This window comes from Methylobacterium sp. 1A (assembly GCF_058072805.1).
The window spans coordinates 991,031-1,090,000 of the sequence record NZ_JBYQVE010000002.1 but is presented as its reverse complement, the minus strand read 5'-3'; the positions used below and the strand labels follow the sequence as shown (position 1 = coordinate 1,090,000).

The window sequence follows — 98,970 nt, the reverse complement described above, 5'->3', positions numbered from 1 at the left end:
CCGCGTCACCATCCCGCGCGACCCGCAGTCGGGCCAGCCCTCGGGCCAGCGCGTCCACCTGCCGTTCAAGTTCACCGCGCCGCTGAACAAGGCGACCCCGCTCCTGTACAACGCGCTCACCTCGGGCGAGATGCTGACCAAGGTCGAGGTCAAGTGGTTCCGCACCAGCTCGGCCGGCAAGCAGGAGCACTTCTTCACCACCCGGCTGATCGACGCGACCATCATCGACATCGACGCCCAGCTGCCGCACTGCCAGGACGCGCGCAACGCCGACTTCACCCAGCTGATCGCCGTGTCGCTGTCCTATCGCCGGATCGAGTGGGAGCACACCGTCGCCAGCACGTCGGGCGCCGACGACTGGCGCAAGCCCAAGGCCTGAGCCGGACGACCTGAGCGGCGGGGGACGAGCGCATGCGCGCCTCGGGCGGCTCACGCGCCAAACGGCCCAGGCGGCTCCGCCTGGTCCAGCCGTGCGGCTCGCAGGACGCGGTACGCCCGGACGCGGGTGTCCAGGACGAGCCCGTCCCGGACGAACCCCCGCCGCGGCCGATCCCGGCCCGGATGGTCCGACCGCCCGCCCCGCTGCCGATGCGGTGGCCGGGCTGGCGCGACCACGCCCGCGACCTCGCGCTGGTGCCGGGAGCTTTGGTCACCGCCCTGGCGATCCAGGTGTTCTCCGCCGACCCGGCCGAGTGGATCGTCGACCTGCCCGAGGCGGCGGCCGTGGCGTTCTGCGCCGTGCCGGACGGGCGCGACGGGATGCCGATCCTCCTGGCCCTGCTCACGCTCGGCCCGGTGCTCGGCCTGATCGGCCTGGCCGGCCTCAGTCGCCCGCACTCCTGGTTCGGCCTGGTCCTGGGCGCGGGGCTGGCCGCCTTCTGGCTGCAGCGCTTCGTCCTCCACGTCCCGGCCTGCACCCCCTGAGCCGGCAACCCCCTTGAGCCGGCCCCCGCCGGCCGGGACCGCCGCCTTCGAGAGACCCCGATGATCGCCCTGCCCGCCGAGATCACCCAGCCGCTGAGCGAGATCGAGCGCGACTTCACCCTCGCGTTCATCGCAGACGGCCTGCCGGAGGCCGATCTCGCGGTCACGGGCTTCCGCCTGGAGGAGGCGATCTCGGGCCTGTTCCAGGCCGAGATCGCGCTGGCCTCGCCCGACCCGGGCCTCGACCTCACCGCGCTGCTCGACAAGCCGGCGCGGCTCACCGTGCTCGACCGCTACGGCCCGCCCCGCCACGTCCACGGCGTGGTCGCCCTGTCCGAGCGCGGCGACAGCGGCGCGCACCACACGCGCTACTCCGTCCTGCTCATGCCGGCGCTGCACCGCCTGCGCTTCGGGGCCGATTGCCGGGTCTTCCAGGAAAAGAGCGTGCCCGAGATCGTCGAGGCGGTGGTCAAGGAGACCGGCGTCAGCGCCTACCGCCTCGCGCTGACCGAACAGCACCCCGCGCGCGAGTATTGCGTGCAGTACCGGGAGACGCACCTCGCCTTCATCGAGCGGCTGATGGCCGAGGAGGGCATCGCTTACCACTTCGAGCACGCCGAGGGCGGCCACACCCTGGTGCTGACCGACGCGACCAAGCTCGCCCCGGACGCGCCGGGCGCGGAGGCGATCGAGTACAACGCGCTGCCGGGCGGCACGGTGAAGGGCCCGCATGTCGGCCGGTTCACGTGGCGGGAGGTTGTGGCGCCCTCCGATGTGGTCCAGCGCGACCACTTCTTCCGCAACCCCGTGCACGACTTCGAGTCGCGGGCGCAGGCGAGCGTGCTGAACGGGCTGACGCACAAGCTGGAGATGTACGACTACCCCGGGCGCTACAAGGCGGACGCGGTGGGCCGGGCGTTCACGCGCTACCGCCTGGAGGGGTTCCGGGATGAGGCCAGCCACGGCGAGGGGGCGGGGCGATGCGCGCGGCTGCTGCCCGGGCACCGCTTCGAGCTGACCGAGCATCCCGATCCGGCCTTGAACCGGCGGTTCCTGGTGGTGGCGGCGAGCCACGCCGGCAGCCAGCCGGGGGCGGTGGCGGGCGATGCCGGCGACGGGGGCGCGTACCTGACCACGTCGTTCCGGGTGATCCGGCACGACACGCCGTACCGCCCGGACGCGCCCGCCAAGCCGCGGGTGGAGGGCCCGCAGATGGCGATCGTGACCGGTCCGGCGGGCGAGGAGATCCACTGCGACGCGTTCGGCCGGGTGAAGGTGCGCTTTCCCTGGGACCGGTCGGGGCGGACGGACGACACGGCCTCGTGCTGGATCCGGGTGAGCCAGGGCTGGGCGGGGGCGAGCTGGGGGCAGATGGCGCTGCCGCGGGTGGGCCAGCACGTGATCGTGGACTTCCTGGAGGGCGATCCCGACCAGCCGATCATCACGGGCCGGGCCTACAACGCGCGCGAGCCGGTGCCGTACCCGCTGCCGGCCCACAAGACGCGGATGACGATCCGGTCGAAGACGCACAAGGGCGAGGGGTTCAACGAGCTGCGGTTCGAGGACGAGCAGGGCCGCGAGGAGGTGTTCGTCCACGCGCAGAAGGACATGCGGGTGAAGGTGCGCCACGACCGGCGCAAGCGGGTCGACCACGACCAGTCGGAGAGCATTGGGAACGACAAGTCGATCGATGTCGGCGGCAACCACGTCGAGACGATCGCGCAGAACAAGCAGCTCACGGTCGGGATGAACATGAACCGCACCGTCGGCATGACCTCGTCGGAAGAGGTCGGGATGATGAAGAACACTGTGGTCGGGCTCGCCCAGACGGTGACGGTGGGCAAGACCTGCACGATCAGCGTGGGCGAGGAGTTGGTGATCCAGGTCGGAGGCGGGGCCGACAAGGACGGCAATGCCGGCGCCGCAAAGGCGATGCTCGTGATGAAGAGCAACGGCGACATCCTGCTCAAGGGCGTGAAGATCTACCTCGATGGCGAGGCCCACGTGCAGATCGCCGCGGCGATGATCGACAACAACTGAGGTCGTCATGCCGGAGCTGGTCAACCACGCCCCGTTCCCGAACTTCCGATACTATGCCGGCGACAACCGCGGCGGCGAGTTCGGCGTGGTCATCGTCAAGGCGACCTACGCGCCCGGGAGGGACGGGCGGCTGGCAGTGGCCGAGGAGCAGGCGCCGCTGCTGTTCACGGATGCCTGCCACGGGGCGGTGAACGTCAGCTCGGCGTGGCACCCCTCGGACCTCGTGTCGTACAAGCCGCGCACCGACATCCTGGTCAACGCGGTGGCGCGTGCGCCCGGGGGCGTGCCGATCCCCGCGTGGCTGGCGGGGGTGCGGGTCTCCCGGGGCGGCGCGACGGTGGTGGAGAAGCGGGTGCGGGTGACCGGCCCGCGGCGCTGGGAGCCGGACTGGGCGCGGGCGCTGTCGGACGAGGAATGGGCGGAGTGGCCCCGCCACCGCGCGGCGTTCCGGGGCTGGCGCCTGTCGGATCCGGAGCCGGTGGCCGAGGTGCCGCTGCACTACGAGCTGGCCTTCGGCGGCACGCCGCCTGCGGGCACGGATGCCGAGGGCCGGCCGGTCTTCGCCGACGACCCCTACAACCCGATCGGCTGCGGCTGGCTGCACCCGGAGGGCAGCGACCACACGCGGGCGCACCCCGCGCCGCAGATCCTCGGGGCCGACGAGGTGCTGGACGAGCCCTACACGCTGCGGCGGCCGCACACGCTCGGGCCGATCCCGTGCGCGTGGGAGCCGCGGCTGCCGCTGGCCGGGACCTACGACCAGCGCTGGCTGGACACGATCTGGCCGGACTGGCCGCCGGACTACGACTTCGCCTACCACAACGCGGCCCATCCCGACCTGATCTGCCCCGGCCACCTCGTTGGCGACGAGCACATCCAGCTCGCCGGGCTGACCGGGGATGCGCGGCCGGTGCATCTCGACCTGCCGGGCGAGGCACTGGCGGTGGCGTTCGCCGAGCCCGGGGGCGCGGTCGAGGTCCGGCCGATGGTGCTGGACACGGTACTGCTGGACGTGGCGGCACCGCAGCTCGCGGACGCGCGGGTGTTCTTAAGCTGGCGGGTGCGGTTCGAGCCGGACCGGTACGCCACCGCCACGATCCTGCGCCGGCCGCCGGCGGAGCTGGCGGGCGACAGCCCGAATGAAACTTCCATCGACGAGCGGGCGCGGGAGCGGGCGGCATGAGCGAGGGTCGGATCTCGGCGCGCAAGGACGGATCGAACGTGATCGTGTCGAAGGGTCCGGACGTGTGCCTGACGCCGCGGGGCAGCGCGATGGTGCCGGTGCCCTACACGTCGATCGCATTCCTGTCGTCGGCCACGCGCACGTCGACCTCGGTGCGCAACAACGGCAACTACGACTTCCAGCTGAACTCGCGGTGCGCGACCTCGACCGGGCACGAGCAGGGCACGGGCAAGGGCGTGAAGGTGCCGGGCTATCTCGGCATGGCGCACGCCAAGGAGGGGTCGAGCTTCTTCTACTCGGAGGGGTTCGCGGTGGTCAGCCACCGGGACCCGGCCTGGATCAACCGGCCCGATCCCGGCGGCGAGGAGCCGAAGAAGGGCAAGCAGTCGGTCGAGTTCGCCGCCAACACGACTCAGAACTTCAAGTACGCCTGCAAGGTCCTGAGGATCGATCCAGTCGACGCGTCGGACGCCCTGCACGCCGCCAAGCAGGCGGCGGCCGTCCCGGCCAACGGGGCCTACACGTTCGACCTGAAGACAGGCGACATCTTCTACGGCGGCGAGCACATCGGCAACCTGGGGGAGTGAGGATCATGGCAGCGCGCAAGATCCGTCACAACCCGATAGACCTGAGCCTGCGGCTCACGAGCCGGCAGGTGCCGCTCGATGACGTGGTCGAGCACCTGGGCTTGCCGGTGGTGCAGAGGCACAGGCTCGGCGAGCCGCTGGCCGAGACCGGTCCCTTGGCCAGGCGAGTGGCGGACGCGCATTACGCCGCCCTGGCCGTATCCGAGGACGCCGATGTCGCGGGCGCGACGGCTTCGGTCGAGCGCGTCGCCGCGTCCGTGTCGGCCCAGACGGCGCTCGTGGAGGGCCTACGCAGGGGACGGATCGAGGGCGTGATCTGGATCGCGGTGCTCGGCCGGGTGCCGACAGCGACGCCCGAGTTGCCGGCGGAACTCGTGGCGCGGGTGGCGGCGCTGGGTCTGGTCGTCTTCCTGGAGAACTACAGCACCTGGGACGGCGAGGGCGACACGCCGCCGAAGACATGGCTGCCGCACCCGCCCGCTGGGTCGTCTGATGTAGGGGCTGCGTGATGGCGTCCGGTTCGGAAGGGAAGCACTTCGCCTACACGCCCGGGACGTCATCGACCTCGCCTCCAGGGGGCGGAACCGCGCCTCAGCCGGGCCACGCGGGGAGCACGCCGCTACACCGCGGCGACGCGCGTGAACAAACCGGCGATCATGAGTCCCAGCAGAGGGCCAACTGCAAAGCCGAAGTTAATTCCGGTTGCACGGCAGCTCCAAGGAAACTCTCTCATGTCTTGAGCGATAAAGCAAAGGCCGCAGCGATCGTTTCTGGAAAAGGTGTTCCCTATTATCAAAAAGCTTTGGACGACATCGTCGGATCCTACGACGGTTTCGTCAAGATGGGCCCAAATCCGGCTAATCCGCGCGCGCTAGACCAGCTATTACACCGGTACGACTCCCTCCAAAGCGGAAGCACCTCCGATAGCGTGTTTAGTGGCGTATTCACGAATGCAGATATATCCGGTCAATTCACCAAGGAATTTGCCGAAGAGTATGCCAAGCAGGGCCTTATTATGGCTTTGGAGGGCGCTGCAGGGCGATACGTCATTGGACCGATACTGAGTCGCGTTGCCCCCCACCTTGCTGAAGCAGCTGAGAGCGTCAAAGGGATCTTCTTTCGCAAGGCGGCCCCGACGCCTGCCAGCAAGGCCGCTGGCGAGGTCGCCAGCGAGGCCGTTGAAGCCGGCGAGGGGAGTGGCCCTTCGGCCACCACGACCGTCGGCGAGCCGGTCTCGGTCACGACCGGCGAGTACCTGGAGACGTGGCACGACTTCCTGGTCCCCGGCGCGCTGCCGCTCGACGGCGCCCGGTACATGGGCTTGCAGATGCCCGACGCCGCGGGATGGCCCCGGCCGCTCGGCCCCTGCCAGATTTCGGCCTTCGACGAGTACCTCGACAACTACGCCCCCGGCCACCTCGCCTTCCACCAGGCCGACGGCAAGCGCATCGCCTTCGAGCGCCCGTTCAACTTCCTGCCCGTAAAGAACGCCGGATACCCCCACCTCGAACTCACCGCACCCTGGCTGCGCCAACTCCGCCTCAAGGACCAGCGCCTCCTCAAGCATTTCCGCCAGTACCCGGACGGCTTCTATCGGCTGGAGCGCGTCGAGGATCTCTCCGGCAACGCGCTCACCCTCACTCGCGACCACGCGGGCGTGCTCCTGCGGGCCGAGAGCTCCGACGGCCTCGCGCTCGCCTTCGACAACGACGCGGCCGGCCGGCGCACCGGAATCACGCTGATCGGGCTCAGCGGCGCCAGCCTGAGGCTGGCCGAGTACGGCTACGACACAGGCGGCCGCATGGCCCGGGCCGACTGCGGCTTCGGCATGTCGGTGCAGTACGACTGGCAGCCCGACCGGCCGCTGCTCGCCCGCTGGCACAACAAGACCCGCCGCTCGCAGACCGTGTTCGGCTACGACGATGCCGGCCGGGTGGTGCACACCGAGACCACCGGCCTGTGGAACGGCGACCGCTTCCTCTACGACGCGGCCGAGCGCCGGACCACCTACCTGCCGGGCGGCGACGCGGCCCGGGCGCAGGTCTTCGCCTACGACGAGAACGACAACGTCACGGCCGAGACCGACGCGCTCGGCGCCACCACGCGCCACAGCTTCGACCGCTACGGCTTCCGCACCGCCACCACGGACGCGGCCGGGGCTACCGCGCGCACGCGCTACGACATCTTCGGCAACGTGCGGAGCCACGTCGACGCCGAGGGGCGGGAGACGCTGTACGGCTGGGGACCGGAGGGCCAACTCGACATCGTCGTCGACGGCGCGGGCAACGTCCGGCGCAACGACTACGATGCCCAGGCCAACCTCGCGGCCGAGACCGACGCCGAGGGCCACCGCACGGAGTACGAGCGGGACGCCCGCGGCCGGATCACCCTGACGCGCTTCCCCGACGGCACCGAGGAGCGGCGCACCTACGACGCGGGCGGCTGGCTCGCCAGCGTCACCGACGCCAGGGGCGGCGTCACCCGGTTCGGCTACGACGCGTTTGGGCGGCTCATCGAGACCACCGACCCGCTCGGGCGCACGACGCGGCTCACCTACGCGGCCGGTCCCGGCGGCTTTGCCACCCCGACCGGGCTGACCCGGCCGGACGGCACGACGGTGGCGCGCGCCTTCGATCCGGAGGGGGCGCTGGCCAGCGTCACGGACGGCGAGGGCCGGACCTGGCGCTACCGCCACGGCGCCTTCGACGTGCTGGAGGCGATCGAGGACCCGAACGGCGGCACGCTCACGCTCGTCTACGACGGCGAGGGCCGGCTCACGCAGGTGACCAACGCGCTCGGCCGGCGCTACGCGCTGGAGCGGGATGCCGCCGGCCGGGTGGTGTCCGAGACCGACTTCGACGGGCGCACCACGCGCTACACCCGCGACGTCCTCGGGCGGGTGAGCGAGACGGTCAGGCCGGACGGTGCCCGGCTGGCCTACACTTACGACCGGACCGGGCTGGTCACCGGGATCGCGGTGTTCGGCCCGGACGGGCGGCGGCAGGATCAGGTCGCCTATGGGTACGACCAGCGCGGGCTGCTGGTCGAGGCGACGAACGGCGCGACGCGGATGGAATACATCCGCGACAGGGACGGGCGGATCGTCGAGGAGGATGTCGGCGGACGCCGGGTGCAGAGCCGGTACGATGCCTGCGGCCGGCGTGTGACGCGGCGGATCTTTTCCGGGATCGACCAGCCGCATGAAGTCCGGCTCGGCGAGCACGTCACCCGCCACGCCTACGATCCGCTGGGCGCCCTGGCCGCGCTGGTGGTGGCCGAGCACGCAACGCTCGCCTTCACCCGGGACGGGCTCGGGCGCGAGGTCCGGCGTGAGAGCGCGGCGGGGTTCGTGCTGGACAGCGCCTGGGACGCGGGCGGTCGGCTGTCGGCGCAGCGGGGCGGGCGGGCGATCCGGGGCCTGTCCGGGGCGATGGCGGTGCAGCGGGCGGGTCTGGCGGCCGACGCGGCGCGGCCGATCGAGCGCAGCTATGCCTGGGACCAGTCGGACGCGCCGACCGCGATCGTCGAGCGGCTGTGGGGCGAGGCGGCGTTCGCCTACGACGGCAACGGGCAGGTGGCCGAGGCGCGCTTCGGCGAGCGGGCGGAGCGGTTCTCGTATGACCCGGCGCGCAACCTCGCGGGTGTGGCGGTCTCTGGTCCTGGCGTGGCCGCGGATGTGGCGGGGCTGTCAGGCTGGAGCAACAGCCCGGGCGGGGTGGTGCGGCTCGCGCGCGGGCCGAACGGCGAGCGCCTCGCGCTGAGCCACGACGCGTGCGGGCGTGTGGTCGAGCGGCGCCTGGAGCGGGCGGGGTTCCGTCCGCAGGTTTGGCGCTACCGCTGGGACGGGCTCGACCGTCTGGTCGGGTGCACGACGCCAGACGGCGAGGTCTGGACCTACGGCTACGATCCGTTCGGGCGTCGGCTGTGGAAGCGGCGGGCGCTGAGCGAGGCCGAGCGGGCCTGGGTCGGCCAGCGCTATCCGGGGCAGGACGGGCCAGAGGTGGACCGCGGGGCGCACTACCTGGAGCCGCGGCGTCCGGAGCCGGTGGCGCCATGGGCGGATCTTCATGCTCCCGATCTGCCGCCGATCATCGGCACGGCGTTCTCCTGGGACGGGGACGTGGTGGCGGAAGAAGCGCCGCTCGACGTCACGGAGCACGCGCATTGGCATCTGGCGACCCGCTGGGCGCAAGAACCGGGCGGTTTCGTGCCGCTGGCCAGGGAGGCGTGGACGCCGGCGGGTCGGCGCCTGTCGTACGTGGTGACGGACCATCTCGGCACGCCGCGGGAGTTGGTCGACGAGGACGGCGCCGTCCAATGGGCGGCGCGTCTGTCGACCTGGGGCGCGGTTCTGGGTGTCAAGGCGGCGCTGCTGGCGCCGGCCAACGACGATGGCGGTGGGTATGGCGGGCTCGGCGGGATCGGCAGTTCTGTGCCGGTGCGGGTGTCGGGCAACCTGGCGCTGCGGGCGGCGCCGGAGGCGGCGGCGTGGGCTTGCCCGATCCGGTTCCAGGGCCAGTGGGCGGATGCGGAGACGGGGCTGCACTACAACCGGCACCGACACTATGATCCGGTGGCGGGGCAGTATGTCAGCCCGGATCCGATCGGGCTGGAAGGAGGTGACAGGCCGCAGGGGTACGTCGACCGGCCGGTTGGCTGGGTTGATCCGTTAGGACTGGATGCTCGTGCACTCTATTAGAGACCGGCGCCGGAAGCACCCGCAAATTGGAACACCGCTAGGCAGAATTACTGGAAAAACTTAGGTCAGCAGGAGAGGGAAACCCGTCATATAAATATTCATCTGCAAACATAGATCGCATGGAGCATGGCTTAGCACCGAAAATGTCGATGGTAGTCAGAAGTCGAAGAACTGGACAGCTATCAACAAGGGATCTCTCTCTTGAGCTGCATCATAGAACGCTGACACAGAGAGGGGGAAGCGCGCGTGCTAACGAGAGCTGGAACTTAGAGCCAACTACGCCATGAGGCCATCAAGGTATGGACGCATTTCATAATACTGGGCACGATTTGGTTCGAATATTAAATGGTACAAATTCATTGCATCCGTAGATAAGGAGTGATGCATGTCTCGAGGCGAAGAGCTTAGAAACAAATTTCGTGAAAAAGGACGCAAACAAGCGGAGGAAATGAATAGCCCGTTTGGAGTTTTTCGTAGCAAATTATTCTCTTTCTTAATGACGCCTTACGGAGCTATGTCTTGCGATGAGTTTGCAAGAAATATGTATGATAGATTTATAGCATCTGGCTTGCCTGATGCGAATAAATGGATGGTCGACAATGTGCCGTGTCTATTTCGCTCCGTGCTCAAGCCTCCGATTTGGATCAATGAACCAGATTGGGCTTATGAAGATGGAACTCCGCTCGTATTTATTTATCAGTTTTCGGATGAGGAAGAAACCGCGTTTTACGTTTTTAGGGGCAGCAAGGTTGAAGAAGGCGGATACAAAAATTTCTTCAAAATGACTGCACAATCAAAAGAAGGCATGATTCGATTGTTTGGAAAAATAGATGGATAATATTGAGAATTTGTGATGTAAAATTGGAGTATTCGACTTTGAGGGGCCACCAGAACGATTGCTGCATGGACAGCGGCAAGCTGAATATTGTGCGAACGCGGCGCATGCCACCCTGGCCTCGTCGCGGAGGTTGAGCGGACGGTATCCGTCGCGGACCAGCTCGGCTGCGGCGTTCTGCCAGAGATCGTCGCCGATAAGGCTGATGTGCCGCTAGTCGAGCGGGGCGACATGGGCGAGCAGCTTGTTGGGCACAGGTTCACCGAGGCTGCGCAAGTGCTCGACCGCGCCGAGACTGGAGACCGCCACACCCGCGAGGTTGCGCGCCGGGTCATACGAGAACCGCTCCGCCCGCTCGCCGAAGCGCGCCTCGGCCACCTGCCCGTTGCCGTCGTAGGCGAACGCCGCCTCGCCCCACAGCCGCTCGACGATCGCGGTCGGCGCGTCCGACTGGTCCCAGGCATAGCTGCGCTCGATCGGCCGCGCCGCGTCGGCCGCCAGACCCGCCCGCTGCACCGCCATCGCCCCGGACAGGCCCCGGATCGCCCGCCCGCCCCGCTGCGCCGACAGCCGACCGCCCGCGTCCCAGGCGCTGTCCAGCACGAACCCCGCCGCGCTCTCACGCCGGACCTCGCGCCCGAGCCCGTCCCGGGTGAAGGCGAGCGTTGCGTGCTCGGCCACCACCAGCGCGGCCAGGGCGCCCAGCGGATCGTAGGCGTGGCGGGTGACGTGCTCGCCGAGCCGGACTTCATGCGGCTGGTCGATCCCGGAAAAGATCCGCCGCGTCACCCTTTGTTAAGTGTTAGCGCTCGCACTGCACGGGGCGCGCCAGCCTATCGGCTAAGGTTGCACAGGTAATACCGTCAGTTGGCGCGGTATGAGAGGCGGAATCTGACTGATCGCGAGCATCCTGATACCACCAACGCTTGGTTGGGCTGGAATTATCTTCAGTGCTTGCGCCCTGCAAAGGTGAAGTTTCCCGTGTGCCGGAAGGCGGGATAGCCTTTGGCCGCCGGCGCGGGGTGAGCGGCCGTGGAGCGGCAGCAGCTTCCCGCTTCTCGCTCGGCTGTACGGGCGCTGTGCCAACATAGTCGGTGCCTGCAAAATAGGCGATACAGCCCTTCGCGAGATCGGTCCCGTTCAAAAGCTCGAAGCGTGCGGAACTCATCGCAGCCGCAGCCGCTGCATCGAAATCGGGGTCACCGCTTGAATCGATCGCCGCGACCCCACGTGCGATCCCCTTCGCCTCCACATCATATCGGATGAACGACCACGGCCGCTGTTCCTTCCGGCGGAACGCTTCGGCCACCGTCTCGGGAAGCGTAAGCTGCGGGCGCTCCGTCATACGCATGTTCTTCGCCTCACAAGTCTCGGTAGCGGAGGGCCAATCGTCCTGCCGACCTAGCTCGCTCGTGAGCCGGTGTGTGTCGAGCCACTGCGCTTTGGCCTGCGTCTTGGCCTCGCGTTCCACCTTGGGCGAAGGTCCGGCCAAGAGCGTGAATGGCCAGATCTTCCGCAGGTCGAAGCTTGGCTCTTCCGCCCCTTCCTCAGCCGAGGCCGTGCCGATTCCGCTAAGCCCGGCGACGCACAGGCACAGCACGGCGAATGTCTGGGACTTTCGTCTCATCCCTTGAGCCTCTCGATACGCTTGAGCAATTCCGGTTCCCATTCAGCGAGGCCGATCTTCGCGATAGAGGCGAGGAGACGGTCCGCCTGCCGCGCCGCATGGCTGCGCAATCCGAGGCTGCGCAAGTTCTCGATAATGAAGAGGTCCCAGATCGTCTGATTGCGCAGGCCCCGCGTACCGCCGCGCGTCTCATCGAGCAGGGCGAGGGCTTCGTCGATGTTACCGGCCTCGATACTGCTTTGCACTTGGCTCGCCGCGGCCTGGAATGCGCGATCCACGACGAGGAAGCCCTCGTTGCCCTCCTGCTGAGACATGGTCTCCCCGAGCGTCACGGAACGGCGGGTGGCTTCGAGCCATGCACGGACGGCCTCCGGGATCATCGGCGTGCCATCTGAGAACTGGAGCGCCTCGACACCTGGTACGGTGCGGAGGAAGCGCGACGCTTCCTCGCGGATAGCTTGAGCGACTTCCTCACGACCGAGATTTATGGCAATTTGGTACTGGAGATACTGCCCCTCAAACCAGAACGGCTGCTGGCCGCAGGTGCGCTCAAGCCGCATCACGAGGGCGGTGTCGGCGCCTCCGCGTTCGCTCGCCTGACGATAGTTGTCAGCAATATCCTCGCTTACAGGGTGCAGAACGCTGCGTTGCGCCGAGCGGCTCAAGGGCGGGGGGGAGGAGATGCCGTACCAGGTAGAGAACCGCCTCAATCGGTAGGCGAGGGGCTGAGCTGGATTGAGCTCGAGAAGAAACTCTGCCACCGTCGCCAGACTTTGTTTTAACGCCCGCTCATTTGAAGGGTCGAGGCGGAGCTGATCGGACCGCGGGGCGGCCGCATCCAAAAGATCCAGCTTCGACTCCGTTGCGGAAACGGCGGGCGCGAGGGCCGGCAGCGGATGCGCCTCCTCGTTGGCTCGGACGATCTCGGCTGCCCGGCTGCCGATAAGGCCAAGATCAAGCCCGAGATCGGGCGAGATTTCGGCGAGGTTTGCTGCGAGCGCATCGCACGCCTTCACCACGATGATGGCGTCGACCGGATCGAGATAGCCTCGGCCCGGCGCCGGCATCAGATCTGTAAGGCACTTCACGAGGAGTTCTGCGAGTTTCTCGCGCGGCCGGTTGCGGGGATGGGGGGCGCCCCCATAGCTGATGTGGAATTGTGCGGCGGCGACCATACAAACGGGCAAAGCCTCATTGCCGAGGAGATGCGGCGCAGCATGGACCAGAACTTGGAGCAGCCGCAGATCCTTCGAACTGGTGCGCAGCAAGGCCGCCGCGATCTCCGCGATTGCGGACCAGCGGATACTTGCTTGCACGAGGGTGCCGCGTTTCATCAGATCGGTTTCGATCTCGTCCCAGCTCTCATGCTCGTCTGCCGGCATGCCATAGGCGTCGGAGCCCGGAAGGGGAGCAAGGACGGCCTCTACCCAGCGGTGACGATCGATCCGCTCCTCGCCCGAGACGAACCTTGACTCGGAGACCGCCTGACGCGTGCTCATAAGGTCTCCGGCAATCGCAGATGCGTTAGCGGTTGCTCGCGGAAGGGGTTGACGGGAGCGAGCGCCCGGATCGCGTAGAGGGCGTTCACGCCGTTGACACTGAACACCATCTCCACCGGGTCAGCCGGGCCACGAACGTCCGTCACACGAGCGGCATCGATCAACCGGAAGCTTGACCAGACACCGCTATGGGTGATCGCGCCATTCGATCGACCGGCGACCGTTAGTGACGAGGCGTTGTTGCGCGTCGTCGAGGCATTGGGCCACAGGATCGTGTAGGTCTGAGCCGGCCCGTGCCGGTAGGGCACAAGCTGTCCCTCGATATTCAGAATCGCCGCCCCGGCGCTGTTCGACAGGCTAAGAGGCTCGATCTGATAGCGCAGGGAGGGTGCCCCCTTCGCATCAAAATAAATTGAGCGAATCTGGCGTAATTTTTCCAATTCTGCTAGAAATTCCGACCGGATTTCAATCGATTGTCTGTCAATAAGCTTAGATTTTCGCGTGTCCAAGTCGACAAAAGTTGCGAGATAATTCGTAAAAAACCGATCGAAAGTGCCTTGCGGTCCAAAGAATGCTTGAAATTCGTCGAGCGTTACCTCCTCCTGAGCGTTTTTGCGGAAGGGGTATTTGTTGGCCAGCGACACGCTGAAGCTGCGGTAGACGTCCCCCTGCCAGACCGCCTGAAGATCGAGCCGTGCCGCTTCCAACACGACCTTCCACGACTGAGCGGCGAGTTTGTCCATGATCCTGTTGAGGGGCGGTGGCTGGTTGACGCCGACCTTTTCGAGGTCACTGATCGGGTCGGTGGTTCCCTGGAGGGTTGCCCGTTCCCGCACCCGCTCCAAAGCGAGCGGTTTGGAGGAAGCTTCGCCCGAGCGGATTTCTCGCAGGTAGGTCTCGACTGCGCCAACTTTGGCAACGATTTCCTCCATATAGGGCTTGCCGTTGCCGGTGGCCGTGACGATCCGAGCAAGGGGATCGAACCGTCGGACGATGCGCAGCCCCTCCGCCTCGTTCGGGTCGAAAGGCGTGATCGTGTTATCGAGGGCTTTGACGGGCTGGTCCTTGCGCAGTTCCGTCGTCTTTGGCTCGTAGACGACGCTGTTGGCTTTGATCAGCATCAGCAGCCGGCCGATCCCGTTGGCCGGACCGGTGACGTTTTCCAGCATTGCGATGGCGTGGTCGAGGTTGCGCATCGCCGTGATGTCGAGGACATTCACCGCTTGGTCCCAGACGCCGATATAGGTCGAGACGTACCGTTTCAGCACGCCCTCCCGGAAGGCGACGAGATCTTCGGGCGAGTAGGCGATTGTGTCGCGCTCGCCGATGACCCAGGCATCTTCCACAACGATTGCCGAGATCTGCTCGTTTTGCGGCACGAAGAAATCGTGAAACCCTTTCTTGGTATAAAGAAACGGGATTTGTATATCCTTGCCCTGGAGCGGGGTGCGGATTCCTTGATCGAAGATCAGGTCGAAAGCCGGTCCGATCTCCTTGCGAAAGGAAACTGGGACGGGGTGCTGCATCTCGGCGATGCGCTCCAGGCGGCGCAGGATGCGTTGGGTGCGATCAACCTTGGCAAAATCCGCGCGGGCGGCATCAATCACGGGTTGATGCAGGGCCACCGTGACGTCCGACACTTCGAGGGCGTGGGCGAGGTGCCCGTTCAAGGAATCCTGTACCTGCCCCCGGCCTTGATAGGCGCCCTGCCACCGCTCGGAAAACCAGGTTTCGATGGCTCGTGTTCCGAGTTTTGACGGCGCGCCCTTGGCATCCGGGCGCGCGTCGAGGGCATCGCGTTTGCCCTTGTCGCCCATCAGCAAGTAGACCCGAAGCAGGTTCAGGCGCTCGTCCTCGTCGCGGGTGGCATCGTCTCGGCCGAGGGCGATAATTCGGTCCTTCACTTGCGCCGCAAGGGCCGGCAGGAACCGCTCCGCCAATAGAGTCGCGTAAACCTTCTCGATCTCCGGTCCGATCCGGTGTCCTTGGTAGAGCGCGAGGTAGTCCAGCAAGTGATATTTGGTGCACCAGTCTGGAAAGACCGTGGTGGCGTCGCGGATGGCATCCATCGCCGGCCGCAGCAGTGCCACCTCGCCGGAGGCATCGACGCCTTGCGGCAGGGTCACGAAGTCGCGCGTCCTAGCCACGACCGACGCCGCCCGGGCGGCGTTGTCGCGGTAGGCTTCGAACAGATAGAAGCCGAACGTTATCAGCGCCGCGGCCGCGGCCATGCCGGTCGCGTTGACGGCGATCATCTTGCGCCGCTCGACGATCTTGTTATCGCCGGCGAGCCCAGCCTCCGTGAAGATGGCATCGGCAAACAGCTGGGCGAGGAAGTACGGCTGCGACAAGCCCGAGTAAGCCGGCATCACCGGGGCCGGCAGAGCGTAGTCTCGCGAGATGCGGGCGAGCAGCGCGTTGAACGGCACGCCTTCCTGCTTTGTCGTGGTGAAGTAGAGACCCCGCACTAAAGGCGGAGTCGAAAAACGGTCGGCTTGAAGACAATCGACCAGGAAGTGTTGCAGCACCACCCCTGCCGCCGACAGCTGCCGGGTGAACATGTAGATGTTCTTGCGCGCCGTGAGATCGCGCTGCGCGTAGAGCCGGTCGATCAGGTCGTCGTTCATCCGCCCCATGAAGGCCGCGAAATCCGTGGCGAAGGTCTCCCGCCAAGCGTCGGCGTGCAGTTCGTCATAGACGTCGAACGAAAAGCCGAACGGCGCGAGCCGGTCGAGCTTGCTGAACTGCTGGAAATAATCGCGAAAGCCCAGCAGGTGATCGATCTTGTTGACCACAATGTGGATCGTGAAGCGAGTCCCTAGCGCTTCCGACATCTCGACGAGACGGCCATGGATCGAGGCGGAAAGGTTACCCCGCTCCTCCTCCGTGGTGCGCATGAGGTCACAGATGTCGAGCACCAGTATGACGCCGTTGATGGGGCGGCGCGGCCGGTGCTCCGTCAACAAGGCCGAGAAGGCGTTCCAGAGGCGAGACTCGCGGGGCTTGCTCGTCTCGGCCCCCGCCTTCTGAGAGGCAGGCCGCAGCCATGCTCCAGGCACGTCGAACAGGACGCTGTCGTTCGTGACCCAGTATTGCGGCTCTACCGTGAGCTTGATGCTCTTGAAGCTTTCGAGCCCGAGCAAATGGGCCAGCGGGAACTTCATGCCCGATGCGGCGAGCAGGGACGTCTTGCCGACGGCGGGGGGCCCCATCACCACGTACCAGGGCAATGTATAAAGCGTTTGCCGGCCGCGTTCTTCGCCGGTCCACTTGGTGCGGATGGTCTTCACGGCGTTGCGGAAGCTCTGCCGCATCGCTTCGATTTCAAGCTCCATGGGATCTTGCACCACCGGTTTCCCGGGGCTCGGCGGCTTCAGTCCCCGGGTCCGCCAGCGCACGAACACGACGCCGATCAGCCAGCAGATGAAGACGATGAGCAACGCGATGACCCGGTGTGAGGTTGTCGCGAACGGCTTGTAGCTGTTGATGTCGAGACTCTGGCCGCTGAACCAGATGGCGGCCATGACGGCGAGGGCGATCAGGGCGGAGGCGCCGAAAGCCGACGCGACCCACTTCCATAGGAACGCGGCAGTGTTGGCCACTATCTGGGCAGGTGAATATCCGGAAGAAATCATGGCGGGGCTCTGGTTGAAGTCGAAACTACCAGTGGCAGGCGCGGCGAAGTGGACGCAGCGCTTCGGTAAGCTGTCCTGCCTCGAACAGGTAGGTCTGCGGACCGTCGGGGTAGTCGATCTGGATCGCGAGGCGTCGAGAATTGATCAGGGACTTGATGAGATCGATACTCTCGAGGCCTCTGCCGGCGAGGATGACGTCGCCGTTCTCGTAATCCCGCCAGTGGAGATTGAGGGTCACACCCCGATCGGTCGTCAGTGCGAACTTGGTGCGGGCGTGGCCGACCGGCTTGGGAAGAAGGATATAGAAGGCGGTGATGTCGTCCTCGCAGGCGAGCATGATCACCGAACGCTGGTCGAGCGTGCCCCGTCCGAGCGGAGATACCCCGTCTATCTCACGGAGCGTCAGGAAGACATCCGCTGTCTCGGCCGTCCAGGCACGCCGGTCGGCGGGGAGGTCTGCCGACTGGCCCACCCTGCCGCTCAGGATGCTCTCAAAGGTCGTCGGCTCTATGGAGGCGGCGCTGCGCCAGGGCCGGATACGAACCAGGGCGCCAGCCACACCATCGGGTCGGCCAAGCTCCTGGTCGAGGCCAAGTTTTCGAAGCGGGCTCGGCTTGCGGATGACCTTGGCCTTCTCGGGCGGCGGCGTTTCCGCGGCGCCATCTTCGATAGGAGTCTCGAATAACGCATCGAAGCAGAGGAGGCGTCCCACCCTGTCGCGGGTAGCCCGACAGGCGTCGATGTCCGGCAGCGCGGGAGTCCCGGCCCAGGCGGGCGCGATGGCGAAGACCAGCAGGGCGATCATGCGTCCAGCGGTTTTCATGCGTTCTCTCCCGCTTCGAACCCATCAAGGCCGAGCTTTCGCATCTTGTTGGATAGGGTGCGCAGCGGGATGCCGAGATCCTCGGCGGCGAGACGGCGCGATCCCCGGCGCTGTTCGAGCGCGCGCGTGATCAATGAGGCTTCAAATCGGTCGCACGCTTTCGGCAGCGCAAAGCCGGAAACCTCGAGCTCCGGCGACTTCGCCGCCGCCACCAGAGCGAGATCCTCGGCTTCGACCATCGCGCGCTCGCCGGACAGGAGCACCGCGCGCTCCACGATGGCCTGAAGCTCCCGCACGTTGCCTGGATAAGCGTAGCCAGCGAGCAGGGCCTCGGCGGTCGGCGCGAAGACTTTCGCGCCCCCGAACCGGGCGCAGCTGGTTGCCAGGAAATGATGGGCAAGCAGCATGATGTCGCCGTTCCGCTCTCGCAGCGGCGGGCTGACGATGCGGATTTGCGCGATCCGGAAGAACAGATCACTGCGAAACCGCCCCTCGGCGGCCATGTGAGGCAGGTCTGCATGGGTCGCGGCCACGAGGCGGATGTCGGCGCTCTCCTCCTGGTCGGCCCCAACCGGCCGATACCGCCGCTCCTGAAGCACACGCAGGAGCTTGGCCTGGAGTGCCGGCGCCATATCGCCGATCTCGTCGAGGAACAGCGTGCCTCCCCGCGCAGCAGCGATCAGTCCAGTGCGAGCCGCCTGGGCTCCCGTGAACGCACCTTTGACGTGGCCGAACAACTCGTCCTCGACAAGATTCTCCGGCAGCGAGGCCATGTTCAAGGCGACGAAAGGATGGTCCTTGCGGTTTGAGAGTTCGTGCAATTCCCGCGCGATGAGTTCCTTTCCAGTGCCGGTCTCCCCGAGTATCAGCACCGAAATATCTCGGCCCGCGACGCGCGCGATCTGCTCGCGCAACCGTTGCATCGATGGAGAGACGCCGATCAGCCGCGTCTCCATATTGCCCCTCGCATGCCCTGCGGTGTCCCGGTCGGGCTCCGCCTTGAGGCGGCGCGACGCGGCATCCAGGCAGTCGAGGCGAAGGGTGCGCTCCATCCCCGCTCCGGCAAAGGCCATGAAGCGGTCGAGCAGCACCAAGCTCGCCGGTGGCACGACCCGCTCCTCCTGCAGCAGAAGCAAGGCGGTGACGGACCAGGCTCCGGTTCCGATCCGCCCCGGGATGGCGAGCACCTGCCCCGCCGCGACGCTGAACAGCGTCTTCCGCAACGCGTCAGCGCCTTCCCCTGGACCCAGTATCGCCGCCTGAGTGACCCGCAGAGGCCCGGAGATCGCGCATGCCTCGCTAGGCAGCGGTCCGAGCGGAAACGCCGGTCCTTCGAGCAGGGCCGGCACGCTCGCCTGGCACACAAAGGCATTGCCGATCTGGTTCAGGCCGTAGAGGTACCCGTTCTCCACGTCGGCGAGGGTAGCGAGGCCGCGCAGAACGGCTTTACGCATCGCATCGAGATTGTCCGCGGCGGCGACCTCGCGGCAGAGGTCGAGGAGGCGGCCCGTCAGTTCCATCGGCCGGTCCTCATGGCGCAACGACCGTCTCGAAGGCGAAACGGAATCCTTCGCCCTCACCGATGTCGACCGTGGCGGAGACGAGAACGACGTGATCCAGTCCGGCCTGGAGGATGGCTCGGGAGATATCCGGCAGCAGCCGGCGTTGGATAACCTGGTCGACGAGGCGTGCACCGCTCGTCGCCACCAGACATTGCCGACGCATGTGGGCCTCGGCTTCCGCACCGACATTCAGCAAGACCCCCTGGCGCGCCCGCAGGATCTCGCCGAGCTCGGCAAGCTTGGCCGAAATGATCTCGCCCATCACCACCTCGGACAGCGGCAGATAGACGAGGGGCTGCATGCGCGCGAGAAGCGCCGGCTTGAAATGCTCGGCCAATCGTGGGCGGATCCGTTCAAGGATTTCAGGGACGCGCACGCCTTGTCCCGTCTGCGCAGCGAGCTGGCTGATTTCTTCCGCCGCGAGGTTCGATGTAAGGAAGAAGACGACGTTACGGCAATCGATCGCTCGACCTTCGCCGTCGTTCAGTTCACCTTTATCGAAAGCTTGATAGAATAGATTGAGGACGTTGATATCTGCCTTTTCGACCTCATCGAGAAGCACGACGGAATACGGCGTCTTGCGGATCGCCTCGGTCAGCACGCCGCCCTCACCGTACCCGACATAACCGGGCGGGGAGCCGATCAAGCGCGAGAGCGTGTGACGCTCCTGGTACTCGGTCATGTTGATCGTGGTCAGGGATCGCTCGGAACCGAACAGCAGCCGGGCCACCTGCACAGCTGTCTCGGTCTTGCCCACGCCGGAGGGACCGACCAGCAGGAACACCCCAATCGGGCGCCCAGCCTTGTGGAGGTCGAGCCGTGCGGTCTGCAGCTGTTCCACGATCAGGTCGATCGCGTGATCCTGCCCGCGGATCGCGTCCTTGATGCGCCGTCCGAGAGTCGTCAGTCGGAAGGCCTCGTCCTGGGTCATGGCCGCGACGGGGATGCCGGTCCAATCGGAGGCGACCGAAGCGACTTCATCGACTCCCACTTCCAGCGCAACCAGGGGCTCGGTCTCGCGCACGCGCGCAAATTCTGCCCGCAGCCGCTCCATCGCGGTTCGTGTCTCCGCCGTCGCCTGCGCGGAACGAAGCGCGACGAGTTTTCCGGCCAGCCGCCTCTGGATGTCATGCTCTCCTGAGAGGCGGTCGATCCGTGCCGCAATCGCGATGCGGCGTTCCTCGATCTGGCTCAGCCGCTCACCGAACGTGCCGGATGGATGGCCGACGTCGATGTCACGGTTCAGCGCCTCAGCCTCGTGAGCGAGCATCAGCTCCTCGCGGCGCAGCACGTCGATGCGATGGGGCACGCCGGAGGAACTCGCCTTGACTCGCGCGCAGGCGGTATCAAGCAGATCGATCGCTTTGTCCGGGAGCTGGCGCCCGCTGATATAGCGCGCTGAGAGCGCTGCCGCCGCGGCCACGCCGGCACTGGATATGAAGACGCCATGCGCCTTCTCGTAGGCGGGAACGAGGCCGCCGAGGATGATGCGTGCCTGCTCGATTCCGGGCTCGGCGAGCTGCACGAGCTGGAACCGGCGGACGAGGGCTGGATCCTTCTCGAAGTACTTCTTGTATTCGGACCACGTGGTCGCCGCGATGGCGCGGATCTCGCCCCGCGCCAAAGCGGGCTTCAGAAGGTTGGCTCCGTCCGAGCCGCCCTGCGGGCCACCCGCGCCGATGAGCGTGTGAGCCTCATCGATGAACAAGATCATCGGCCGGTCAGCGGCCTTCACTTCATCGAGCACTGCCTTCAACCGTCGCTCGAACTCCCCCTTGACCGAGGCGCCCGCTTGGAGCGCACTCAGATCGAGTCCGTAGAGGGACGCTCCAACGAGGAAGTCAGGCACGTCGCCCTGAACGATCCGCAGAGCCAATCCCTCCACGACAGCCGTCTTACCGACACCCGCCTCTCCGACGCAGAGCGGATTGTTCTTGCGCCTCCGGGCCAGGATCTCGATGATCTGGCGGATCTCATCGTCTCGGCAGAAGACCGGGTCGATCCGCCCTTGACGGGCCGCCTCGGTGAAGTCGTGGCCGTAGCGTCCGAGTGCGGTGCCACCATCTTGCGCGTGCCCAGGCATTTGGGGTGCGGCGGGCGCCGTGGTGATCGTCGGCGTTTCCACCGAACCCTTCACGATCTCGTCGAACTGCCCGCGGATATGGGAGAGGGGTAGTTGCTCCAGACGCAGGCCGTAATCGAAACGGGCGTAGCGCCCGAGATCGGACAGGAGAGCCAGGAGGATTGCGCCGGAGCGGATCTGCCCTTCCCCGAGGAGCAGGGTGGCCACCATCCAGGCGTCCTGCAACAGCTCGCAGACGAGCGTCGAGTAACGTGGGGATGCGCCGTCTCCCGTGCGAAACCGTGCGAACGCACCCTCGACCGCGTTCTTGATCCGGTCGGGATCGGCGTCGCAATGTTGGACGATCAGCCGGCAATCCGCTCCGGGCTGCGTCAGTAGCGGCACGAGGAGGTGTTCGACCGCGACGTCCCGGTGGCCGTGAGACACGCACGCGACGGCTGCCGCCTGCAACGCCTCGTGGCAGACGGGGTTGAGGCGCTCGATGAGCCCCGGCATCAACTCGATGTCGCGCATGAGGTCTCTCATCGGCCGATGATCTGGTTGAGCTGTTCGAGCGAGCGCGTGGCTTCAGAGCGCGTCAGCAGGAAGAACGTCAGGTACAAGAGCACTGCCGTCGCGAAGGCCGCGATCACCACCAGGCTGATGGGTGTCTGCCACGCGACTCGGTGTGCTTTCTGAACGATGCCCTCGGACTTGAAGAGCGATAGCGGCTCGGTGGGGCCGCGCTCCGTGCGGATGACGTCGTGCAGTTCCTTGATGACCGCCTCAAGCTGAACGCGGCCATTGTGCATAGCTCGGTAACGGCCCTCGTAACCGAGATTGAGGCAGAGATAGAGGAACTCCAAGAGGTCGATGTACCGGTTCGGCTCGGTCATCAGCCGCGCGAGGATGACGAAGAACTTCTCGCCACCCCAAGTCTCATTGTGAAACGTCGCGAGCAGGCTGCGCTCCGACCAGTTGGTCTCGAGCCCCCAGGGACTGTTCATCACGGCCTCGTCGAAAGCCGAGCAGAGGCAATAGCGGAGGGCGAGCACGCTCACGCGGTCATAGCCGAGCCGGTGCAACTCAAGCTCAATCGACTCGATCTCGATGGTGGAGCGGCGATGCAGCGTGTCGATGTCGTCCAGATGGCCGAGCGTGGTAATGCGCAGCATCAGGGCGATCAGGCCGGCACTGGCGTCGGTCACACGGTTGAGGCTGCTGCCCCGGATCTCGAACGAGAACGGCCGCTGCGGCTCAACCTGTGCCACTGCGGTGAGATCATGAGACTGCGCCGCGAGGGCGTTCGGATCAGTCTCGAAGAGCTCCCGCGCGTCGAATTCTGACGCGCGAGCGAGGGCGCGATCGGTCATGACAGCCTCCCGTCCGTTCGACCACGGATCGCCCAGAACTGCATCTCCAGATCGGGGAAGTCGCCGGCGATATGAAACGCGAAGCCGCTGGATTTGAGCAGGTCTTTCCAGCCGACTGAATTATTATCGAGTATAAAATAAGTATATCCTGCGTGATAAGGAAGCTGTCTCGGCGCGGTCGGCATCGGTTGCAGGACGACACCTGGAAGATGTGACTGAACCAGTTCCCGGATCTTCTCGATCGACGAGACCTTGACCTGCGAGGGAAACGTCTTGGCGAGCCGGTCGAGGGGAATGGCGGCGCGCACAGCCAGCACGAAAGCACAGGTGCGGATCATGTCCGGATCCGTCAGAGGCGCAGTCAAGACCCCGAATTTGTGCCGGTGCAGGTCGATGACGATCGCATTGGGCTCCAACATCGTGGTGAGCGAGCGCCGTAACGACCGGATCAAGGGGTCGAAGCAATGTTCCGGCATCTCGTGGTTGTACGGCGGCCAAGCTTCAGGCAGTCGCTGCTCATGGGTGAAGGTGGCCAACTCGCCGGCAGAAGAGGCGAAGATTTCATAAAGTCGTTCAGGATGAACGCGCTTGATGGTTGATAGATGCCGAAATACCGGTTGCCAACGGTTGATCGTCTGAAGAAGCAAGAACTCGGCGATCTCCGCAACGCCATTCTGGCTCAACGAGCCGAGCCGGCCCGCAATCTGCAAAGCGCGCTGGTGCAGCAGGCCGGTAAAATCGTCGAGGACACGGGCCAGCTGCGGGATCGCCTCGAGGCCGTAGCTCGTCGGCATGAAGGACGGGTCGAGGCGGATCGACCCATCCGATTGCTTCTCCTGCACCCGGCACACCGGGAGATAGGCGAAGGACGAGCGGTCCTCCCGCCCAAGCATCAGTCGCATGTTGAGCTGCGTGACTTCGATCGAATAGGGCTCAGCGTCGTCGCTCGATACGTCGGTGGCATCCTGGCCGGCTATCCGGTACCGGGCAGCCCTCATGGTGGTCTCACCCGTCGGGATCTCGGGCAAACCGCTCACCACAAGGGGCGCGGCCAAGTAGACGATCTCGTTGACGACCGTCACCGCGGAAAGATCGAGGGCGCCAGGCGCCGGCGTCTCGCCCGGGATCTCGAACACCGTCCGATCCGGAAGGATTCCGCTTGCCCGCACGATGTCGATCTTGCCGTGTAGCAGAGTCTCCGTATTCAGTTCGATTTGCTCGAAGCCCATTTGGTAGGCGCTGAGTGCGTCGCCGCGCCGCCGGGCCACGTAATCGTGGTAGCGCTGCTGTTGCTGCAGATGCTGCGGCTTGATGAACAGGCCGTCCGACCACATCACGGCATTACGAAGAGACATCATTTCCTCGATAGAAGCTGGCGCATATCCTGCCGCTCAGCGATGCGTTTGGATTGCGACGTTTCGGCCCCGGATCGCGACGACGATCTTGTAGTTCTCACCTTTCGGCTTAATCGCATCCAGGCTACGCCAGTTGATGTGGTCGATATCCTTGTATCCGACCGCGACGCCGATATTCGACGTCTCATTTTCAATTTCCCAATCTTCTATCACTTTGGAGCTTCCCGGATCGACTTGCTTTTCCTTATGGGCGACATATGAATTCCCGAGTGAATCCTTGGGTGACGCAGAGAGGGTGGCGAAATCCAGAGTCCTGAGACGCGTGTCATCGGAGAGCTGGAATAACCAGACATCGACCGGCGCCGCCTGCCCGAACGCGTTCTTGTTGGCATCCTCCTCGACATAGATGGCGATCGTCGCCTTCGAAGGCTGATCTTTCGGCGGCCCGATGGGCATGTCGGGGTTCATCATGATCTGACCCATCTTGGACGCGCCCTGAATCGTCTGCAGCGGCGTGCAGGCGGCGAGGCAGCCGACGACGACGGCAAGCAGGAGAGCGCGACGCGGCATCACCCGTCTCATGGTTCATTCTCCTGCCGACAGCGTACGCATCTCGCGATCGTGGACCTGCCGGAAGACTTCCCAGAACAGTCGCGCGAGGCCGCCCTGCCGGTCGGACGCGATTTCCCGATAGTAATGTTGGTACATCCCCCAATGCCACGCATCGAGATCGCCGGTTCGCGGAACGTGACCTTTGTATTTGAGAAATCGTCGGGCCAGAGTCACCGGAGACAGGGCTGCAAAAATAGCTTTCAATGCCGCCTCGGTCGCGATCGCGGCGGCAGCTTGATGGTGTTCGATGCTGGCGATGCTCTCGCCGATCGCCGTCTTCGCTGAGAGGTGTACCGGGCTGTGAACCAGAAATAGGTCACGCACGGCCTCGTCCGCATCCCCGGCCAAGCGGAGCGGGTTGTCCTCGATGGCGTGGAGATGGGTGTCACTGGCCAGCACACCCGCCGCGCTCCGGTCCTGGCTCAACCTCCGCAGCCCGTCGATCGCCGCCCGCAAGGCCTCGCCTATATCAGCGGCCAAGCGATCGGCTTCGGGACCTGTGAGGGATGTGACCGGAAGGCCGAGGGCCGAGCAGAGGGGGCGCAGGACCACATGATCGACCAGATCGTCCCGTGCGACCTCACGCTCCTCCGCGAGCGGGACCTCGCCGAGCCAAGCGTCGCGGGCAGCTACCTCGTCTGGACCGCGCGCAGCGTGGGCCTTGCGATCCCGCATGTTATTCTCGAGCTCGCCGAGATAGCTGTCTAATTCATCGCGGATCCCGGCCAGTGGGAAATCCAGCCGACCGTGCTCGGCAGCTTTCATGGAAGTATCCTTCACCCGTTGCGGTGCGAAATAGGCCGAGGTCGGCAGCAGATCGTCAGGGCTTTCTGGCCGTTGCCCCTCGATAGGGCGGCCGAGGACGTACATCTCGAGTCCGGCCGCGTTGGTGCGCCCTTCCAGAGGACTTTCCCGGTTCAGAGCTGCAACCGGGTCGGAGGTGACAGGATCGCCCTGACGGACCGTCCGATCCGAGAGGAAAGAGAGAGGATCCTTGTCTTCCTCGTTCTGCTTCAATCGCGCGCTGAACGGATCGAGCCCATGCTGCGCCACGAGGGTCTCATCCAGGAGGTTGCGGTGCTCCTCCTCCTCCCGGCGGGGATCCACGATCGACTCGACGGAAATGAACTTCCGTGCCCAATCCTCGGACTTGGCAGTCCTGCTCGCCTCGTCGACCCGCTGAATGAGGAAGGCGGTCATGTCGAACCGGCCGATCGAGAGCCTGTCCGCATCGGAGATCCGGAAGGGCTCGCCTGGGCCGAGTGCTCGGACCGAATGGTTCACCCGGACACCGCGCGTGCTCAGCGCCTCGACGCAGAATTGACCATCCGCCTGGAAGACCCGGGCGTGATGTCCGTCGACGGTCTGCAGCCGGTCAATCAGCGTCCAGGTACAATCCGCCGCGGATCCGATCAGCCCCCCTTCCGCAGGGAAAACCATGGATGACCGGGAGCCGCCTTCGAGCAGCGCCGTATTATCCACGACAAGAGTGAGGAAGGTCGTCATCCTCATGCCCTCGCCGTGATCACGACGACCCGTTCCTCGTCACGCCGTCCGTCGCCCAGAAAGCTCGACCAGCCGAGCCGGCCGGGATCGTCGCGCGTCAATGTGATTGGCTGGGTGGCACGGAGACGCAGGCACAGCTTGAAATCGTAAGCGAACTGATCGCGGAGCATGAATTCCACGAGGTTGCGGAGCCGCCGATGCTCCTGTCCGCGAGGCAGGAAATCCCGAAAGCGCCGGTCGTCGAGATCGTGAATGACCACCCGGATCTTGCCCTGATAGTCGGGGGCGCGATCGCCGGAGATGGTTCCCTCGCCCAGGCGGGAATTGGCGCCGCCGAGGCCCCATTTCTGGTGCTCGGGGATCGGCACCCGGCGTCGCACCCATTCCTCGATCGAGACTCTTTCGAGCCGGAACGTGTGCCGAATGATGGTGGAAAGCACGGCGGGCGAGCGGTTCCGACTCGCCAAGACCCCAGCAAAGCACAACAGCCGTGGCCAATAAATTCCAGAGTCGGATCTCAATCGCGCATCGTAGAGGCCGAAAAGAGAGTAGATTCCCCGAGAGAAATAATCTTCCCCGCCGGGACGGTAGCGCATGTAATAACGATATTTGCGCCAGCCGCGATGCAGAAGGCCGACTAGACGATTGTGAAAGAAGTTGAAGAAATCTGTCAGCACCGACCCCTTCGGATCGTAGCCGGCGATCTGCTCGACATAATAGGAGGGCAGCGGCGATCCCGAACCGTGCAGCCCGAGGAAGGTGACAGTGATTACAAAGCACGGCGGCGAATCCGCCCGCGCACCGTTGCAGGCCGGGTTGAGTAGCCGCACGCCGGCCACGTCCGAGAGTGGAAAACCCAAGCCGTTATCGACTTCAAAGATAATCCTTTCCTTGGCTGGCAGGAGATGCGTGCCGACCTCGCGTCCGTCGTCGAGGGCGTCCTGGATCATCTGCACAAGGCGATAGAAGGCGTAGGTTGGAGCCTGCGCCTCGGCCTCGGCGCGGATCAGATCAACGGCTGACGGCCGATTGTCGCTGGCCATCTATAAATCTCGCCGTTGTTCTCGCCGCGCAATTCCAATTCGTGAAACGAATTGGTGGTCGTGCTGATGGCGATGAATTCCTTGAGGATGCTACCGAAGAGATACATCTCCCCCTCTGACTGGAAGCATGTCTCATCGAGGGTGAGGATTGAGCGGATTCCGCGAATCGGGCGCCCTTTGAACAACATGTCCACTGGCCGGGTGCTCAGATTACGGATGCCGCCGAGACGCAGACGCGCTGCCCGCTCTGCCTGCCGATCGGTCAGCGATCGGTAGTCGTAGATCTGCAGGATCACACCGAGAGCGTTCTTGTCCAAGAGCGACATATAATTGAGTGACAGATTGGAGATAAGGTTCCAGTTCAATGCGCCATCAATCGGCGGATAAACTGGTGCTGTCGGCCGGGTTATGTTTGAGAATTCGATAAAGGATGGACTCGAATCGGTCGCGAGGTCGATGTCGCCGATGGCCAGTTCGACCGCCCTCGTTCGGTTGAAGCAGGTCAGCCGGATGCTCATCGCCTCTTCGGCAGGCACCGCCTGCTCGCCGTCATGCAGCACGAAGGTGATTGCGTGCTCGAACCCGGTCTCGTTTGCCGCCGGCGTTAGGCGTTGACGATAATAGACCCGCTCTCGCCGCGAGGCCATTTCGACTTCGTGATGGAACGATTCGAAGGCAGGGTAGACGCGCTCGATCTGGAAACGTCTATCCTTCTCGGAACCGCGAAAGCCGACGACATTGTCGATGGAAAAGATTTCACAGGCTACGTGGTCATTTCCGGACGGCCTGACCCGGTATTGCACTTTGCGATGATCGACAGCGATTGGCTCCGCATCGGTCTCGAACAGGTTGACGGCGGGCGAACAGAACAAACGTACGTTGTCGGCGCGTAATTTCACATGAGTGGGCAGTGGTCGCTCGAACTCCAGGTCCAGCCCGAATTCCTCAGCCTCGCTGCCCGCCGCCGCCGCCGCGAGCCCGTCGAGATCGACACAGTGGAATTTGTCGGGAAAGACGAAGAATTCCTGGAGCAGCCGATAGGCATCGAATGCCGTCGATGCGCTAGGTAGCAACGTCTCGTCGAAGGCGAAGCCACCGGCCCTTACGCCGGTATTCGGCAGCCTCACCCGCCGCCCGTCCGGCGTCGTGAAGTGCAACGCCAGGAGATAGCGTAGGCACCAGAGATACAGGGTCTGCGCGACGATCGCGTCACCCGTGAACCAAAGGCGCAAATCTGAGAAGTTAACGCTGCCTACCGTGCGTTCGCTCAGCATCGCAAAGCTCAAGGTAAGCTGAGATCGATCTTGCGTGCGGGTATGCGCCGCGTCGGTCAGTTCGACCGGGTAGACAAGACAGTCCGCCGTCGTGCGAAAGTCGCACGATCCACCCTCAATCGGCCGGGCGCGCATTGCCATCCCCCGCGGAATGACATGGGCTTCGGTGACTGCGCCACGGATCGGCCGGAATTGCATGAGGCAGGTTGGAGGGAAGGGCCGTAGGAAATTGGGCCACAGCAACTGCACGAGCGAATGGGTGAGTTCGGGCAGATCGTCTTCGATCTTTTCCCTGACGCGTGAGGTCAGGAACGCAAATCCCTCCAGCAGCCGCTCCACGTCTGGATCCGTACTGCTCTCAGAAAGATACTTCGAAAGCTTCGGGTTCAGACGCGAGAATTCCTTTCCGGACTCTCGCAAATAACTGAGCTCATCATGGAATAGACCTGCCATTGCTCTTGCACTCAACTCAAAATAAAGCGACGATCGTTGTTCAGGCACAGATCGAATTCAGCCGAGGATCCGGCTTCAGCTTTGCCGATGCGCGCTGTGATGCGGAAGCGCAGGCTTAAGGGCTCGTCGGTTGCGGCGATGTAGCCGACCCGTACATCAGCGATCCGCGGCTCGCCCATCACGATGCAACCGCGGATCGACTCGGCGATCTGCCGGATCATGTCGTTGGAGCGGACCGCCCCGTCGTTCATATCGATGATGCCCAACCCGGGGTTGGCGGCTGCGCCGCCCGCGCGAAGGTTGAGCACGCGGCCGAGATTGCTTTTGATCGAAGCGATCTGCGCCCCATCGACATCCATCCCGAAGAGGTGCCCGATATCCTCTTCGTCCGCCACGAGGCGATCGAAGAGGCTTCCGTTCAAGATGCGCAGGCGCGACGCCGATGCCATCACAGATTTGCGCGAGGTCATAGTCAACCGGTGCCCCGATGCGCTAGGGAAGAGGGGTTAAACCCGTATATACTACGACTTTATCTCAAGTATTCGTCGTGGCATCAGACTTGTCGAGCTTGCCAACGAGCGACAACTCAAAATTTGCACCCATGTATTTGAAATGGGGCCGAACTTTCAGCGTCACCTGGTACCAACCCGGATCACCGTCAACATCGCTGACCTGGACGCTAGCATCCCTTAGGGGACGGACTGACCGAACCTCGGAAGGTGGGTTCTCCTGATCGGCAATATACTGACGCAACCAGATATTGAGCTCACGCTCAAGATCCGCTCGCTCTTTCCATGAGCCGATCTGCTCGCGCTGCAGAACTTTGATGTAATGAGCGAGCCGGTTGACAATGAAGAGATAAGGAAGCTGTGTGCCGAGCTTATAATTGGTCTCAGCCGCTTTGCCTTCTTTGGTCCCGGGAAACCGTTTCGGCTTCTGAATCGTGTTAGCTGAGAAAAATGCCGCGTTGTCCGAGCCTTTGCGCATGGTCAGCGCAATGAAACCGAGTTCGGCCAACTCGTATTCTCGGCGGTCGGTAATCAACACCTCAGTCGGAATCTTGGCCTCGATCTGCCCCAGCGACTCGTAGACGTGAATAGGCAGATCGCGGACCGCGCCACCGGATCTCGGACCAATAATATTGGGGCACCAACGATATTTCGCGAAACTGTCAGTTATGCGTGACGCTAAAAGGAAAGCGGTATTACCCCATAAATAGTTTTCATGATGTGAAGTGACATCTTCGCTGTATACGAAGCTATGTACGGGATTATCTATCGGATGGTAAGGCTGACGCAGAAGAAATCGTGGTCCTGTAAGGCCGATATAGCGGCTATCTTCACTCTCTCGCAATGCGTTCCATTTACGATAGCGAGGACCCTCGAAGACTGAGGCCAGATCGCGGACATTGGGAAGTTCAAGGTAGCTATCAATCGCGAACATCTGCGGAGCCGCTGCCGCAATGAACGGAGCATGCGCCATGGCCCCTACGGATGCCGCGTACTGAAGGAGTTTAAGGTCCGGAACGGACGGGCCGAAATCGAAATTCGCAATCATCGCGCCAACCGGTTCGCCACCGAATTGGCCGTACTCCGAGGAGTAGACTTGTTTGTACAGGCCTGACTGCACTACTTCTGGCGCGTTCTCAAAATCGTCAAGCAATTCTTGCTTCGAAACCGACAATAATGCAATCTTTATATTTTCTCGAAAATCGGTGCGGTCAACGAGAATTTTAAGACTACGCCAAGTCGCCTCTAACTCCCGGAATTCCGGGTGGTGTAGGATTTCGTCGACTTGCGCGCTGATTTTTTTATCGATTTCAACGATCATCCGATCAACAAGGATTTTGTTGATCTTCTGGCTATGTTCATCCGATTTCAAAAGGTCAGCGATAAATGCCTGCACGCCCATGCGCGCAACATCGTATCCCTCCTCCCCTGGATGGATCCGAGTCTCCTCCATAATCTGCTCAAGTAGGGATTCAGACTCATTCGGAATCCTCTGGGATGACGGTGCTGAAACCAGAGTATCCATAATGTCCTCTTGAGATCGTCTTGGAAAGATGGAGATCAAGCCACAATTTTGTAAAATTTGCTCGATGACAGTCGGTTAGATTTAGTCCATCCGTGTCTATATCGAGACATTATTGTACTGTTTCCATATCGATTAGATACGGACTTACGCTCGGACGGTATTTCAGGATGCGTTCGAATCCTCCTGATGAAGCGCTTCCAGTTCGGCAATCAGCCGGTTGCGGCTCTCCTCATTTTCGAGGATCTGCTGCATACGCTTACGAAAGGCCGGCATATTTCCCAGTGGTCCCTTCAGCGCAATCAGCGCCTCGCGCAACTGCATTATTTTCATAAGCTCTGGCACTTGCTGAACCAGGGAGTCCGGCTCGAAATCTTTAAACGACTCAAATTTCAAATTGACGCTTAGGGCTGTGCCGCCATTATGCTCATCGAGAACGTTGCGAACAGTAATCGTCTTTTGAATTCCAGATTCGTTCATGACGGTCGATAGGGTATTTTTATCGACACTAATCATTCTTCGCTCTTCGACGGGCGTCGTGTCCGCTTTCCCGAGAAAATTTCCGAGTACGACGAGCTTGAGCGGCAACTCCGCCTCAGATATTTGCCCCATCGTCGCAGGAACATATCGAATATTTATACGTTCTTTCGGAGCAATAGATCCTTCCTTCTCAATCATCGTGTCATTCCTTCAGTATTAGAGAGCTAAGCGTAGCTGCTTACAAAGCTTTCGCTCATGTACAGCTGGCGTTGTGCTTCTTGAGGATTTCATAAAATGTTTTGTGATAGCTTTTTAACCTATACCTATTGTTGCCGGTTCGGGTTTTTGGCGGCATAAAACTTTATTCTTGCACACAGATTAAAGATTATGATTTTCTATATTAGTAAAAACTTTCTAGCAATACAGTATGGGCATTGGCTATGCAGCTCGTACTGACTCTTTTATGATAAATCACGTGTTAGGTTGAGTCGCAAGAAGGTGAGCGCAGAAAAAACCTTTCGTTAATTACTTTTTTGGATTTTTAAAGAAGGAAAATCAAGATTGTTAATTCATTTTATATCTTTTGTATCACAGGCTATTCTGAATATAGTTCAGAGGTTTATCTCTGTTCCAAGATAAATTATTGCCAAAAAAATTAAAATTCAGCGATGATTTTGGCTGGTGTATGTCAATGGGCCTTAGAAATGCCTAACTAGTGTATTCTGTGATCTACGCTCGAACTTGGCCCAATCTATTTAACTGGTACTGCTGCGCCCAGATCCGCTTGGCTTCTCTCAGTTCGCACTGCTTTCACAGCCCCCTGAGCCGCACCGGGTTTGTCGGAGGCCCTTTCGGTTACGCTACGCCGTCCCAGCGGTCGAACTCCACCGGGGCAAAATAGCCCGATGTCTTCCTCAGGATCTCATTGGCTTGTCGGAGTTCACGGTTCTCTCACTCCAGCGCGTTGATCCAGTCGCAGTTTGGACTTGCCCCGTAAAAGGCTCTTCGTCATTTCGTGTGGCTTCCCCGTGCGTTCTCCGTTCGTGTGAGAAGGACGGAGCTTGGCGATAGCGCGGCTGCACGATGTTCCCGACTGCCGGGTACTCTCCATCGAAGACGCGCATGAGGCGGGCGTTGTCATGCACGTTCGCGGCTGCCGCTGCGCAGGATGATGTCCCGTCTGCGGCACGCTGAGCACCGCCCGTCACGGCTCCTATCAGCGGCACCCCGCCGATCTACACTCCCTTGGACGAGCCGTTCGGCGTCTGCGCTGCCTCAACCCCTCCTGTCCCCGACGGACATTCTGCCGTCCTGCCTCTTCTCTCCTGGCTCCGCACGCCCGACGAACCCGACGCCTCGCCAAGGCCCAGCAGCGCTTCGGATTGGCCATCAACGCTCGAGCCGGTGCGCGCCTGCTGGCAAATCTCTCCATGCCGGCGAGCGCCTCGACGCTGCTGCGCCTCATGCACGCCGCGCCCCTGCCGCGCGTTGCACGAGTGCGGGCAGTCGCTGTCGACGACTGGGCTTGGCGTCATGGGCGCGCCTGGTGCGCGCTCGTCGTCGACCTCGACCATCGTCGTGCCATCGATCTTCTGCCCGACCGCAACTCGGCGACCTTCGAGGCTTGGCTGGCGTTACACACCGATCTGGAGATCGTCGCACGAGATCGCTCGACAGGCTACGCGCGTGCGGCCCAGGCTGTCGTCCCGCGTGCACAGCAAGTCGCAGATCGCTGGCATTTCCTTCTGAACGCGCGCCAGATGCTGGAGCGCTGGTTGGTCGGCGCTCATGTCCGCTTGCGTGCCATTCCCGTCCCCTCCGGCTCGGCGGCTCCCGCTCCTGATTACGCCCGCGACCACGCCTTCCCGCGCAGCCGCACAGATCAAGGTGCCGCGCAGGAGGGACAACGTTGGAGAGCCGTGCGTCATGCACAGGTCCAGCGCCGCCGCGCGGCCGGCGAATCGATCATGGCGATCGCGCGCGATCCCTCTGGCACCGGCAACGGTGCGGCGCTACGCCTCCATGGATAAGGCCCCCGGAACGCGGCGAACGGCGGATCGGATCGAGTCAGCTCGACCCCGGGCTGGCCTATCTCGAGCGCCGCCGTGCCGAGGGCTGCGAGACCGGATTGCAGCTCCTGCGAGAGCTGCGCGAACGCGGTTACGCGCGCGGCTCGCGGCAGGTCCACAAATGGCTGCAGAGTCGACGGACGAAGGTCGCGATCACCACACCCCGACGCTGGCGTGACGCCATCCCCGGCATGACGGCCCCGGCGCGGCCGAGCTGCCGGCGCGGCGCGAGCAACTGCCGGGATCGAAGGTCCTCGCCTGGATCATGACGGTGGCGCCGGACCGGCTGAGCCCGGCCGATAGCGCGCTTTTCGCGCGCATCGTGCAGGATCCCGACGCGGCCACGCTACACGGGCTCATCCAGCGCTTCGTCGTGTTCGTACGCGAGGCCGGGAGGAAGGGGAACGGATCGTCCGCACATGGCGATCGACGCCTGGCGGCGTTCGGGGCTTGGATCGTCGAGGCGAAGGCGAGCGGCATCCGAGCCGCGCAGACGTTCGCCAGCGGGCTCGTCGTTGATGCTGCCGCGGTAAGGGCAGCGTTGACGATGCCGTGGAGCAACGCTCAGTCCGAGGGCCAGATTACGAAACTGAAGCTGATCAAGCGACTGATGTACGGCCGGGCCGGCTTCGACCTTCTACGCCGTCGCGTGCTTCTGGCTTTTTGACCCACACGAAATGACGAAGAGCCACTGAACCGAAGCACGTCCAAAAGGGAGTTGAGCCTGTCTCGGGTTGAGAGGCTACTCCGGTAATTTCGGTATAACTCTTTCGATCAGTCGCGAGAATAGAGCGTTGCATTCCCTCGTAACCAACGATCTGTGCTCAGAACGAATCGCCGGATTGCGCCGAGATCGGGTGTTGCGGGGACCCGCAACCAACGTCATCTGACAGAGCCCGCTACGCCGAACGCGCAGCGGGCTTTTTTCATGGCCCGATGCCGCGTCTCACCGCGCCCCGACAGGTCGCCGGCTGCGCCGCTCGGCCTTGCGGGTCGCGGTCTCGCGCAGGTGATGCTCGATGGCGTCGTTGGCCCGGCCGCGCATGTGGCGGATGGCGTCCACGTCGTCGAAGGTCTCGGGGAAGCGCCGCGACAACCACAGATAGGCGCTGGCGAGCTTCACGGTCCGCTCCTGGTAGTCGAGCGCGCCCGAGATGTTGCCGCGCAGAGCCGGGACCGTGAGGCCGGCGGCGCGCGCCTGGCACCAGCGCTCCAGCAGCCCCATGGCGATCTCGTCGCGCCGGTCGATCGGGCAGACCGAGAAGGCGAACTTCTCCTCGATCGGCAGCCGCGCCCGGTCGACGATCCGGGCCACCTCCAGCACCTCCTCCAGGGCCGAGGGCTGGAACGGCGAGCCCGCGTAGAAGGTCGCCCGGGCGAAGTGGGTCAGCACCTCGTGCAGGCTGTGGGTGCGCATCTCCTCGGCCACCGAGCGGATCGCCCCGAGATCCGGGCGGACGAAGAAGCGCGTGTCGGCCGCCGGCGCCGTCGGGGCGCCCGAGAGGGCGGTGCGGATCGGCTCGGCGGCGTACGGGTCGGTCGCCGCCACGTAGCCGACATCTTGGTGGCCGTAGCGGCCGGCCCGGCCGGCGATCTGCCGGATCTCGGAATGGGTCAGCGCCCGCTCGGCGGTCCCGTCCCACTTGCGCACCGCCGAGAACACGATCCGCTTCAGCGGGCCGAGGTTGAGCCCCATGCCGATCGCGTCGGTGGTCACCAGCACGTTGGCCTCGCCGGAGCGGAAGCGCGCGGCCTCGGCCCGGCGGACCTCCGGCGACAGGGCGCCGTAGATGGTCGCGACCCGGTGGCCGCGGGCGACGAGGACCTCGCGATTCTCGTGCACGGCCCGGCGGGAGAAGGCCACGACCGCGTCCCCGGCCTCGACCTTCTCCAGCGGCACCGGCTCCTCCAGCAGCAGGAGCGGCGACTTGCGGGTGAAGGTTATCACCTCCAGGGACTCGTCGGCGGCCTCGGCGGCGCGGCGGACATACGAGAGGGCGTCGTCGGAGCCGCAGACGATCACGGTCCGCGCCGCGACGCCGAACAGCGCGTTGGTCCAGGCCCAGCCGCGGTCGGGGTCCGACAGCATCTGGATCTCGTCGATCACCGCCACGTCGATCGGCCGGGTGAGGTCGGCGGTCTCGATGGTGCGGGCGGTGTGGGTCGGGTCGGCCTCGCCCAGCACCTCCTCGCCGGTGATCATGCCCGCGCGCAGGCCCCGCTCGCGCAGGGTCTCGTAGTTCTCCAGCGCCAGCAGCCGGAGCGGCGCGAGGTAGGCTCCGGTCTCGGCCGCCGTCAGGTGCTGGAGCGCCGCGTAGGTCTTGCCGGAATTGGTCGGCCCCATGTGGAACACGATCTTCCGGTCGAGGCGCCGGGCGGCGGTGAACCGCTCGATATAGGCGCCGAAGCCAACCTGATCGCGCAGCCGCCGCAGGCGCGAGCCCTCGCGCGCCACCGCCTTGGCGTGGCGGCGGACGGGGGTGAGCGTGTCGTTGAGGCCGCGGGCGAGCTTCGGGCCGTACGTGAAGACCCGCGACCGGAGCGAGCGGTCCATGTGGGCGATGTAGGCGGCGGCGTCCGCCCCGACCTCGCGCAGGTCGACGAGGAGCTGTGCCCGCAGCCGGTCGACCGGCTTGTGCAGGGCGCGGGTCGCCTGGAGGGCCGTGCGCGCCACGGCGTCGCGCAGGGCCTCGAGCCGGTGGGCCGGGTCGTTCCGGGCGGCCATGCGGGCGAGGATCTCGGCCGCCTCCGGCTCGGGGGCCATGTCGAGCCGCAGGTCCAGGCGGCCGTTGTCGAGGAGCGGGATCTCGGTGCGGATCAGCCAGGTGATGCGGTGGTCCTTGGTGACCACGGCCCGGAGATTGGGGATCGCCTTCCGGATCGCCGGGACGCCGGTCTCCGCGAAGGCCCGGGCGGCCCGCATCTCCCGGAGCGCCCGGGCGACGCGGTCGTCGTCGACCTCGGCGCCGTAATCGGGCAGGTCGAGCTGGGCGAGCAGCCGGTCGAGGTCGACCGCCTCCGGGGCGACGCCGAGCCGCCCCAGGGACTCGATCAGGCTCTCGATCGTCGGGCGGAGACGCTTGCGCGCCATGCGGTCACCTTCGGCAGAAGCGTCTGACGCCAACCCCGACGCGGTCGGGGGCGTTCCGGATCCGATCCATGCGCCGGGCGGAGGCGGCACGCCATCCCTGATGTGCGTCTCCGCCGTCTTTGCGAGCGCAGCGAAGCAATCCAGTCGGTGCCCTCCGGACGGAAGGCGCGCAGCCCTGGGTCGCTTCGCTGCGCTCGCGATGACGGAGCGTTACGGATGCCGCGCCGCCTCGGCGAGCCAGCCGCAGAAGGCCCGCACCGCCGGATCCTCCGCCCGGGGGTCCGGGACGTAGGTGTAGTAGCTCCGCGCGGGCAGGGCGGGGCCCGGGAAGGGCAGGGTCAGGCGGCCGGCCGCGACGTCGTCGGCGATCAGCCGCTCGGGCCCCATGGCGACGCCGAGCCCGTCGAGGGCGGCCTGGAGGGTCAGGTAGAAGTGCTCCAGCGTCACCGTGGCCCGCGGCGCCAGGTCCGGGACGCCCGCCGCGCGCAGCCAGTCGGGCCAGACCCGCGGCAGCGTCGCGGCGTGCAGCAGCGTGTGCTGCCGGAGATCCTCCGGCACCCGGAGCGGCAGCCGGCGCAGCAGGTCCGGGCTGCAGACCGGGATGCGCCGCTCGGACAGGAACGGCTCGGCGCGGTGGCCCGGCCGGCTGTCCGGCCCGCCCCGGATCGCCACGTCGAACGGCTCCGCCAGGCTGGCGAGGGGCACGTTCGAGGTGGTCAGCCGCACCTCGATCGACGGGTTGGCCCGCTGGAAGCCCGACAGGCGCGGGATCAGCCAGCGGAGTGTGAAGGTCGCCAGCGCGTTCACGTGCAGCAGGCGCGGCCGTCCGCGCTCGGCCTGCCGGGCGGTGGCTAGGGCGATGCGGTCGAGGGCGGCGCCGATCTCGGTAGCGTAGGCCGTGCCGGCCTCGGTGAGGACCACCCGCCGGTTGTGGCGCTCGAACAGCGGCAGCCCGAGCCAGCCTTCCAGTGTCTGGACGTGCCGGCTGACCGCCCCGTGGGTGACCCGCAGCTCGTCCGCCGCGCGGGTGAAGCTCCCGTGCCGCGCGGCCGCCTCGAAGGCCTTCACGGCGTTGAGAGGCGGCAGGCGACGGTGCACGGGTCAGGTTTCCTCACGCGAGCGTCAGCATAAGTCGTTTGTCAGCTCCGGGCCAGGGCGCCATCCTGATGCCGCACCACGAAGGATGGCTGGATGTCCGTCGCGTCCGATCTGACCGCGTCTTCCGAAACTGCGTCTTCCGAAACCGCATCCCCCCAGGCCGCGTCCCTGCCGGACGCCCGGCGCACGCTGGTGGCCACCGGCGTGAACCACGCGCTGCACGACGGCTACACGGACCTGATCTACGTGCTGCTGCCGGTCTGGCAGGCGGAGTTCGGCCTCGACTACGTCGCCCTGGCGTTCCTGCGCTCCCTCTACAACGGCGCCCTGGCGGCGCTGCAGATGCCGGCGAGCCGCCTCGCCCAGGCCTGGGGTGCCCGCACCGTGCTGGTGCTCGGCACCGTGCTCAGCGCAGCCGGCTACGCGATCGCCGGCGCCTCGGGCGGCCTCGTCGGGCTCGGGATCGGGCTCCTGCTCGGCGGCGCCGGCAGCAGCACCCAGCATCCCCTGGCGTCCGCGGTGATCGCCCGGGCCTACGGGCCCGGCGCCCGCGGCCCGCTCGGCACCTACAATTTCACCGGCGATCTCGGGAAGGCGGCGGTCCCGCCCCTGGTCGGCCTGCTGCTGACCCTGACGGGCTGGCGTCACGCGCTCTGGGTGATCGCCGGCGCCGGGATCGTGGTCGCGCTCGCGGTCGCGCGCCTGCTGCCGCGTGAGCCGGCGTCACGCAGCGGCTGCGCCGCTGCGCGTCCGGCGCCCCATCCGTCCGCGACCGGGTCGGGGAGCGGCACGGGCTTCCGGCTGCTCGTCGCCATCGGAATGCTCGACAACGCCGCGCGGCCGGCCTTCCTGCTCTACCTGCCGTTCCTGCTGCAGGAGAAGGGCGCGGCGCTGACCACGGTGGGCCTCGCCCTGTCGCTGGTCTTCGTCGGCGGCGCGCTCGGCAAGGCGGTCTGCGGGCGCCTCGGGGAACGCCTCGGCGTGACCCGGACCGTGATCCTCACCGAGACCGGGACGGCACTGGCGATCCTGGCGGTGATCGTGCTGCCGCTGGCTCCCGGGCTGATCCTGCTGCCGCTGCTCGGCGTGATGCTGAACGGCACCTCGTCGGTCCTCTACGGGACCGTCCCGGAGCTGGCGCCCGGCGGCCGGGTCGAGCGGGCCTTCGCGGTGTTCTACACCTGGACGCTCGGCGGCAGCGCGCTGGCGGCACCGCTGCTCTACGGGCGGCTCGGCGACGCGGCCGGCCCGCACTGGGCGGCCGTGGCGGCGGCCGGGACGGCGCTCGCCGTGGTGCCGCTGATGCTGGCCCTGGCGCCGCGCCTCGGGGCGGCGCACCGGCAGCGGGCCTGAGGCGCGCCGTCCGCTCGGATCACCCGTCATCGCGCGCGCAGCGAAGCGACCCGGGGATGCGCGACGCCGAGAACCGCGGTACCACTCTGGATTGCTTCGCTCCGCTCGCAACGACGTTCGCGTCAGGCGTTTCCGAGGGTGCTGACCCGGACGGCCTCGGACCGGCCGTCCACCGCCACGTCCCGGATCTCCGCCGGCGCCACGCGGGCCGCCGCGTAGACCGCCTCCGACACCACCGCCACGCAGCCGAGGACCTTGGTCAGGCCCTGGAGCCGGGCCGCGACGTTGACGGTGTCGCCGAGCGCCGTGAACCGGGCGTCGGTGGCGTCGCCCATCTCGCCGACGATCGCCGGGCCGGCATGCACGCCGATCCCGTACCGGAGGGTGTGCTCCAGGTCGGCCGCCAGGAGCCCGTTCAGGGTGTCGACCGACTCGGCGATGAGGTCGATCGCCCTCAGGGCCTCCCGAGCGGCCGCCTCGGCCTCCGTCTCCAGGCCGAACAGGGCCAGCAGGCCGTCGCCGAGGAACTGGTTGGTCGAGCCGCCGGCCTCGCGCACGGCGTCGCCGACCGCGCCGAGGAAGCGGTTGATGATGAACACCGTGTCGTAGGGCAGGCGCTCCTCGGCGAGCCGCGTCGAGCCGCGCAGGTCGACGAACATCGCCACGATGAAGCGCTCCTCGCCCGACTGCGCCCGGTCGAGCAGGTCGGCCTGGCGCATCCGCGGCTGCGGCGGCAGCAGCGGCACCACGGCCATGTCGGTCTCGGGCCGGAACTGGCAGGCGAGGCGCACCCCCGGGCCGGCCGCGATGCGCTCCAGCACCGCCCGCTCGGTGCGGCCGGGCGCCGGCGCCCCGTCGCTGCCGTCCGTCACCCGGATCCGGCAGGTCGAGCACCGGCCGCGGCCGCCGCACACGCTGGCGTGGGGGATCCGGTTGCGCCGGCTCGCCTCCAGCACGCTCGTGCCGCGGGGTACCCGCACCACCCGTCCGTCCGGGTAGCTGAGCCGGATCGTGCCGCGCTTGATCTCGGCGAGCGTCCGCGCGCCGCGGGCCGCGATCACCGCCGCCACGAGGCCCGCGTAGGTCCCGAGCAGCCCGTCCCGGACGGCGGCGAGCCGCGCCACCTGGTCGGGCAGCCCGACATGGACCGGCTGGAGCGCCGCCGCGCGCCACGCCGGATCCTGCGCCAGGGTCATGACCATCCGGCCGCCCTGCGCGAAGCCCAGCAGCGACAGGACCGGCACCAGCACCGCGAGCGCCAGCAGCCAGGGCGCCATGCGGTCGAAGCCGGGCTTCAGCCGCAGCCAGAAATACAGGCCCATGCAGCCGTGGATCCAGGCGACGACCAGGACCGTGGCCTGCATCAGGCCGAGGATCGGCGAGGCGATCCAGAAGGCGTAGAGTTCCTGCGCGTAGCCCTTGTCGAGCCCCTCGGTGACGAAGGAGACCCGGGTCCCGACGATGTGGCTGATGAGCAGCGGCGGGATCAGCAGGCCCGAGACCAGCTGCAGGGTCTCGGACGGCCGCCAGTGGAAGAAGCGGGCCGCGTAGAGGGCCTGGAGCCCGAGCAGCAGGTGGACCACCAGGGCGCCGTAGAGCAGCGTCAGGCCGACGGGGTTGAGCCAGACGGCCGTGACGAGGTCGAGGCCGTCCTCCATGGCGTCGAGGGAGACGTTGCCCAGGGCGTGGTTCAGCAGGTGGGTCAGCACGTAGCCGAACAGGATCAGGCCGCTGGCCAGCCGGAGGCGCCGCAGGTTCAGGCGCAGGCGCGCGGCGCGCGGGGCCGACCGGGGTTGCGCGCCCGACTCGGCGGACCGGAGCGTCGCGATCGAGGCTGTGCGCACCATGCTGGAGGTCCGAGGGGATCGGTTCTGGGCCCGCCATTCACGGGCCCCTCGTACCAGCAAGACTTCCGTTGCGTCCGATTTATTTCTAATCGCCCGCGTTTCGCCGGATCCCGGCGACGCGGATCGCGCGGGGCCGCCCGCGCCGGAGCCCCGATGCTGGACACCTTCTTCGCCCGCAGCGCCGCCGCGGTGGCCTCCGACCTGATCGGCGCCCGCCTGTTCGTCGGCGCGGCCGGCGGGATCATCGTCGAGACCGAGGCCTACGACAGCACCGATCCGGCCTCCCACAGCTTCCGCGGCCCGACCCGGCGCAACGCCAGCATGTTCGGCCCGCCGGCCCACGCCTACGTGTACCGGTCCTACGGGATGCACTGGTGCCTGAACCTCGTCTGCGAGCCCGGCAGCGCCGTGCTGCTCCGGGCCCTCGCGCCGACCGAGGGGCTTCCCGCCATGCGGGCGCGCCGCGGCCTGGAGGATCCGCGCCTCCTCTGCGCCGGCCCCGGCCGCCTCTGCCAGGCCCTCGGCGTCACCGACGCGCTCGACGGAGCACCCCTCGCGCGGGCGCCGTTCCGGTTCGAGCCGCGCGCCGCGGGCGATTCCGGGGGCGTCGACGTGGTCAGCGACCGGCGCATCGGCATCACCCGCGGCGCCGAGACGCCCTGGCGCTTCCTGCTCGCCGGCTCCCGGTTCGTGAGCCGCCCGGCGCGGAAGGCAGGGCCGGCCGCCGGGTGAGGGCGGCCGCCCGCCGCGCGTCACCTCGCGCCCCGCCGCGGCTGCCGGGAACTTGGGCATCCGCCTGCGGTTCCCCGGTCGTGGACGAGGGAGCCCCAGCATGCTGGCGATGAACTACCGCGGGCCGTACCGCGTGCGCGTCGATCGCAAGCCGATCCCCGTGTGCGAGCATGTTGAGGATGCGGTCATCCGAGTTACGCGAACCTGCGTCTGCGGATCTGATCTTCACCTGTACCATGGAATGGTGCCGGATACGCGCGTCGGCACGACGTTCGGCCACGAATTCACCGGCGTTGTTGAGGAGGTCGGCTCCGGCGTGCGCAATCTCGCCGTCGGCGACCGCGTGCTGGTCCCGTTCAACATCGCCTGCGGCCGCTGTCACTTCTGCAAGCAGGGGCTGTTCGGGAACTGCCACGAGGCGAACTCGCAGGCGACCGCGGTCGGCGGCATCTACGGATACTCGCACACCGCCGGCGGCTACGACGGCGGCCAGGCCGAGTACGTCCGGGTGCCCTACGCCGATGTCGGCCCCTGCAAGATCCCCGAGACGATGGACCTCGACGACGCGGTGCTGCTCACCGACGTCGTGCCGACCGGCTATCAGGCGGCCGAGATGGGCGGGATCCAGCGCGGCGACACCGTCGTGGTCTTCGGCGCCGGACCGGTCGGCATCATGGCGGCGCGCTGCGCGTGGCTGTTCGGGGCCGGCCGCGTGATCGTCATCGACCACGTCGAGTACCGGCTCGACTTCGCGCGGCGGTACTGTCCCGCCGAGGTCTACAATTTCCGCTCGATCGGGGATCCCGTGGTCTTCCTGAAGAAGACCACCGATTCGCTCGGTGCCGACGTCTGCATCGACGCGGTCGGCGGCGACGCGGCGGGGAGCGCCCTGCATACCCTGATGGGGACCAAGCTGAAGCTCGAGGGCGGCTCGGCGGTGGCGCTCCACTGGGCGATCAACGCGGTCAAGAAGGGCGGGATCGTCTCGATCGTCGGGGTCTACGGGCCGACCGGCAACCTGATCCCGATCGGCAACGTCCTGAACAAGGGCATCACCATCCGGGCCAACCAAGCCTCGGTGAAGCGCCTGCTGCCGAAGCTGATCGCCCATATCGAGGCGGGCCGCCTGAACCCCAAGGAACTGATCACCCACAAGGTGCCCCTCGAGGAGGCCGCGGATGCCTACCACCTCTTCTCGGCCAAGCTCGACGGCTGCATCAAGCCGGTCCTGGTCCCCCCGACGGCACGCGCGTGAGGAGGGGGCGATGAGAAACCGTCCGATCGATCCGTCGACGGTCCCGGGCTGGGGCGTCGACGCGGATCCGCAGAACGATCCGACCTACCCGATGCGCGACATCGCGCGCGACGACAGCCGGGGCATGAACTGGACGCGGCCGCCGCAGCAGCGGGCGCGCGTCGAGGTCCTCACCTCGATCGAGTACAACGCCCGGCCGGCGGTCGTCGGCACGTCGACCCCGCCGCGCGGCGTGAGCGGCGTCATCCGCCGGCAGGCGTTCCGCTACAGCGAGTCCCAGTGGGCGCACTGGCTGATGCTGATGGCCGCCGACCGGGTGAACGTGGTCGAGGGCGTGGTCGACGACCTCGCGCGGGGCCGCGTCCCCAACGTCCCGGCCGAGATGGGCGCCCGGGCCGAGCTGGCCCACAACCGGTCCGGGCTGGCGGCGAAGCTGGCGCTGACCGGCGCGGCGATCGGGCTCGGGATCCTGGTCTCGCGCCTCGCCCGCGCGGAGCGGCGCTAGGGCCGCCCCCGGACGACGGCGCGGGGGAACGGCTTTCGCGGCGGGTCCTCCCTCGGCTAGGACAGCGGGGCGCGCAGCCCTCCGGGTGCCTGCGGCGAGCCCGGGGGGACCATGGCGGCCAAGGATGAAGCGACGTGGCGGGTCGGCGTCCTGTTCTCCCGCAGCGGGGTGAGCGGCATCACCGAGACCGAGCACTTCCTCGGCACCGCCCTGGCGATCGAGGAGATCAACCGGGCCGGCGGCGTGCTCGGGCGCCCGATCGAGCCCGTCTGCTACGACCCCGCCGGCGACAACGACGCCTACCGCACCCTGGCCCGGCGGATGCTCGCCGAGGACGGGGTCGAGGTGGTGTTCGGCTGCTCGCTCTCGGCGAGCCGGAAGTCGGTCATGTCCACCGTCGAGCGGCACAACGGCCTGCTCTGGTACCCGTCGATCTACGAGGGCTTCGAGTACTCGGAGAACATCATCTACACCGGCGCGACCCTCAACCAGAACGTCTTCGCACTGGCCGACTACCTGATGCAGGAGCACGGGCCGCGGATCTTCCTGATCGGCTCCGACTACATCTACCCGCGGGAATCGAACCGGGTCATGCGCGACCTGATCGAGGCGAAGGGCGGGACCATCGTGGGCGAGCTGTACGCGGCCCTCGACGCGGACGACGCGGCCCACGCCGCCATGATCGCGGCGATCCGCGACGCCGCCCCGGACGCGGTCTTCTCCACGGTGGTGGGGCGCGGCGCCGAGCGGCTCTACCGCGCCTACGCCGCGTCCGGCATCGACCGCGCCCGCTGCCCGATCGCCAGCCTCACCCTGGCGGAGGGCCAGATCCGCGCGATCGGCCCCGAGCACTGCACCGGCCACGTCCTGGCGGCGCCGTATTTCGGGGCTCTCGCCGGCGAGGAGAACCGGCGCTTCGTCGCCGCCTTCCAGGCCCGGTTCGGGCCTGAGCGCCCCACCAGCATGTGGTCGGAGACCGCCTACGCGCAGGTCCACCTCTTCGCCCGGGCGCTCGCGGAGGCCGGCACCCTCGACGCCGAGCGCCTCGGCGCGGCGGCCCTGCGGCAGCGCCTCGCGGCGCCGGAGGGCGAACTCGCCTTCGACGGCGAGACGCGCCACATCTGGCTCACCCCCGGCATCGGGGTCGCCCGCGCGGATGGGCAGTTCGACGTCGTCTGGCGGGCGCGGCGGCCGGTGCGGCCCGACCCCTACCTCGCGTGGTCCCGGTTCGAGACGAACTGGCTGGAGGAGGGGCTCGCCGCGTGACCGCCCCCGCCCGCAAGATCCTGGACGACCTGCGGCGCGCCCGCGCCCTCGTCATCCATCCCCGGGACGAGGAGGCCGCCGCTTTGCTGGAGCAGCTCCGCCGCCTCGGCTGCGCGGTCTCCCTGGCGTGGCCGCCGCCCGCCGCCCTGCCGGCCGACATCGACACGCTGTTCATCCAGCTCGACGACGCCCAGGTGATGCACCTGCTGCCGTCGATCGAGGCGATCGAGCCGGCGGTCATCGCCATCGTGGCCTACGAGAGCCCGACCTCCCTGAAGGCGATCGCCGACGTCAACGCCCACGGCGTGCTCAACAAGCCGCTCCACCCGCGGGGCGTGCTGACCCAGTTCGCCCTGGCCCGCTACCGGCGCGGCTACGAGGGCCGGCTCACCAGCAAGATCAATCGGCTGGAGGAGACCATGAAGGGCCGCCGCACCGTCGAGAAGGCGGTCCGGCTGCTCGTGGACCTGAACCGGATCGACGAGGACGCCGCCTACAAGATGCTCCGGGACCGGGCCACCGCCGCCCGCGTGCCGATGGCGAGCGTGGCCGAGAGCGTGGTCTCGGCCCACGAGGCGATGAGCGGTCTCGGCCTGCGCATCGCGTTGGCGGAAAAGACTTGATCGGAGCAGCCTGCCGCATTTATGGTCTTGCGGTCTGTTTCGGGGTGCGTATCGTAGTCTAACCGGGCAAGGTTGCCCCGCAGCAGCAGTGCTGCACGACATCACGGCTTTGAAGCCTCTGGTTCGCGGATGATCTGTCTCCGCGCCCAGGGGCTTTTTGCGTTTCGGAGCTCTCATGGTCCAGGCGAACGATCCCGCGCGCCCGCCGATACGGGTGTCGTGCATCCAGTTCGAGCCGGAATTCGGCGCGGTCGACGCGAACATGGCGCGCGCGTCGGACCTCGTCCGCGCGGCCGCCGCCGAGGGCGGCCGGCTGATCGTGCTGCCGGAACTCGCGAGCACCGGCTACGTGTTCGAATCCGCCGCGGAGGCCGCCGCGCTGGCCGAGCCGGTGCCGGACGGCCCGACCACCCGCGCCTGGGCGGCGCTGGCCGCCGAGCTCGGCGTGCACATCGTGGCGGGGATCGCCGAATCCGCCGGCGAGACCCTCTACAACGCCGCCGTGATCGTCGGGCCCGAGGGCTACATCGGCACCTACCGCAAGGCGCATCTCTGGGATCAGGAGAACGTGTTCTTCGCCAGGGGCGATCTCGGCTTCCCGGTCTTCGACACGGCGCTCGGCAAGGTCGGCGTCGCCATCTGCTACGACGGCTGGTTCCCCGAGACCTTCCGGCAGCTGACCCTCGGCGGCGCCGAGATCGTCTGCATCCCGACCAACTGGGTGCCGATGCCCGACCAGCCCGACGGTGAGGCCGCCATGGCCAACACCCTGCACCGGGCCGCCGCGCACTCGAACGGCATCTTCATCGCCTGCGCCGACCGGGTCGGCGTCGAGCGCGGGCAGCCGTTCGAGGGCCAGAGCCTGATCATCGGGCCGAAGGGCTGGCCGCTCGCCGGACCGGCGAGCCGCGACCGCACCGAGACCGTCTCGGCGCTGGTCGACCTCGACGCGGCCGGGCGCAAGGACCTCAACGCGTTCAATTCGCTCCTGCGCGACCGCCGCGCCGACATCTACGGCTGAGCCCGCTTCGCACCGTCGTCATCCAAGGAGTTCGTTCATGGTGAAATGGTCCCTCGTCGGCGCCGCGGCGCTCGCCCTCGCCGCCGCGCAGGCCGCCACGGCCGCGCAGGCCGCCGACGGCAAGCCGATCGTCATCGGCATCCCGATCGGCCTGTCGGGCGCCAACAGCGTCGTCGCCCCCTCGGTGGTGCAGTCGGCCGAGCTCGCCGTGGAGGAGATCAACGCCAAGGGCGGCGTGCTCGGCCGCAAGCTCGTCCTGGAGGTGGCCGACGACGCCTCGGGGGCGGCCGGCGCCCAGAAGGCCTTCGACAGCCTGATCTACCAGAAGAAGGTCGACGTCCTGATCTCGATGGAGACGAGCGCGGCCCGCAACGCCGGCCTGCCCGCCGTCACCAAGGGGAAGGTGCCGTACATCTACACCTCGTTCTACGAGGGCCATTCCTGCAACAAGAACATGTTCGTGGACGCCTGGGTGCCGGAGCAGCAGGTGCCGCCGGTGGTGGACGCCTTCAAGGCGAAGGGCGCCAAGACCTACTTCCTGATCGGCAGCGACTACGCCTTCGGCCGCGGCATGCTGGGCTTCGCCAAGAGCTACGTCGAGAAGACCGGCGGCAAGGTGGTCGGCGAGGAATACCTGCCGATGGACGGCAGCGACTGGACGGCGATCATCTCCAAGCTGAAGGAGGCCAAGCCCGACGCGCTGATCACCTCGACGGCGGGCGGCGCGCCGAACGTGACGCTGACCAAGCAGCTGCGCGGCGCGGGCGTGTCGCTGCCCTTCGCCAACCTCGCGCTGGACGAGGGCACCGCCAAGAGCATGGGCGCGGACGCCGACGGCGTCTACCTCTCGGCCTCCTACGTCACCGGGATCGACAGCCCGGAGAACAAGGCGTTCCTGGCGGCGATGCAGAAGAAGTTCGGCGCGGAGCTGCGCACGCCCAACGACCTCTCGGTGCCGGAATACGAGGCGATCTACCTCTACAAGGCCGCCGTCGAGAAGGCGGGCGGGACCGAGACCGCCAAGGTCCTGGAGGCGCTCCCGACCGTGAGCTTCACCGGGCCGCGGGGCACGATCACCATGAGCAAGCAGCACCACGCGCCGCTGACCATGTATCTCGGCCAGATCCAGAAGGACGGCACCGTGAAGGTCGCCGGCACCTTCAAGGACGTCGATCCCGGCGAGCAGTGCCCGAAGCTGCAGTGAGGGGCGGGGCACGAGGCCTCGCCCGGGCGGGCGACGATATCCACCCGTCTCGCGCCGACGTCGATGACGGAGCGCCACGTGCCCCCGCTCCCGTGCGGGAGAGGGTTGGGGTGAGGGATTAGACGCTCCAGGATCGAGTGCGCCGTCGTCGCGCTGTCTCGGACGAGACTTCTCCGGAGAGGTCACACCCCTCACCCTGTCCCTCTCCCGCACGGGAGAGGGGACCCGCGCCCGGTCCGGAAGCCGCGGTGCCGTGGTCGATACGTGACTCGGCAAGCCCGCAGAGGGGGAGGGGACCGTCGTCACCCGCCAAATCCCTCCCTCAGCCCGCGACGACACGCGCACCCGGAATCCCCGATGCTGCTCACCCTCGACATCCTGACCACGGCGGCGATCCTGTTCATCGTCGCGATCGGCCTCCTGGCGATCTTCGGCGTGCTCAAGATCATCAACTTCGCCCACGGGGCGTGGCTGACGGTCGGCGCCTACTGCGCGGTGGTGACCGCCAGGCTCGGGCTCAATCCGTGGCTCGCCCTGCCGCTCGCCTTCGTCGTCGGCGCGGCGCTCGGCGGGCTCGCCGAGCACTTCATCATCCGCCCGCTCTACCGGCGGCCGCTGGACGCGATTCTCGCCACCTGGGGGCTCGGCATCGTGGTCGGGCAGCTCATCACCCTGGCCTTCGGCCGGGACGTCCAGCTCACCCCGAACCTCTACGCCGGCACCGTCGCGTTCCTCGGCGTCGACTACTCGGCCTACCGCCTCGTGGCGCTCGGCATCGCGCTGGCGATCGGCACGCTGTTCGCGCTCACCATCGAGCGGACCCGGCTCGGCCTCTCGGCCCGGGCGGTGATCATGAACGAGACCCTGGCGCGCAGCCTCGGCATCGACACGGGCCGGGTGCGCCTCGTCGTGTTCATGCTCGGCGCCGGCTTCGCGGGCCTCGCCGGCGTCCTGCTCACGCCGCTCACCAGCGTCGATCCGAACATGGGCGTCTCCTGGCTGATCGGCGCCTTCATGCTGGTGATGGTCGCCGACGCCTCGTACCTGGCGCTCGCGGCGGCCTGCCTGGTCTTCGGGGCCGCGCAGGTCCTGATCAGCACCTTCGTGAGCCCGATCCTGGGCAGCATCGCCGTCGCGGTGCTCGCCGCCCTCGTGCTGCGGATCAGCCCGAAAGGTTTCTCCCGTGCTTGAGACCCTGCCCGTCGCCGAGCGTGCCGCCGCGGCGCCCCGCGGACGCCGCCTGTCCCGCGCCGCGCCCTTCGTGGTCGCGGGCCTGGCGGCGCTGGCCCTCTGGATCGCGCCGCTCGTCCTCGACACCTTCGCGGTCAACGTCCTGACCCGCTCGATGATCTACGCGGTGCTGGCCGTCACGGTGGACCTGCTCTGGGGCTTCGCGGGGATCCTGACCTTCGGCCAGGCGGCGTTCTTCGGCATCGGCGCCTACGCCACCGCGATGATCCTCGCCGCCTACGGGGCGACGCCGCTCGGGATCGCCGCGGCCATCGCGGCGGCGCTCGTCGCGCCGGCCCTGCTCGGCCTCGCGGTCGGCTGGCTGTCCTTCTACCACCGCTCGACCCCGCTCTACGCCTCGGTGATCTCGCTCGTCGTCCCGATCGTCGTCGTGCAGCTCATCTACGCGGGCGGGGAATGGACCGGCTCCAGCAGCGGCCTCGTCGGCTTCGACGTGCTGCCCTTCGAGACCGAGGGCTATTTCCGCCTCGCGGCCCTGTTCCTGATCGCCGTCACGCTGGCGGCCTGGATCCTGGTCCGGGCCGATGCCGGCCGCGCCCTCGTGGCGCTCCGGGACAACGAGGCGCGCTGCGCCTATCTCGGCCTCAACCCGCGGCGCCTGCAGATCCGGCTGACCGCGTCCCTCGCCGCGGTGGCGGGGCTCGCGGGCTTCCTGTTCGCCAACGCCTCGGGCGTGGTCGCGCCCGAGAATGCCGGCTTCCTGTTCGGCACCGAGCTGGTCATCTGGGTGGCGCTCGGCGGTCGCGGCACGCTGCTCGGCCCGGTGCTCGGCACCGTCGCGATCGACTACCTCGCGGCGAATCTCTCGGGCGACCTGCCGTTCCTCTGGCAGCTCCTCCTGGGCTCGGCCTTCGTGGTCATCATCATCCTGCTGCCGGGCGGCCTCGCCGACCTCGTCGGCCGCCTCTGGCGGGCGCTGCCGGTGGGCCGGCGGCAGCCGGCGCCGCCGCGCCTCGTCGCGCGGGCGGCCGGGACCGAGGCGGCCGGGCCGGAGGTGACCGGGACCGAGGCGACCGGGACCCCGATCCTCAAGGTCGAGAACCTCGCCAAGGCCTACGGCGCCCTGACGGTGCTGGAGGGCATCGACCTCGAGATCCGGGCGGGCGAGCTCGTCAGCCTCGTCGGGCCCAACGGCGCCGGCAAGACCACGCTGATGCGCTGCCTCAGCGACGGCACCGAGCCGTTCAAGGGCGCGATCGCCGTCGGCGGCACGCCGATCACCAGGCTGACGCCGAACCGGATCGTCGGCCTCGGCGTCGGGCGCAAGTTCCAGGTGGCGAGCGTGTTCGAGAGCCTGTCGGTGGCCGACTGCCTCCGCCTCGCCCGGGCGTCCCACGACGGCCTGAGCCCGGTCGGGCGGGCCGAGACGCTGGGCCTGCCGCAGCCCGCCCTCGACGTCCTGCGCATGACCGGCCTCGACCGCCAGCTGACGCAGCCGACGCGCCTCCTGTCCCACGGCCAGAAGCAGGCGCTGGAGCTCGCCATGGTGGTGGCGCTGGAGCCGCGGCTGATCCTGCTCGACGAGCCCACCGCGGGCCTGACCAAGGCCGAGCGCACCACCATCGGGACCGTCCTCAAGGCGCTCACCGCCGAGGGCCGGATCGCCGCCGTGCTGGTCGAGCACGACCTCGACTTCGTGCGCGAGATCTCGTCCCGGATCGTGGTGCTGCACCAGGGCCGGCTGGTCCTGGACGGCACGGTCGAGGACGTCGTGGGCTCCGAACTGGTCCGGACCATCTACTCGGGAGGCGCCCATGGGTGAGGCAGCACGGCGGGCAGCGCGGCAGACAGCGCCGGCGGGGGCCGCCCTCGCCCTCGACGGGGTGTCGAGCGGCTACGGCGCCGTCGCCATCGTGCGGGACGTGTCCCTGTCGGTCGGGCCGGGGGAGATCGTGGCGCTGCTGGGCAAGAACGGCATGGGCAAGACCACGCTGCTCAAGACCGTCCTGGGGATGGTGGCCCTGCGCGGCGGCGCCGTCACGGTCGGGGGCCAGGCGCTCGCCGGCCTCACGCCGGCCAAGCTCAACGCGCTGGGCGTCGGCTACGCGCCGCAGGAGCAGCCCCTGTTCCAGGACCTGTCGATCCGCGACAACCTGCGCCTCGCGGTGCCCGCCGACCGGATGCTGCCGGAGGCGCTGGAGCGGCTGTTCGGCCACTTCCCGTTCCTGAAGGACCGGCTGGCCCAGCGAGCCGGCACCCTCTCTGGGGGTGAGCAGAAGATGCTGATCCTCGGGCGCGCCCTGATGCTGCGCCCGCGCCTCCTGCTGATCGACGAGATCTCCGAGGGCGTGCAGCCCTCGATGGTCGAGCGCCTGCGCGGCGTGCTCGAGGCCGAGCGGGCTTCGGGCGTGTCCATGCTGGTGGTGGAGCAGCACGTCGCCTTCGCACTGGCGCTCGCCGACCGCTACGCGGTGCTCAAGCTCGGCGAGATCGTCGACAGCGGTCCCGCCCGGGTACCGGACGCGCAGGCGCGCGTCATCGATCACTTGGCGGTGTGAGGTCGGCCCGGATCCGCCACCGTCATCGCGAGCGCAGCGAAGCGACCCAGGGTCGCGCCACGCTCCCGGACGGGGCGCTGCTGGATTGCTTCGCTGCGCTCGCAAAGACGGTGGTGGATCAAGATCAAGGAGGAAGCCGCAGGCGCATGAGAGAACTCAACACCTTCTCGATCGCCGCCCGCTGCCCGCGGACCGGCCAGCTCGGCGTCGCGGTGGCGAGCGCCGTCCCGGCGGTGGGCGGGCTGTGCCCGTTCCTCAGGGCCGGGATCGGGGCCGTCACCACCCAGTCCTGGGTGAACCCCTACCTCGCCGCCCGCATCCTCGACGGGCTGGCCGGCGGGCAGGATCCCGACGCCGCGCTGGCGGCGGCCCTCGCCACCGACGACCGGCCGGACCTGCGCCAGCTCGGCCTCGTCGACGGGCAGGGGCGGGCCGCCGCCTGGACCGGCGCCGGCTGCACGGCGGCGGCCGGCCACCGCACCGGGCCCGGCTACGCCGTCCAGGGCAACATGCTCGCCGGGCCGGGCGTTGTCGACGCCATGGTGGCGGCCTTCGAGGGGAGCGCCGCCCAGGATCTCGACGAGCGGCTGATGCGCGCCCTGGAGGCCGGCGACGCGGCCGGCGGCGACCGGCGCGGCAAGCAGTCGGCGGCGCTCAAGATCGTCGCCGCCGAGGATTACCCGCACCTCGACCTGCGGGTCGACGAGCACGCCGAGCCCGTCGCCGAGCTGCGCCGCGTCCTCGCGGTCGCCCGCCGTCAGCTCGTGCCGTTCGTGGCCGGCATGCCGCGGAAGGACAGCCCGGCCGGCGCCCTGCCGGACGACGTCGTGGCGATGCTGCTCAAGCCCCCCGCCGAGCGGCCGGGCGCCGCCGGGGATGCAGCCCCCGACCTGCTGCGCGACGTCGTCGGCCTGCGCCAGGAGCCCCGGCGGGTCGCGCACCTGCTGGCCCAGTTCGCGCCGGTGCTCGCCGAGATCGCGCGGCTCCGCGACCTCGACCTCGCGGACATCCACCCGCCGGTCGTGTTCGATCCGACGCTCCCCTACCGCCGGGTGCCCCATGACGACCGCCGCGACTGACCCCCTCTGGCAAGCCCCGATCACCGAGCTCGCGCGGCGGATCGCGGCGCGGGAGCTGTCGAGCGCCGAGCTCGTCGGCGCCAGCCTCGACCGGATCGCGCGCCTCGACGGCGCCCTGAACAGCATGGTCCACCTCGCGCCCGCGGCCCTCGACGCCGCGCGCGCGGCCGATGCCGAGATCGCCCGGACGGGGCCGCGCGGCCCGCTCCACGGCATCCCGATCGCCGTCAAGGACAACTACACCACCGCCGACATGCCGACCCGGGCCGGCACGGCGGTGGAGGCCCTGACCTTCCCGGCGGCCGACAGCCACGCCGTGGCGCGGCTGCGGGCGGCCGGCGCGGTGATCCTCGGCAAGACGCGGATGCACGAATTCGCCTGGGGCATGGTCACGCCGCCGACCCGCAACCCCTGGGACCCCGACCGGGTGCCCGGCGGCTCCAGCGGCGGCTCGGGCGCGGCGGTCGCGGCCCGCCTCTGCCCGGCCGCCCTCGGCTCGGACACGGGCGGCTCGATCCGGATCCCGGCCGCCCTGTGCGGGATCGTCGGCCTCAAGCCGACCTACGGCCGGGTCGGCCGGTCGGGGATCGTGCCGCATTCCTGGTCCCTCGACCATGCCGGGCCGCTGACCCTGACGGTGGCCGATTCCGCCCTGATGCTGCAGGCGCTCGCCGGCCCGGATCCCGGCGATCCCGCGGCCAGCGCGGCGCCGGTCCCCGACTACACGGCCGGGCTCGACCGGCCGATCCGGGGCCTGCGGGTCGCGGTGATCCGCAACCACTTCTTCGACGCAATCGACGACGACGTCGCCGCCGCCGTCGAGGCGGCGCTCCGCTTCCTCGAAGACCGGGGCTGCGCGGTGCGCGACGTCGCGGTGCCGTCCCTGCGCCACGGCCTCGGCGCCATCTACGCCATCGAGCTCGCCTCCTCGACCGCCTACCACGACCGCAGCCTCGCCCGGGGCCACGTGGCGGGCTTCGCCGCCGACGTCCGCGACCTCGTGGAGATGGGCCGGCTCGTGACCGGGCCGGACTACCTGCGGGCCGAGCAGGTGCGGGCCCTGATCATGGACGAGATGGCCGCCGTCCTGGCCGAGGCCGACGTGATCGTCGGCCCGGCCTCGCCGCTGACCGCGTGGCGGACGGACGAGTCCGCGGTGTTGCTCGGCGGGCGCGCGGAGAGCGTGCTGGCGGCCTCCTGGCGCCTGACCTACCCGTTCAACCTCGCAGGCCTGCCCGCCATCGCGCTGCCCTGCGGCTTCGACCGGCGCGGCCTGCCGATCAGCCTCCAGATCGCCGCCCGGCCCTTCGCCGAGGCCGAGATCCTGCGCGTCGCCCACCAGTACGAGCGGGCGCACGCGTGGTGGTCCCGGGTGCCGCCCCTGGCCGGCTGAGGCGTCGCTCCCGTCCCGAACAGCTGAGCGGGACGGGGGCGGTCGATTGTACACAACCAATACCATGCCGCATCGCGAATATCCGCGTGATCTACCGATCAATGCGCGTGGAACCCTTTCTCCGCCGCTGCCGTTGCTGGCTTCGATTGAAGTCAGGAGGCCAACCATGCGGACCATCATTCTCTCGGGCGCCCTGTTCGCGGCCCTGTGCGGCGCGGCGAGCGCCGAGGAGACCACCGTCATCCGCCGCGACGGGCCCGCCGTCGTCGACCACCGCGACACCGTCGTCGAGAAGCGCGAGGTCACCACCGGCAGCGTCGATTGCGGTTCGAAGACCGTCCACAAGGAGGACGGCATGGGCAACTCCAAGACCGTCCACAAGGAAGGCTGCAACTGATCCTGGGCGGACAGCCGCGCCCTGACGACCCTGGAGATCTCAGCATGACCAACAAGCTTCTTCTGTCGCTGGCGACGGCCGGCCTCCTCGCCCTCCCGGCGGCCGCCCAGGCGCAGGGCACCCTGCGGGGCGCGGCCGAGGGTGCGGCGGTCGGCGCCGACGCGGCCGGCCCGGTCGGCGGCATCGTCGGCGGCGCGGTCGGCGCGGCGACCGGCACGGTCGGCGGCATCCTGGGCGTCGACGACCGCCCGCGGTTCCGCAGCTACGTCCGCGAGCGCGGCGCGCGCTCCTACAGCTGGGGCGGCCCGGTCCGGGTCGGCACCGTGCTGCCGGAGGACAGCGTCACCTACTACGACGTGCCCACCGAGTACCGGGTGCGTCCGGGCTACCGCTACACCATCGTGAACGACCAGCCCGTCCTGGTCGATCGCGGCAACCGCATCGTCGAAGTCATCGACTGAGGGGGGGCGGGGCGCCGGTTCGTCCGGCGCCCTCCGGCATCGTGACTCCTCCCGAACCCGCGGTGAAGGATCGGGAGACCTCGCCGTCTTTGCGAGCGCAGCGAAGCAATCCAGGGTCGCGCAGCATCGGCAAGCGTGGCGCCGACTGGATTGCTTCGCTGCGCTCGCAAGGACGGCCGATGCACGGATATCCCTGAGCGCGCGTCAGCCCCGCAGGAGTGCCGCCTCGGGCAGATGCAGCGTGATCCGGTACTCGGCGTCGTCGTGGCTGCGCGTCACGGTCGCTTCGAGCTGGCGCAGGGACATCTCCACCAGCATCGTCCCGAAACCTCGTCCGGGCCTCGGCTCCGGGACACGGGCCATCCGCTCGCACCAGTCCAGGACGAGCCCGTCGGCCTGCCGGTCCCAGGTGACCGACAGCGCGCCGTCGTCGGCCCCGAGCGCGCCGTACTTCACCGAGTTCGTCGCCCACTCGTGCAGGATCATCGCCAGCGACGACACGTGCCGCCAGTTGATCGCCACGAGGGGGCCCTCGATGACCGTGGGGACGTGGTCGCGGTACGGGCGCAGGGTCGCGCCGATCAGGCCGGCGAGGTCGCTCATGCCCTGGCCGTCGGACGGGTCGGCCAGGGAATGCGCCCGCCCGAGCGCCGAGATGCGGTCGCGCATGTCGGTGGCGAAGACGCCGATCTCCCGGTGCGTGCGGGCGCCCGCCGAGATCATGCCGCCGATGATCGCGAACAGGTTCTTCACCCGGTGGTTCATCTCCCGCAGCATCAGGTCGCGGGTCTCGGCGAGCGCGTATTCGGGCGACACGTCGATGCAGACGCCGACGATCCGCTTCCGGTCGCCGCTCCGGGTCAGGCGCCCGTAGCTGCGGATGTGCCGCGGCGCGTGGTCGGCGGCGCGCACGCGGATGCGCGCCTCGAACTCGTTGAGCCCGTGCGCCGCCTCGGACAGCGCCGCCTCGAAGCCGGGACGGTCCTCGGGCAGCACGCTGGCCGCCAGGGACGCGGTGGGGTGCGGTGTGTCGGGAGCGAGGCCGAACATCGTGCCGGCGATGCTGTCGACCACGACGGTCCCGGCATCCGGGCTGTATTCCCAGACGCCGATGCCCCCGGCCTTCACGGCCAGTTCCAGCCGCTCGCGCTCCGCGGCGAGCTGGCGCTCCAGCGACAGCGCCTCGGTGATGTCGGTGAGCACCAGGGTGGCGCCGTCGACGCTGCCGTTCTGCAGGCGGTAGGGCAGCACCCGCAGCGAGAGCGTGCGCTCCCCGTCCCGGGTGGCGACGCGCCGCTGGATCACCGAGCCGCCGGCGCAGACCTCCTGGGCGTCGTGCAGGTACTCGTGCCCGGCGAGCCGGCTCGACACGTCGGCGAGGGGGCGGCCGCGATCGCCCGGCTGCAGCGGGAAGATCGTGGTGGCCGACGTGGTGAAGCTGCGCACCTTCAGCTCGCGGTCGAGCACCACGACGGCGAGGTCGGTGGATTCGAAGAAATTGCGCAGGTCGGCATTGGCGATGGTGAGCTGCTCGACCTTGGTCTTCAGCTCGTCGTTGACCGTGGACAGCTCCTCGTTCGTCGACTGGAGCTCCTCGTTCATCGACATCATTTCTTCGTTGGAGCTCTTCAGCTCCTCGTTCGTCGTCTCCAGCTCCTCGACCGCCGAGCGCAGCTTGTAGCGGGTGCGCAGCAGCTCCTCTTCCAGCGCCTCGACGTGGTCGCCGCCGGCATCCATCTCGATCAGGTCGAGGTCGTCCGCCGCCCGGAAGGCGCCCGTGTCGCGCAGGACCAGGAGCATCGAGCCGTCGGGCAGGGGATCGCAGATCAGCTCCACCGGCTGGACGCCGTATTCCGAGCGGATCTCCACGTCGCGGACGACCACGCGCTTGCGCGCGTCGCGGGTCTGGCGGAGCAGCGGGCCGATGACGTCGCGCAGGCCCGGGCGCGCCAGGGTGATGGCGCTGGTGCCGCCGGTCCGGGTCACCGGGAAGTCGAAGTAGCGGCTCAGGCGCCCGTAGGCGGCGATGATGCCGCCGTCCTCGTTGAGCACCATGCTGGGCGGGGCGTAGCGCTCCATGACGCGGCGCACCGCCACGGTCTCGTCGGCGATCGAGGGCTCGCCGCGCCGCTCCTCGCGCCCGCCGCGCCGGGCCTCGCCCCGGCGGGCGCTCCCCGGCAGGTCGATCGGGTATTGCGGCGCGCCCGGCGGCCGCTCGAACAGGCGGGCGTGCTGGTCGATGACCGGGAACAGGTGCTCGAAGCGGCTGACGCTCTCCGAGGGGCCGAGGAACAGGTAGCCCCCCGGCCGGACCGCGTAGTGGAACAGCGGCACCACCGATTGCTGGAGGCGCTCGTCGAAGTAGATCAGCAGGTTGCGGCAGGACAGGAGGTCGACCCGCGAGAAGGGCGGGTCCTTGACCAGGCTGTGGCTGGAGAAGCGGATCAGGTCGCGGATCTCGGCCGCGACGGTGAAGCGCTCGGCGTGGAGGACGACGTAGCGCTCCCGCAGATGGGCCGGGATGTCGGCGAGCGCGGCGGCCGGGTAGGTCGCCTCCCGGGCGATCTGGAGCATGCGCTCGTCGATGTCGGTGGCGAAGATCTGGACCGCCGGCGGCAGGCCGAGGCGGCGGGCGGCGTCGGCGAACAGCATGGCGATGCTGTAGGCCTCCTCGCCGCTGGAGCAGCCCGGGATCCAGACCCGGATGTCCTCCTCGGGATCGCGGGTGCGCAGCAGGGGCTCCACCACGCGCTCCCGGAGGAGCTCGAACATCTCGGCGTCGCGGAAGAAGCGGGTGACGTTGATCAGGAGGTCGCGGAACAGCGCCTCGCACTCGGTCTTGTCGGCCCGGACGCGGCCGAGATAGGCCCGGCCGGACTCGAGCCCGAGGACGTGCATGCGCCGCTCGACACGCCGGACCAGGGTGGTCCGCTTGTAGCCGGCGAAGTCGTGGCCCACCGCCGCGCGGATGACCCGGCAGAGGTCGTCGATGTGGTCGGCGACGAGGCGGGACTCGGCGTCGACGGCGTCGGTGCCGCGGCGGCGGAAGAAGGTGGTGAGGCAGTCGACGATCTCGCCCGGCGGCCGCACGAAGTCGACGAGGCTGGTCCCGACCGCCGAGAGCGGCATGCCGTCGTAGCGGGCGGTGTCGGGCTGCTGCACCACGCAGACGCCGCCGTGCTCCTTGATGGCCCGCAGGCCGGTCGTGCCGTCGGCCCCCGTGCCCGACAGGATCACGCAGGCGGCGTTGGCCTGCTGGTCCACCGCGAGCGACAGGAAGAAGTCGTCGATCGGCCGGCGCAGGCCCCGCGGCTGGACGAAATGGGTGAGTTCGAGGACGCCGTTCTGGATGACGAGGCCCCGGCCGGGCGGGATGATGTAGACCTTGTCGCCCGCGATCCGCTCCCCGCCCTCGCACTGGAGCACCTCCAGCTCCGTCTGCCGGTCGAGGAGCTGCGCCAGCATGCTCTCGTGGTTGGGGTCGAGGTGCTGGACGATGACGAAGGCCATGCCGGTCGGCGGCCGGGCGCGCGCCAGCATCTCCCGCAGGGCCTCGAGGCCCCCCGCCGAGGCACCGATTCCCACGACCGGCCCGGCGAAGGGCGGCGCCGTCACCGTCCCGGCGCCGTCCAGGACCTCCGAGGCCTCGCCTCCGGGGGCGTTAAGGAAATCCTGGTGCATCGAGATCCGCGAGCGTGAGCTTGGCCTGCGCGACCGTGGCGACCGTGTTGGCGATCGTCATCAGCGAGCCCTCGATGACGAGCCCACTCTCCGCAAGCGTCGGGGTCAGCCGGGACAGGGTCCGGCCCAGTTCTGCATCGTAGGCGGAAAGCAACTCGGGTTGCGAGCGGCTGACGTCGAATTGGGATGCGAAAAGGTAGCGCACCTCGCCCGAGAGCGCCTTCAGTTTGGACATGTACAGCAGGTTGACGAAGGGCTTCCCGTCCTTGCGGAAATTCACGATCGGCGTGCGCACCGTGTCCTGACGGTCGTTCTCCAGGAAGGCGTGGATCTTGGCCCGCGCCTCCCGGTTGTCGGCGTCGCGCTGGAGGAGGCGGCAATTGCGCCCGACGACCTCCGCGCCCGTGTAGCCGGTGAGCTGGTGGAACCGCTCGTTCACCAGGAGCAGGACGTTGTCGTCGCCCGCCGCGGCCAGCGCCAGGGCGATGTGGGATTTCTCGAAGAAGGTCGTGAGTTCGGCCGGGATGGTCTGCGTGTCCACGGTAGCTTCCCTGTCGCCTCCGTTCGGCGCGGCCCTGCCGGTCCGCTCCCGGGCCCGCCCGCCGGGCCCCGTGCCGAGGACGCCCGCGATGGTGCCCGCGAGGTCGCCCTCATGGGCGCGCCGGCGCGGTATGGCAATGACGCCCGGGCCGGAGAACCCGTTCCGCGCGGGCCTGCGACGCCGTGTGCCGGAGGCGAACCGCCCGCCCGGGCCTCCGGGCCTCAGCCCTCGCCGCCGATGATGCCGCGGATGCGGGTCGCGAGCGCCTCCAGGGCGAAGGGCTTCGTCATCACCTGCATGCCGGGGCCGAGATGGCCGTGGTTGAGGGCGGCGTTCTCGGCGTAGCCGGTGATGAACAGGACCTTCAGGTCGGGCCGGTGCTGGCGGCCGGCATCGGCCATCTGGCGGCCGTTCATGCCGCCGGGCAGGCCGACATCGGTGATCAGCATGTCGACGCGCACGTCCGACTGGAGGACCTTCAGCCCCGAGGCGCCGTCCGCCGCCTCGATCGCCGCGTAGCCGAGATCCTCCAGCACCTCGGTGACCAGCATCCGCACGGTCGGCTCGTCGTCCACCACCAGGACCGTCTCGCCCTGCTCGGCGCGGGGCGCGTGGGCGAGGTCCGGCAGGATCACCTCGGCCTCCGCCTCGCCGAGATGGCGGGGCAGGTAGAGGCAGACCATCGTGCCCTGGCCGACCTCCGAGTAGATCCGGACCTGCCCGCCGGACTGCTTGGCGAAGCCGTAGATCATCGACAGGCCGAGGCCCGTGCCCTCGCCGATCGGCTTGGTGGTGAAGAACGGGTCGAAGGCCTTGGCGACCACGTCGGGGGTCATGCCGGTGCCGTTGTCCGAGACGCAGAGCGTCACGTACTGCCCCGGCTCCAGCTCGCGCTCCTGGGCGGCCCGGTGGTCGAGCCAGCGGTTGGCGGTCTCGATGACGATGCGCCCGCCCGCCGGCATCGCGTCCCGGGCGTTGATGCAGAGGTTGAGCAGCGCGTTCTCGAGCTGGCTCGGATCGACCAGCGTCGGCCACAGGCCGCCGGCCCCGACCGACTCGATCGCCACCGCGGGGCCGACCGTGCGGCGCACGAGCTCCATCATGCCCTCGACCAGGCGGTTCGCGTCCGTCGGCTTCGGGTCGAGGGTCTGGCGGCGCGAGAAGGCCAGCAGGCGGTGGGTCAGGGCGGCGGCGCGCTTGGCCGCGCCCTGCGCCGCGCCGATGTAGCGGTCGAGGTCGCCGACCCGCCCCTGCAGCATCCGGGTCTGCATCAATTCCAGCGAGCCGACGATGCCGGCCAGCATGTTGTTGAAGTCGTGGGCGAGCCCGCCGGTGAGCTGGCCGACCGCCTCCATCTTCTGCGACTGGCGCAGGGCCTCTTCGGCGCGCATCAGCTCGGCCGTCCGCTCGGCGACCCGCTGCTCCAGGGTCTCGTTGAGGCTGCGCAGCGCCGCGGCGACGCGGTCCCGCTCCGCCTCGACGGCACGGCGCTCGTCCACGTCGATCAGGACCCCGGGGAAGCTCAGGGGCGTGCCGTCGGGCGCGTGGTCGACGCGGCCGTTGGCCTCCAGCCAGTAGTAGCGCCCGTCCGCCCGGCGGACCCGGTACTGGTGCGCGTAGGCGCCGCCCCGGACGACGGCCGCGTTGATGGCCGCGGCCAGCCCGGGCTGGTCGTCCGGATGCACGGTCGCGACGATCCGGGCGAGCGGGATGCCGTCCCGGCCCAGCGCCGGGTCGAGGCCGAAGCTGCGGGCGAAGCCCTCGTCGACCGTGAACCGGTCGCTCGGCAGGTCCCAGTGCCACGTGCCGATGATGGCGCCGGCCGCGAGGGCGAGCTGCACCCGCTCGATGTTGGTCCGGGCGAGCGCCTCGCTGGCGCGCAGGGCGTCCTCCGCCTGCCGGCGCGCGGTGATGTCCCGGAACAGCACCGAGACCTGGCGCCGGCTCGCCGGCCCGATCCGGGCGGCCGAGACGTCGATGAAGCGGTCGGCCTGGGCGAAGAAGCGCTCGAACCGGATCGGGACGCCGGTGCGGAGCACGCCGCCGTAGAGCTCGAGCCAGGCCTCCGCGTCCTCGGCCGAAACGAGGTCGCGCAGCGTCCGCCCGACGATGCCGGCGATGCCGGTGTGGCGCTCGTAGCCGGGATTGGCCTCGACGTGGACGTAGTCGCTGAGCGGGCCGTGCGGGCCGTCGAAGAACTCGATGATGCAGAAGCCGTCGTCGATGGCCTCGAACAGCGTCCGGTAGCGCTCCTCGCCGGCGCGCAGGGCGTCGCGGGCCTCGCGCTGCTCGGTGATGTCGCGCGCGACCCCGGAGAACCGCACCGGCCGCCCCGCGGCGTCGCGCTCGATCTCCCCCTGCCGGGCGATCCAGCGGATCTCGCCGGTATCCGGTCGCCGGATCCGGTAGGCGACGTCCCGCGGGGGGTCGCCGCGGCGCCGGCTCGCCGCCGTCGAGACGAGGGCCCGGTCCTCCGGCAGGATCAGCGCCTCGACCAGCTCGGCCGGGTAGGTGTCGCGCTCCGGCAGGCCGTAGAGCCGGCAGAATTGCGGGGTCGGGTGCAGGAGCCCGTCCGCGACCCCCACGGTGAACAGGCCGATCCCGCCCGCCTCCTGCGCCCGCAGCAGGCGCGCCTCGGCCTCCCGGAGGGCGAGGCCGGCCCCGGACAGGTCGGCGGGGGGCTGCGGGAGCGTCGGGGCGTCCGCCTCAGCGCCGGTGGCGGCCGCCCGCGCCCGGAGCCCGGCGGCCTCCGCCTCCAGCGCGCGGGCGCGCCGCAGGAGCGCCTCGGTCCCCGTCTCGTCCACGCTCAGCGCCCGTGCGTCGCGATGGACTCCCCCGCCGGCCGCGCGGGGCGGTCGGGGCGGATCGCCGAAATCGGGAGGGCGGGGGATACGGGCACGGGGCTGGCGCTGCGACAGAGGGGCGGGGCGTGGGCGCCTTCTGCCGGAAACGGACCTGGGACGCCACGGGACCGGACCATAACGCGCGGAAACCGCTAAGGCTGCGTCGGCCGGCCCGGCGGGCGACGGGGGCCGCCGGCTACGGCTCGGCGAGGCGGCAGGTCGCGCTGCTCGCGCGGGGCCAGCCGTAGTAGATCGTCTCGGCCTGCACGTCGGCGAGGCTCACGACCTCCGGCACCGAGGCCTGCTGCGTGTCGAGCACCGTCCCGCCGGCCCCCGTGAAGGTGCAGAGCACGGTCACGTTCGTCGCGAGGTCCGGGCCGGTGTTGCGCAGGTTGACCATCGCCCGCTGCGGCTCGTGCGAGTCCGGCGGCGTGTGCAGCCGGGTCTCCCGCAGGACCAGGGCGGCGTCGGCCCGCGCCGGCGGGGCGAACGTGACGATCAGGCCGGCAGCCAGGAAGGCGCCGGCCCACCGCGACGACTGCATCCTGCGCATGGTCGGTCCATCCTCTCCTCGTGCCGGGTCTCGGTGCCGGATCCCGGTACAGGGTCCCGGTACAGGGTCCCGGGCTCGGCACCCGCCTCGATCCAACTTGTAACCCGGGTTCCGGGTTCGGCGTCAGCCGCTGCCCGCCCGACGCGAGGCCGCCCCTGGGACCGGGCCGATCCATCCTCAGTTGCGCAGCGGCTCGGCGTCGATCTGCATCCGGTAGATCGTCGTCGGGAACTTGACCGTCGAGGCCGCGCCGCCGCTCATCGCAGGCGTGCGGTTCATCTGCGCCGCCGGGATCCACAGGCCGCCCTGCTCGTCGATCCACATCGCGTCGACCCACACGAGCCGCGGGTCCTGCACCAGCGTGCTCACGGTCCCGTCCGGCGCGATCTTGAGGATCCGCAGGCCGTCCGTGTCGCTCGCGTAGATGGTGCCGCCCGCGTCGATGGCGGTGCCGCCCGTCGCCACCGTGGCGGCGTGGAGCTTCACGTGCCGGGCGCGCTCGTCGTCGCTCACGGCCGCGTCGTCGAGGTACCGGGTCTCGATGCTGTAGAGCGGCCCGGTGCACGCTTGGTAGTAGAAGGTCTTGCCGTCCGGCGAGACTTCCAGCTGGTCGGCGTGGATGAAGAGCAGCTTGTCCTTGTCGTCCCGGAGCACCCGGCCCTGGCCGGTCAGCGGGCGCTGCGCGATCGTCGACCAGTGTCCGTCGAGCACCCGCCGGAGGCCGCCGGTCTCGCGGTCGAGGACGATCAGACCGGGCTGGCCGGCATCCGTCAGGTAGATGTGGCCGCCGTTGAACCGGAAATCGTCGATGAAGCTCTTCTCGGTGGTCGCCGCCTGCAGCGGGTAGACCCTGCGCACGGCGTTCGTGGCGAGGTCGATCTGCACGAGCTTCGGGCCGCCCGGCAGCGGCGCCGCGCCCATGCCGGGCGCGCCCTTGTCGACCACCCAGAGGTCCCCGTCCGGCCCGATCCGGATGGCGTTGACCGCCACGAAGGCCTTGGCCGGGTCGTCACCCGTCTTCCAGGCGTTCCAGGCCGCGTCGGGGTACGGGACCGCCTTGCCGTCCCGCCACTCGCCGAGCTCGATCCCCTTGTCCTGGCTCTGCCGCTGGAACGGCGAGAACAGCCGGCCGTCCGCGGACCGGGTGATGCCGTTGAAGACGAGGTCGTTCGACTCCACCATCGGCTTCAGGGCGTCGGACCCGGCCGGCGCCTCGGCGGCGCGGCCGGGCGCGCCGAGGCCGGCGGCCAGCAGGAGGGCGAGGAGCGTGGCGCGCATGGTGGGTTCCCGGTCCGGCGGTGAGGCGTCTCGCCCGGTAAGCCCGCGGGGCGCGCGGTGTTCCGGTCCGGTCCCATCGGCCGCAGTCGTGAGTCCGGCGCGGGTCCGGCGCGGGTCCGTTCCGGGGACGCCTGCGACGCTTCGCCGGGGCTGGATCCGGCCGAGAACAGAACATATAGTGAACACAGGGTGAGCGCCGCGCGGGGCGGCCGAGGAGGAGCGAGGGATGGCCAAGTACCGGTTCCACTGCACCAACGGCCTCGAATGCGTGTTCGACGCCCGCGGCACCGAGGTCCGCGCGACGGCGCGCCTCGTCGACCGCGCCCGCAAGGTCGCCTCCGACGTGCGGCGCTCGCTGGCCAACCGCACCGACTGGGCCGAGTGGCGGGTAAGCGTGCACGACCTCTCGGGCCGGCGGGTCCTGGTGCAGCCCTTCGTGCAGCCCTTCGAGAAGGCGTCGGGTCGCGCCAGGGCGGCCTGAATGGCGACGCCGATCAGGACGGTCGCGCAGGGGTCCGGTGCCGCGGCCGCGGAGCCGGATCAGACGATCCGTCCGCTGAGCCTCGCCGAGTTCATCGGTCAGCGCGCGGCGCGGGCGAACATGCAGGTGTTCATCGAGGCGGCGAGGAAGACCGGGCAGGCGCTCGACCACGTGCTGTTCGTCGGGCCGCCCGGGCTCGGCAAGACCACGCTCGCCCAGATCGTGGCGCGCGAGCTCGGCGTGAACTTCCGCTCGACCTCCGGGCCGGTGATCGCCAAGGCCGGGGATCTGGCCGCCCAGCTCACCAACCTGGAGGAGCGCGACGTCCTGTTCATCGACGAGATCCACCGGCTCAACCCGGCGGTCGAGGAGATCCTCTACCCGGCCATGGAGGATTACCAGCTCGACCTGATCATCGGCGAGGGCCCGGCGGCGCGCTCGGTCAAGATCGAGCTGCCGAAGTTCACGCTGGTCGGCGCCACGACGCGGGCGGGGCTGCTGACGACGCCGCTGCGCGACCGGTTCGGCATCCCGATCCGGCTGGAGTTCTACGAGATCGACGAGCTGGAGCAGATCGTGGCGCGCGGCGCGCGGGTGCTGGGTCTGGGCATGTCGGCGGAGGGCGCCAACGAGATCGCCCGTCGGGCGCGGGGCACGCCGCGGATCGCGGGGCGGCTCTTGCGGCGGGTGCGGGACTTCGCGGTGGTGGCGGAGGCCGAGACGGTGACGCGGGCGATCGCCGACCGGGCGCTGCATCTCTTGGATGTGGACGGGGCGGGTCTCGACGTGATGGACCGCAAGTACCTGAGCCTGATCGCGCGTTCGTTCGGGGGCGGGCCGGTGGGGATCGAGACGATCGGGGCGGCGCTGTCGGAGCCGCGGGACGCGATCGAGGACATCATCGAGCCCTACCTGATCCAGCGCGGCTTCGTGCAGCGCACACCCCGCGGACGCGTCCTCACCCGACACGCCTACCGGCATCTCGGCCTGCCGGAGCCGGAGCCGGCCCCGGTCGCCGCCTGAGCGCCGGCCGAATTGCCGGATCCCGTCACGGGCCCTAGCTTCCCTCGGCACAGCGGAGGCGCCCGCGATGATCGATCTCTACGCCTGGAACACCCCCAACGGCCGGAAGATCAGCGTGGCGCTGGAGGAGATGGCGCTGCCCTACCGGGTCATCCCGGTCGACATCACGCAAGGGGCGCAGCACGCGCCGGACTTCCTGGCGATCAGCCCGAACAACCGCATCCCCGCCATCGTCGATCCGGACGGGCCGGACGGGTCCCCGATCCCGGTGTTCGAGTCCGGCGCGATCCTGCTCTACCTCGCCGAGAAGACCGGCCGCTTCCTGCCCGAGGACCGGCGGCAGCGCGTCGCCGCCCTGGAATGGCTGATGTGGCAGATGGGCGGCTTCGGGCCGATGCCCGGCCAAGTCCACCACTTCCTGACCGTCGCGGAGGCCGACCGCGCCTATGGGCTCGCCCGCTACAGCAAGGAGACGCACCGGCTCTACGGCGTGCTGGACCGGCGCCTCGCGCAGGTCGCGTACGTCGCGGGGCCGCTCTCGGTGGCGGATTTCGCGATCCTCGGCTGGGCGTGGCGCCACGAGCGCCACCAGGTCGACCTCGCCGATTACCCGCACGTCCGGCGCTGGTACGACCGGATGATGGAGCGCCCCGCCGTGCAGCGGGGCTTCGCCGTCCCGCTGAGCTGAGGCGGGGCGCCCCTGGTCCGGTGCTTGCGACGCCGGGATCCACCGTTCGGGGAGTGACGATGAGGCGACGGACCTTCCTGGCCGCGGGGGCCGCGGCCCTGGCGGCCCCCTCCGTCGGGCTGGCGCAGGGCGCCCGGGTCCTGCGCATGGTCCCCCAGGCGAACGTCACCTCCATCGATCCGATCTGGACGACGGCGATCGTGACCCGCAACCACGCCTACGTGGTCTACGACACGCTGTTCGGCCTCGACGCCGACCTGCGGCCGCAGCCGCAGATGGCGGCCGGCCTCAAGGTCGAGCAGGACGGGCGCCGGGTGACGATCCCCCTGCGCGCGGGCCTGCGCTTCCACGACGGCACGCCGGTCCTGGCGCGGGACTGCGTCGCCAGCATCCGGCGCTGGGCGGCCCGCAACGGCTTCGGCCAGACCCTGATGGCCGCCACCGACGAGCTCGCCCACGACGGCGACACCGACATCGTGTTCCGGCTGAAGGCACCGTTCCCGCTCCTGCCGCAGGCGCTGGCGAGTGTCAGCCAGCCGGCCTTCGTCATGCCCGAGCGGGTCGCCCAGACCGACCCGTACAAGCAGATCACCGACGCCACCGGCTCCGGGCCGTTCCGCTGGAAGGCCGACGAGTTCAACTCGGGCAGCCTGATGGTCTACGAGCGCCACCCCGGCTACGTGCCGGCGCCCGGCACACCGAGCCTGACGGCCGGCGGCAAGGTCGCCCATTTCGACCGGATCGAGTGGCGGATCATCGCCGACGGCGCCACCGCGGCGGCGGCCCTGCAGAACGGCGAGATCGACTGGTACGAGCAGCCGCCGCCCGAGCTCCAGCAGCTGCTCGCCCGCAACCGCGACATCGTGGTGGAGGGCCTCGACCGGCTCACCAACCCGGCGATCCTGCGGATGAACCACCTGCAGCCGCCCTTCGACGACGTCGCGGTGCGCCGGGCGGTGCTGCCGGCGATCGTCCAGAGCGACTTCATGGCGGCGATCGTCGGCGACGATCCCGGGGCCTACGACGACCGCTGCGGGATCTTCACGCCCGGCACGCCGATGGCGAGCCAGGTCGGCCTGGAGGCGCTCACCGGGCCGCGCAGCCTGGAGGCGGCCCGCGCGGCGCTCAGGGCCTCGGGCTACGACGGCGCGAAGATCCGGCTGATCGGCCCCACGGACCTGCTGGCGCCCGCGGCGCTGACCCAGGTCGCGGCCGACCTGCTCCCCCGGATCGGCTTCAACGTCGACCTGGCCCTGAGCGACTGGGGCACGGTGATCCAGCGGCGCGTCTCCCGCGAGCCCGTCGAGAAGGGCGGCTGGTCGGTGCTGCTCACCACCTTCTCGTCCTTCGACAACGCCGACCCCGCCGCCCTGCAGCCGCTCCGGGCCAGCGGGCCGAACGCGTGGTTCGGCTGGCCGTCGGTGCCGCGGCTGGAGGCACTCCGGACCGCGTGGTTCGCGGCCCCCGACGCGGAGGCGCGCCGGGCGATCTGCGCCGACATGCAGCGGATCGCCCTCGAGGAGGTCGTGTTCGTGCCGGTCGGCTCCTACCGCTCGATGACGTCCTACCGGCGCGACCTCACGGGCCGCCTCCCGGGCTTCCCGATCCTCTGGAACCTCCGGCGCGCCTGAGGGCGCGGCTCCGCCTCGCGCCGGGGCCGCCTCAGGCCCTCCGGCGCACCGTGCAGGCCTCTGCCTCTGCCTTCGCTTCCGCCGCGCCCTCGCGCTCCAGCCGCTCCAGCAGGTCGCCGAGGGGCATCGGGCGGCCGATGTGGTAGCCCTGGGCGTAGCGGCTGCCGTGCCGCCGCGCCACGTCGAGCTGCGCCTCCGTCTCGATCCCCTCGACGATCCCGTCGAGGCCGAGGTTGCGGCACAGGTCCAGGATCGTGGAGACGAGGCTGCAGCCCCGGTCGGTGTCGATGTCGGCCATGAAGCCGCGGTCGATCTTGATCTTGTCCAGCGGCAGGCGGTGGACGTAGCCCAGGCTGGAATAGCCGGTCCCGAAATCGTCGAGCGCGATCTTGATGCCCAGGCTGCGCAGGGTGGTGATGGCCGCCTTGGCGTGGTCGAAGTCGCGCATCAGGGCGGTCTCGGTCAGCTCGAGCGTCAGGCGGCGCGGGTCGATGCCGCTGCCCCGCACCGCCGCCAGGATCGACAGGACGGTCTCGGGCGAGGCGAGGTCGTGGGCGGACAGGTTGAAGGACAGGCCGGTCCCGGGCGGGAGCTGCGCGCAGTCGGCGAGCGCCTTGCGCAGGAGCAGCAGCGTCACCGTGTGGATCATGCCGCCGCGCTCGGCGGCCGCGATGAACCGGTCCGGCGCGACGCGGCCCAGCGTCGGGCTCGTCCAGCGCGCCAGACCCTCCACGAAGGCGGTCCGCCCCGTGGCGAGGTCGAGGACCGGCTGGTAGTGCAGCACCATCTCGGCGGCGAGGTCCGCCGTCCGCAAGGCCGTCTCCACCGCCTGCTCGGCGCGGATCGCGTCCTTGTGCTCCTGCGAGAACAGGGTCGTCGCGCCGCGCCGCTGCTCCTTGGAGTGGTAGAGCGCGTAATCGGCGCGGTCGAACAGGGCGTCGGCGTCGTGCGAGATCCGGCAGGGCAGGGCGAGCCCGCCCGAGCAGCCGGTGACGACCTGGATGTCGCCGATCCGGATCGGCCGCTGCAGCGCCGTGCAGACGCCGTCGCAGAAGGCGAGCGCCGCCGCGGCCGAAGCCGGCGCGCGCAGGATCACGCCGAACTCGTCGCCCCCCAGCCGCGTCACCACGACGTCCGCCCCCGCGAAGGCCGCGAGGCGCCGGCCGGCCTCCGCCAGGACGCGGTCGCCGACATTGTGCCCGTAGGTGTCGTTGATCGGCTTGAACCGGTCGAGGTCGAAGATCGCCAGGGCGAAGGGCGTGTCCGCCCCGGAGGACGACCGGAGCGCCTCGTCGAGCTTCTGGAAGAAGTAGCGCCGGTTGGGGAGGCCGGTCAGGCTGTCGGTCTGGGCGAGGCGCGCGTTCTCCTCCGAGAGCCGGCTCGCCACGGCCTGGGACGCGACGAGGGCGACGAAGGCCCGGTAGTTGGTGTTGAGGATGCGGACCATCACGGCCGTGACGAAGGCCGTATTGGCCGCGATGGCGAGGAACACGTGGTTCCCGCTCGTCACGCAGCAGAACAGGAACACGCCCATGACGATGCCGGTGACCAGGAAGGCCGCCAGGGGCAGGTAGGTCAGGCAGAAGATGCAGGCGATCACCGTGACGGCCACGAAGATCGCGACGTGGCCCTGCTCGTAGGGGCCGCCGAACGTGTTCAGGACCATCGCCCAGATCACGAAGGCGACGGAGAAGAAGACCGTGAGCACCGTCGTCCGCCGCAGGTGGCGGGCGGCCTGCGCCTCGTCCAGGGCCTCGGGCCTCAAGCGCCACCAGTGGATCGCGCGCAGGAGGCACAGCGCGATCACGGTCCCCGGGATGCCGAGGGTCAGGTAGGCGGGCGCCAGACCGTAATGCGTCACCGCGAGGGCGCCGGCATTGACCGAGAGCAGTCCGTAGAGGGACGGGATATGCTTCTGCAGTTCCGTGAGCTGACGCATGGCCGTCAGACCCGGGGCGGATGCGGTCGACCTCCCGATCAATATCGAGAAAGGATATTTCGGACGGTTCATCGAAGCTGCGTCTGAGAGATTGCCGTATTATTATACTCCTAACATTAAAGAGATATTTAAGCCGCGAGCTGTCACGGCGGTCGTCCACGGCTCTATTCCCCGCGCCGGAGCGCCGCATCGCGGCGCTCGGGAGACAATCCGCCGGGCGGGCGAGCCGACGATTTACCGCTTTCGTCCCAAGTTGAGCGGGAAGTGATCCGGTTCGACTTGTATCGAGGATCGTACAATTGCCTCGCTGCTCCATCTGCTCTTCCAGGGACTGGTGGATGGGGGTCGGCCGGCCGCCTCGCGTGCCGTCGGCGCCGATTGCCCGGACAGGACATCCCGGCGATGATCGTCGTCGCGGCCGCGGCCGCGGGGCTCAGGAGAGGCCGATGAGAATCCGTGTCCGCGTCGCCCGGCTGGCGATCCTCGTCGGCGGGCTGTTGGTGGCCGCCGCGCCCGCGCAGGCCGAGACGATCGACGTGACCTTCGCCTGTCCGAACGGTCGGACGCTGGCCGTCACCTTCCTGAACGCCGCGGGGCCGGAGCGGGCGGTTGTCCGGCCGGACAACGGCGCCGCCGTCACCCTGCCGGTGCAGCTCAGCGGGTCGGGGTTCCGCTACGCCGACGCCACGCACGAGCTGCGGGGCAAGGGGCGGTCGGTCACGTGGACCGACGGCGCCGGCACGCCGGTCACCTGCACCGACCGGACGCCGGCCGACGCCAAGCCGCGCTAGGCTGCCCGGGGGATGCTCGGGGGATGCTCGGGGCGCGTGCCGGACCCTGGCCCGGCAGCGCCGGACCCGCTAGGAACCGCCCGTCCCGGAGATTGAGGCGTCGGCGTCCCGCCGCGCGTCGCCCGCGACGCGGAGACGTTCCTTGCCCGCGCCCGCGCCCCCGTCGCGCTTCGACGCCGTCCTCCTCGACCTCGACGGCACCCTCGTCGACAGCCTGGCCGATCTCCGGACGGCCCTGAACGCCACCCTGGCGCGGGAGGGTCTGCCGCCGTTCGGGACCGCCGCGATGCGGGCCATGGTGGGCGACGGCGCGGTGGCGCTGCTGCGGCGCGCCCTGCGGGCTTCGGGCGGCGATCCGGAGCGGGCGCCGGACCTCCTGCCGGCCTTCCTGGCCGTGTACGAGCCGCTCGCGGCCGCCGGCACCGCCCTGTTCCCCAACGCCGCCGCGGCGGTCCGCGACCTCCGGGCGGCGGGCTACGCGCTGGCGATCGTCACCAACAAGCCGGCCCGCGCCACCGGCCTGATCCTCGACGCGGTGGGGCTGGCGCCGCTGATCGACACGGTCGTGGGCGGCGACACGCTGCCCGAGCGCAAGCCCGATCCCGCGCCGCTGCGGGAGGCCCTGCGTCGCCTGCGGGTCGAGCCCGGGCGGGCCGTCATGGTCGGCGACATGCACCACGACATCGCGGCCGCCCGCGCCGCCGGCACCGCCGCCATCCTGGCCCGCTACGGCTACGGGCGCCCGGACGACGCGCGGACCGCCGACGCCGTCCTGGACGACATCGGCGGCCTGCGGGCGGTGATCGAGGCGCTGCCCGGGGGCGGCGCCCCGGCCTCCTAGCGGGCTCCTAGCGGCCTCCTAGCGGCCTCCTGGCGGCTTGCCGCGAGGTCGAGGCGGGCGGGGGCGCCCGGTGCCCGGGCCTGCCGCTCGAGGACGGCGCGGGCGCTGTCGGCGAGGACGAGCCACGCGCCGGCCATGAGGGTGACGTCCTTGAGGACGAGGCGCCCGGCGCCCGAGAGGTAGGGGAAGCCGTGCTCGGCGTCGCCGAGCGCGGCGACCCAGGCCTCGGGGGTGGTTACGAGGAACGACAGGGTCACCACCGGGGTGAGGAAGGCCAGCACCGCGCCGGCCAGACCCAGCCGCCGCGACACGAGCCCGACGAGGACGAGCAGGCCGATCAGCAGCTCGACCGTGCCGAGGCCGCGGGAGAACGCGTAGGTGTGGTTGGCCGTCTGCCACGCGCGGGCGGCGAGGTTGAGCTCGCCCTCGTGGGTGAGGTGCTGCGCGTACTGGTCGGGGTGGGCGTAGAAGAACGCCATCACCGGGCTGTTGGCGACGAAGGGCGTGATGCTGTCGGCCTCGTAGGGCACGAACTTGAGCGCGCCGATCCAGAGGAAGATGACCGCGATGGCGACCCGCATGGCCTGGAGGCCGAGGCGGTTCGAGCCCGGCCCGGAGACGAGGCCGAGGACGCGGCGAACCTGCGTGTTCATGGCACGATTCCTTGCTCAATCGGATGGGGGGAGGGGCTACGCCTCGGCGGAGGCCGCGAAGGCGTCGAGCGCGCGGGTCGCGTAGACGACCGCGGCACCGGCATTGAGGCTGGTGGCGACCCCGAGGGCCTCGGCCAGTTCGGCCTCGGTGGCGCCGAGCTTGCGGGCGGCGTCGGTGTGGACCGTGATACAGCCGTCGCAGCGCAGGGAGATCGCCACCGCCACCGCGATCAGCTCACGGGTCTTGGCGTCGAGCTGGCCGGTCTTCTGGCCCGCCGTGCTGAGGGTGCCGTAGCCCCGCACCGTGTCGGGGCTGAGCTTGGCGAAGTGTCCGACGCCGGCGGTGACCTGCTGGCGGTAGCTGTTCCAATCGATCATGTGCATGACGACCTCCTTCGTGATGACGAGGAAGGTAGTCGGGGCCGGCCGCGCCCTCGATGACCGCGCGGCGCAGGCCGATGACCGGGCGGATCAAACCGCCTGCGGGGGCGCCTCGGCCTGCCGCGCCTGTCCGGGGCGGATCCCGTACTTGCGCAGGAACGCCCGGCTGAGCGCGGGCGCGGACTGGTAGCCGACCTCCGCGGCCAGACGGTCCAGCGGGACCGTCTCGGTGCGCAGGCGGTGATGGGCGAGCCCGAGCCGCAGGTCGGTGAGGAATTCCAGCGGGGCGACGCCCGCGGCGGCGCGGAAGGCGCGCACGAGGCTCGCCCGCGACGCGGCGGCCGTCGCGGCCAGTTCGTCCAGCGTCCAGGGATGCACCGGGTCGCGCACCATCGCGAGCACCGCCCGGGCGGTGAGCGGCTGCCCCAGGAGGTGCAGCAGGCCCTCGGCCGGGGCCGACGCCTCGAGATGCGCGCGGAGCATCATCATGAACAGCGCGCTCGCGAGGTTCTCGGCGACCGCGACCGACCCGGCGCGGAGGTCGTTCAGCTCCTCGTGGATGCCCGCCAGGAGCGGCGCGAACCGGGTGGCCAGGGGCTCGGTGCCGACGCTCAGGACGAGGAGGTCGGGCAGGGCGGTCACGATCAGGGTCTGGGGCGCCGCCTCGAAGGCCAGGCGGCCGCAGATCAGCTCGACGTCCGGCTCGGCCCCGACGGTGGTCTTGAACCGCAGATCGTGCGCGTGGCGGACCGCGACGGGCAGGGGCGTCGACGGCGGCGGCCCCGCGCCGTGGAACAGGTGCGCGTCGCCGCGCGGCAGGAGCAGGATGTCCCCGGCCGAGACCTGCAGCGGCGCGCCCCCGGGCCGACGCAGCGTGGCGCGGCCGCGCGTCACGAGGTGGAAATAGGCCTGCCGCGTCGGCTCCGGCGCGTGCGGGGCGGCCCAGGCGCCGCCGAACCGGCAGACGTCGTCCAGGTGCGGCCGCACGCGCAGCAGCGGCGCGAGGCCGCTCAGCGGATCGTCGATCCCGGCGGTTCCGTGTGCGTCCGCGCGGCGCCCGATCGGTCCGGCCATGCTCCCCGCGCTCCGGAATGCCCTCCGGGCCCGGCATAAGGGCGCGCGGCGGCCTCGACCAGGGGTTGTTCGTCCGCCGCGCCGGTTCAGCCCGCTGCGATGGCCTTCTCGACGAAGGCGGTCACGCCGGCGATGTAGCGCTGGATCGGGATCCCGCGCTTCCGGTGCTTGGCCCGCTTCACGTACCAGTCCTGCAGGAGCGGCTTGATCAGCGCCGCTGTGAGATCGACGTCGGCGACCGCGAAGACGCCCGCCGCCGCGCCGCGGGCGAGGACTTCGGCGAAGATGCGCTCCGTGGCGGCCTCGCTCTCCGTCGCCATCGTCCGGGCGGGGGCCGGGAAGCCCTTCGCCTCCATGAAGGCGAAGACGAACCAGGGCTGCATCGCCTCGGTCAGGCGGATATGGGTCTCGATCAGCCAGCGCAGATGCGCGGCCGGATCCGCCGCGAGCCCCGCCGGGGCCTGCCGCAGGACCGCCTCCGCCGTCTCGGTCACCTCGGTGAGGATCATCACCAGCAGCGTGTTCTTGTTGTCGAAGTACGAGTAGAGCCCGCCCATGCTGAGCCCCGAGGTCCGGGCGAGGTCGCGCAGGCTCGTCTCGTGGAAGCCCTGCCGGCTGGACAGCTTCAGCACCGCCTCGATGATCCGCGCGAGGTTGGCGACGGCGACATGGTCCTTCCGGACGCTGATCCGGTCCCGGTGCCGCGCCAGGATCCGCGCGCAGATCGCCTCGGTGGCGTAGACGTCCTTCACCGGAAGGTGCGCCGGAAAGTTCGCCGGAAGAGCGTCTGCGGGGCTCATCGATCCATCGTCGCGCCGTCGTCGTTTCGTCGTCGTTTCGTCGTCGCGCCAGCCCGCGGTGGCCACGACCGGGAGCGGCTCCCGAGGTCTAGCCCGTTGCCAGGCGCGAATCCAGGCGATAAAAAGCGAGCGCTCGCTCGATTTTCGTCGTCGACACCGACCCAGGAGGTGGGCCCGTGGATTTCACCATCTCCCCGCGCGTCGAGGATTACCGCGCCCGGATCGCGGCCTTCGTGGACGCGCACATCCTGCCGCTGGAGGCCGATCCGGCCGCCTATGACGGCCACGGCAACATCAGCCTCGCCGAGCTGGCCCGGCTGCGCGGCCTCGCCCGCGCAGAGGGCCTGTGGTGCCTGCAGCTGCGGCCCGAGACCGGCGGCGCCGGGCTCGACAAGGTCGGCATGGCGGTCTGCTACGAGGCCATGAACCGCTCGATCTTCGGGCCGGTCGTGTTCAACTCGGCCGCGCCCGACGACGGCAACATGATGGTGCTGGAGAAGGTCGCGACGCCGGACCAGAAGGCGCGCTGGCTCGCGCCGATCGTGGACGGGCGGGTCCGCTCGGCCTTCGCCATGACCGAGCCGCATCCTGGCGGCGGCTCCGATCCCGGCATGATCCAGACCCGGGCCGAGCGGCGGGGCGACAGCTACTTGGTCACCGGCCGCAAGTGGTACATCACCGGGGCCGAGGAGGCCGAGCACTTCATCCTGATGGCGCGCACCTCCGACGACGCGCGGAGAGGGCTGACCGCCTTCCTGTTCCACAGGGACCAGCCCGGCTGGCGGATCCTGCGCCGCATCCCGATCATGGGGCCGGAGGAGCATGGCGGCCACTGCGAGCTGCTGTTCGAGGGCCTGGAGATCCCGGCCGAGAACGTCCTGATGAACGAGGGCGACGGCCTGAAGCTCACCCAGATCCGCCTCGGGCCGGCGCGGCTGACCCATTGCATGCGCTGGCTCGGCCTGTCGAAGCGCTGCGTTGAGATCGCCCGGGCCTACGCGGCCGAGCGGCACGGCTTCGGGATCCGGCTGGCCGACCGGGAGAGCATCCAGCTGATGCTGGGCGACCTCGCGATGCGGATCGAGATCGGCCGCCTCCTGGTGATGAAGGCTGCCTGGGCCCTCGACCGGGGCAGCTTCGCCCGCAAGGAGGTGTCGATGGCCAAGGTCCACATGGCCAACCTCCTGCACGCGGCCGCCGACACGGCGATCCAGATCAACGGCGCGCGGGGCTATTCCACCGACACGCCCCTCGAGTGGATCTACCGCTACGCCCGGCAGGCGCGCCTCGTGGACGGGGCCGACGAGGTCCACAAGATGGTCCTGAACCGCAATCTCGAGGCCGAGGGCGACGCCTTCTGGTCGTGGGACGTCGGGGCCTGAGCGTCGGGGCCTGAGCGGGGCCGACACCGTCCGCCCGCCGCGCGGGGCGCGTCGGCAGGCCGAGCCAGACAGGGAAGCCGAGAGGAAGCGGAGACTATGACCGAGGTCGTGATCACAGGCGCGGTGCGCACCGCGATCGGCACGTTCGGCGGCGCGCTGGCCGGCACGCCGCCCTCCGTCCTCGCCGCAAGCTGCGTCGCGGAGGCGCTGCGCCGCGCCGGGACCGCGCCCGAGACGGTCGGGCACGTGGTCCTCGGCAACGTCATCCCGACCGAGCCCCGGGACGCCTACATCGCCCGCGTCGCGGCGATGGAGGGCGGGATTCCCGAGGAGGTGCCGGCCATGACGGTCAACCGCCTCTGCGGCAGCGGCCTGCAGGCGATCGTCTCGGCCGCGCAGTCCATCCTGCTCGGCGACGCCGAGACGGCTGTGGCCGGCGGCGCCGAGAGCATGAGCCGCGCCCCCCACCTGCTGACCACCGGGCGGACCGGGTCGCGCATGGGCGACGCGGTGCTGGTCGACTACATGCTCGGCGCGCTGACCGACCCGTTCGGCAACGGCCACATGGGCGTCACCGCCGAGAACGTGGCCGCGCGCTACGCCGTCCCCCGCGACGCGCAGGACGCCTTCGCGGCCGAGAGCCAGGCCCGCGCCGCGCGGGCGATCCGCGAGGGCCGGTTCCGGGAGCAGATCCTGCCGATCGAGATCCAGCGCAAGCGCGAGACGGTGGCCTTCGACACCGACGAGCACCCGAAGGCCACGACCGCCGAGGACCTCGCCAAGCTGCGCCCGGCCTTCTCCAAGACCGGCAGCGTCACGGCCGGCAACGCCTCGGGGCTGAACGACGGCGCGGCGGCCCTCGTCCTGTCGAGCGCCGCGCGGGCCGCGCGCGACGGCGCGACGCCCCTCGCCCGCATCGTCGGCTACGCCCACGCCGGCGTGGACCCGTCCGAGATGGGCATGGGCCCGGTGCCGGCGGTGCGGCGGCTGCTGGAGCGGACCGGCCTGCGGGCGGCGGATTTCGACGTCGTCGAGTCGAACGAGGCCTTCGCGGCGCAGGCCTGCGCGGTCTCCCGCGCCCTCGACCTCGATCCCGACAGGGTCAACCCGAACGGCGGCGCCATCGCCCTCGGTCACCCGATCGGCGCCACGGGGGCGATCATCACCGTCAAGGCCCTCTACGAGCTGGCCCGGACCGGCGGCCGCTACGGGCTCGTGACCATGTGCATCGGCGGCGGCCAGGGGATCGCCATGGCCCTCGAGCGCGTCCCGTGACGCGGCCCTGAGGCACCATGCTGGACGCGGATCAGAGGACGGCGCTCTGCGCCTGGATCGGCCGGACCCTGGGGGCCGGGTCGGTCGCGCTCGACGACGCCCGGCCGCTGACCGGCGGCTCGATCCAGGAGAACTGGATGCTGTCGTGCCGGGTCGACGGCGCGCCCCGGAGCTTCGTCCTGCGCAAGGACGCGGCCGCCACCATCGCGTCGAGCCGCTCGCGGGCGGAGGAGTTCCGGATCCTGCGCGCCGCCTTCGCGGCCGGCGTGCGGGTGCCGGAGCCGGTCGGCTTCTGCGCGGATCCGGGGGTGGTCGGGGCGCCCTTCGCGCTGATGGGCCTCGTCTCCGGGATCGGGTTGGGGCCGCGGGTGGTCAAGGACACGAGCCTCGGCGGCGACCGTGCGGCCTTGGCCGAGCGGCTCGGCCGCGAGCTCGCCCGGACGCACGGCATCCTGCCGGCGGCCGGCCCGGGCACCGCCCCGGTGGACGACCTCGCCTTCCTCGGCGCGCCCGAGCCGGAGCCGGCCCTGGCCGAGATCCGCGCGCTCCGGGCGAGTCTCGACGGGATCGGCGCCGCGCGCCCGGCCCTCGAATGGGGCCTGCGCTGGGCCGAGCTCCACGCGCCGCCCTGTCCCCGGCCGGTCCTGGTCCACCGCGACTTCCGCACCGGCAACTACATGGTCGATGCCGAGGGCCTGACGGCGATCCTCGACTGGGAATTCGCCGGCTGGGGCGACCCGGTCCAGGATATCGGCTGGTTCTGCGCCGCCTGCTGGCGCTTCGGCCGGCCCGACCTGGAGGCCGGCGGCATCGCCCCGCGGGCCGCCTTCTACCGCGGCTACGAGGCCGAGAGCGGGCGCGCGATCGAGCCGGAGGCGGTGCGCTACTGGGAGGTCATGGCGCATCTGCGCTGGGCGGTGATCGCCCTGGAGCAGGGCCACCGCCACGTCTCCGGTCAGGAGACGTCGCTGGAGCTGGCGCTGACCGGCCGGATGGTGCCCGAACTCGAGGCCGCGATCCTGCGCGAGACCGCGCCCGAGCGGTGGGGAGCCCGATGAGCGAATCCTTCCCGGACGCGCCCGCGGGCGCCGCCCTCCTGTCGGTCGCCCGGCAGAGCCTCCTCGACGAGGTCGCGCCGGCCCTGTCGGGGCGCCAGCGCTACGTCCTGCTGATGGCCGCCAACGCGATGGGCGTGGTCATGCGGGAGATCGCGCAGGCGGGCGCGGCGGCCGGGGCCTGGGAGCGGGCGCTGGGCGGCGCCGGATCGCCGGCCGAGCTGGTCGCGGCGCTCCGCGCCGGCCGGCGCGACGGGGACGCGGCGCTCCACGCCGCGCTCGTCGAGACGACCCGGATCGCCGCCGGCATCTGGAAAGCCCCGGGCTAGCGATCCCGGGCTCCGGATCCGGGCGTCAGTAGGTGCGGCCGGTGCCCCGGCGTCGGTCGTAGCGGCGCCCGAGATAGGCGATGAGCTTCGGCACGATGAAGGCCGTCAGGAGCTTGCGCAGCATCGGTAAACCCTCCGTCAGCGGGTGCGGCGGACGAGCCATCCCGCCGCGAAAGCGACGGCGGCCAGGCCCAGCAGGGTGTTGGTGCGGTTGGCGTCGGCCGTGCGGATCGCCTGCCGGCCATAATCGGCGCCGCGGCGGCGCGCGTCCCGGGCGCGGTCCCGGCCCTCGTCGATCAGGTGGTCGGCCCGTCTCCGGGCGGTCTCGGCCAGATGGCGGCCGTTCTCCGCCAGGTCCTCCGTGAGGTCCTCGGCGCGGTCGCGGGCGCGGCCGTAGGCGTACTGCGCGCCGCCGGCCACTTGGTTGACGGCGCCGCGCACCTGGCGTCCCGGGTCACCGGTCAGGCCGCCCAGGGCGGTCTGGGCGCGGCCCTTGAGGTGGCGGGACGCGCCGCGGATCTGGTCGCGGTTCATGCAGCTCTCCTGGTGTCGGGGGAATGGAGCCCCGCCTCGGCGGGGGCGGCGGCGCCGAGGGGACGGCGCCGCGGGACGGGTTCAGTGCTTGCCGGTGATCTTGTCGGCGACGGACTTGGCGCCGTCCTTGACGTCGCCGACGGTCTTCTGCGCCTCGCCCTTCAGCTCCTGCGCCTTGCCCTCGGCCACCAGCTTGTCGTTGCCCGTCGCCTTGCCGGCCGCCTGCTTGACGTTGCCCACCGCCTCGTTGGCCAGGCCCTTGATCTTGTCGGTCGTGCTGCTCATCGCGTGTGCTCCTGCTTCGCTGGTGAGGCCGGTCTCCCCGGCCGGTGGTGGCCCCCGCGATCGGCGCGGGGGCCGGTGAAGGTGTCAGAGGGGGGTGTCAGACGCGCCGGGTCTCGTAGGCGCCGAGCAGGGTCGCGGGCTTGGGCGCACCCATCCGGCCGCCGACATACGCCGCCAGCGCACCCAGGATCAGCGCCAGCGCGGCGTAGAACGCGCCCTGCGTGGCCGCCGACTTCGCCGTCACGGCAGCGGCCTCGGCCTTCTGCTTGGCGCTGGCCACCGCCTGCTCGTACTGCTTCTGGTAGTCGTCGATCTGCGCCTTGGCCTGATCCGGCGTGATGCCCTGCGCCTTGGCCAGGGCGTCGGCGGCGCGGGTCTTGGCCTGCTCCTTCTGGGCCGGGTCACCGGTCAGGACGGCCTTCACCGCTGCCACGGCCGCGTCCTTGGCGGCCTGCGGGTCCTGGCCGGCGGCCTGCTGACGGACCTTGTCCTCGATGCCGTCGAGCGGGTTCGAGATCTTCGACAGCGACGGCGCCGCCGCCTGGGCGGCGGTCTGCACCGTGCCGCCGACGAGGTTGCCGGCGCCGCCGAGCGCGCTCGAGACCGTGCCGAGCGTGCCGCCGACCAGGCCGCTGGCGGCCGAGGTCAGCATGTACAGCACCACCAGGGTGGTGACCGCCCAGGAGACCAGCCCGTGCAGGGCGGCCGCGCCCGGAAGGGCCTTGCCCGAGAGCCGCCCGGCGATGAGGCCGCCGGCCAGCGAGGCGACGAGGCCCGAGGCGACGAACCACGCGCCCGCGCCCATGGAGACGGTGGAGGCGGAGGGATTGTCGGCGGCGGTCGTGCCGACCGAGGCCAGCCCGACGCCGACGCCGACGAGGTTGATGATCACCTGGGTGACCAGCGCGGTCACGGCGCCGGCGAAGATGGCGCCCCAGGAGACTTGGTTGAGCAGGACGGCGCGCGTGTCGGCGTGCGCGTCCGGCGCGAGGGGCGTTGCAACGGTCTGGATGGTGGTCACGCTGTCACTCCGGTGGTGGATCGCTGAAATTCGTGGGGCCGCCGGCCCCCGGAAGGCCCGGAAGGCCCGGGGGTTGCCGGGACGCGGCTCAGTCGCGGCTCAGTCGCGGCTCAGTCGCGGCTCAATCGCGGCGGGCGCTGACGAGCAGGCCGAGGCCGAAGCCCGCGATGCCGGCGATGAGCAGGGCGGCGAGCGGGTACTCGGCGACCTGCTGGCCGACCTCGCGGGTGCCGCGGCGCAGGGCGTGGCTGCCGCGCGCGTAGGCGTCCTCGGCGTAGTCGTACGCCTCCTCGGCGGCGTGGCGGACGCCGCGCTCGGCGCGGGCGTACTGATCCTGCGCGGCGCCCTGGGCGCGGCGGGCGCGGGCCTCGACGTCGTCGGCCCCGAGATCGTCGACGGCGTCGCGGACCCGACCGCCGAGGTCGCGGGCCGCGTCGGCCACGTGGTCGGCCGCGTCGCGCACGGTGTCCTTGGCCTGGCCGTAGAGGGTCTCGGCCTGTCCGGCGGCCTCGCGGGCGCGGCCCTCGACCGAGTCCCGCCGCGCGCCGGTCAGGTCGCCGAACGCGCCCTGCACCTTGCCGCCGAGTTCCCGGGCCGCGCCCGTGATCCGATTGGTATCGACCATGTCGTTCTCCTTCGTCGTCGCGTCGGCGACCGCCTCCGCGATCGCGCTCGTGGTGGGGGCGCCTCACCGTGAGGCGCCGAGTGACGTCCGTCAGCGCGGGCCGGAGCCCGCGGGCCCGGAGCCGGCCTTCGATCCGGGCGCGTCGCGCTTCTGGCGCCGGCCCTCGGTCTCCGTCCGGGCATCGCCGGTCAGCTTGCCGATGGCCTCCTTCACCGAGCCCTTGAGGTGCTCGGCGGACGGTGTCTTCCTGTCTTCGGTCATGGGCGCCTCGTCATGCGTGAGAAAACCCTTGCCGAGCGGAAGATGTACGCCGGGCGCGCCGGATCAATGGTGTGGTTGTACCAGTATGGCGGTATTCATCCGTCAGAGATGTTCAGGGGAAAGCCGTTCTCGCGCCCCCAGACGACTGCCTCGCTGCGCTTGTGGATGCCGATCTTGCGGTACAGGGCGGCGCCGTGATTGCGCACCGTGTTGCGCGACAGCCCGAGCTTGCGCGCGATCGCGTCGTCGCCGAGCCCCGCGCAGATCAGGTTGAGGATCTGGCGCTCGCGCACGGTCAGGTTCGGCGCCGCCGCGTCGCCGCCCTCCCGGGCCGGCCGGCGCAGGTTCGCCAGCTTCTCGATCAGCCCGCGGCTGAACCACGACGTGTCGGCCATCACTGTCTCGATCGCGTCGAACAGCTCCCGCTCGGAGTGCTTGCGCGCGGTGATGTCCTGCAGCACCAGCAGAACGAAGGCCGTCTCGTTGATCTCGACCCGCTCGGCCGAGACCAGGCAGTCGAGGTTCGCGCCGCTCTCGTGGCGCAGGCACACCTCGAGACCCAGCACGTAGCCCTGCCGCTCCAGGGCGGCCTCGACCTGCAGGCGCTGCTTCTCGGCGACCCACAGGCCGGCCTCCTCCAGCGAGCGGCCGACGACGCGGTCCCCGCCCAGGCCGAAGACCCGGCTGAACGCCTCGTTCACGCCCGTGACCTGGCCGTCCTCGACCCGCACCAACACGGTCGGGATCGGCGTCATCCGGAACGCCTTGGCGAAGCGCTCCTCGCTCTGGCGCAGGGCGGCCTCGGCCTTCCGGCGCAGTTCCAGGTCCGCGAAGGTGAACAGCATGCAGGGCTCGTCGCCCATCTCGATCGGCTGCCCGGCGACGATCACGAAGCGGCTCCCGCCGTCGGGCAGGTCGAGGCAGGCCTCCATCTGCGGGATCGTGCCGCCCGCATTGAGCCGCGCGACGGCGAGGTCGCGGTTGCGCGCGCCGGCCAGGACGTCGACCTCGTAGACGCTGCGGCCGATGACGGCGTCGCGGGTGTGGCCGGTCATCTCCAGGAAGCCGTGATTGACCTTGACGTGGCGCAGGTCGGACAGCCGCGTGATCACGGCCGGGGCCGGGTTGGCGTTGAAGGTGCGCTCGAACCGCTCCTCGGCCTCGAACTGGTCGGAGACGTCCTTCAGGATCAGCGCGAGGCAGCTCGGGTTGCCGTCGCGGTCCGTGGCCACGAGGCTGCGCAGCGAGTGCACGAAGTCCATGTCGGGCTTGTCGGCCCGCCGCACCTCGACCACCACGTCGTGGAAGCGCTCGCCAGCGATCACGCGCTCGATCGGGTACTGGTTGGGCGTGATGTGGTTGCGGTAGCGGAGGCAGAAGCGGTCGCGATAGGCGTCGACGGTGGAGCCGAGCTCGTCGAGGCTCTCGGCACCGTGCATCGCCAGGGCGGCCGCGTTGGCGTAGGCGATGGTCTGGTCGGGCTCGACCAGGATCACGCCCTCGCTCAGGCCGGCGATGATCTGCCGGAGCTCATGCCTGTCGACGCCCGCCGTCACAGCTTCTGCACCCTTTCACGCGGTCACTGCCCTGTCGGCAGCGGGGCACAAACGGGTTGCGCACAAGCCGGTTCCCTCATCTAAGTTATTTTCCTGGTATACGCGCACCATTGACGCGGGCGTTTTGAGCCAAAGATAAATGCTCGCAACGCCGCGACTCCGTTCCCGCGCGCTCTCGGCCCCCCTTCCCAGAAGACGTGGCCATGCCGACCGTGCAGGATATTGACCGACTAGTGCGGGGGCCCGCGGAACACGGGGACGTGATCTCCGCCCCGGGTGCGACATCATGTACGAGTCGGCGCGAGAATTTTCCAGAAGTTGCAGAACTTGAGAAAACTTCGCGTCTAAGACGCCTGCTCGACCGCCTGTCGGAGGCCGCGGACGCCGCGGAGGCCGAGGGGCAGGTCCCGGTCGGCTTCGGGGCGGCGCTGGTCGACGCCGTGCCGGACCTGCGCTGTCGCGCGCTGACGCTGACCCGCGACGCCATCGCGGGCGATGTCCAGGGGGACGACCTCGTCCGGCTCACCCTCCTGAAGGCCTGGGAGCGCCGGGCGGCGTTCCGGCCCGGAACCGGGATGCCCGCATGGCTCGACACGTTCCTGCGCAGCCGCCCCGCGGGCGGCCGCGCCGGGCCGACCGGCCTGTCGCGGAACGGCGTGTCTACCGGGATGGCCCGCTGAGACATGTCGGCGCGTGGCATCCCGCGGAGCCGGTGAGAAACACCGCGTACTGGTAAAAATATCTCATTCCCACGAATGTGTTAGGCCCCATATCGCGGTCGTGGAACGCGCCGTGCGCCGTCGGGCGCCGCCGGGTTCCGCGCCCCTTTTCCGAGGTTGTGCCGGGCGGATGGCCCTCTTGTCCGGCACGGCCGCGAGGCCGGGCGCCCGCGCCGCTCCGGGCGCGCGTCCGGCCCGTTGCCCTTTCACCCCGAGCTCCGGCTCCCGGCGCTCCGTCGGGTGACCACACCGGCTGACGGTCCGCCCGCGCGCCGTGCCGCGCGACGGGGTCGCCCGGCACGGAGGAATCCCATTCGAGATCCGAGACCATCCCTGAGGAGACGATGACCCGACTTCGCGCCGCACGGCTCGCGCCCGCCCTGATCCTGACCGCCTGCACGACCGTCTGCGCCGCGACGGGAGCCTCCGCGGCCAACCGGTTCGACGGGTCCTGGTCGGTCATCGCCACCGCGGAGAGCGGGAGCTGCACGGGGCCCTACAGCTATCCCATCGTGATCCGGGACGGGACCGTGGACGACGTCGGCGGCAACGGCGTCGACGCCTCCGGCCGGGCCGGGCCGGACGGCCGGATCACCGGCACGATCCGCAAGGGGCTGGCCAGCGTCTCGGTCACGGGCCGCCTGCGCGGGTCCGCCGGGACCGGCCGCTGGACGCTGTCCGGGCTCGGTGACTGCGCGGGGCGCTGGACGGCCCGCCGCACCGGCTAGGGAGAGCGGGCGGTCGGCCCCTTTCCGGCCCCTTTCCGGCCGAGGCGCGGCGGTCACACGGTCAGGACGGCCCAGCCGTGGGCCGGAAGTGTCACGCGGGCGCCGGTGCTGCCGGCCTCGGCGAGATCGCCGGTGCCGGCCTCGATCGCCCGGGCTTCCGGCACCGGCAGCGTCGCGTCCGCGTCGGCGAGGTTCAGGGCCGTCAGCACCCGCGCGCTCCCGTCGCCCAGCGCGAGCACGATCTGCGCGTTGGCGAGATGCAGCGCCCGCGCCCGCGCGCGGTGGAGCCCGGCGTGGCGCCGCCGGAGGGCGATCAGGTCCCGGTGCAGCCGGAAGATCGGCCAGCCGTAGGGAGCGAGATCCGCGGGCGTCGGCGGGAAGGCCGGCCGGATGGCGTCGTCGCCGCCGACCCGCTCCTCCTTCACGCCGCGGAAGGCCTGCTCGTCGCCGGCGTAGATCGAGGGCGTCCCGCCGCAGGTCAGCAGGATCGCCAGCGCGTGCGGCAGGTGCCGCTCGTCGGTGAGCCGGCTCGCGATGCGCGTCACGTCGTGGTTGCCCACGAAGGTCAGGGGCGCGAACCTGTCGAGAAGGCCGTTGTGCCGGTCCAGGGCGTGGGCCAGCTCGAACAGGTTGCGATCGTTGAGGGCGCTCCAGATCGCCTTCCAGAGCTCGTACTGGGTCACCGAATCCATGCCGGTGTCCTGCACGATGCGGGCGTAGTCGCCGTGGATCACCTCGCCGACGATGTAGGCCTCCGGATGCGCGAGGCGGACCTGCCGCAGCACGCGCGCCCAGAAGCGCGGCGGCACCGCGTAGGCCGCGTCCAGCCGCCAGCCGTCGGCGCCCCGGGCGAGCCAGTGGCCCATGACGGCGGCGACGTGGTCGGCGACGCGCGGGTCGTCGTGGTTGAGCGTGACGAGCTGCCGGTGCCCCTCGAAGCAGGCGTAGTCCGGCTCGATGCCCGGGCCGGAGCCCCGCGGCCAGGACAGCCGGAACCAGCCGGCCCGCTCGGATTCGGGCCCGTGCCGCAGGACGTCCTGGAAGGCCGGGTGCGCCCGCCCGACATGGTTGAACACGCCGTCGAGCAGGACGCGGAGGCCGCGGGCCCGGGCCGCCGCGACCAGGGCGTCGAAATCGGCCGCGTCGCCGAGGCGCGGGTCGATGCGGAAATGGTCGACCGTGTCGTAGCCGTGCGTGGAGGCCGCGAAGATCGGCCCGAGCGCCAGCCCGGACGCGCCGAGCTCGACCGCGTAGTCGAGCCAGCCGTGCAGGTGGGCGAGGCGGTGCGTGACCGGTGCGGCCGGTTCGGCTTCGTCGGGGGCTCCGACGAAGCCGAGGGGAAAGACCTGCCACCAGACTGCCTGTTCGATCCAGGACGCCACGCGACCTCCTCCGTCTCCGATCGGGACCGAACCCTGCCGCGCCGCGATGGTTGCAGGCTCGCCGCCGGCCCGGACGCGGCCTCGGCTCGCGGCGGGGGATCCCCGGGCAGCCCGGACCGAGACCTGGAGCCAGGCGCGGTCACGGGTCGGGATGTGGGATCGGGCAGGTGGCGCGGGGCGGGAAGAGATCTCCGCGGACCGGCGCTAAGTCCCGGCCGCGCCAGCGCTATCGCTGCGGAACCGGGACGCTGTCTTGTCACCAGGAAAGCCTGGTGGAGCTGAGGGGATTCGAACCCCTGACCTCCGCAGTGCGATTGCGGCGCTCTCCCATCTGAGCTACAGCCCCGTCGAGGCGCCGGCCTTGTAGGCGCGGGCGGCTCAGCCTGTCAATTCCCTGTTTCAACGTCGCCCGCCGCGCGCCGCTCCGGCGCTGGGGTGCGGGCGGCCCGAAGGATACGCGCGGACCCGCATGAACGCCCTGATCTGGCTCTTCGACACGGTCGTCCAGCTTTTCATCTACGTCCTCATCGCAAGCGCGGTTCTCAGCTGGCTCGTCGCGTTCAACGTGGTGAACGTGCGCAACCCGATCGTCGCGCAGATCGGCGAGGTGCTCTACCGGCTGACCGAGCCGGTGCTGCGGCCGATCCGCAACCTGCTGCCCAATCTCGGGGGCGTCGACATCTCGCCGATCATCCTCATCTTGCTGCTGCTGTTCATCAGCCGTCTGCTGCATGAATACGCCGTGCCCGCAGCTTACGTTTACACGCAGTAGGGTCGAACGCCCGTGAAGACGAATCCCGGCCGCTTCTTCGAGGATTTCCGCCTCGGCGAGACCATCCGCCACGCCACCCCGCGCACCGTGACGGTGGGCGACGTGGCGCTGTACACGGGCCTCTACGGGCCGCGCTTCGCCGTGCAGTCGTCGGACGCCTTCGCCCGGGCCATCGGCTACCCGAAGAGCCCGCTCGACGACCTGCTCACCTTCCACATGGTGTTCGGCAAGACCGTCCCGGACGTCTCCCTCAACGCGCTGGCCAATCTCGGCTACGCCGAGGGCGGGTTCCGGCGGCCGGTCTACCCGGGCGAGACGCTCTCCACCGTGTCGGAGGTGATCGGCCTCAAGGAGAGCTCGAACCGGCAGACCGGCGTGGTCTACGTCCGCTCGGTGGGCTCCGACGAGCGCGGCGAGACCGTGCTGAGCTATTGCCGCTGGGTGCTCGTGCGCAAGCGCGACCCCGAGGCGGCGATCGCCGAGGAGCACGTGCCGAGCCTCGCCAAGGTGGTCGACCCGCAGGACCTCGCGGGCGCCCTGCCGAAGCTCTCGGCCGCCGCCTACGACACCGACCTCGCCGGCAGCCCGCACCGCTTCGCGGATTACGCGGTGGGTGAGAAGATCGACCACGTCGACGGCATGACCGTCGAGGAGGCCGAGCACCAGATCGCCACGCGCCTGTTCCAGAACACCGCCAAGGTGCATTTCGACGGGCTGGCCGCCAAGGACACCCGCTTCGGCCGGCGCCTGATCTACGGCGGCCACGTGATCTCGCTGGCGCGGGCGCTGAGCTTCAACGGGCTCGGCAACGCCTTCGCCCTCGCGGGCATCAACGCCGGCCGCCACGTGGCGCCGCTCTTCGCCGGCGACACGGTCTATGCCTGGAGCGAGGTGCTGGCGACCGCCGATGTCGGCCGCGACGATGTCGGGCTCCTGCGCCTGCGCACGGTCGCCACCAAGAACCAGCCCTGCGGCGCCTTCCCGGACCGCGCCGGCGACGGCTACGACCCGGCGGTGATCCTCGACCTCGACTACTGGGCGTTCGTGCCGAAATAGGCGGCCGCGCCCCGGACGGCACCGCTCGGCGAGGCCGGCGGGGGCGCGCCTCAGCGGATCCCGCCGCCGACCACGCCCGCCTCGACCGCGAGCGACAGGCGGTCCGTGACCGCCCACTCGACGCCCACGCCGGCCACCGGCCGGACCGCGATGTCCTGGCGCGCGAACGGCAGCGACCCCGGGGTCGGCCCGACGCGCAGCGTCTGGTGCAGGGCCAGGGCGCCGGTCTTGGCGTAGACCAGCACGTCCGGCGCGACGAGGGTGCCGACCTTCACCTCCAGGGATCCGGCGAAGTCGTTGGAATAGGCGAGCCGCCCGTAGCCCGGCGTGAGGTTGCCGCCGAGGCCGGCGAGATAGTCGAACCCGCCGCTGATGCCGTAGAGAATCGGGCCCTCCTGCCACATCCGGCCGCCCTCGAACCCGAGGGTCGGTCCCGAATAGCTGCCGAGATGACGGGACGTGCTGACCGCGTAGCCGGTCGACAGGCGGGCGTAGGAGCCGGTCCAGCGGCCATACGCGTCCTCGGGCATCTGCGGCCACGCGAAGGAGGGCAGCGGCGCGAAGCCGATGGACGGCCAGAACAGCGCCTGGGCGGCGGCGGGACCGGCCGGGAGCCAGCAGGCCCCGAGCACGAGGCCGGCCGCGAGGCGGCGGAACGGACGGGAATCGGCGCGTCTGCTCATGCCGCCATCCTACCCGAAGGCACCGGATCGCGACAGGCTTGGCCGTGGTCGCCCGCGGGATCGTGCGCGCCCCGCCCGCCGCTGACCGGGCGCTCAGATTTTTCCGTCGAGGCCCATCTGGTAGTACTTGTGGGTGATCTTGTCCTGGTTCTCGAGGAGCCAGTCGATCGAGGGCTCGTTGGTCATGGCCTTGCGGATGGCCTCGGTCATGCCCCGGCGCTGGATGTCGAACAGCGCCTTGTGGTCGACGTGCTGGGCCTCGATGACGCCCGGGCTGAGCCAGACCGAGCAGATGATGCCGAGGTCGTTGGCCTTGTGTTTGGGGATGTAGCCGGCGCGCACGGCGTCCAGCACGCCGTTGGCGATGGCGAACTGGACGGTGCCCATCAGGATCGAGGTGTACTTGCTCTCGGTGACGCTGACCTTGGACACGCACAGGGTGACCGGGCGGACCATGATGTCGGTGTTGAGCAGGGCGAAGACGCGGCTGTGGCCGACGACCTGATCGCCGGTCAGCGTGGCCAGGGCGGTGCCGACCGGCCCGTCGAGCTCGCCGATGATGACCTCGGGCTCGGAGGCGGTGTTGGGCGGCCCGCCCGCGACCAGGGCCTCGCCGGCCCGCAGGATGATGCGCTCGTTCATGCTGTACCTCGTGGCGGTCGGGCGATCCGGCTCTGCCCGACGGCGCGGCTCCTAACACCGGCCCGCCGCGCCTGTCGACGCGGGCGGGCGCACGCCACCGGCTGCGGCTCCGCGGCGCGGGAGGAGGGGGCGGCCGGAGGGGGGCGGCCGTCGCGGCCGCCCGCCCGGTCAGTCGCGCACGATGACCTTGGTGCCGACGCGGACCCGGTCGTAGAGGTCGGTCACGTCCTTGTTGGTCATGCGGATGCAGCCGGACGAGACCGCCGCGCCCATCGTCTCGGGCTCGTTCGAGCCGTGGATGCGGTAGAGCGACGAGCCGAGATAGAGGGCGCGGGCGCCCAGCGGGTTGTCCTGGCCGCCGGCCATGTACCGCGGCAGGTCGGGGCGGCGGGCCAGCATCTGCTGCGGCGGGCGCCAGTCCGGCCACTCCTTCTTCATGGTGACGGTCTTGGTGCCGGACCACGAGAAGCCCTGCCGCCCGACGCCCACGCCGTAGCGGACCGCCGCGCCGCCGCCGAGCACGTAGTAGAGCCGGCGCTGGCGGGTCGAGACCACGATGGTGCCGGGCTTCTCCTTGCCGGTCCACGCCACCGTCTCGCGCGGGATCGCCTGGCTGCGGAAGATGTTGAGGAAGTCCGCGATCGGACCCCTGTCCAGCGGGTTGGCGGCCGCCGCCGGGGCGCTCCCGAGCAGCAGGCCCGCGAGCCCGAGTAGCGCGATCCGTCTCGCCATGGTCTTCCGTCCTCCGTTCGTCGCGGCGCGGGGACTCGCGGGTCTTCGCATGTCTTCGCGGATCTCGGCGGGTCTTCGCAGATCTCGGCCGGGCCCGCGCGGAACCCCTGCGCGCATGGGACGAGCCGGCCCGGACTTCACGGCAAGGTTGAGGCCGGCCCGCCGGTATGGCCACTTCCGGGCGCAGCTGTGTGCTGCGCGCAACACTGGGCGGGTGGCGCGACGCCGTGGGTGATTGCGCGCGGCGACAGCCGTGCTTATCTCAGACTCGTGATCCGATCCGCCGCTCTCCTGACCCGCCGCGCCGCGGGCCTGCCGGACCGCCTCGCTCGAGGCCTCGCCGCGCTGGCGCTGCTCGTGCTCGCGACGGCCGCGCTGGTGGCCGCACCCGCGCGGGCCGAGGCCGCGCGCCCGGAGGGCCCGGCCTGCGCCATCGCGAGCCCGCGCCTGACGATCCTGTCCGGCACGCCGGACGCGCAGCCCGAGGCCAAGCGGTCCGAGGCCAAGCGTTCGGTCTTCGGCCGCACCGATCTCTGCGCCGCCGACAGCGAGATCCTCACCGAACTGGGGCTGCCGCGCCCGCCGGTCGACGCGCCGCGCCCCCGTCACACTGTCACCGCATCGTTCGACTACAGGTCCGACAGCGTACCGGCCTCCGCGCCGGACGGTTCGCCGCACCGGCCTCCACGCCGGGCCTGACGCGCGCGCCGGTCTCGCGGCCGGCATGATGGCGCGCCCGTCCTGATCTTCGTCCGACCGGCCTCGTGACCGGTCCCGGGATCTGACTCGACGATGCGCGGGCCCACGCTCCGCGCCAGCCTCAGCAGACGCATGCTTTCAGGAGCGTCGGTAATCGTGACCCGCACTTTGTCCGCCAGAATCCCGTCGTCGTTCCGCGCCTCGGCCCGCGCGACCGCCCTCCTGCCCGCGGCCCTGCTCCTGCTGGGTGTCGCCGCCTGCAACCCGAAGCAGGTCGCCGCGCCGGCCCCGCCGGTGCCGGAGGTCGGGTTCGTCAAGGTGGAACCCCAGGCGATCCCCTACCTGCGCGACCTGCCGGGCCGCGTCGCGCCGATGCGCATCGCCGAGGTCCGCTCCCGGGTCTCCGGGCTCGTGGTCAAGCGGCTCTTCGAGCAGGGCAGCCAGGTCAAGGAGGGCGACATCCTCTACAAGATCGACCCGGCGCCCTACGAGGTCGAGCTCGCCAGCGCCGAGGCGGCCCTCGCCCGCCAGGAGGCCGCCCTGGTGCTCGCCCGCCAGCAGGCCGACCGGCTCGAGCAGCTGCTCTCCCGCGCCACCGCGAGCCAGGCGCAGTACGACGCCGCCTTCGCGGCCAAGAAGCAGGCGGAGGCCGAGGTGGCCGGCGCCAAGGCGACCCGCGACCGCGCGCAGCTCAACCTCGGCTGGACCGACGTGCGCGCGCCGATCACCGGCCGCATCGGCCGGGCGCTGCTCACCGAGGGCACGCTGATCGAGCCGGGCTCCACGGGGGCGCTCGCCACGATCCAGCAGCTCGACCCGATCTACGTCGACATCACCCAGTCGGTCGGCGAGCTGAACCGCCTGCGCCGGGACCTCGCGAGCGGCGAGCTGGCGCGGCTGGAGGACAACACCGCCAACGTCCACCTGATCATGGATGACGGCTCCCTCTACCCGCTGGCGGGCCGGCTGCTGTTCTCGGACGTCACCGCCGACCCGAGCACCGGCCAGGTGACGCTGCGGGTGCAGTTCCCGAACCCGCACGACGAGCTGTTCCCCGGCATGTACGTGCGGGCGCGGATCAAGCAGGGCATCGATTCCGACGCGATCGCGGTGCCGCAGCAGGCGATCCAGCGCACCGACGACGGCCGCGCCGAGGTCTGGATCGTGCGCGCCGACGAGACCGTGATGCGCCAGCCCGTCGAGGTCGGGCCGGTGGTCGGGCAGAACTGGCTGATCCGCTCGGGCCTCAAGGCCGGCGAGCGCGTCATCATCGACGGCTTCCAGAAGATCACCGTCGGCGCCAAGGTGAAGCCCCTCGACCAGACCCCGGTCCACGGCGAGACCGGACCGAAGCACGACACCGACGAGGCGCCCGACGTGCCGGGCGACAAGGCGGAGGTCACCCCGCGGGCCGCCGCCGTCCAGCAGCGCCACTGAGTCCGGGAGAGCCCGATCATGGCACGCTTCTTCATCGACCGCCCGGTCTTCGCCTGGGTGGTGGCGCTGTTCATCTGCCTCGGCGGCGCGCTCGCCATCCCGAACCTGCCGGTGGCGCAGTACCCGGTGATCGCCCCGCCCTCCATCGCCCTGTCCACGGCCTATCCGGGCGCCTCCGTGGAGAGCCTCTACATCGGCACCACCCGGCTCATCGAGGATGAGCTGAACGGCGCCGCCAACATCATGAGCTTCGAGTCGACCACCGACTCGTTCGGCTCGGTCAACATCACCGCCACCTTCCAGCCCGGCACCGACCCGTCGCTCGCCTCGGTCGAGGTGCAGAACCGGCTGAAGCGCGTGGAGGCGCGCCTCCCGGCCGAGGTGCGCCAGCAGGGCATCCTCGTCGAGGAGGCCTCGGCCGCGACCCTCAACATCATCACTCTGGTCTCCAAGGACGGGTCGATGGACGAGGTCGGCCTCGGCGACTTCCTGATCCGCAACGTCATCAACGAGATCCGCCGCATCCCCGGCGTCGGCCGCGCGACGCTCTACTCGACGGAGCGGTCGCTGCGCGTCTGGGTGGATCCCGACAAGCTGCGCGGCCTCTCGCTCAGCGCCTCGGACGTCACCGACGCGATCCGCAACCAGAACGTCCAGGTCGCCTCCGGCTCGGTCGGCGCGCAGCCGAGCCCGACCCGGCAGGCGCTCACCGTGCCGATCATCGTGAAGGGCCAGCTCGGCACGATCGAGGAGTTCGGCGCCATCGTGCTGCGGGCCAATCCCGACGGCTCGAACGTGCGCCTGCGCGACGTCGCCCGGATCGAGCTCGGCGGCGACGCCTACCAGTTCTCCACGCGCCTCAACGGCGGCCCCGCCGCCGGCATCTCGGTGACGCTCGCCCCGGACGGCAACGCGCTCGAGACCGCCAAGGCGATCCGCGCCAAGATGGTGGAGCTGTCCCAGTTCTTCCCGCCGGACCTGAAGTGGGACATCCCCTACGACATCACCCCGGCGGTGGAGGCCTCCATCGAGAAGGTGCTGCACACGCTGGTCGAGGCGGTGGTGCTGGTCTTCCTCGTGATGTTCCTGTTCCTGCAGAACATCCGCTACACCCTGATCCCCACCATCGTGGTGCCGATCGCTCTCATGGGCACGGTCACGGTGATGTGGATCTCGGGCTTCTCGGTGAACGTGCTCACCATGTTCGGCATGGTGCTGGCCATCGGCATCCTGGTCGACGACGCCATCGTGGTGGTGGAGAACGTCGAGCGGATCATGAACGAGGAGGGGCTGGCCCCCAAGGAGGCCACCAAGAAGGCCATGGGGCAGATCACCGGCGCGATCATCGGCATCACCCTGGTGCTGATCGCCGTGTTCATCCCGATGGCGTTCTTCCCCGGCTCGGTGGGCATCATCTACCGGCAGTTCTCGATCGCGATGGTGACCTCCATCGCGTTCTCGGCGCTGCTCGCCCTGTCGCTGACGCCGGCGCTCTGCGCGACCTTCCTGAAGCCGATCGAGAAGGGCCACGGCCACGCCAAGGGCGGCGTGTTCGGGATGTTCAACCGCTTCGTCGATCGCGAGACCGCCCGCTACGGCCGCGGCACCGCGGCGTTCATCCGGAAGTCCGGCCGGGTGATGCTGGTCTACGTCGCGCTGGTGGCGGGCACGGCCTACGCCTTCGTCAACCTGCCGGAGGGCTTCCTGCCGGTGGAGGACCAGGGCTTCTTCACGGTCGACATCCAGACGCCCCCGGGTGCCTCCTACAACCGCACCCAGGAGGCGGTGCGCAAGGTCGAGGAGCACCTGCTGGCGCAGCCCGGCGTCGCCACCGTGACGATGCTCAACGGCTTCTCGTTCTCGGGGCAGGCCCCGAGCACCAGCCAGGCCTTCGTCACCCTCAAGCCGTGGAGCCAGCGCGACGCCAAGAACTCGGCCGCCGCGCTCGTGGCCGGCACCAACGCGGCCCTCGCCACGTACCGCGACGCCACGGTGGACGCGCAGGAGCCGCCGCCGGTCGACAACCTCGGCAACGCGGCGGGCTTCTCGTTCCGCCTGCAGGACCGGGCCAACCGCGGCTACGCGGCCCTGCTGTCGGCCCAGGAGCAGCTCCTGAAGCTGGCCTCGCAGAGCCCGGTTCTCCAGAAGGTGAAGATCGAGGGCCTGCCGCCGACCCCGCAGGCGGAGCTGGTGATCGACCGCGAGAAGGCGGCCGCGCTCGGCGTGAAGTTCGAGGACATCAACAACACGATCCAGCTCAACCTCGGCTCGGTCTACCCGAACGACTTCCCCAACCGGGGCAAGATGCAGCGGGTCTACGTGCAGGCCGAGCAGCTCCAGCGCATGAACGCGTCGGACATCCTCAACTACGCGGTGAAGAACGCCACCAACACGATGGTGCCGATGTCGTCCTTCGCGGAGCTGAAATGGAGCATGGGGCCGAGCCAGATCGTCGGCTTCAACGGCTACCAGTCGGTGCGCTTCACCGGCGAGCCGAACCCCGGCTACACGTCGGGCGACGCCATCGCCGAGATGGAGCGGTTGATGCTGCAGCTGCCGAAGGGCTTCGGCTACGCCTGGACGGGTCAGTCCTACCAGGAGAAGCAGGCGGGCAGCCAGGCGAGCCTGCTGCTCGCCCTGTCGGTGCTGATCGTGTTCCTGTGCCTCGCCGCGCTCTACGAGAGCTGGGCGATCCCGGTCTCGGTGATGCTGGTGATCCCGCTCGGCGTCATCGGCGCGGTGGCGGCCGTGTACCTGCGCGGCATGCCCAACGACGTGTACTTCAAGATCGGGCTGATCACGATCATCGGCCTCTCGGCCAAGAACGCGATCCTGATCGTGGAGTTCGCCAAGGACCTCTGGAAGCCCGGCACCTCCGTGGTGCGGGCCGCGGTCGAGGCGGCGACGCTCCGGTTCCGGCCGATCGTGATGACCTCGCTCGCCTTCATCTTCGGCGTGGTGCCGCTGGCCATCGCCACCGGCGCCGCCTCGAAGAGCCAGCAGGCGATCGGCACCGGCGTGATGGGCGGCATGATCACCGCGACCGTGCTGGCGGTGTTCTTCGTGCCGGTCTTCTTCGTCGTCGTCATGCGCCTGTTCCGGCGCAAGGCGGTGGCGGAGGGCGAGGCGGCGGAGGCCGAGACGCGGCACGAGCCGGCGCGGGTGGCGGCCGAGTAGGCCGGCGCCGGCCGCGCGCTCCGTCATCGCGAGCGGAGCGACGTGACCCGGGGCAGCGCGCCGTCGCGCGGCGCCGCCCTGGATGGCTTCGCTGCGCTCGCCAAGACGGGGCGCGTCGAAGCCGCGATTCTGTAACGGGGATGAAGCGGGGAAAACGCGCTTCGGAACGCGCTTCGGAAGACACGAGATGTCGCGCCCCCGCGACAGGCTCGGCCCTCGTCTTGTATACAGATGGTCCGATGCTTGCTGACGCCGCGGTGGACACCGCCGGGGCAGCCGGCCGGTGGCGCATTCACGGTCTCGGAGATCCGCTTGTCCCGCTCAGCCCTGAAGACCCTCGCCCGCGGCGTGGCCGCGAGCACGGTCGCGACGTTCGCGTTCGCCGCGCTGCCCGCGCAGGCCGCCAACGTCTTCCGCTTCGCCTTCCAGGGTGACCTGAAATCCCTCGACCCGTACTCCCTCAAGGAGAGCTTCACGGAAGGGATGCAGCAGGCGGCCTACGAGTCCCTCGTCACCCTCGACAAGAACCTGAAATTCGCTCCCGGCCTCGCGGAATCCTGGGAGACGCCCGAGCCGACCCGCTGGCGCTTCCACCTGCGCAAGAACGTGAAGTTCCACGACGGCACGCCCTTCACCGCCGACGACGTGATCTTCTCCGCCCAGCGCGTCCGCGCCCCGGGCTCGAACTTCACCACCAACGTGCCCGCCGACGCCGAGTTCGTGAAGGTCGACGACTTCACCGTCGACATGGTGCTGAAGAAGCCGAACCCGATCGCCATCGCCCAGTTCCCGACCTGGGTGATCATGTCGAAGGCGTGGTCCGAGAAGAACGGCGTCGTGCAGCCGACGCCGCCCAGCGCCACCAGCCCGAGCTACGCCACGCTGCACGAGAACGGGACCGGCCCGTTCGTGATCACCGAGCACCAGCCCGGCGTGAAGACCGTCTTCAAGAAATTCGACGGCTACTGGGGCAAGGTCGAGTCGAACCTCGACGAGGCGGTGCTGACCACCATCGCCAACCCGGCGACCCGCGTCGCCGCGCTCCTCTCCGGCGAGGTCGACTGGATCGACCCGGTGCCGCTGCAGGACCAGCAGCGGGTCAACGCCAGCGGCACCGCCACCGTGATGGCGGGACCTGAGCTGCGCACGATCTTCCTCGGCATGGACCAGGACCGGGACGAGCTGAAGGATTCCAGCGTCAAGGGCAAGAACCCGTTCAAGGACATCAAGGTGCGCGAGGCCTTCTACCTCGCCATCGACGAGGATACGATCGCCAAGCGCGTCATGCGCGGGCAGGCGGTGCCCTCCGCGCTGATGATCGCCCCGGCCCTCTACGACCGCGGCGCCGAGTTCAAGCGCCCGGCCACCGACCTCAAGAAGGCCAAGGAGCTGATGGCCCAGGCCGGCTACCCGGACGGGTTCTCGCTGACCATGGATTGCCCGAACGACCGCTACGTCAACGACGAGGCGATCTGCCAGGCGGTGGTCTCGATGCTGGCCCGCATCAACGTCAAGGTGAACCTGAACGCCCAGCCGAAGGCCAAGTACTTCGCCAAGGTGCTGGCGCCGGCCTACGACACCTCGTTCTACCTGCTGGGCTGGACCCCGTCCTCGCTGGACAGCCACAACATCCTCTACGAGATCGTCGGCTGCCGGAAGCCCGGCGACAAGTCGGGCCGGGGCAGCTGGAACCTCGCCGGCTACTGCGACCCGAAGATCGACGCGATCGCCGACAAGGTCGAATCCGAGACCGACAAGACCAAGCGCGACGCCCTGATCAAGGAGGGCTTCGACGTCCTCAACGCCGACTGGGGCTACATCCCGCTGCACCAGCAGGCGCTGGCCTGGGGCGTCTCCAAGAAGGTCCACCTGACCCAGCGCGCCGACAACCTGCTGCTGCTCTACTGGGTGTCGAAGGACCCGCAGTAGGGGCCGGGGCGTGCTCGCCTTCCTGCTGCGCCGGGTGATCCAGGCGGCCGCGGTCCTCGCGGTCGTCGGGCTCATCGCCTTCGCGATGTTCCGGTTCGCGGGCGACCCCGTGAACCAGATCGTCGGGCCCGACACCACCGTGGCCGAGCGGGCCCAGATCCGGACGGATCTCGGCCTCGACGACCCGGTCCTGGTCCAGTTCGTCCGCTACGCCGGCAACGTGGTGCGGGGCCAGTTCGGTATCTCGTACCAGTTCCGGCAGCCGGTCTCGCAGCTGCTCGCCGAGCGCATGCCGGCGACGCTGGAACTCGCCTTCTGCGCCACGGTGTTCGCCCTCGTGGTGGGGATCCTGATGGGCGTCTACTGCGCGCTGCGCCGGGAGTCCTGGCTGGCCGGGCTGTTCCAGGCGGTCTCGCTGATCGGGATCAGCCTGCCGACCTTCCTGATCGGCATCCTGCTGATCTACCTGTTCTCGGTGACGCTCGGCTGGCTGCCCTCCTACGGGCGCGGCGACACGGTGCGGCTCGGCTGGTGGACCACCGGATTCCTGACCGCCTCCGGGCTCAAGGCGCTGATCCTGCCCTCGGTGACGCTCGGCCTGTTCCAGATGACGCTGATCATGCGGCTGGTCCGCGCCGAGATGCTGGAGGTGCTGCGCACCGACTACGTCCGCTTCGCCCGGGCGCGGGGGCTCACCACCCGGGCCGTCCACCTGCGCCACGCGCTCAAGAACACCCTGGTGCCGGTGATCACCATCGCGGGGCTGCAGCTCGGCTCGGTCATCGCCTTCTCGATCATCACCGAGACGGTGTTCCAGTGGCCCGGCATGGGCCTGCTCTTCGTCCAGGCGGTGCAGAACGTCGATATCCCGATCATGTCCGCGTACCTGCTGCTCGTCGCGCTGATCTTCGTGACCATCAACCTCGTGGTCGACATCCTCTACACGGTGGTGGACCCGCGCCTGCGGCTGCCCGCCGGGCGGACGGCGTGAGGTCGGACATGACGGACTCCTCCGCTTGGCCACCCCGTCATCGCGAGCGCGGCGAAGCGACCCAGTGCAGCGCGCGTCCGGTCGGCGTGGCGCTGCTGGATTGCTTCGCTCCGCTCGCAAAGACGACAGGTGCCTCCCTGAGCTTCCCAATCGGACACGGCGTGAGGGGCGGCCGATGAGCGGATACGACCTCGACGCGGGCGACGCCCCGCCGGTCCCGCTGCCGGAGGCGAAGCCCTCGCGGCTCGCGCGCTGGCGCGACTCCGACCTGCTGGCGAACTTCCTGCGATCGAAGGTGGCGGTGGCGGCGCTGATCGCCACGCTGCTGATGGTCGGCCTCGCCTTCGCGTCGCCGTGGATCGCCCCCCAGAACCCCTACGATCCGGCCCAGCTCGACCTGATCAACTCCAACCTGCCGCCGATCTGGCAGGCGGACGGTCAGGCGCCGTTTTATCTCGGCACCGACGACCAGGGCCGGGACGTTCTCTCGGCGGTGCTGTACGGCCTGCGCCTGTCGCTGGTCGTCGGCGTGCTCGGGGTGGTGACCTCCGGCATCCTCGGCATCGCCCTCGGCCTGATCGCCGGCTACGCGGGCGGCTTCCTCGACACACTGATCATGCGGGTCGCCGACGTGCAGCTCACCTTCCCGGCGATCCTGATCGCCCTGGTGGTGGACGGCGTCGCCAAGGCGAGCTTCGGCAGCGCCCTCGACGTCGGGCCCTTGATCGGGCTGATCGTGGTCTCGATCGGCCTGTCCTTCTGGGTGCAGTACGCCCGGACCGTGCGCTCCTCCGTGATGGTCGAGAAGGGCAAGGACTACGTCCAGGCGGCGCGGCTGATCGGCCTGTCGCCGCCGGTGATCATGGTCCGCCACGTCCTGCCGAACGTCACCGGCCCGGTCTTCGTGATCGCGACGATCAACCTCGCGCTGGCGATCATCACGGAGGCGACCCTGTCGTTCCTCGGCACCGGCCTGCCGGAGACCATGCCGTCGCTCGGCACGCTGATCCGCACCGGCAACCGGTTCCTGTTCTCCGGCGAGTGGTGGATCGTCGCCTTCCCGGGGCTGGCGCTCGCCGGGCTCGTCATCGCCATCAACCTCCTGGGGGATTGGCTGCGCGACGCGCTCAATCCGAAGCTGCAATGATCGGGCATCGTCATCGCGAGCGCAGCGAAGCGACCCAGGGCAGCGCGACATTGGTGACCATGGCGCCGCTGGATTGCTTCGCTCCGCTCGCAAGGACGGGAGTGGCCGTCCGACGGCCCGACGCCGGAACGGCCAAGGCATGACCGACACCATCCTCTCCGTGCGCGACCTCACGGTCGCCTTCGACACCCGCCGCGGGCCGCTCACCGCCATCGACCGGGTCTCGTTCGACATCGGCCGCGGCGAGATCCTGGGCGTGGTCGGCGAGTCCGGGGCCGGCAAGTCGGTGACCGGCTCGGCGGTGATCGGGCTGATCGACCGCCCCGGCCGGATCGCCGGCGGCGAGATCCGCCTGCGGGGCGAGCGCATCGACAACCTCTCCCCCGAGGCGATGCGGCGGGTGCGCGGCAAGCGCATCGGCATGATCTTCCAGGATCCGCTGACCTCCCTCGACCCGCTGTTCCGGGTCGGCGACCAGATCGTCGAGACGCTGCGCACCCACACCGACCTGTCCGCCAAGGCGGCCCGGACCCGCGCCATCGACCTGCTGGCCGAGGTCGGCATCCCGGCGCCCGAGCGGCGGATCGACGGCTACCCGCACGAGTTCTC

The 98,970-nt window shown here is 69.3% G+C and carries 83 protein-coding genes, 1 tRNA gene and 1 pseudogene (2 of these 85 only partly in view); 45 read left to right on the top strand and 40 right to left on the bottom strand.

Annotated elements, in window-relative coordinates:
• The 8 genes from ACX9MN_RS25365 to ACX9MN_RS25330 all read left to right on the top strand — a co-directional run.
• A protein-coding gene (locus tag ACX9MN_RS25365) for an Hcp family type VI secretion system effector (protein WP_331298132.1) crosses the window boundary here: on the top strand, positions 1-379 show its 3' portion. It extends 137 nt beyond the left edge of the window; 379 of the gene's 516 nt are visible here — the last part of the coding sequence; its start codon lies off the left edge, out of view; it ends in the stop codon at positions 377-379.
• Positions 380-561: 182 nt separating this feature from the next.
• Positions 562-924, top strand: coding sequence for a hypothetical protein (locus ACX9MN_RS25360; RefSeq protein ID WP_139215704.1), 363 nt, complete (start codon positions 562-564; stop codon positions 922-924).
• A 60-nt stretch (positions 925-984) separates the two neighbouring features.
• Positions 985-2,964: a type VI secretion system Vgr family protein gene (locus tag ACX9MN_RS25355; RefSeq protein WP_489725780.1), complete on the top strand. Its 1,980-nt coding sequence runs from the start codon at positions 985-987 to the stop codon at positions 2,962-2,964.
• 7 nt (positions 2,965-2,971) lie between these two features.
• Entirely contained in the window at positions 2,972-4,147 is a 1,176-nt protein-coding gene (locus tag ACX9MN_RS25350; RefSeq protein WP_489725779.1) for a DUF2169 family type VI secretion system accessory protein, read from the top strand.
• On the top strand, positions 4,144-4,734 hold the full coding sequence (locus ACX9MN_RS25345) for a PAAR-like domain-containing protein (protein ID WP_489725778.1): 591 nt from the start codon (positions 4,144-4,146) through the stop codon (positions 4,732-4,734). The genes ACX9MN_RS25350 and ACX9MN_RS25345 overlap by 4 nt, the downstream gene beginning before the upstream one ends.
• Positions 4,735-4,739: 5 nt before the next feature.
• Positions 4,740-5,243 carry a hypothetical protein gene (locus ACX9MN_RS25340; RefSeq protein WP_489725777.1) on the top strand — a complete coding sequence of 168 codons (504 nt, stop codon included), beginning with the start codon at positions 4,740-4,742 and terminating at the stop codon, positions 5,241-5,243.
• Positions 5,243-9,433, top strand: a complete 4,191-nt coding sequence (locus ACX9MN_RS25335) for an RHS repeat-associated core domain-containing protein (RefSeq protein ID WP_489725776.1) — start codon at positions 5,243-5,245, stop codon at positions 9,431-9,433. The genes ACX9MN_RS25340 and ACX9MN_RS25335 overlap by 1 nt, the downstream gene beginning before the upstream one ends.
• 385 nt (positions 9,434-9,818) lie before the next feature.
• Complete coding sequence (locus ACX9MN_RS25330) at positions 9,819-10,271, top strand: hypothetical protein (protein ID WP_489725775.1); 453 nt, start codon at positions 9,819-9,821, stop codon at positions 10,269-10,271.
• 210 nt (positions 10,272-10,481) lie between these two features.
• Here ACX9MN_RS25330 and ACX9MN_RS25325 read toward each other — a convergent pair whose 3' ends face one another.
• From ACX9MN_RS25325 to tssB, 16 genes are all read right to left on the bottom strand, one after another.
• Positions 10,482-11,057, bottom strand: a complete 576-nt coding sequence (locus ACX9MN_RS25325) for a hypothetical protein (RefSeq protein WP_489725774.1) — start codon at positions 11,055-11,057, stop codon at positions 10,482-10,484.
• Positions 11,058-11,070: 13 nt separating this feature from the next.
• The gene (locus ACX9MN_RS25320) at positions 11,071-11,895 is read right to left on the bottom strand and encodes a hypothetical protein (RefSeq protein WP_489725773.1); all 825 of its coding nucleotides are present in this window, start codon (positions 11,893-11,895) and stop codon (positions 11,071-11,073) included.
• Entirely contained in the window at positions 11,892-13,394 is a 1,503-nt protein-coding gene (tssA, locus tag ACX9MN_RS25315) for a type VI secretion system protein TssA (RefSeq protein WP_489725772.1), read from the bottom strand. The genes ACX9MN_RS25320 and tssA overlap by 4 nt, the downstream gene beginning before the upstream one ends.
• The gene (gene tssM / locus ACX9MN_RS25310) at positions 13,391-17,029 is read right to left on the bottom strand and encodes a type VI secretion system membrane subunit TssM (protein WP_489725771.1); all 3,639 of its coding nucleotides are present in this window, start codon (positions 17,027-17,029) and stop codon (positions 13,391-13,393) included. Before tssM ends, tssA begins: the two co-directional genes overlap by 4 nt.
• A gap of 25 nt (positions 17,030-17,054) precedes the next feature.
• Positions 17,055-17,852, bottom strand: coding sequence for a type VI secretion system-associated protein TagO (locus tag ACX9MN_RS25305; protein WP_489725770.1), 798 nt, complete (start codon positions 17,850-17,852; stop codon positions 17,055-17,057).
• Positions 17,849-19,372, bottom strand: a complete 1,524-nt coding sequence (locus ACX9MN_RS25300; RefSeq protein WP_489725769.1) for a sigma-54 interaction domain-containing protein — start codon at positions 19,370-19,372, stop codon at positions 17,849-17,851. Before ACX9MN_RS25300 ends, ACX9MN_RS25305 begins: the two co-directional genes overlap by 4 nt.
• 10 nt (positions 19,373-19,382) lie before the next feature.
• A complete protein-coding gene (gene tssH, locus ACX9MN_RS25295; RefSeq protein ID WP_489725768.1) occupies positions 19,383-22,010 on the bottom strand; it encodes a type VI secretion system ATPase TssH in 2,628 nt (875 codons plus the stop codon).
• 8 nt (positions 22,011-22,018) lie between these two features.
• Complete coding sequence (icmH, locus tag ACX9MN_RS25290) at positions 22,019-22,849, bottom strand: type IVB secretion system protein IcmH/DotU (RefSeq protein ID WP_489725767.1); 831 nt, start codon at positions 22,847-22,849, stop codon at positions 22,019-22,021.
• Complete coding sequence (gene tssK / locus ACX9MN_RS25285) at positions 22,846-24,204, bottom strand: type VI secretion system baseplate subunit TssK (RefSeq protein ID WP_489725766.1); 1,359 nt, start codon at positions 24,202-24,204, stop codon at positions 22,846-22,848. Before tssK ends, icmH begins: the two co-directional genes overlap by 4 nt.
• 36 nt (positions 24,205-24,240) lie before the next feature.
• Positions 24,241-24,786 (bottom strand): type VI secretion system lipoprotein TssJ, encoded by a 546-nt coding sequence (tssJ, locus tag ACX9MN_RS25280; RefSeq protein ID WP_489725765.1) that lies wholly within the window; start codon positions 24,784-24,786, stop codon positions 24,241-24,243.
• A 3-nt stretch (positions 24,787-24,789) separates the two neighbouring features.
• A complete protein-coding gene (gene tagH / locus ACX9MN_RS25275) occupies positions 24,790-26,322 on the bottom strand; it encodes a type VI secretion system-associated FHA domain protein TagH (RefSeq protein ID WP_489725764.1) in 1,533 nt (510 codons plus the stop codon).
• 2 nt (positions 26,323-26,324) lie between these two features.
• A complete protein-coding gene (gene tssG, locus ACX9MN_RS25270) occupies positions 26,325-27,365 on the bottom strand; it encodes a type VI secretion system baseplate subunit TssG (protein ID WP_489725763.1) in 1,041 nt (346 codons plus the stop codon).
• Positions 27,329-29,092 carry a type VI secretion system baseplate subunit TssF gene (gene tssF / locus ACX9MN_RS25265; RefSeq protein WP_489725762.1) on the bottom strand — a complete coding sequence of 588 codons (1,764 nt, stop codon included), beginning with the start codon at positions 29,090-29,092 and terminating at the stop codon, positions 27,329-27,331. Before tssF ends, tssG begins: the two co-directional genes overlap by 37 nt.
• An 11-nt stretch (positions 29,093-29,103) precedes the next feature.
• Positions 29,104-29,562, bottom strand: coding sequence for a type VI secretion system baseplate subunit TssE (gene tssE, locus ACX9MN_RS25260; RefSeq protein WP_489725761.1), 459 nt, complete (start codon positions 29,560-29,562; stop codon positions 29,104-29,106).
• Between the two features lie 64 nt (positions 29,563-29,626).
• Entirely contained in the window at positions 29,627-31,126 is a 1,500-nt protein-coding gene (gene tssC / locus ACX9MN_RS25255) for a type VI secretion system contractile sheath large subunit (protein ID WP_489725760.1), read from the bottom strand.
• A gap of 162 nt (positions 31,127-31,288) precedes the next feature.
• Positions 31,289-31,801: a type VI secretion system contractile sheath small subunit gene (tssB, locus tag ACX9MN_RS25250; RefSeq protein WP_489725759.1), complete on the bottom strand. Its 513-nt coding sequence runs from the start codon at positions 31,799-31,801 to the stop codon at positions 31,289-31,291.
• A 941-nt stretch (positions 31,802-32,742) separates the two neighbouring features.
• On the opposite strand from tssB, the pseudogene ACX9MN_RS25245 reads away from it, so the two are divergent.
• Positions 32,743-34,339, top strand: a pseudogene (locus tag ACX9MN_RS25245) (ISL3 family transposase).
• A 279-nt stretch (positions 34,340-34,618) separates the two neighbouring features.
• Here the strand turns inward: ACX9MN_RS25245 and ACX9MN_RS25240 are convergent.
• Positions 34,619-36,763 carry a helicase-related protein gene (locus ACX9MN_RS25240; protein ID WP_489725758.1) on the bottom strand — a complete coding sequence of 715 codons (2,145 nt, stop codon included), beginning with the start codon at positions 36,761-36,763 and terminating at the stop codon, positions 34,619-34,621.
• Between the two features lie 210 nt (positions 36,764-36,973).
• The gene (gcvA, locus tag ACX9MN_RS25235; protein WP_132368909.1) at positions 36,974-37,861 is read right to left on the bottom strand and encodes a transcriptional regulator GcvA; all 888 of its coding nucleotides are present in this window, start codon (positions 37,859-37,861) and stop codon (positions 36,974-36,976) included.
• Between the two features lie 93 nt (positions 37,862-37,954).
• Here gcvA and ACX9MN_RS25230 point away from each other — a divergent pair, with 93 nt between their 5' ends.
• A complete protein-coding gene (locus ACX9MN_RS25230; RefSeq protein WP_489725757.1) occupies positions 37,955-39,214 on the top strand; it encodes an MFS transporter in 1,260 nt (419 codons plus the stop codon).
• A gap of 122 nt (positions 39,215-39,336) precedes the next feature.
• On the opposite strand, the gene ACX9MN_RS25225 is transcribed toward ACX9MN_RS25230, so the two are convergent.
• Positions 39,337-41,061, bottom strand: coding sequence for an adenylate/guanylate cyclase domain-containing protein (locus tag ACX9MN_RS25225; RefSeq protein ID WP_489725756.1), 1,725 nt, complete (start codon positions 41,059-41,061; stop codon positions 39,337-39,339).
• A 153-nt stretch (positions 41,062-41,214) separates the two neighbouring features.
• On the opposite strand from ACX9MN_RS25225, the gene ACX9MN_RS25220 reads away from it, so the two are divergent.
• The 14 genes from ACX9MN_RS25220 to ACX9MN_RS25155 all read left to right on the top strand — a co-directional run bounded on the left by ACX9MN_RS25220 (position 41,215) and on the right by ACX9MN_RS25155 (position 54,746).
• Entirely contained in the window at positions 41,215-41,793 is a 579-nt protein-coding gene (locus tag ACX9MN_RS25220) for a DNA-3-methyladenine glycosylase (RefSeq protein ID WP_020096067.1), read from the top strand.
• 100 nt (positions 41,794-41,893) lie between these two features.
• A complete protein-coding gene (locus tag ACX9MN_RS25215) occupies positions 41,894-43,048 on the top strand; it encodes a zinc-dependent alcohol dehydrogenase (RefSeq protein WP_489725755.1) in 1,155 nt (384 codons plus the stop codon).
• 10 nt (positions 43,049-43,058) lie between these two features.
• The gene (locus tag ACX9MN_RS25210) at positions 43,059-43,553 is read left to right on the top strand and encodes a hypothetical protein (RefSeq protein WP_132368912.1); all 495 of its coding nucleotides are present in this window, start codon (positions 43,059-43,061) and stop codon (positions 43,551-43,553) included.
• 111 nt (positions 43,554-43,664) lie between these two features.
• Positions 43,665-44,819: a transporter substrate-binding domain-containing protein gene (locus tag ACX9MN_RS25205; RefSeq protein ID WP_489725754.1), complete on the top strand. Its 1,155-nt coding sequence runs from the start codon at positions 43,665-43,667 to the stop codon at positions 44,817-44,819.
• Entirely contained in the window at positions 44,816-45,442 is a 627-nt protein-coding gene (locus tag ACX9MN_RS25200; RefSeq protein WP_020096063.1) for an ANTAR domain-containing response regulator, read from the top strand. The genes ACX9MN_RS25205 and ACX9MN_RS25200 overlap by 4 nt, the downstream gene beginning before the upstream one ends.
• A 175-nt stretch (positions 45,443-45,617) precedes the next feature.
• Positions 45,618-46,463, top strand: a complete 846-nt coding sequence (locus tag ACX9MN_RS25195) for a nitrilase family protein (RefSeq protein WP_489725753.1) — start codon at positions 45,618-45,620, stop codon at positions 46,461-46,463.
• A gap of 37 nt (positions 46,464-46,500) precedes the next feature.
• Positions 46,501-47,667: a substrate-binding protein gene (locus ACX9MN_RS25190; RefSeq protein WP_489725752.1), complete on the top strand. Its 1,167-nt coding sequence runs from the start codon at positions 46,501-46,503 to the stop codon at positions 47,665-47,667.
• Between the two features lie 357 nt (positions 47,668-48,024).
• Entirely contained in the window at positions 48,025-48,858 is an 834-nt protein-coding gene (locus tag ACX9MN_RS25185; RefSeq protein WP_020096060.1) for a branched-chain amino acid ABC transporter permease, read from the top strand.
• On the top strand, positions 48,851-50,680 hold the full coding sequence (locus tag ACX9MN_RS25180; protein ID WP_489725751.1) for a branched-chain amino acid ABC transporter ATP-binding protein/permease: 1,830 nt from the start codon (positions 48,851-48,853) through the stop codon (positions 50,678-50,680). The genes ACX9MN_RS25185 and ACX9MN_RS25180 overlap by 8 nt, the downstream gene beginning before the upstream one ends.
• Entirely contained in the window at positions 50,673-51,416 is a 744-nt protein-coding gene (locus ACX9MN_RS25175) for an ABC transporter ATP-binding protein (protein WP_489725750.1), read from the top strand. Before ACX9MN_RS25180 ends, ACX9MN_RS25175 begins: the two co-directional genes overlap by 8 nt.
• Positions 51,417-51,562: 146 nt before the next feature.
• Complete coding sequence (locus ACX9MN_RS25170) at positions 51,563-52,495, top strand: DUF1028 domain-containing protein (RefSeq protein WP_489725749.1); 933 nt, start codon at positions 51,563-51,565, stop codon at positions 52,493-52,495.
• Positions 52,476-53,888, top strand: a complete 1,413-nt coding sequence (locus ACX9MN_RS25165; protein WP_489725748.1) for an amidase — start codon at positions 52,476-52,478, stop codon at positions 53,886-53,888. The genes ACX9MN_RS25170 and ACX9MN_RS25165 overlap by 20 nt, the downstream gene beginning before the upstream one ends.
• A gap of 166 nt (positions 53,889-54,054) precedes the next feature.
• Positions 54,055-54,285: a hypothetical protein gene (locus ACX9MN_RS25160; RefSeq protein WP_020096055.1), complete on the top strand. Its 231-nt coding sequence runs from the start codon at positions 54,055-54,057 to the stop codon at positions 54,283-54,285.
• A 44-nt stretch (positions 54,286-54,329) separates the two neighbouring features.
• Positions 54,330-54,746: a DUF1236 domain-containing protein gene (locus tag ACX9MN_RS25155; protein ID WP_489725747.1), complete on the top strand. Its 417-nt coding sequence runs from the start codon at positions 54,330-54,332 to the stop codon at positions 54,744-54,746.
• 204 nt (positions 54,747-54,950) lie between these two features.
• Here the strand turns inward: ACX9MN_RS25155 and ACX9MN_RS25150 are convergent, their stop codons facing one another.
• The 5 genes from ACX9MN_RS25150 to ACX9MN_RS25130 form a co-directional block, all read right to left on the bottom strand.
• Positions 54,951-58,427 carry a CheR family methyltransferase gene (locus ACX9MN_RS25150; RefSeq protein WP_489725746.1) on the bottom strand — a complete coding sequence of 1,159 codons (3,477 nt, stop codon included), beginning with the start codon at positions 58,425-58,427 and terminating at the stop codon, positions 54,951-54,953.
• Positions 58,408-58,968, bottom strand: coding sequence for a PAS domain-containing protein (locus ACX9MN_RS25145; protein WP_020096052.1), 561 nt, complete (start codon positions 58,966-58,968; stop codon positions 58,408-58,410). Before ACX9MN_RS25145 ends, ACX9MN_RS25150 begins: the two co-directional genes overlap by 20 nt.
• A gap of 221 nt (positions 58,969-59,189) precedes the next feature.
• A complete protein-coding gene (locus ACX9MN_RS25140) occupies positions 59,190-61,772 on the bottom strand; it encodes a PAS domain-containing protein (protein WP_489725745.1) in 2,583 nt (860 codons plus the stop codon).
• Between the two features lie 235 nt (positions 61,773-62,007).
• Positions 62,008-62,364 carry a hypothetical protein gene (locus ACX9MN_RS25135; RefSeq protein ID WP_447683692.1) on the bottom strand — a complete coding sequence of 119 codons (357 nt, stop codon included), beginning with the start codon at positions 62,362-62,364 and terminating at the stop codon, positions 62,008-62,010.
• A 177-nt stretch (positions 62,365-62,541) separates the two neighbouring features.
• Entirely contained in the window at positions 62,542-63,642 is a 1,101-nt protein-coding gene (locus tag ACX9MN_RS25130) for an SMP-30/gluconolactonase/LRE family protein (protein WP_091683246.1), read from the bottom strand.
• Positions 63,643-63,868: 226 nt separating this feature from the next.
• Here ACX9MN_RS25130 and ACX9MN_RS25125 point away from each other — a divergent pair, with 226 nt between their 5' ends.
• The 4 genes from ACX9MN_RS25125 (at position 63,869) to ACX9MN_RS25110 (ending at position 67,465) form a co-directional block, all read left to right on the top strand.
• Entirely contained in the window at positions 63,869-64,123 is a 255-nt protein-coding gene (locus ACX9MN_RS25125) for a DUF6894 family protein (RefSeq protein ID WP_020096048.1), read from the top strand.
• A complete protein-coding gene (gene ruvB / locus ACX9MN_RS25120; RefSeq protein ID WP_489725744.1) occupies positions 64,124-65,146 on the top strand; it encodes a Holliday junction branch migration DNA helicase RuvB in 1,023 nt (340 codons plus the stop codon). It begins immediately after the preceding gene.
• Positions 65,147-65,213: 67 nt separating this feature from the next.
• A complete protein-coding gene (locus ACX9MN_RS25115; RefSeq protein ID WP_489725743.1) occupies positions 65,214-65,834 on the top strand; it encodes a glutathione S-transferase family protein in 621 nt (206 codons plus the stop codon).
• 59 nt (positions 65,835-65,893) lie between these two features.
• Positions 65,894-67,465 (top strand): ABC transporter substrate-binding protein, encoded by a 1,572-nt coding sequence (locus ACX9MN_RS25110; protein ID WP_489725742.1) that lies wholly within the window; start codon positions 65,894-65,896, stop codon positions 67,463-67,465.
• A 31-nt stretch (positions 67,466-67,496) separates the two neighbouring features.
• On the opposite strand, the gene ACX9MN_RS25105 is transcribed toward ACX9MN_RS25110, so the two are convergent.
• Positions 67,497-69,404: a putative bifunctional diguanylate cyclase/phosphodiesterase gene (locus ACX9MN_RS25105; RefSeq protein ID WP_489725741.1), complete on the bottom strand. Its 1,908-nt coding sequence runs from the start codon at positions 69,402-69,404 to the stop codon at positions 67,497-67,499.
• A gap of 446 nt (positions 69,405-69,850) precedes the next feature.
• Between ACX9MN_RS25105 and ACX9MN_RS25100 the strand changes: the two genes are divergently transcribed.
• Positions 69,851-70,195, top strand: coding sequence for an MliC family protein (locus ACX9MN_RS25100; protein ID WP_091928236.1), 345 nt, complete (start codon positions 69,851-69,853; stop codon positions 70,193-70,195).
• 142 nt (positions 70,196-70,337) lie between these two features.
• Positions 70,338-71,036 carry a phosphoglycolate phosphatase gene (gph, locus tag ACX9MN_RS25095; protein ID WP_489725740.1) on the top strand — a complete coding sequence of 233 codons (699 nt, stop codon included), beginning with the start codon at positions 70,338-70,340 and terminating at the stop codon, positions 71,034-71,036.
• Here gph and rclC read toward each other — a convergent pair.
• The 4 genes from rclC to ACX9MN_RS25075 form a co-directional block, all read right to left on the bottom strand.
• Positions 71,033-71,689 (bottom strand): reactive chlorine resistance membrane protein RclC, encoded by a 657-nt coding sequence (rclC, locus tag ACX9MN_RS25090; protein WP_489725739.1) that lies wholly within the window; start codon positions 71,687-71,689, stop codon positions 71,033-71,035. The two genes, gph and rclC, sit on opposite strands and share 4 nt — an antisense overlap.
• Before the next feature lie 36 nt (positions 71,690-71,725).
• Entirely contained in the window at positions 71,726-72,073 is a 348-nt protein-coding gene (locus ACX9MN_RS25085; RefSeq protein ID WP_020096313.1) for a carboxymuconolactone decarboxylase family protein, read from the bottom strand.
• A gap of 87 nt (positions 72,074-72,160) precedes the next feature.
• Positions 72,161-73,144 (bottom strand): cupin domain-containing protein, encoded by a 984-nt coding sequence (locus tag ACX9MN_RS25080; protein WP_489725738.1) that lies wholly within the window; start codon positions 73,142-73,144, stop codon positions 72,161-72,163.
• 86 nt (positions 73,145-73,230) lie between these two features.
• On the bottom strand, positions 73,231-73,944 hold the full coding sequence (locus ACX9MN_RS25075; RefSeq protein ID WP_489725737.1) for a TetR/AcrR family transcriptional regulator: 714 nt from the start codon (positions 73,942-73,944) through the stop codon (positions 73,231-73,233).
• Between the two features lie 176 nt (positions 73,945-74,120).
• Between ACX9MN_RS25075 and ACX9MN_RS25070 the strand changes: the two genes are divergently transcribed.
• The 4 genes from ACX9MN_RS25070 (at position 74,121) to ACX9MN_RS25055 (ending at position 77,985) form a co-directional block, all read left to right on the top strand.
• Positions 74,121-75,326 carry an acyl-CoA dehydrogenase family protein gene (locus tag ACX9MN_RS25070; protein ID WP_489725736.1) on the top strand — a complete coding sequence of 402 codons (1,206 nt, stop codon included), beginning with the start codon at positions 74,121-74,123 and terminating at the stop codon, positions 75,324-75,326.
• A 96-nt stretch (positions 75,327-75,422) separates the two neighbouring features.
• Positions 75,423-76,601 (top strand): beta-ketothiolase BktB, encoded by a 1,179-nt coding sequence (bktB, locus tag ACX9MN_RS25065; RefSeq protein WP_489725735.1) that lies wholly within the window; start codon positions 75,423-75,425, stop codon positions 76,599-76,601.
• Between the two features lie 17 nt (positions 76,602-76,618).
• Positions 76,619-77,659, top strand: a complete 1,041-nt coding sequence (locus tag ACX9MN_RS25060) for a phosphotransferase family protein (protein WP_489725734.1) — start codon at positions 76,619-76,621, stop codon at positions 77,657-77,659.
• Complete coding sequence (locus ACX9MN_RS25055; RefSeq protein ID WP_056524493.1) at positions 77,656-77,985, top strand: DUF6285 domain-containing protein; 330 nt, start codon at positions 77,656-77,658, stop codon at positions 77,983-77,985. The genes ACX9MN_RS25060 and ACX9MN_RS25055 overlap by 4 nt, the downstream gene beginning before the upstream one ends.
• A 138-nt stretch (positions 77,986-78,123) precedes the next feature.
• Here the strand turns inward: ACX9MN_RS25055 and ACX9MN_RS25050 are convergent, their stop codons facing one another.
• The 6 genes from ACX9MN_RS25050 to ACX9MN_RS25025 all read right to left on the bottom strand — a co-directional run bounded on the left by ACX9MN_RS25050 (position 78,124) and on the right by ACX9MN_RS25025 (position 82,267).
• On the bottom strand, positions 78,124-78,519 hold the full coding sequence (locus ACX9MN_RS25050) for a CsbD family protein (protein WP_091683259.1): 396 nt from the start codon (positions 78,517-78,519) through the stop codon (positions 78,124-78,126).
• Between the two features lie 81 nt (positions 78,520-78,600).
• On the bottom strand, positions 78,601-78,804 hold the full coding sequence (locus tag ACX9MN_RS25045; protein WP_020096305.1) for a CsbD family protein: 204 nt from the start codon (positions 78,802-78,804) through the stop codon (positions 78,601-78,603).
• A gap of 97 nt (positions 78,805-78,901) precedes the next feature.
• A complete protein-coding gene (locus ACX9MN_RS25040) occupies positions 78,902-79,825 on the bottom strand; it encodes a hypothetical protein (protein WP_020096304.1) in 924 nt (307 codons plus the stop codon).
• 121 nt (positions 79,826-79,946) lie between these two features.
• A complete protein-coding gene (locus tag ACX9MN_RS25035; RefSeq protein ID WP_489725733.1) occupies positions 79,947-80,450 on the bottom strand; it encodes a CsbD family protein in 504 nt (167 codons plus the stop codon).
• 90 nt (positions 80,451-80,540) lie between these two features.
• On the bottom strand, positions 80,541-80,711 hold the full coding sequence (locus ACX9MN_RS25030; RefSeq protein ID WP_020096302.1) for a CsbD family protein: 171 nt from the start codon (positions 80,709-80,711) through the stop codon (positions 80,541-80,543).
• Positions 80,712-80,806: 95 nt separating this feature from the next.
• Positions 80,807-82,267: a helix-turn-helix transcriptional regulator gene (locus ACX9MN_RS25025; protein ID WP_489725732.1), complete on the bottom strand. Its 1,461-nt coding sequence runs from the start codon at positions 82,265-82,267 to the stop codon at positions 80,807-80,809.
• Between the two features lie 260 nt (positions 82,268-82,527).
• On the opposite strand from ACX9MN_RS25025, the gene ACX9MN_RS25020 reads away from it, so the two are divergent.
• Positions 82,528-82,947, top strand: a complete 420-nt coding sequence (locus tag ACX9MN_RS25020; RefSeq protein ID WP_489725731.1) for an RNA polymerase subunit sigma-70 — start codon at positions 82,528-82,530, stop codon at positions 82,945-82,947.
• Between the two features lie 383 nt (positions 82,948-83,330).
• Positions 83,331-83,714, top strand: a complete 384-nt coding sequence (locus ACX9MN_RS25015) for a hypothetical protein (RefSeq protein ID WP_489725730.1) — start codon at positions 83,331-83,333, stop codon at positions 83,712-83,714.
• A gap of 53 nt (positions 83,715-83,767) precedes the next feature.
• On the opposite strand, the gene ACX9MN_RS25010 is transcribed toward ACX9MN_RS25015, so the two are convergent.
• Together ACX9MN_RS25010 and ACX9MN_RS25005 are read right to left on the bottom strand one after the other, a co-directional pair.
• On the bottom strand, positions 83,768-85,096 hold the full coding sequence (locus tag ACX9MN_RS25010) for an alpha-amylase family glycosyl hydrolase (RefSeq protein WP_489725729.1): 1,329 nt from the start codon (positions 85,094-85,096) through the stop codon (positions 83,768-83,770).
• Positions 85,097-85,366: 270 nt separating this feature from the next.
• Positions 85,367-85,442, bottom strand: a tRNA-Ala gene (locus ACX9MN_RS25005).
• A 123-nt stretch (positions 85,443-85,565) separates the two neighbouring features.
• Here ACX9MN_RS25005 and ACX9MN_RS25000 point away from each other — a divergent pair.
• Complete coding sequence (locus ACX9MN_RS25000) at positions 85,566-85,868, top strand: YggT family protein (RefSeq protein ID WP_020091350.1); 303 nt, start codon at positions 85,566-85,568, stop codon at positions 85,866-85,868.
• A gap of 12 nt (positions 85,869-85,880) precedes the next feature.
• The gene (locus ACX9MN_RS24995) at positions 85,881-86,924 is read left to right on the top strand and encodes a MaoC family dehydratase (RefSeq protein ID WP_043353002.1); all 1,044 of its coding nucleotides are present in this window, start codon (positions 85,881-85,883) and stop codon (positions 86,922-86,924) included.
• A 50-nt stretch (positions 86,925-86,974) separates the two neighbouring features.
• Here ACX9MN_RS24995 and ACX9MN_RS24990 read toward each other — a convergent pair whose 3' ends face one another.
• From ACX9MN_RS24990 to ACX9MN_RS24980, 3 genes are all read right to left on the bottom strand, one after another.
• Entirely contained in the window at positions 86,975-87,607 is a 633-nt protein-coding gene (locus tag ACX9MN_RS24990; RefSeq protein WP_091927855.1) for an outer membrane protein, read from the bottom strand.
• Positions 87,608-87,700: 93 nt separating this feature from the next.
• The gene (locus tag ACX9MN_RS24985; RefSeq protein ID WP_012321386.1) at positions 87,701-88,249 is read right to left on the bottom strand and encodes a formaldehyde-activating enzyme; all 549 of its coding nucleotides are present in this window, start codon (positions 88,247-88,249) and stop codon (positions 87,701-87,703) included.
• Between the two features lie 168 nt (positions 88,250-88,417).
• Entirely contained in the window at positions 88,418-88,981 is a 564-nt protein-coding gene (locus ACX9MN_RS24980) for a L,D-transpeptidase (protein ID WP_020091347.1), read from the bottom strand.
• 270 nt (positions 88,982-89,251) lie between these two features.
• Between ACX9MN_RS24980 and ACX9MN_RS24975 the strand changes: the two genes are divergently transcribed.
• The 7 genes from ACX9MN_RS24975 to ACX9MN_RS24945 form a co-directional block, all read left to right on the top strand.
• Positions 89,252-89,680: a hypothetical protein gene (locus ACX9MN_RS24975; RefSeq protein ID WP_056524471.1), complete on the top strand. Its 429-nt coding sequence runs from the start codon at positions 89,252-89,254 to the stop codon at positions 89,678-89,680.
• A 156-nt stretch (positions 89,681-89,836) separates the two neighbouring features.
• Positions 89,837-91,117: an efflux RND transporter periplasmic adaptor subunit gene (locus ACX9MN_RS24970; protein WP_026604651.1), complete on the top strand. Its 1,281-nt coding sequence runs from the start codon at positions 89,837-89,839 to the stop codon at positions 91,115-91,117.
• Between the two features lie 18 nt (positions 91,118-91,135).
• Positions 91,136-94,294, top strand: coding sequence for a multidrug efflux RND transporter permease subunit (locus ACX9MN_RS24965; RefSeq protein WP_482958944.1), 3,159 nt, complete (start codon positions 91,136-91,138; stop codon positions 94,292-94,294).
• Positions 94,295-94,606: 312 nt separating this feature from the next.
• Positions 94,607-96,223 (top strand): ABC transporter substrate-binding protein, encoded by a 1,617-nt coding sequence (locus ACX9MN_RS24960; RefSeq protein WP_042672016.1) that lies wholly within the window; start codon positions 94,607-94,609, stop codon positions 96,221-96,223.
• Between the two features lie 10 nt (positions 96,224-96,233).
• Positions 96,234-97,214 (top strand): ABC transporter permease, encoded by a 981-nt coding sequence (locus tag ACX9MN_RS24955; protein ID WP_042672011.1) that lies wholly within the window; start codon positions 96,234-96,236, stop codon positions 97,212-97,214.
• A 175-nt stretch (positions 97,215-97,389) separates the two neighbouring features.
• On the top strand, positions 97,390-98,361 hold the full coding sequence (locus ACX9MN_RS24950; protein WP_489725728.1) for an ABC transporter permease: 972 nt from the start codon (positions 97,390-97,392) through the stop codon (positions 98,359-98,361).
• Between the two features lie 139 nt (positions 98,362-98,500).
• Positions 98,501-98,970, top strand: partial view of an ABC transporter ATP-binding protein gene (locus ACX9MN_RS24945; RefSeq protein WP_056524459.1) — the beginning only. Its footprint extends 511 nt past the window's final position; only the first 470 of its 981 coding nucleotides appear in the window; it begins with the start codon at positions 98,501-98,503; its stop codon lies off the right edge, out of view.

Bases quoted from the DNA above. Each gene is read 5' to 3' on its own strand.
- ACX9MN_RS25215 (WP_489725755.1), top strand. From the start codon at position 41,894: ATGCTGGCGATGAACTACCGCGGGCCGTACCGCGTGCGCGTCGATCGC.
- ACX9MN_RS25240 (WP_489725758.1), bottom strand. From the start codon at position 36,763: ATGGCGCGCAAGCGTCTCCGCCCGACGATCGAGAGCCTGATCGAGTCC.
- ACX9MN_RS25220 (WP_020096067.1), top strand. From the start codon at position 41,215: ATGCTGGACACCTTCTTCGCCCGCAGCGCCGCCGCGGTGGCCTCCGAC.
- icmH (WP_489725767.1), bottom strand. From the start codon at position 22,849: ATGACCGATCGCGCCCTCGCTCGCGCGTCAGAATTCGACGCGCGGGAG.
- ACX9MN_RS25075 (WP_489725737.1), bottom strand. From the start codon at position 73,944: ATGAGCCCCGCAGACGCTCTTCCGGCGAACTTTCCGGCGCACCTTCCG.
- ACX9MN_RS25360 (WP_139215704.1), top strand. From the start codon at position 562: ATGGTCCGACCGCCCGCCCCGCTGCCGATGCGGTGGCCGGGCTGGCGC.
- ACX9MN_RS25015 (WP_489725730.1), top strand. From the start codon at position 83,331: ATGACCCGACTTCGCGCCGCACGGCTCGCGCCCGCCCTGATCCTGACC.
- ACX9MN_RS25155 (WP_489725747.1), top strand. From the start codon at position 54,330: ATGACCAACAAGCTTCTTCTGTCGCTGGCGACGGCCGGCCTCCTCGCC.
- ACX9MN_RS25085 (WP_020096313.1), bottom strand. From the start codon at position 72,073: ATGCACATGATCGATTGGAACAGCTACCGCCAGCAGGTCACCGCCGGC.
- tssG (WP_489725763.1), bottom strand. From the start codon at position 27,365: ATGGCCAGCGACAATCGGCCGTCAGCCGTTGATCTGATCCGCGCCGAG.
- ACX9MN_RS24980 (WP_020091347.1), bottom strand. From the start codon at position 88,981: ATGGCGAGACGGATCGCGCTACTCGGGCTCGCGGGCCTGCTGCTCGGG.
- ACX9MN_RS25150 (WP_489725746.1), bottom strand. From the start codon at position 58,427: ATGCACCAGGATTTCCTTAACGCCCCCGGAGGCGAGGCCTCGGAGGTC.
- tagH (WP_489725764.1), bottom strand. From the start codon at position 26,322: ATGACGACCTTCCTCACTCTTGTCGTGGATAATACGGCGCTGCTCGAA.
- ACX9MN_RS25190 (WP_489725752.1), top strand. From the start codon at position 46,501: ATGGTGAAATGGTCCCTCGTCGGCGCCGCGGCGCTCGCCCTCGCCGCC.
- tssJ (WP_489725765.1), bottom strand. From the start codon at position 24,786: ATGAGACGGGTGATGCCGCGTCGCGCTCTCCTGCTTGCCGTCGTCGTC.
- ACX9MN_RS25050 (WP_091683259.1), bottom strand. From the start codon at position 78,519: ATGAACCGCGACCAGATCCGCGGCGCGTCCCGCCACCTCAAGGGCCGC.
- ACX9MN_RS25100 (WP_091928236.1), top strand. From the start codon at position 69,851: ATGAGAATCCGTGTCCGCGTCGCCCGGCTGGCGATCCTCGTCGGCGGG.
- ACX9MN_RS25000 (WP_020091350.1), top strand. From the start codon at position 85,566: ATGAACGCCCTGATCTGGCTCTTCGACACGGTCGTCCAGCTTTTCATC.
- ACX9MN_RS25125 (WP_020096048.1), top strand. From the start codon at position 63,869: ATGGCCAAGTACCGGTTCCACTGCACCAACGGCCTCGAATGCGTGTTC.
- tssE (WP_489725761.1), bottom strand. From the start codon at position 29,562: ATGACCTCGCGCAAATCTGTGATGGCATCGGCGTCGCGCCTGCGCATC.
- ACX9MN_RS25305 (WP_489725770.1), bottom strand. From the start codon at position 17,852: ATGAAAACCGCTGGACGCATGATCGCCCTGCTGGTCTTCGCCATCGCG.
- ACX9MN_RS25160 (WP_020096055.1), top strand. From the start codon at position 54,055: ATGCGGACCATCATTCTCTCGGGCGCCCTGTTCGCGGCCCTGTGCGGC.
- ACX9MN_RS24965 (WP_482958944.1), top strand. From the start codon at position 91,136: ATGGCACGCTTCTTCATCGACCGCCCGGTCTTCGCCTGGGTGGTGGCG.
- ACX9MN_RS25320 (WP_489725773.1), bottom strand. From the start codon at position 11,895: ATGAGACGAAAGTCCCAGACATTCGCCGTGCTGTGCCTGTGCGTCGCC.
- ACX9MN_RS25105 (WP_489725741.1), bottom strand. From the start codon at position 69,404: ATGCGTCAGCTCACGGAACTGCAGAAGCATATCCCGTCCCTCTACGGA.
- ACX9MN_RS25335 (WP_489725776.1), top strand. From the start codon at position 5,243: ATGGCGTCCGGTTCGGAAGGGAAGCACTTCGCCTACACGCCCGGGACG.
- rclC (WP_489725739.1), bottom strand. From the start codon at position 71,689: ATGAACACGCAGGTTCGCCGCGTCCTCGGCCTCGTCTCCGGGCCGGGC.
- ACX9MN_RS25175 (WP_489725750.1), top strand. From the start codon at position 50,673: ATGGGTGAGGCAGCACGGCGGGCAGCGCGGCAGACAGCGCCGGCGGGG.
- ACX9MN_RS25330 (WP_489725775.1), top strand. From the start codon at position 9,819: ATGTCTCGAGGCGAAGAGCTTAGAAACAAATTTCGTGAAAAAGGACGC.
- ACX9MN_RS25300 (WP_489725769.1), bottom strand. From the start codon at position 19,372: ATGGAACTGACGGGCCGCCTCCTCGACCTCTGCCGCGAGGTCGCCGCC.
- tssB (WP_489725759.1), bottom strand. From the start codon at position 31,801: ATGATTGAGAAGGAAGGATCTATTGCTCCGAAAGAACGTATAAATATT.
- ACX9MN_RS25060 (WP_489725734.1), top strand. From the start codon at position 76,619: ATGCTGGACGCGGATCAGAGGACGGCGCTCTGCGCCTGGATCGGCCGG.
- ACX9MN_RS25080 (WP_489725738.1), bottom strand. From the start codon at position 73,144: ATGGCCGGACCGATCGGGCGCCGCGCGGACGCACACGGAACCGCCGGG.
- ACX9MN_RS25210 (WP_132368912.1), top strand. From the start codon at position 43,059: ATGAGAAACCGTCCGATCGATCCGTCGACGGTCCCGGGCTGGGGCGTC.
- tssK (WP_489725766.1), bottom strand. From the start codon at position 24,204: ATGTCTCTTCGTAATGCCGTGATGTGGTCGGACGGCCTGTTCATCAAG.
- ACX9MN_RS25185 (WP_020096060.1), top strand. From the start codon at position 48,025: ATGCTGCTCACCCTCGACATCCTGACCACGGCGGCGATCCTGTTCATC.
- ACX9MN_RS24950 (WP_489725728.1), top strand. From the start codon at position 97,390: ATGAGCGGATACGACCTCGACGCGGGCGACGCCCCGCCGGTCCCGCTG.
- ACX9MN_RS24990 (WP_091927855.1), bottom strand. From the start codon at position 87,607: ATGAGCAGACGCGCCGATTCCCGTCCGTTCCGCCGCCTCGCGGCCGGC.
- ACX9MN_RS24985 (WP_012321386.1), bottom strand. From the start codon at position 88,249: ATGAACGAGCGCATCATCCTGCGGGCCGGCGAGGCCCTGGTCGCGGGC.
- ACX9MN_RS25130 (WP_091683246.1), bottom strand. From the start codon at position 63,642: ATGCGCGCCACGCTCCTCGCCCTCCTGCTGGCCGCCGGCCTCGGCGCG.
- ACX9MN_RS25110 (WP_489725742.1), top strand. From the start codon at position 65,894: ATGAGGCGACGGACCTTCCTGGCCGCGGGGGCCGCGGCCCTGGCGGCC.
- ACX9MN_RS25115 (WP_489725743.1), top strand. From the start codon at position 65,214: ATGATCGATCTCTACGCCTGGAACACCCCCAACGGCCGGAAGATCAGC.
- tssA (WP_489725772.1), bottom strand. From the start codon at position 13,394: ATGAGCACGCGTCAGGCGGTCTCCGAGTCAAGGTTCGTCTCGGGCGAG.
- ACX9MN_RS25230 (WP_489725757.1), top strand. From the start codon at position 37,955: ATGTCCGTCGCGTCCGATCTGACCGCGTCTTCCGAAACTGCGTCTTCC.
- tssM (WP_489725771.1), bottom strand. From the start codon at position 17,029: ATGATTTCTTCCGGATATTCACCTGCCCAGATAGTGGCCAACACTGCC.
- ACX9MN_RS25205 (WP_489725754.1), top strand. From the start codon at position 43,665: ATGGCGGCCAAGGATGAAGCGACGTGGCGGGTCGGCGTCCTGTTCTCC.
- ACX9MN_RS25170 (WP_489725749.1), top strand. From the start codon at position 51,563: ATGAGAGAACTCAACACCTTCTCGATCGCCGCCCGCTGCCCGCGGACC.
- ruvB (WP_489725744.1), top strand. From the start codon at position 64,124: ATGGCGACGCCGATCAGGACGGTCGCGCAGGGGTCCGGTGCCGCGGCC.
- ACX9MN_RS25135 (WP_447683692.1), bottom strand. From the start codon at position 62,364: ATGCGCAGGATGCAGTCGTCGCGGTGGGCCGGCGCCTTCCTGGCTGCC.
- ACX9MN_RS25225 (WP_489725756.1), bottom strand. From the start codon at position 41,061: ATGGTGCGCACAGCCTCGATCGCGACGCTCCGGTCCGCCGAGTCGGGC.
- ACX9MN_RS25165 (WP_489725748.1), top strand. From the start codon at position 52,476: ATGACGACCGCCGCGACTGACCCCCTCTGGCAAGCCCCGATCACCGAG.
- tssC (WP_489725760.1), bottom strand. From the start codon at position 31,126: ATGGATACTCTGGTTTCAGCACCGTCATCCCAGAGGATTCCGAATGAG.
- ACX9MN_RS25030 (WP_020096302.1), bottom strand. From the start codon at position 80,711: ATGACCGAAGACAGGAAGACACCGTCCGCCGAGCACCTCAAGGGCTCG.
- ACX9MN_RS25035 (WP_489725733.1), bottom strand. From the start codon at position 80,450: ATGGTCGATACCAATCGGATCACGGGCGCGGCCCGGGAACTCGGCGGC.
- ACX9MN_RS25355 (WP_489725780.1), top strand. From the start codon at position 985: ATGATCGCCCTGCCCGCCGAGATCACCCAGCCGCTGAGCGAGATCGAG.
- ACX9MN_RS25045 (WP_020096305.1), bottom strand. From the start codon at position 78,804: ATGAGCAGCACGACCGACAAGATCAAGGGCCTGGCCAACGAGGCGGTG.
- ACX9MN_RS25345 (WP_489725778.1), top strand. From the start codon at position 4,144: ATGAGCGAGGGTCGGATCTCGGCGCGCAAGGACGGATCGAACGTGATC.
- ACX9MN_RS25195 (WP_489725753.1), top strand. From the start codon at position 45,618: ATGGTCCAGGCGAACGATCCCGCGCGCCCGCCGATACGGGTGTCGTGC.
- ACX9MN_RS25350 (WP_489725779.1), top strand. From the start codon at position 2,972: ATGCCGGAGCTGGTCAACCACGCCCCGTTCCCGAACTTCCGATACTAT.
- ACX9MN_RS25340 (WP_489725777.1), top strand. From the start codon at position 4,740: ATGGCAGCGCGCAAGATCCGTCACAACCCGATAGACCTGAGCCTGCGG.
- tssF (WP_489725762.1), bottom strand. From the start codon at position 29,092: ATGGCAGGTCTATTCCATGATGAGCTCAGTTATTTGCGAGAGTCCGGA.
- ACX9MN_RS25055 (WP_056524493.1), top strand. From the start codon at position 77,656: ATGAGCGAATCCTTCCCGGACGCGCCCGCGGGCGCCGCCCTCCTGTCG.
- tssH (WP_489725768.1), bottom strand. From the start codon at position 22,010: ATGCGCGACATCGAGTTGATGCCGGGGCTCATCGAGCGCCTCAACCCC.
- bktB (WP_489725735.1), top strand. From the start codon at position 75,423: ATGACCGAGGTCGTGATCACAGGCGCGGTGCGCACCGCGATCGGCACG.